This window comes from Streptomyces pratensis (genome assembly GCF_037137275.1).
In the GTDB taxonomy this organism is placed as follows: domain Bacteria; phylum Actinomycetota; class Actinomycetes; order Streptomycetales; family Streptomycetaceae; genus Streptomyces; species Streptomyces pratensis_B.
The window spans coordinates 136,508-251,850 of the sequence record NZ_JBBBEN010000085.1 but is presented as its reverse complement, the minus strand read 5'-3'; the positions used below and the strand labels follow the sequence as shown (position 1 = coordinate 251,850).

Here is a 115,343-nt window from a genome sequence, read left to right as displayed (position 1 = left end):
GGCCGTCTCGGGGAGCGCGCCGTCGGCCAGCAGGGCGGCGGCGGTCGCGGCGAAGCGGTCGCCCGCGCCGCAGGCGTCGCCGGCCACGGAGTCGGGGGCGGGGACCAGCAGGGGCTCGTCCCCGTGGGAGAGCAGCGCGCCGGATTCCCCCAGGGTCACCGCCACGGAGGTGACGCCCCAGGCCCGGATCAGCTCCCGGGCGTCGGCGGCCGAGCGGCGCAGCCCGGTCCGCGCGTCGGGCGGCGCCGGCTCCGCGTCCGCTACGGGGCGCGGCGGGCAGCCGCCGCCCCCGGCAGGGGCCGTGCCGGCGGAGGGGCGGGCGCGGTCGGCGAAGACCCGGGCTTCGGCGGCCGAGGGGGTGGCCAGCCTGGCCCCCCGGACCGGCGGTCCGCCGCGGGGGTGCGGGTCCCATACGACGGGGATGCGCGCGGCGGCCCGGCCGAGGGCGTCCCGCAGGACGTCGGCCGTTCCCCGGCCGTAGTCGGCGACCAGGACCGCCTGTGCCGCGTCGAGCTCCGCCCGTGCCTCCTCGGTGGCTCCGGCGGCCCGCCCGTCGCCGTCGTCGAGCCTGAGCACGGGCACGCCCCGGGCCAGAATGCGTGTCTTGCGGGGAAGCCGGCCGGTGGTGGGCAGTTCGACGAGGCGGACCCGGTCCTTCAGAAGGCGGCGAAGCGTCCGCGCGGCCTCGTCGTCGCCGAGCGCTGTGACGAGGGTGACCTCACGTCCGTCGGCGGCCGCGAGGTAGGCGGCGAGGGCCGCGCCGCCCGGACGGGTGGCGCGGCGGGCTCCGTGCACGACGGGCACGGGGGCGTCGGGGGCCAGCCGGTCGGCCTGACCGGAGAGATCGTGGTCGAGCAGGGCGTCCCCGACGACCAGCAGCGGAACGGGGCCGGTCACAGGGCGCCCTCCTCGACGGCCTCCTGGGCGCCGGGGCGGTGCCCGGAGCGTGTCGCGCCCTCCTCGCAGGCCTGGTCGAACGCCTCGCACAGCATGTGGACCGCCACCAGGTGGAGTTCCTGGACGGTGGCGGAGACGGGCGCGTCCACGCAGACCGCTTCGTCACAGGCCGCTTCGAGGGGGTTGGGGGCCGGGCCGGTCAGCGCCCAGACGCTCATGCCGATCCGGCGCGCCTCGGCCGCGGCCGACAGCAGGTTGGCGCTCGCGCCGCTGGTCGACAGGAGCATCAGGACGTCGCCGGGGCGGCCGTGGGCGCAGGTCTGCCGGGCGAAGACCTCCTGGACCCCGTAGTCGTTGGCGATCGCGGTGGTGGAGGAGGTGTCGGCGTGGAGGGCGAGCGCGGAGAACGGGGGCCGGTCGTCGCGGTAGCGGCCGACCAGTTCGGCCGTCAGGTGCTGGGCCTGGGCGGCGCTGCCGCCGTTGCCCGCGACGAGGAGCCTGGCCCCGCCGCCGAGACGGCCGGCGAGTTCGGCGCCCCAGCGGTGGACGCGGGGGCAGGACCGCCGGAAGGCGGTGAGCGCCGCCACCAGATCGTCGCAGTGACGGCCGTGCTGGGTGAGGGTCATCGGACTGCTCCCGAAAGTGTGGGGGTGGAGCGAACGGCGCTGTAGACGTGGGCGACCTGGTCGGCGACGCGGTCCCAGCTGTAGTGCGCCAGGACGCGGTCGCGGCCCGCTCTGCCGTAGCGGGCCAGCCGTCGCGGATCGTCCAGCAGGGTGCGGATCACGTCGCCGAGCCGGTGGTCGGCCGCGGGGCCGGACGGGACGAGGGCGCCGGTCACCCCGTCGACGACGGTGTCGAGGTGTCCGCCGACGGCGGTGGCGACCACCGGGGTGCGGCAGGCCATCGCCTCGATCGGCACAATGCCGAACGGTTCGTAGTCGGGCAGCGAGAGGACCAGGTCGGCCCCCGACATCAGCCGGGGCATGCGGTCGTGGGCCACCGCGCCGAGCAGGGTGACCCGGTCGCCGACGCCGTGGTCCTCGGCCACCTTCCTGAGCCGTTCCGCCTCCGGGTCGGCGAACAGCAGGTCCGCCTCCGGGCCTCCCGCGATGAGCAGTTCGGCGTCGGGCACCGCGGCCAGGGCGCGGATCGCCCGGTCGTACCCCTTGCGCCGTACGAGGCGGCCGACGGCCAGCAGCCGGCGCGGGGCGCCGGCCGGGCGGGGCGGGACGGGGACCGGCGTGAAGTGGCGCGGGTCCACTCCGCAGGGGACGACGGAGACCCGGTCACGGTCCACCCCCATCGCGACGAGTTCCTCGACCTCGTCCGCACAGGTGGCGAGGACACGCCGGCAGGACCGGCCGATGGCCGCCTCGATCGCCAGTCGCTGGGAGGGGCTGGTGTCGTCCTCGCCCTGGTGGCGCTTCTTCACGGTGCCGAGGGCGTGGTACGTCTGCACCACGGGCACCGGCAGTCCGCGGACGCCGGCCAGCGCCGCCGTCCCGGACATCCAGAAGTGGGCGTGCACCACGTCCGGCGGGGCGGCCCGCCAGCGCCGGGCCAGATAGGCGCCGAACTCCGGCATGAAGGCGAGGAGTTCGTCCTTGGGGACCCGGGCCGCCGGCCCTGCGGGAACATGGACGACCTTCACTCCGCCGGGTGTGGTGACCTCGGTCGGCAGATCGGGCCCGTCCCTGCGGGTGAAGACGGTGACGTCGTGGCCGCGCAGGGACAGGCGGCGGGCGAGCTGGGCGACGTAGACGTTCTGGCCTCCCGCGTCCGGGCCGCCGAGCTCAGCCAGCGGGCTGGCGTGTTCGGAGACCAGGGCGACCCGCAGGGGGGCCGGTCGGTTGGAACTCATCGCGTGACCTCTTTCATCAGGTGCTCCCAGTCGTCCAGGAAGCGCTGCACCCCGAAGCGGGCCTGCGCGGCGGCCCTGGCCCGCTGCCCCGCGTACCGGGCCTGTTCCGCATCGGCGAGGAAGGCGCGGACCGCCTCGTCGAGGACGTCCTGGCGGTTGGAGACGACCCCCGCGTCGTCGGGCACCGCCTCGCGCACTTCCGTGGTGTCCAGGGCGACGACGGGCATGCCCAGGAACATCGCCTCCAGCAGGGAGAGGCCGAGCGACGTCCAGCGCACCGGGTGCAGGTAGAGCCGGCAGCGGGCCATGGCGGGGTGGAGTTCACCCTGCGGCAGGTCGCGCGTGCGGCAGCGGTCCGGGGACAGGCCGAGGCGCCCGGCCAGGCCCTCGGTGCGCATGCCGAAGACGTCCAGGGGCGCGGAGCGGGCGAAGTGCGGCAGCAGGTCGGTCCCGGTCGTGCGGCCCCGGCGCACCGGGTCGTTGACCACCACGGCGGCCCGGGGCTCCGCTCCGGTCCACAGGGCGCCCGGGTCGATGATGCCGTGCTCGATGACGGTGGCCGGGGCGCGCCCGTTGTCCCACATCAGCCGGTTGAAGTGGGTGACGTGGACGAGGGGGATGTCGTCCCGGTCGGCCAGCGGGTGCCGGGTGTCGACGGGGGCGCCGTCGGGGCTGTTGTGCTCGACGTACACCGCGGGGACGTCCGCTCCGGGGCGGCGGCCGGTCCACTCCTGCGCCAGCGCGATCTCGTGCGGGCGCTGGAGCACCATGAGGTCGATGGGCCGGTGGCGCAGTTCCTGGGGGCTCACCTCCCGTACGTTGGGCGGCCACTGCCAGGTCGCGGCCCGGCCGAGGCCGTCGGGTCCGCGGTCCGGGGTGACCGGCACGAGGTAGGTGTGCGGGCCCTGGACGAACGCGGTGGCCCAGGAGCCGTGCACGTGCCAGATGAGGATGTTCATGCCTGCTCCTCGATGAGCTTGCGGACGGCTCGCACCACGTCCTGGGGGGTGACGTCGTTCAGACAGGGGTGTCCGGGGACGGGGCAGCGCCGGGCCCGGGTGTCGGCGCACTTGGCGAACTGGTCGCCCAGGACGACTGCGGGCACCCCGAAGGGGGCCCAGCGTTCCGCCGGGACCACCGGGGAGAAGAGGGAGACGACGGGGGTGCCGACGGCGGCGGCCAGGTGGGCCGGCCCGGTGTTGCCGCTGACCAGGACGTCCGCGTTGCGCAGGACGCCGGCCAGAGTGCGCGGTTCGGTCCGCCCTCCGAGGTCCAGGGCCGTGTCGCCGCTGACGCGGCGGGTGAGGCCGCTCTCGTCGGGGCCCCCGGTGACCACCACGCGGTGGCCTGCGTCCGCGAGGCCCCGGACGGCGGCGGCGCACCGCTCGGGGCTCCAGGCGCGGGCCGGTGCGCTCGCCCCGGGGTGGACGACGACGTAGGGGCCGTTGCCGGTCAGCGGGACGGTGTCGGGCGCGGGCAGGACGCGCAGCCGTCCGTCGTCCCCGGGCGGGGGCGCGAACCCCATCGCCACGGCGGTGTCGAGCGCGGCCTCCGCCTCGTGACGGCCGGGCAGGCGGCGGTGCCGGACGTCGAGGAGCGTGCCGGGGTGGTCGGCGCTGTCGGCGCCGATCCGGGCGACGCCCGCCAGCCGGAGGAGCAGGGCGGTGGGCAGCGGGCTCTGGTGGAAGGAGGTGAGGATCAGGGCGCTGTCGTACGCGCCCTCGCGCAGACGTCGTACGACGGCGTCGACGCCGGCCGCCTCCACCGACGGCGGGTCCACCCCTTCCCAGGGCGCCTCCCAGGTGAGGACGGAGTCGACGCCGGGGAGCAGCCGGGCCGCCGCTTCGCCGCGCGGCCCGCACAGCAGGGTCACGTGGGAGGCGTGCGCGGCGACGGCGCGGACGGCCGGGCCCGCGAGGAGGACGTCGCCGAAGCTGTCCAGACGTGCCACCAGAGCCTTCATGAGACCTCCCCCGGTGCTTGGAGAACGGTTCGTACGGCGGTCAGGACGTCCGGCGCGGTCCAGCGCTCCGCGTCGACCTCGGACCGCAGGGTCGCCGCGTTGGGGACGAGGACGCCGCGGGCCCCGGCCGCCCGTGCGGCGAGGACGTCGGCCCGGATGTCTCCGATGACCACGCACTCCTCGGGCCGGACGCCGAGCCTGCGGGCGGCCTCGACGACCAGTCCCGGGCGCGGTTTGCGGCAGGGGCAGCGGTCCTGCGGGGTGTGGGGGCAGAACACCCAGGCGCCGAGGGCGCCGAGCAGCTCGTCGGCCCGCCGGTTGACCCGGATCACGTCGTGTTCGCGGAGCAGACCCCTGCCGATGCCCGACTGGTTGCTGACCACTCCGGTGGCTATGCCCTGGGCGCGCAGCAGGTCGGCCGCCTCGCGCGCTCCGGGCAGCAGCCTGACCTTCTCGGGGTCGCCGTTGTAGGGGACGTCCACGACCAGGGTGCCGTCGCGGTCGAAGAGGACCGCCGACACGGGGCGGGAGGCCGGTGCGCCGGAAGTCACGAGGCGCCTCCCCACGGGGCGGGGGCCCGGTGCCTGACCCCACCGGCGACCCGGTGCCACACGGCGAGGGGCGGGATGACCGCACTGGTGGCGATCATCGTGGTCACCTCGTCACGGGTCCGGGGGCCGGGAGCGATGCGCTTCCAGGCGAACTCGGCCGTGGCGCAGGCCCACAGCGCCCCGGCGGCGGCGGCGGCCCGGGGGCGCCCCGCCGCCACCCCCAGGACCGCGGCGCAGGCCAGCGCGGTGACGGCCAGGTGCCCTGGCAGCCGGCCCCGTGGGGCCTGGGCCCGCGCCCACCAGTGGGCTCCGTGGAGGCGGCCCATCAGGGCGTCGTCGGCGTTGCCGCGCTGGGCCCGGACGGAGACCCAGCGGTCGGCCGGGCGGACCGGGTGGCGGGTCACGCGCTCGCCCCGGCGCAGCGACCAGCCGGCGTCCATCGCCCGCAGCGCGAGGTCGGCGTCCTCGCGGAAGGCGCGGGGGAACCTCTCGTCGAAACCGCCGGTCTCCTTGAGCACGGTCGCCCGGTAGGCCATGTCCGCGGTGGCCCAGGCGGCGCGTTCCAGGCCGGCGGTGCCCCGCTCCCAGTCGGTGGGCCTGCGGTCCTCGGGCAGCGGGACGGTGAGCCGCCCCTGCACTCCCCCGGTCGAGTCGCCGGCCTTCGCGAGGTCGGCGGCGAGCCGGTCGGCCCAGTCGGGCAGCACCTGGACGTCGTCGTCGAGGAAGACGACCCAGGGGGCGCCGACCGCCCGCCAGCCGGCGTTGCGGGCGGCGGCGGGCCCACGGCCGCCGGTGGCCAGGACCCGGGTTCCGGGGACGCCGTCGGGCGGGAGCCGCAGTGCGCCGTCGGGCTCCGGCCGGTCGTCGACCACGACGACCTCCACGGGGGGCGGCCCGGAGCAGGCGGCCAGCGCCCGTAGGCACGCGTCGAGGCAGGGACGCCCGATGGTGGGGACGACCACCGCGTACTCCACGGCCCCCGACACGGGCCCGGGGAGGGCCCCGGACACCGCGCCGGGCGCCGGGGGCGGCTCCGGCGCGCCCCCGTTCGCGTGCGTGCTCATGCGAACGCCCTCCCCCGCCGTACCGCGAAGGGCCCCAGTGCGAGCAGGTCCACGGGCGCGGAGCCGAAGCACTCCAGGGCGTCGCGGGGATCGTCGACCATGGGCCGCCCCGCCGTGTTGAGACTGGTGTTCACGACGACGGGCAGGCCGGTCCGCCGTTCGAACGCGTCGAGCATGCGGGCCACCAGCGGTTCGGCGCCGGCGTCCACGGTCTGGATGCGCGCGGTGCCGTCGACGTGGACGACCGCCGGGATGCGCTCGCGCCACGGCTCGGCGACCTCGTGGACGAACAGCATGTACGGGCTGGGGAGCGGGCCGTCGAAGATCTCCGCCGCCCGCTCCTGGAGCACCATGGGCGCGACCGGCCGGAACTCCTCTCGGCCCTTGACCGCATTCAGGCGCTCCAGGTTCTCCGCGCGCCCCGGATGCGCCAGCAGGGAACGGTGGCCCAGCGCCCTGGGGCCGAACTCGGAGCGCCCCTGGAACCAGGCGACGACGCCGTCCCTGCTCAGTTCCTCAGCGACCGTCTCTGCGATGTCGTCGGGCTCCTCGTACGGTACGGCGGCCCGCTCCAGCCAGCCGCGCAACTCCTCGTCGCTCCAGCCCCGGCCGAGCGCGGCGGTCGGCATCTCCTCCACGGGCTCCTTCTCAGCGGCCACGTGCAGGGCCGCCCCCAGCGCCGTCCCGGCGTCGCCCGCCGCGGGCTGCACCCAGATCTGCCGGAAGGGAGTCTCCCGGTACAGGCGGGTGTTGGCCACGCAGTTGAGCGCCACGCCGCCCGCGAGGGCGAGCACCTCCTGGCCCGTCCGGCCGTGCAGCCACCGGGCGAGGTCGAGCATGACGTCCTCCAGGCACGCCTGGGCGCTCGCCGCGACGTCGGCGTGCTCCTGGGTCCAGGGGCTGCCCGGCTCCCGGCCGGGCACCAGGGAGTCCCACGGCACCGGCCGGGCCGTGAAGCCGCCCGCGCCGTCCGCGTGGACGAACTCCCGCAGCCGTTCGGCGAAGCGCGGCCTGCCGTAGGAGGCGAGAGCCATCACCTTGAACTCGTCGCTGCTGCGCAGGAAGCCCAGGTGCTGGGTGAGGTCCTCGTAGAACAGGCCCACCGAGTCCGGCAGCTTCTGGGAGGCGAGCACGGTCAACTGGCGGTCGGTGTAGCGGCCGGCGAGGTGGGAACCGCATTCGCCGCGTCCGTCGAGGACCAGGACCGCGCAGTCGGGGTGGGGCGACGCCTGTCCGGCGGAGGCGGCGTGCGCCACGTGGTGGGGGACGAACCGCACCTTGCCGGGGTCGAGGCCCGGCAGCGCCTCTGCGAGGAACTCCGGTGCACGGCGGGCGTACTCCTGGCGCAGGTGGTCCCACGGGTCCCACAGTCCGAGCGACTCGGCGGGGGCCGAGAGAGCGGGGTCGTAGGAGTACGCCACGGCGTCGAGGTCCGCGGGCCGCAGACCGGCCTGCTCCAGGCACCACCGGGCGCTCAGCTCCGGCAGTTCCCAGGCGGAGAAGGGGATCGGGCGCTTCCCGTGCTTGCGGCGGCTGAAGCGTTCCTCCTCCGCGGCCGCGACGGTCCTGCCGTCGACGACCAGTGCGGCGGCGGGGTCGTGGAAGAGGGCGTTGATACCGAGGACGCGCATGGAACCTCCGTCAGAGCTGCGGGGCCGGGGCGACGGTTTCCGGCAGGCCGGCGAAGTGGGCGATGGTCCGCTTGATGCCTTCCTCCCAGCTCACCCTGGGCTCCCAGCCGAGGAGTTCACGGGCGAGCGTGGTGTCGGGCCTGCGCCGTTCGGGGTCGTCGACGGGGCGCTCGATGAAGCTGAGCGGTGAGGTGGAGCCGGTCAGGGCGATGACCCGGCGGGCGATGTCCAGGACGGTGACCTCGTCGCCGCCGCCGATGTTCACGGGGCGGACCGCCTGGCTGGCCGCCACGAGCAGGACGCCGTCGACCGTGTCGTCCACGTAGCACAGGGACCGCGTCTGGCTGCCGTCGCCGGCCACGGTGACCGGGTCTCCGGCGAGCGCCTGGCAGACGAAGGTGGGCACGGCGCGTCCGTCGTGGGCCCGCATGCGGGGGCCGTACGTGTTGAACATCCGAACGATGCCCGCGTCCAAGTTCCTCTTCCCGACGTGCGCGGTGACCAGGGCCTCGGCGAACCGCTTCGACTCGTCGTACACGCTGCGCGGGCCCACCGGGTTGACGTTGCCCCAGTAGTCCTCGCGCTGCGGGTGGACCAGGGGGTCGCCGTAGACCTCCGAGGTGGAGGCGAGGAGGAAGCGCGCGCCGTCGCGGTGGGCGACGGCCACGGCGTTGCGGGTGCCCAGGCTGCCGACGTCCATGGTCTCCAGCGGATGGCGCAGGTAGTCGGCGGGCGAGGCGGGGCAGGCGAAGTGCAGCACGAGGTCGTAGGGGCCGCTCAGCTGGTCCCGCGACCGTTCGCTGGAGAGGTCGCACCGGACGAACCGGAAGCCGGGCCTGCCCTCCAGGTGGGCGATGTTGTCCTGGGAGCCGGACAGCAGGTTGTCGGCGCAGTCGACTTCGACTCCCGAATCCAACAGCCGTTCGCACAGGTGGGAGCCGAGGAATCCCGCGCCCCCGGTGACAACGGCGCGGCGCCAGGGAGCTGGTGTCGTCGGCAAAGACATAGGACGGCCTTTCGTCCGCAGGGGAGGTGCCACTGGGAGCCCGCTACGCCGGGCGGCGGGCGTGCCGCGATCAGAAGGCCGGGAGAGGAACTCTTCCCGGCACGAGCGGCAGGAAGGGGCTCGGGCGGCTCGCCGTGGTCCCGACGAGCACAGCGGGCCGAGTTCCCAGCCGAGTACGTTTCACACATCGAACTCTGCTGGCTTTCTCGCACAGTGCGTCAGGCCTGGTCAGCGCTGGGTGAGCAGTGTGGGGCGGGCGGGCCAAACGGACGAAGCCCGTCTGCCGTCCCGTCCGGCGGAGGCCGGGCGGGGAAGCAGACGGGCTGGGGCGGGGACGGGCTCAGACGCACACGCGGGCGGCGCTGGTCCGGTCCCGGCCGGGCGGACGCGCTCTCAGGCGGAGATCGCTTCCAGCAGATCGCCCACCTGGGGGTCGGGCAGGGAACGGGCCACATCCGCGGTGGCGACCATGCCGACCAGGGTGTGGCCGTCGATGACGGGGAGCCGGCGGACCTTGTGCGCGGTCATCGTGCGGAGGATCTCCTCCGCCGGGTCGTCGGCGCCGATCGTGACGGCCTCTCCCTGGGCCAGCTCCCCCGCCGGACAGTCGGCCGGGTCCTTGCCCGTGCCGAGCACCTTGGTCACGATGTCGCGGTCGGTCAGCATGCCCTTGAGCCTGTTGTCCGCCCCGCAGATCGGCAGAGCGCCGACCCCGAGGTCGGTCATCTTCCTCGCGGCGTCCAGAACGCTTTCCTTCTCGCCGACGCACTCGGTGCCACTGGTCATGATCTCGCGCGCGGTTGCCATGGGATGTCCTTTCCTCTCATTCGGTGATCGGGGCCTGTGAAGCGGCGGGTTCCCCTGCCGATGGGTTCCTAACACCGTCGGCGCGACCCGTCGGAGATCGTCCCGCGCGCACTCGGCGGCCCGCGCCCGACGGAGTTTGGGCCACGGGGAGGGTGGTACTCGCACCGGCGAAGGCGCCTTCCGTACGTCGGTGCGCGGGCCGGGACCCGCTTGCCCGTATACGGCGCGCGTCCCCGGCAGCGGTGAACCGGCTGACGACCCGAGGAGAAGCATGGCCGTCCGGCACCACCTCATCGACCGACCGCCGTCCGCGGTGTGGTCGGTCCTGGAAGACACGAGTCTGTACGGCGTGTGGGTGGTGGGAACCTCCGCCTCCCGCCCGGAGAGGGGCCGCTGGCCCGAAACCGGCTCGTCGATCACCTACGCCCTGCGCCTGGGGCACAAGGAGTTCACCGGCCGTACGGTCGTGCGGCGCATCGACAGGCCCGGGGCCCTGGAGCTGGAGGCCGAGAGCGGCCCTCTGGGGTCGGCGCGCATCGCCTTCGACATCCGGCCGTGGGGCGACAAGACCTTCGTGATCGTCGACGAGCACCCCTTGCGGGGCGTGGGCGGCTTCCTCCACAACGCCCTGCTGGACTCGGTGTTGCAAATCCGGCACCGCACGATGCTGGCGCGGCTGGCCCGACTGGTCGAGGAGGGCGCCGCGGAGACGGACGGCGGCGCTCGTTCCGCCGCACCGGGCGGGCCGCCGGGCGCTCCGGCCGCCGGGGCGGACTTTTCCTGACGGTCGACGCGGAGAGGGGACGCCATGGCTGACGCGGTGGTGATCGGGAGCGGACCGAACGGGCTGGTCGCGGCCAACCTGCTCGCCGACGCGGGCTGGTCGGTGGAGGTGCTGGAGGCGCAGGACGAGCCGGGCGGCGCGGTCCGCAGCGACCGCGAGGTCCATCCCGACTACGTCAGCGACGTGTTCAGTTCGTTCTACCCCCTGGCTGCGGCCTCCCCGGTGCTGGCCCGCCTCGACCTGCACCGGGAAGGGCTCCGGTGGAGCCACGCCCCCCGGGTGCTCGCCCACCCGTTGCTGGACGGCAGATGCGCCGTGCTGGACCGCGACCGGGCGACGACCGCCGAGGGCCTCGACGGGTTCGCCGCCGGCGACGGGCCGAGCTGGCTGAACCTCTGCCGCATCTGGGACCGGCTGGGCGACGACATCGTCAGCGCCCTGTTCTCGCCCTTCCCGCCGCTCCGTGCCGGAGGCGCGCTGGCGGCGCGGCTGCGGGGAGCGGGCGGACTGCGGTTGGCGCGCAGCCTTGTCCTGCCGGTCCGCAGACTCGGCGAGGAGGAGTTCGCCGGGGAGGGCGGACGGCTGCTGCTGGCCGGAAACGCCCTCCACGCGGACCTGGCTCCCGAGGCGGCGGGCAGCGGCGGGTTCGGCTGGCTGATGTCGATGCTGGGCCAGTTCCACGGCTTTCCCGTCCCGGTCGGGGGCTCCAGTGCCCTCACCTCTGCGCTGGTACAGCGGCTGCGGGCCCGCGGAGGGCATCTGCGGTGCGGGCAGCGGGTGACCGAGGTCGTCGTGCGCCGGGGCCGCGCCGTGGGGGTCCGTACACAGTCGGGGGAAGCCGTCCCCGCCCGCAGGGCCGTGCTGGCCGACGTCTCCGCCCCCTGCCTCTACGGAACGCTGGTCGCCCCCGAGCACCTGCCCTCCCGGCTCTTCGACGACCTGCGGCGGTTCCAGTGGGACTTCGCCACGTTCAAGGTCGACTGGGCCCTGAGCGGGCCCGTGCCCTGGAGCAGCCCGGCCGCGGCCTCGGCCGGGACGGTCCACCTGGCGGAGGACGTCGACGCGCTCACCCGGTGGGCGGCCCAGATCGCGCGCGGCCTGGTCCCGGACCGCCCGTTCCTCCTGCTGGGCCAGATGACCACCGCGGACGCGACGCGTTCGCCGCGGGGCACCGAATCGGCGTGGGCCTACACCCATGTGCCGCACACGGTGAAGGCGGACGCGGGGGCGGACGGCCTGTCCGGCGCCTGGAGCCTCGCAGAGCGAGAACGCATGGCCGACCGGATGGAAGCGCAGGTGGAGCGGTACGCCCCGGGTTTCCGGAGCCTGGTGCGGCACCGGCGGATTCTCGCCCCGCCCACGCTCCAGGCCGCGGACGGCAATCTCCACAACGGGGCCATCAACGGGGGCACGGCCTCACTGCACCAGCAGCTGGTGTTCCGGCCGGTGCCCGGCGCCGGCCGTTCCGAGACCCCGGTGAAGGGCCTGTACCTGGCCTCTGCCTCCGCCCATCCGGGCGGCGGGGTGCACGGCGCCCCGGGCTCCAACGCCGCCCGCGCCGCCCTCCGTTCCGCACGGGGGGCCGGCGCGGCCATGTCCGCCGCCCAGCGGTTGCTGACGCGCCGCGGCCGGGCCGGCGACCGGTCCGCCGGCACAGGCTGACGGACACCGCGGGGCGAGGTGTGCCCCAGGCCGGGCGGGGAACTCGCCCGTCCGCCACCCCGCCCGAACCGATCTGGGAGACCACGCCATGACGACACCGCGCCCGCTTCCCGGCAGGGACGAGTCCTACTGGATGGAGAGCACCGACGCGCCGGAGCATCCGCCCCTGACCGAGGACGTCGAGGTGGACGTCGCCGTGGTGGGCGGGGGCGTCGCGGGTCTCAGCACGGCGTGGGAGCTGGCCCGGGCGGGCCGGAGCGTGGCGGTGCTGGAGGCCGACCGCGTCGCCGCCGGCGTCACCGGCTACACCACCGCCAAGGTGTCCGCCCTGCACTCCCTGGTGTACGGGAAGCTGCGGCGGACGCGGGGCGCAGAGGCCGCCCGGCTGTACGCGACGTCCCAGCAGGACGCGGTGGAGCGGCTGGCGGCCATCGTGGAGGAGCAGGCGATCCCCTGTGATCTGGAGCGGGTGAGCGCCTTCTCCTACGCGACCGATCCCGCGTCGCGCGACGCGATCGAGACGGAGGCCCACGCCGCGGCCGAGGCCGGTCTGGCGGCCTCCTACGTCACCCGGACGGACCTGCCCTTCCCGATCGCCGGCGCGGTCCGCCTCGACGGGCAGGCGCAGTTCCACCCGCGGAAGTACCTCCTGGCCCTGACGGCGGACCTGGTGGCCCGGGGCGGCCGCGTCTACGAGCGCAGCCGGGTCACCGGGCTGACGGAAGGGTCGCCGTGCCGGCTGACCACGGAGGCACAGCGGTCGGTGACGGCGCGCGACGTGGTCGTCGCCACGCACTATCCGGTCTTCGACCGGGCGATGCTGTTCGCCCGGCTCTCCCCGCGGCGGGAACTGGTGGTCGCCGCGCCGATCGACGCCGACCGGGCGCCGAAGGGCATGTACATCACCCAGGACGAGGGAAAGCGTTCGGTGCGCTCCGCGCCGCTCGACGACGGCCGGCGCCTCCTGATCGTCACCGGGGAGGAGTTCACCCCCGGCACGGGCGACCCCCGGGAGGCGTTTAGCCGACTGGACTCCTGGATGCACGAGCGGTTCCCGGTGGGGCCCACCGCGTACCGGTGGGCCGCGCAGGACAACGATCCCAGCGACACCGTGCCCCTCGTCGGCCCCTTCCACCCGGGCGCGCGTCATACGTATGTGGCGACCGGCTTCGGCGGCTGGGGGATGACGGGCGGCGTCCTCGCGGGCCGGCTGCTGACCTCGCTCATCACCGGCTCCGAAGCTCCGCCGCCCTGGGCGGACCTGTACGACCCGCGCCGCCTGGCCAGCACGCTGCGCCAGGCGCCCGCCCTGCTGGGACAGCAGGCCGAGGTGGCGAAGCACTTCGTCGCCGACCGGCTCCGGGTGACCCATGTGGACTCGGTCGCCGACATCCCCCCGGGTGCGGGCGCGGTGGTACGGGTGAAGGGCCGACGCTGTGCCGTCCACCGGGACGAGGACGGCACCGTGCGGGCGGTGTCCGCCCGTTGCACCCATCTCGGCTGCCTGGTGGCGTTCAACGAGGCGGAGACGGCCTGGGAGTGCCCGTGCCACGGGTCCCGCTTCGGCGTCGACGGCTCGGTGCTCCAGGGGCCGGCGGTCCGGCCGCTGGAGGAGATGGACGTGGCCGACGACGAGGAGGGGTGAGGAGCCCCGGGTCCCACCAGCCGCCGAACTTCCGGGCGGTGGGCCGGTGGTACGACGACTTCGAGCAGGTGAGCGACGACGCCGTCCTCGTGGACCTGCGGGGTCTCGGTCGGCGTCCGCCGCTCTCGGCCCGAGACCACCGAGACCCCGGCCCGTCGCCTCACCGGCCCGGGAGTCCGGTTCGACCACGCGCGGCGGGGAACCCGGCACGGTGACAGGGATCGCCCGAGCGCGCAGGCAGCATGCGGGCGCGGGCCCGGAGACGATGCGCTGGAGAGGATTCCCATGAGACGAGGCACGGAGCCGGCCAACGCCCTGAGCGCACTTCAGCTCAGGAGGATTCTGGCGTGGGTGGCCCTGGGCGTGTTCGTCGTCGCGGCGGTGCTGTTCGCCGTGTCCGCGGCGGCCGCCGAACCGGGCGACTCCCCGAGCGCCACGCTGAGGGCCGTTCTGGCAGGGGTGTGCGCCCTCGTGGCCGTCACCGCGGGCGTGGACCTGGTGGTCCTGCGACGGCGCGTCCGCGACTCCGCCGGCCGCGGCGGGAGGCGCGGGTGAGCGGCGGTGCACGCGTCGCCTCCGGCGCGGGCCCGCCGCCGCGGCTCACTTCAGCGGGTCGTGCCCCCAGTTCATGAGGGAGTGCCGCCATCGGCTCTCGGTGACGTCGCCGTCGGGGCGCTGGGCGAGGTGCCGGTGCACATAGCCGACGACCTTGCGCATGTGCGCGACGTCGTCGTCGGTGAGGGCGGACTCCTTCTTCTCCAGCAGCGAGACGATGCGCCGCCCCGACGCGTGCCCGACGCTCTCGCCGTCGCCGCCCGGCTGCCCGGCGCTCTGCGACGCGTCCGTGGCAAGCCAGTCCTTCAGGTCACGGGAGGTCATGTTGACGGCCGAGCCGAACTCCTCGATCGTCTCCTTCCGGCCCCCGTCCTCGGTCCGGCTCATCAGCGGTCCTTCTTCCGCAGGGACTGCGGCTTGTGGACGGCCCTGCGGCCCGACGTGTCGCTCTCGACCTCGTACTGCGGTGCGTCGTCGGAGGCGTCGACGGTGCGGCCTGCGGCTTCGGTGCGTTCGGTGATCTTCTTCTTGACCTCTCCCGGGACGGTCTTTCCGTGGCTGTTCCAGGAGACCTGGTCGCCCTTGCCCAGCTTCTTGTCCTTCGCCATGGTGCGTACACTCCCTCGGCCTGTGGCCGTCGACGACGGGGTGCTCCCCACTGTCCCGTCTGCCGCCGTGCGGCGCACATCGGGCGAGGGCGGCCCGGACGTTTACGGCGGCGGCTTCGAGCTACTCGGAGTGCGCCCCCCTTCCCTCCGTCCGCGGCGGCCGCTGCGGCCGGCTCAGGGCCGCCGTCCCCTGGACCCGAGGAGTCACGTGACCGACCGACAGCGCGTTCTGAGAGGCCGTACGGCTGTGGTGACGGGCGCCGCACGCGGTCTCGGTGCGGCGCTCGCCCGCGAGCTGGCCGCACGCGGTGCCACGGTGGCCCTGCTCGGGCTGGAGCCGGAGGCGCTCGCGCGGGTCTCCGCGAGCCTGCCGACGCCGTCACGGCACTGGCACGTGGACGTCACCGACGACGCGTGGACGGCGCGCGTCGCCGAGGAGGTCCGCCGCACCCTGGGCCCCGCTTCGGTCGTCGTCGCCAACGCCGGGGTGGCGGAAGGGGGCCCCTTCGTCGACTCCGACCCGTACAGCTGGCGGCGCGTGATCGAGGTCAACCTCGTCGGCAGCGCGATCACCGCGCGGACGTTCCTGCCGCATCTGCTCGACACACGGGGGCACTATCTGCAGATCGCCTCCCTGGCCTCCATGGGCGCGGCACCGATGATGAGCGCCTACTGCGCCTCCAAGGCGGGCGTGGAGTCCTTCTCCCACTCACTGCGCGCGGAACTCGGCCCCCGCGGGGTCGGGGTGGGCATCGCGTACCTCAACTGGATCGACACGGACATGATCCGGGAGTCCGACCGGTTTCCCGTGATGCGCGAGCTGCGGGCCCATATGCCGCTGCCCGCGCGGAAGACCTACTCGGCGGAGCACATGGCCCGTCGCCTGGTGACCGCGGCCGAGCGGCGGGCGCCCTCGGTGTACGTGCCCGCGTGGCTGCGGGGCGTCCAGGCGGTGCGCGCCGTGCTGCCCGGCCCGGTCGCCCTGATGACCCGCCGCGAGCTGACGCGGTCGCAGTTCACGGCGACGGGACTGCTCGGGGCCGGCGGCAGCGCGGCCGCCGCGTCGCCCGGGGGACGCGGCCGACCCCCCGGCCGGGCGGGTGGGGAGGGGGCCCGTAACCGCCGCGCGTAGCCCCAGGCAAGCGGCTCGCTCCGCCTCCGCCGGCGCCGCGGGGCCGCGCCGGCGACGGACGAGCGAACGGAGCCACCCGCCGGACCGGAAGAGGCCATCGACATTGGCGACGGCAGCGGTCCAGGGCTTTAGCGGTCCAGGGCTTTCTGACGGCTCGGGCCGGAGCCCCGACGGCGCCCGGGCCCGGCCTGCGCGTCGGCCGGCCCGCGCGCGGTCGACACCGCCCGGTCCTTCCGGACCGGCGGGCGGCCGTGACCGGTGGCGGCGGTGTGGGGAACCGTGCACCCGGTGGAGCCGGCCTACTCTGGGACGGCGCGCGCGGTCCCGTCGTCCGCCGTGTCGCGGACCCCCAGCCGCAGGTGCTCGACGTGGTGGAGGGCCTGGTCGAGGAGTTCCGCCACGTGGTTGTCGTGGAGCGCGTAGATGATCGAGCGGCCCTGCCGCTCGCCGGCGACCAGCCCCAGATTACGCAGAAGGCGCAGCTGGTGCGAGCAGGCCGAGGGCTCCATGTCGACGGCGGTCGCGAGGTCGCTCACGGAGCACGGGCCTTCTTGGAGTCGGGCCAGGATGTACAGCCGTGAGGGCGTCGCCAGGGCCTGGAGGGTGGCGGCCACGTCCGCGGTGCCGACGGCGTCGAGACGCTCACGGGTGGTGGCGATGCTGCTGGTGTCGATTCCGTGGCCCATGGCTCCATCATACGCGGAATACATGAAGACCTATTCACTTATTCCTGTATGGTGAGCCACCTCGCCCCCTCCCTCCGTGAAGGGTTCCTTCGCCATGCCCTCAGCTCTCGACCAGTGGACCGCGCCTCCCGCCGCCGGGCCGCGCCCCGCACCTCCCCAGCGCCGCAGGCACGTCCTCGCGCTGCCCGAAGCCCGGTGGGCGCTGGCGTCGCTGCTGCTGTTCCTGTCGGCCTTCCCCCTGGACCTGGCGGGCGCCCCGTGGTGGACCTGGGGGCCGCTGTATGCCGCCGTCTACGTCACGGGGGGATGGGAGCCGGGCTGGGAAGGCCTCAAGGCACTCAGGAACAAGACCCTGGACGTGGATCTGCTCATGGTGGTGGCCGCGCTCGGCGCGGCCACCATCGGCCAGGCACTCGACGGCGCCCTGTTGATCGTCATCTTCGCGACCTCCGGCGCACTGGAGGCGGTGGCCACCGCCCGCACCGCCGACTCCGTGCGCGGCCTGCTCGATCTGGCCCCCACGACCGCGACGCGCCTGCTGCCCGGCGGCGGCGAGGAGAACGTACCGGCGGACTCCCTCGCGGTCGGCGACGTCATCCTGGTCCGACCCGGCGAGCGGGTCGGAGCCGACGGCCTGGTCCTCGCCGGGACGAGCGACGTCGACCAGGCCACCATCACCGGGGAGCCCCTGCCGGCCGCCAAGCAGACCGGGGACGAGGTGTTCGCCGGGACCGTGAACGGCACCGGCGCCCTGCGGGTCCGGGTCGACCGCGACCCCTCGGACTCGGTGATCGCCCGGATCGTGCGCATGGTCGAGGAGGCCTCCGAGACCAAGGCGCCGACCCAGCTGTTCATCGAGAAGATCGAGCAGCGCTACTCCGTCGGCATGGTTCTCGCCACGCTGGCCGTCTTCGCCGTGCCCCTGGCCTTCGGGTCCGAGGTGCAGCCGGCCCTGCTGAGGGCGATGACCTTCATGATCGTCGCCTCCCCGTGCGCCGTCGTGCTGTCCACGATGCCACCGCTGCTCTCGGCCATCGCCAACGCAGGCCGCCACGGCGTCCTGGCCAAGTCGGCCGTCGCGATGGAACGGCTCGGGCAGGTCGACATCGTGGCCCTGGACAAGACCGGCACCCTCACCGAGGGCACGCCCCGCGTGAGAGACGTACGCCCGCTGCCCGGGGCCGGACTCGACGAGCGGGCGCTGCTGGCCCTGGCGGCGGCGGCCGAGCACCCCAGCGAGCACCCGCTGGCCCGCGCCGTGGTCGACGCCGCCCGGGAGCGCGGGCTCGCCCTGCCCGAGGCGACCGGTTTCGCCTCCGCTCCCGGCCGGGGGGTCGCGGCCACCGTGGACGGGCGCTCGGTCCAGGTGGGCTCCCCCGCCCGGCTTCTCGACGCGTGCGACGCCGACGGCTCCGCCCTGAGGACGGTGACCGCACTGGAGGCGGAGGGCCGCACCGCCGTCCTCGTCCTGCTCGACGGCGAACCGGCCGGAGTGCTGGGCATCGCCGACCGGCTGCGCCCGGACGCCGCGGCCACGGTGGCGGCCTTGGCCGAACTCACCGGACGCTCACCCGTCCTGCTGACCGGCGACAACGACCGCGCCGCCCGGCGCCTCGCGTCCGAGGTCGAGATCACCGACGTACGGTCGGGGCTGCTGCCACAGGACAAGGTGGCGGCGGTCCGGTCGTGGGAAGCCGAGGGCCACCGGGTCCTGGTCGTGGGCGACGGCGTCAACGACGCCCCCGCCCTGGCCGCCGCCCACATCGGCATCGCCCTGGGCAGGGCCGGGTCCGACCTGGCACTGGACACCGCGGACGCGGTCGTCGTGCGCGACGAACTCGCCGCCATCCCCGCCGTGGTGAACCTCTCCCGCACCGCCCGCCGGCTCGTCGTGCAGAACCTCTTCATCGCCGGCGCCTTCATCACCGTCCTGGTCGCCTGGGACCTCATCGGCACCCTGCCGCTGCCGCTCGGCGTCGCCGGGCACGAGGGCTCCACCGTGATCGTCGGCCTCAACGGCCTGCGCCTGCTCCGCGAGGCCGCCTGGGACAGGCCGCCGGGCGGGCCCCTCCGCCAGTAGCCGACCCGCCACCGCGAGACGTACGGAGACGGCGCCCGGAGCAAGGAGCTGTCGGCATCCCGGCCGAGCAGGATGGCGCACCCTGTTTGGTAGTGACTATCATTTTCATATAGCGTGCGAGCTGCCCACAACCCAGGAGGCTTTCATGGCAGTTCCGAAGCGGAAGATGTCGCGCAGCAACACCCGGCACCGTCGCGCACAGTGGAAGGCGACGCCGCCCCGGCTCGTCCCGGTCACCGTCGACGGCTCCGTCCGCCTGGTTCCGCAGCACCTGGTGCGGGCCTTCGAACGGGGCCTGCTACGCCCCGAGGGCTGATCCTCCACGACGCCGGGACCCCTGCCCGTCACCCCCCTCCGGCCCCCGAGAACCCTCCAGACCAGCCCGCCGAACGCCAGGGCCGGCCCTGCACCCCGAGGAGTTCCTCCGGCCGTCCAGCCGGCCGCACACCTCGGGGCTGTGAACCCGAGCAGGGCCCCAGGCCCTCCACGCCCCGGGCCGGGCGGCGGTCGCAGCCACGGTGCCGCCCGGCCCGGCCACCCGCAGAGCCCGCCCCGTCGGGCCGTGCGGGGGCGCCGCTCCCCCGCACGGCCCGGGGCGCCCGCCCCCCTTCCGGCATCACACGCGGCCGGGCAGTCGCCACACGCGTTCGACGGCACGGTCGGTCAGCACCTCGACCGGAGCTCCCTCCGCCCACAGGCGCCCCTCCTGGAGCACCACCACATGCTCGGCCGCCCCGGCCGCCTCAAGGTCGTGCGTCACCTGCACGATCGTCACCCCTTGCGCCGCCATCTCGGCCAGGACGTCGGCGATCAGACGCCGTGCCGTCGCGTCGAGGCCCGTGGAAGGCTCGTCGAGCAGCAGCAGGTCCGCCTCCTGGGCCAGCCCCTGCGCGACGAGAGCGCGCTGACGCTGACCGCCGGACAGCTCACCCAACTGCCGGTGCGCGAGGGAGGTGATGCCGAGCCGGTCCATGCTCGCGTCGACCACGTCACGGTCGCGCCGCGACAGCCCCCGCCACAGCCCCCGCCGACCCCACCTCCCCATCGCGACGGCGTCCCGAACCGTCAGCGGCAGCGCGTCGGCCGCCTTGCTGCGCTGCACCACGAGAGACGGACGCCCGGGGGTCCGGTGCTCCAGCGACCCCCCTGTCACCGGGATCACACCGGCGATCACCCCCAGCAGCGTGGACTTCCCCGACCCGTTCGGACCCACCACCGCGGTGATGGCGAACGACGGTACGCACAAGGTGAGTTGCTTCAGCACCGAACGGTTCGCATAGCCCGCCGACACTCGGTCGAGCACTACCTGCGGCTGCATCAGACGAACCTCTTCCCATCACTACTTTGTATTGATAATCATTTTCATTGTAGTGTCCCGGCGCATGGAATGGTTGACAGGCCCCTTCGAGGTGTCCTTCGTGCAACGGGCGCTGTGGGGCGGCGTTCTCGTGTCGCTGATCTGCGCTCTGGCCGGTACGTGGGTCGTGCTGCGCGGGATGGCGTTCCTCGGGGACGCCATGTCCCACGGCATGCTCCCCGGCATCGCGCTGGCTTCGCTCCTGGGCGGCAACCCGCTTCTGGGCGCGGCTCTGAGCGCGACGGTCATGGCCCTCGGCGTCAGCGTCGTCGGCCGGTCGCCGCGGCTGTCCCAGGACACCGGCATCGGGCTGCTCTTCGTCGGGATGCTGGCGCTGGGCGTGATCATCGTCTCGCGTTCGCAGTCCTTCGCCGTCGACCTGACCGGTTTCCTCTTCGGTGACGTCCTGGCCGTGCGCCCGGCCGAACTCGTCCACCTCGCAGGCGCGCTGGCCATCGCGCTGGTGATCTCGGTCCTCGGCTACCGCCCGTTCGCAGCGCTGGCCTTCGACGAGCGCAAGGCGCACACACTGGGGCTACGGCCGCGCGTCGCACACGCCGCCCTGCTGGCCCTGCTCACCCTGGCGATCGTCGCGTCGTTCCACGTGGTGGGCACCCTGCTGGTCTTCGGCCTGCTGATCGCCCCGCCGGCCGCCGTACTGCCCTGGGCGCGGCGCATCCCGGTGATCATGATCGGCGCCGCGTGCCTCGGCGTGAGCGCGACGTTCATCGGACTGCTGCTGTCGTGGCATCTGGGCACGGCCGCCGGGGCGACCATCGCCGCGACGGCGGTCGCCCAGTTCCTGTTCTCCGTCCCGGCCTCCTCCCTCCGCAACCGGTGGGCGCGGCCCGCCGCCGCCCCCGTACGACCCACCGACCGACTGCTCAGCGAATACGGATCTGCGTCATGAACCTCGGAAAGACCCGCATCACCACCGCCCTCTCCTGCGCCGCCCTGGCCGGTTCCGGACTGCTCGTCGGCTGCCAGAACGAGGGCGAGGCGCGACCGGCCACGGCGTCCTCGTCGGAGGCGCGGCCCCACGGCCATGTCGAAGGAGCCGAGGAAGCCGCTGAGCAGCAGTTGCGGCTCGTGCTGGCCGGCGCCGGGGCGGCCGGGGTCCTGGACCTGACCACCGGGGAGATCACGTCCGTCAAGGGGAGCGACGGGGTCACAGGCCTGCGCACCGACGGCAGGTTCGCCTACGTGAGCGGCTCCGAGGGCACCCGGGTCATCGACACCGGCTCCTGGACGGTCGACCACGGCGACCACACCCACTACTACCGTGCCGCCGTGCGTGACGCCGGGTCCGTCGCGGGACACGACGCCGCCCGGGTGCACGGCGATCCGGCGGTCACCGCGGTCACCTCCTCCCAGGGGAGCACCCGGCTCTTCGACCGCCAGGAACTGGAGGGCGGCGCGGCTCCCCGGGGCCGGGCCCTGACCGGCGCGGGCGGCGGGCCGGTGGTCCCCTACGCGGGACATCTGCTGGCAGCCGGAGCGGAGGCCGGCGAGGGCGCCGTGGAGGTCCTCGACCGGAGCGGGTCCCCGGTGGCCTCGCTCGAAGAACCGTGCGCCCAGGCCCGGGGCGAGGCCGTCACCCGCCGGGGCGTGGTGTTCGGCTGTGCCGACGGAGCGCTGCTGGTCAGTGAGGAGTCGGGCGAGTTCCGTGCCGAGAAGATCCCCTACGGCACGGCCGTGGACGCCTCGGAGCGGGCAGCCGACTTCCGCCACCGGGCGGGCAGCACCACGCTCGTGGCCCCGGCCGGCGAGGAGGCCGTCTGGGTCCTCGACGTCGCCGACCGCTCCTGGACACGCGTCGAGACCGGCCCGGTGACGGCCGCCAACACCGCCGGGGAGGGGGCCCCACTGCTCACGCTGGGCGAGGACGGGGCGCTCAGCGCTTTCGACATCACCACCGGAAAGCGCACCGCCCACAAGGAACTCCTGGCCGAGGGCGGCGCGCCCGCCGTCATCGAGGTCGACACGACGCGCGCGTACGTCAACGACGCCGCGGCCCGGAAGGTGTACGAGATCGACTACAACGACCGCCTCCGTCTCGCCCGGACCTTCCCCCTGGACTTCGCGCCGACGCACATGGTGGAGACCGGCCGATGAGCGCCGGTTCCACGGCCGGGCGCGGACGCCCGAAGGCCGCCCTCGTCCTCTGCGCCTCTCTGGTCTGCGCCGTGCTCCTGGGCGTCGGAGGCTGCGCGGGAAGCGGCCGGGACCAGCGCCCCACGGTGGTCGTCACCACCAACATCCTCGGTGACCTCACCCGCGCCGTCGTCGGCGACGAGGCCGAGGTGGCCGTGCTGATGCGGGCGGGGGCCGATCCGCACTCCTTCGGCGTCTCGGCTCCGCAGGCGGCGTCGATCGAGCAGGCCGACCTGGTGGTCTACAACGGCCTCGGTCTGGAGGAGAACGTCCTGCGCCACGTGGAGGCCGCAGAGGAGGCCGGCGTGCCGACGGTGGCCGTCGGCGAGGCCGTCGACCCCCTCGCCTATGCCTCGGGGGAGACGGCCGATACGCCCGACCCGCATTTCTGGACCGACCCCGTGCGGGTGCGCGAGGCGGTCGGCGTCATCGCGGCCCGGGTCACCGAGCACGTGCGGGGCGTCGACCGGTCCGCCGTCGAGGACAACGCGTCGGCCTACCGGGCCGAGATCACCGAACTCACCGCGTGGATGCACCGGCGGTTCGCCACGATCCCCCCGGCGCAGCGCCAGTTGGTGACCAACCACCACGTCTTCGGGTATCTGGCCCAGCGCTTCGGGTTCCGCGTCGTCGGCGCGGTGGTCCCCAGCGGGACCACTCTGGCCTCGCCGAGCGCTTCGGACCTCACCTCCCTCGCCACCGCGATCGAGAAGGCGGGCGTGAAGGCGATCTTCGCGGACTCCTCACAGCCCGACCGGCTGGCCCAGGTGCTGAAGCGCGAGAGCGGCGTCGAGGTCGCCGTCGTGCCGCTGTTCTCCGAATCCCTCACCGAAGAAGGCCGGGGCGCGGCCACCTACCTGGAAATGATGCGCGCCAACACCCTCTCCATCTCCACAGGCCTGACCGCCGGGTGACCCACGAGCCCACCGTCCCACCCCTTTGCCCGCCCCCTGTCACTCACCAGAGGAAGACCACGCACATGAAGCACACAGCACGTCCCCGGGCGGCCGCCGCCGTCGCCGCACTCCTCACGGCGTCCGTCGCGCTCACCGCCTGCGGCGGCGACGGGCCCGCCGCCCGGAAGGCGGACCGAGCTGCCGACTCCCCGGCCTCCCGGGTCGAGAACCCGGTCGTCACCACGTACGACGGCGGACTGTACGTCCTGGACGGCGCGACGCTGGAACTGGCGGAGGACATACCGCTGGAGGGGTTCAACCGGGTCAACCCCGCGGGCGACGACCGCCACGTCATGGTCTCCACCTCGACGGGCTTCCGGGTCATGGACGCCGTGGGCGCGAAGCTCACGGACGTCGAGTTCGAGGGGAGCAAGCCGGGCCACGTCGTCCGGCACGCCGGCCGGACCGTCCTGTTCACCGACGGCACCGGCGAGGTCAACGTCTTCGACCCAGAGGACCTCGGCGGCGCCAGGCCGAAGAGCGAGACGTACCGGTCCGCCGCCCCGCATCACGGGGTGGCGGTCCAGCTCGCCAACGGTGAACTGGTCACCACGCTGGGCACAGAGGAGAAGCGCGTCGGGATCACCGTTCTGGACGAGGACCGCAAGGAGATCGCCCGCAGCGAAGAGTGCCCCGGCGTCCATGGTGAGGCCACCGCACAGGACGAAGCGGTCGTCATCGGCTGCGAGGACGGCGTGCTGGTCTACCGGGGCGGCGCCCTCAAGAAGGTGCAGAGCCCGACGGCCTACGGCCGGGTCGGCAACCAGGCCGGTTCGCAGGAGTCCGCCATCGTTCTCGGCGACTACAAGAAGGACCGGGACGCCGAGCTGGAACGCCCGGAGCAGGTGTCGCTGATCGACACCCGTACGGGAAGGATGCGGCTGGTCGACCTCGGCACGAGCTACACGTTCCGTTCGCTGGCCCGCGGCCCGCACGGCGAGGCGCTCGTCCTGGGCACCGACGGGCACGTCCACGTCATCGACCCGGAGAAGGGCGAGGTCACCAGGAAGATCGCCGCTCTGGACCCCTGGCAGGAACCGCTGGACTGGCAGCAGCCGCGGCCCGCGCTGTTCGTTCGCGACCACACCGCCTACGTGTCGGACCCGTCGGGCAGGAAACTGCTGGCCATCGACATCGAGTCGGGCGAGCGGCTGGCCACGGCGAAGCTGCCGAAGGCCCCCAACGAGCTGAGCGGTGTCGAGCGGCACTGAACCCGTGGAGAGGGGCGAGAAGCGCGTTCCGGCGCCGAGCGGGACGCGCTCCTCGTCGCCCACCGGTCGTGGAGCACACGGCAGGCCGATCGCCTCGCCGTCCTGGGCCGCCCCGCGTCGCCGCCTCCGGCACACGCGCCGAACCCGTCACCGCGGGCGGGGTGTACGCGGGGCTGTGGCGGTCGTGGAGCGGTGCGCGCCGAGTGCGCCCGCGACCACCGGTGCTCCCCCGCGTCCACGGCTGCTCAGAAGACGACGAAGTCCGGCCTCAGGGCGCGTACGGGGGGCGTGGGGCCGGTGCCGTCCTCGGCGACGACGAGGTAGCGGTCGCCGTGGACGGCGAGGCGGACGGGCCGGGTGTGGTCGAGGTCGTAGGTCGTGAGGGTGCGGATGTGCCGCCCGTCCGCGGGGTCGAGGCGGAGGAGTTCCCGCCCGAGGAGGACCCATAGTGATCCCTCGCTCACGGTGATGCCCCGGGTCCGGCCGTCCACGTCGGAGATCCACCGTCGTGCGCCGTCCTCGAGGGAGATCGCCACGAGTCTCCCCGCATAGCTGACGGAGACCCCGTTCCTGTCGGAGGCGACGCGCCGGTCGTCCGGTTTGACGCCGGGCGCGATGAGCAGGCCCCCGACGACGACCGCGGCCGGCTCCGGGCGCGCCTCGAAAGTCGCCGGCCCGTAGTCGCCGAGGCTCTCGACGAGCAGTTCGTAGTCGTCCGTCTCGGCAGGGATGGTCGTGCGCACCGCGCCGCTGCCGTCGATGACCAGGACGGCTCGGGTGCCGCGTGCCGCCGACTCCCCCACCCAGAGGGCGAGCGGGTCGGCGGACACGACGGCGTAGCGGGTGAGGTTCTCCTCCACGGGCAGGGCGGTCCGTGTCACGACGTCGCCCGTGTCCGGGTCGAGCCGCCAAGCCTCCGTCCTGGCGGCTTGCGGACCGGACGGGCAGTGGGTCACCGCCACCGCGGACCCGGGGACGGCGTCGACGAAGTCGGGGCTGCATTCCTCGCCGCCGTCGACGTGCCACAGCTTCCTGCCGTCGGCGGCGGACAGGCCGCGCCAGCCCTGCGCGTGACGCACGATCGCGATGTCACCGGCGAGCGCGAGGGAGCGGGCGAACGGCTCGAACGAGAAGAGGTCCGGGTCCTCGTCGACGTGGGCCCACCGGGTCGTGCCTTCCCGCAGATCGAGTGCCGCGGTGGCGGCGCACGGCTTCGTCCCGGAGGCGTGGCCGATCAGCCCCAGCCCGTCGTGGGTCGTGGAGCTCATGGCGCAGACCGTGTCCCGGCCCGGGGGCGCCCACGTCCACGCGACGGCGCCGTCGCCGCTGCGGTACGCCGTCACCAGGTCCGGTCGCGCGCGCACCACCAGGTCCGGGGTGTCCCACGCCCCGACCGCCTGCGGAGCTCCCGGCCGGTCCTGGGGGGCCGCCCAGACCTCCGCGACCCTGTTCGAGCGGTACAGGACGAACATCGACGCCGCGACCACGACGCCCACGAGCAGACCGCATCCGGCCGCCCACACGTGCCGCCGCAGAACCGTCCGGAACAGGGCGGTGTGACCGGCCCCGAGCATCCCGGCCACCACGATCATGGTGACGGCCGGCACCGACGGGCCGTCCAGCACCAGCAGCACCACCGCGCCCGCCACCAGCCCGCTCGCGGTCCCGATCAGCACCCCCGACCCGAGGGCGGCCGCCCGGGGCGCCTTCACCGGACTGCTGGGCCAGGGGCCGTCCATGCGGGGCTCCTTCGTCTGCGCGGACGCCGACGCGCGCACGGCCCGATGGCCGGCGCGGGGGCTTCCTCCCTTGCGGTGGCGTGAACCTATCGGCCGCGCGCCGCGCCGGTCATTGCCCGAACCCGGCAACATACGGCCCGGTTCGCTGCCCTGCCCTCCCGTTCCGGGCGCCCGGTGGCGCGGCGCCGGACGGCTCACCCCGGCGGTCGGGTCCGTCACGGCAGCAGCGGCCCCTCGGCCGGCGTGAGGAAGGCTTGCCCGGCGAGGCCGAGCGCCAGGGACAGGGCGGCCGCCGCACCGGCCGTGGCAGCGGCCCAGCGCCTCGGGCCGGTGTGCGCGGCGGCCGGCGCGACGCCGGCGGTGGCGAACAGGGGGGCGAGCCAGCGCAGGTAGTAGAAGAGCGAGGCGACCGTGTTGGCGACGGCGAGCGCCGCCAGCCAGGGGTAGCCGCCGTCGACGGTCGCGCTGAAGATCTCCAGCTTGCCGAGGAAGACGCCGGTGGGCGGGGTGCCGACCAGGCCGAGGAGGCAGACGACGAGGACGGCGGCGAGGGCGGGGCGGCGGCCGGCGAGGCCCCGGTAGTCGTCGAGGGTGCGGGCGCGGGGCAGCGCGGTCACGGCGGCGAAGGCCGCGAGGTTGGTGACGGCGTAGGCGGCCAGGTAGAAGAGCAGGCTGCGCTGGGCCAGCTCGGTGCGGGTGGCGACGGCGAGGGCCATGAGGAGATAGCCGACCTGGCTGATGGCGGAGTAGCCGAGGAGGCGCTTGACGGAGGTCTGGAAGAACGCCGCCAGGTTGCCCAGGGTCATGGTGACCGCGGCGATGACCGCGAGCAGCAGGGGCCAGTTGACGTCACTGCCGGGCAGGGCCTGGTGGAGCAGGCGGTAGCCGGCGATCAGCCCGCCGACCTTGGGCAGGGTGGTGAGGCAGGCGGCGACCGGCGCGGGAGCCCCCTCGGAGAGGTCGGGCACCCAGAAGTGGGCGGGCGCCCCGCCGGCCTTGAAGAGCAGTCCGGCCAGGACGCCGACGAGGCCGACGGCGACGAGGCCGTAGGAGGCGGCCGGCAGGGAGTCGTGCAGCTCCCGGTAGAGCGTGGCGTGCCCGGCCCCGTAGAGGACGGCGGTTCCGGCGAGCATGGTGGTGCCGCACAACGCGCCCATCAGGTAGTACTTCAGCGCGGCCTCCGTGCCGGGGGCGTCCTTGGCGAAGCCGGCGAGCGCGTAGGCGGGGACGCTGGCCAGCAGATAGGCGGCGAAGAGCGTCAGCAGGTCGTTCGCGCCGGTCAGGGCGAGCGTGCCGGCGCCGGTCAGCAGCAGGAGCACCCAGTACTCGGTCTCGCGCTTGTGGCCGCGCACGGTCTCCACGGACATGCCGATGACGAGCAGCAGGGCCACGAGGACGACGAGCCGGCCGGCGCCGGTCGCCGTGTCGACGGCGAACGCGTGGGCGAACACGGTCTGTTCTCCGTCGACGGCCAGGGCGACGGCGGTGGCCGCCAGACCGGCCGCGCAGGCGGCGGCGGCCAGGACCGCGACGATCCACTGGCGGCTGCGGGGCAGCCAGGAACCCGCGAGCAGGCCGGTGACGGCCGCCCCGAGCAGGGCGATTTCGGGGACGAGGGCGGCGATGTCGTCGTTCACCGTGCCACCAGTCGGGCCAGCGCGCGGCCGGCCGGTTCGATGACGTCCAGGAGCCAGCGGGGCAGGACACCGATGACCAGCGCGAGGGCGAGCAGCGCGACGGTGGGCAGCGCCTCGTGTCGGCGCAGATCCGCGACCCCGCCGGAGGCGAGGGCCCCGGGCAGCCGCGGGGCGCCGAGGAACATCCGCCGCAGCGCGGTCAGGAAGAGGGCCGCCGTGATGACGATGCCGGTCAGGGCGATGGCGGTGGCGGTCGTCCGGGAGGCGAGGGAGCCGGTGAAGATCTGGAACTCGGCGATGAAGCCGGAGAACCCGGGAAGGCCGAGGCCGGCGAAGGCGGCGACGGCGGTGACGGCCGCGAAGCGGGGGGTGTGTGCGGCGAGGCCGGAGTAGGCGTCCATCGCGTACGTGTGCCCTCGGTCGTACAGCACCCCGCTGAGCAGGAACAGCGCGCCGGTGATCAGCCCGTGGCTCACCATCTGGGTCACCGCGCCGGTCACCGCGAGGGAGCGGGCCTGGAGGTCGGTGCCGGCCAGGGTTCCGGCGGCCCCGACGGCCAGGATCACGTAGCCCATGTGGGTGACGGAGGTGTAGGCGATCATGCGTTTGAAGTCGGTCTGCGCGAGGGCGACCAAAGCGCCGTAGACCACGGAGACGACTCCGACGACCACGATGACCAGGGCGTACTCCCGCCAGCTCCCGGGGAGCAGGGGCATGGCGATGCGGACGAAGCCGTAGGCGCCCATCTTCAGCAGGATTCCGGCCAGGATCGCCGAGCCGGCGGCGGGGGCGTCGGTGTGTGCGGGCGGCAGCCAGGTGTGGAACGGCACGGTCGGGGTCTTGATCGCCAGTCCGACGCCGATGGCGAGCAGGACCAGACCGGCGTAGGGGCCGCTGCCGGCCAGGGGGTCGGCACGGGCCAGGTCGGCGATGTCGAAGGTGTGCGGCTCTGCGGCCAGGTACAGACCGATGAAGCCGAGCAGCAGCGCGAGCGATCCCACGAAGGTGTAGAGGAAGAACTGCAACGCGGCCGCGCGGGCCCGTTCGCCGTGGCCCCACCCGGCGATGACGAAGAACATCCCGACGATGGACAGGTCGAAGAAGACGAAGAACAGGATCAGGTCGAGCGCGACGAACAGGCCCGTGCTGACGGTCTGGAGGAACAGGAACAGGCAGACGTAGGAGCGCACGCGCCGGTACTCGCGCAGCGAGTACACGGCGACGGCCAGGAACAGCAGACACGTCAGCGCCACCAGGGGCAACGACAGGCCGTCGACCCCCACGTGGTAACCGACCCCGGCGCTGGGAATCCAGCGCGCCCGTTGTTCGTACTGCATCCCGCCGCCGGCGTCGAAGCCCGACCACAGGACGACGACCAGGGCCAGTTCCAGGGCGGCGGTGGAGATCCAGATCCAGGCGCACGCCCGGTCGCCGAGGCCGCGCGGCAGGAGCGCCAGGGCCGCGCACACCAGGAGCGGGAGGAAGACGAGGACACTCAGCACGGGGTTACCTCACCAACAGGATGATCAGGACCAGCACGACGAAGCCGACGGCGGCCTGGGCGTAGTACTGGTGGAGCAGTCCGGTCTGCGGGCGACGCGCCCAGCGGCCCAGGTTCCGGGCCCCAGAGGCGATCGCGCGTACGGCGGAGTCGACGCCGTCGTCCTCCACCCGGCGGGCGAGCCGGGCGGCGGCGGTCGTGCCGCGGGCGGTCTGCCGCACGGCGCGGTCAGCGCCCCGGTCGTCCAGGCGACGGGCGAACCGGGACGCCGTCAGTCCCCCGCGGCCGGCCGCCCGTACGGCACCGGCGACGACCCGGTCGTCGATGTGGGCGAGCGCCCGCGCCAGGCCGAGCACGGGGCGGACCACGAGAAAGTGTGCGGCCCGCTCCAAGTGCAGCCAGCCGTGGGCCCAGCCCACGGCGGCGCGCGGCGCGAGCCCCGGGCGGGAAGCCCCCCACCAGGCCAGCGCGGCGGCTCCGACGGCGACGCCCGCGGACAGGCCGTACTCCCACGGCTGGGGGGACACGGCCCCCTGGTCGCCGGTCAGCCGCTCCCACCAGGAGGCGGGGCCGGGCAGGGCCAGCACTCCGAGGACGGCGGCGGCCAGCGTGAGCGCGAGCAGCGGCGGGGGCGTCGCGGCGCAGATCCGCCGGGTGCCCCGGCGCTCGGTGTCGTATCCCGACTCCGCCTCCTCGGGGAGGGGGCGGGTGACGTAGTGGACGGCCTTGACGCTGTACGCGGCGGCGACGGCCGCCGCGGCCAGTCCCACGGCGTACGGTCCGGTCCCCTCGGCACGGGCGGCGGCGAGGACCTCGTCCTTGGCCGCCCACAGCGACAGCGGTGGCAGTCCCGCCAGGGTGAGCGCGCCGACGGTGAAGGCGGCCCCGACGAGCGGGTAGGAGCGGGCGGCTCCGCGCAGGGCGGACAACCGCTTGGTTCCCAGCGCCGTCAGCCAGGCCCCCGCGGCGAGGAACAGGCCCGACTTGGTGGCGGCGTGCGCGACGAGCTGGGCGGTGCCGGCGGCGGTGCCGCCGCTGCCGGCGGCCAGCACCATGAAGCCGATCTGGGCGGATGTGGAGGCGGCGAGCAGTTGCTTGAGGTCGGTCTGCGCCACGGCGACCACGCCCAGGACCAGCGCGGTTACGGCGCCGGTCCAGGCGACCAGCGGGCCGGCCCAGCCGGTGGCCGCCAACAGCGGGTGGAGACGCAGCAGCAGGTACGCGCCTGCGGCGACCATCGTCGCGGAGTGCAGCAGCGCCGAGACGGCGCTCGGGCCCCGCATGGCCCCGGACAGCCAGAAGGAGAAGGGCAGTTGGGCGCTCTTGCCGAGAGCCGCCGCGATGACGCCCGCGGTGACGGCGTGCAGCCACGGGGAGCCGGTCAGCGGCAGGGCGGCCAGGTCCAGTGAGCCGGCCTGCCCGGCGAGAGCGGCGCCCGCGGCCAGGTAGAGGCCGAGGTCAGCGGTGCGGGTGGTGAGGAACGCGACGCCGGCGGCCCGTGTCCGTGCGGGGTCCTGCCACTGGTGGCCGATCAACGCCCAGCTGGTGGCGCCCATCACCTCCCAGCCCATCAGCAGCAGCGGCAGCGTGGTCGCCGTGACGGCGACCAGCATCGCGCCGGCGAAGACGAGCATCAGCCCGAAGAACCGGCCGCGGTTCCCTGCGGGGGCGCCCTCCCCCAGCGCGGAGAGGAGCACGGCCGTGGTGACGGCGGCGACGGTGACCGCCATCACCGCGGACAGGCCGTCCACCGCGAGCCCCGCCCGCGCCCCGGTGAACAGCGGTGCGCCGGCCGCCGGGCGGGCCACCGCCGCGGCGACGGCCACGCCCAGCGTCACCACCGCCACCGCCACGCCCAGGGCTGGGACCGCCCGCGGGCAGCGGCGCCCGGTGAGAACGAGCACCGATCCGCCGCCCAGGGGGAGGGCGACCAGCAGCCAGACCAAGCCGTTCACCCCTTCAGGTCTTTGGCCATGTCGGTCATGTCGATGCCTCGGGCGCGGTAGAGGGCGGTGGTGACGGCGAAGCCCATGGCCATCTCCACGGCCATCGCCACCACCGCGGCCACGACGACGACCTGGCCGCTGGCCGAGCCCGGTGCCAGGAAGTGCCAGAAGTCGGCGGCGGCGACGATGACGCCGCCGATCATCAGCTCGATGCCCATCATGATCATGACGATGGACTGCTGGGAGAGGGCGCCGAACAGGCCGGTGCAGAACAGCCCCGCGGCGAGGACCAGGAGGAGTTCGAACGTCATCGGCCCACTCCACCGCCGGCCGGGTCCCTGGCCGGCCGCTGGTCGAGGTCGTCGCCGAAGCGGTCGTAACGGCCTCTCCGGGTGGCGAGCACGGTCGCGCCGACCATGGTGGCCAGCAGCACGAACCCGAGGATGACCATGGTCAGCATCTGCTCGCCCATCAGCGCCATGCCGACCTGGAACGTCGTGTCCCCTGGCCGGGCCCCTGCGCGGTCCGGCCAGGGGACCAGGAAGACCCCGGCGACCAGCGCGGCGAACACGGCACCGCTGACGGCCGCCGCGCCGCGCTTGTTGTGCAGCATCGACATGGGCATCAGACCGGCCGGGTTCATCATGTAAGCGATCATGAACACGGCCATGATCACCATCTCCATGACCATCATCAGCACGATGACGACACCCAGATAGGGCAGACCCAGCACGGTCACCACTCCCCCGGTGCAGACCAGTGCGGCCAGCAGGGCGAAGGTGGCGCGGGCCATCGAGTCCAGCGTGAACACCAGAACGCCGAAGGCCAGGGCGCACAGCCCCAGCACCCACAGCAGCACCGTGCTCATGACGCCCATGACGCCGTCCTTTCCTAGAGGTTGACCAACGCCGGCACCAGGACCTGGGCGACGGCCAGAGGCAGGAGCACCACCCAGGCCGCCTCCACGTACCGGTCGGCGCGCAGCGTCGGCAGTCTTCTCACCGCTCCCACCAGCAGGGCCAGCACCGCCAGCGACTTGACCAGCGACCAGGCCCAGGCCGGCAGCCACGGCCCGGCGCCGCCGCCCAGGAACAACGGCACGGCCATCGCCGCGCCGGCCGCCAGCCACAGCCACCGTCCGGCCTGGAGCAACAGCCGGTCGACGCCGGTGGTCTCCCCCAGGACTCCGCCGGCGATGTCCCGGCCCGCCGGGTAGGCGAACGGCCCCAGAAAGCTGAAGGCGAGCACGCCCGCCAGATAGGTGACGAAGGCGAACGGCATCCACACCGCGTACCAGAGGCCGTGCTGGGCGTCCGCGATGTCCGTGACGCTCAGCGACCGGGCGCCCGTGGCGGCCGAGATCAGGGCGAACATCAGCGGCAGTTCGTACGCCAGCCCCTGGGCGAGGTAGCGGTAGCCGCCGACCAGCGAGAACGCGGCGTTCGGGCCCCACCCGGCGAGCCACAGCCCCGCCCAGGTGAGCACCTCCATGGCGTTGAACCACACCACCCCGATGGACAGGTCGGCGATCACGTGGTCGCCGAAGGGGATCACCAGCGTCGAGAGGACCGCGGCCACCGGCACGGTGACCACGCCCGCCCGCCACAGCAGCCGGTCCGCGGCGGGCAGCCGCCGTGGCTGCGCCACCAGCGCCCGCGCCACGGCGAGCAGGGGCCGGGCAGCGGCGGCGAGGGTCACCGGCCGACCGGCGGCACGGGCCTCCAGGGCCGCGTGTCCGGTCACGGCCAGCAGCGCCAGCCCCAGCAGCACCGCCGGGGCGGCCGGCACCACCCACCACGCGCCCGCCTCACCCATGGGCCGTCCACGCCGGGCAGGCGGCCCACTCGTCCGGGTCCGGGTCGAGGCCGGCGACGATCAGCCGGGCCGCCCCCAGCTCGGCCCCCACCAGCAGACCCGGCAGCAGTGCGGCCAGGGCGGCAGAGGGCGGACGGGCGGCGTCCCAGCGGCCCCGCGGGCTCTGGAGGGCCACCGGATCGAGAGGGTCGGCGCAGTCAAGCCGGCCCACGTCGAGCAGCACGTCGGCAAGCCACTGCCGATAGCGGGCCGGCACGTCCCCGTCCGCCCGGGCGGCGGGACCGCTCACGCCCGCGGCCTCCGCGGCAGCGGCGCTCACCGGACCGATGCCGCGCGTCAGCCAGTACAGGGTCCGCGACCGTCCGACCCGCCGGGCGAATCGCCGCGTGCGCGGCAGGAGCGCAGCAGCGGACGCCTGCCCCAGAAGGTCGTCCCGCAGTCGCTGGGCCGTCACCGCGCCGGCCGGCCATCCGGCGACCGCCAGCAGCCGCCCCAGGCTGTCCAGGTGCGCTGCCGCCCGTCGGCGGGCGGCCTCCCCGACGCTCACCGGCTCGCCCGCGGCCGCCCGGACCCACGGCCGGGCCCAGAAGGGACGCGCCGTCCCGTCAGCGGGCGGCTCGTCGAGTTCCGCCCGCTGGACGACGTCGCCCTGCATCACCACGCGCACGCCCAGCCCCGCGGGCCAGTCGGCCAGGAAGGGGCCCAGGGGCACGTGCAGGCGGTCCAGCGCCAGTCCGTCGCGGTCCGGGCCCTGTTCCGCCATCGGCAGCCCTCCGGGCATCTCCGTGTCCCCGTGCCCATGGCCGCCGTGCCCCTCCCCGTCGCCGCCGCCGGGCGGGCCGCCGTCGTGCCCGTGCCCATGGCCGCTGCCGTGTCCGCTCCCGGCTCCGCCGTCGTCTGCTCCGCCGGGGCTCGCCGCCCGTGCCCCGTGCTCCGCCCCCGGGCCGCCGGGAGACAGGCCCTCCGGGGCATGCCGGACGGCGTCGCTCCGCTGCCGGTGCGGCGAGGCCAGCCGGGCGCGGCCGACGTCGAGCCGTGACGGCACGTCGTCGGCCTCGGCCGCGTGGGCCCGCGCGCGAGGCTGCGGCATGTCCTGCCAGAGCCGCTCCAGGGCCGGGCGCAGGGGCGGGTGCTCGGGGCCCGCCACAAACAGCAGATCGGCCCCGGCGGGCGTCGAGGCCGACGGCCAGTCGCGCAGACGCAGTTCCCTCTCCGCGGCCAGCCGCGCGGGCGTTCCGCCCGGTGTGGTGACGAGCAGGACGCGCGGCCGGGCGGCGGCCGCGCGCAGCAGGGCGGCCCTCACGTCCACCGCAGCGCCCCCTCCCGCCACGCGTAGACGACGCCGGTGAGCAGGACGGCGAGGAAGACGAACATCTCGACCACCGCGCCGGTCCCCATCGCCGAGACGACCAGCGTCCACGGGTACATGAAGACCATCTCCATGTCGAAGGCGAGGAAGATCATCGTCACCGTGTACCAGCGCACGTGGAACCGGCTGACCGCGTGCTCGACCGGTTCCCTCCCCGAACCGAAGGGCTGTGCGGGCACCGGGTCGGGCGAGACCCGCAGCGCCCGGGCGGCCCCGTACACGCCGGCCACGGCGAGGAGGGCCACGCCCGTCAGGGTCAGGGCGGACGTGAACCCGCTCATCGCGGGTCACCGCCCGCCGGGACGCCGGGCCCGCGGGAAGCGGCATGGGCCGGTGGGCCGGCCGCCCACGGACCCGTCGGCGCGTCGTCCGCTGCTGCCATCTGCGGCCACTCCTTCGTCCTCGCTCTGCGTACGGTTTCGTCCTCGCTGTGCGTACGGTGGCACCGCGTACCCACGCGCGGCCGGGTGAAAAGCCGCGAGCGGACCGATCCCGCACTCCCTCGGCCGCCCGGCCGACGCCCGTCCGAGCATCACGGCGACGCGTCCCGCGACGCGTCCACCACGCTGGGCGGCCCGTGAATCAGCACCGCACGGATCAACCGCGCCGGCGGCGGCCGTTCGGGGCCCGGGGCCGCACCCGTACGTGTCCCGGGGCCGTTCCGGCACGGACAGGGCCGCCTCGAGGGAAGCCCGACGTTTCCCCCGGGCGCACACGGATACCCAGAGGAGGCCCTGCCGCCCCGGGCCTTTGCGACCACATGGAGGAGGGCCCAGTTGAGACCGCACGGCAGCCAGACCAGAAACGGAGCTCTCATGGCCAGCACGAAGGTGTCCGACTACGTCCTCCAGCGGTTGCGCGAATGGGACGTGGACCATGTCTTCTCCTACGCGGGCGACGGCATCAACGGCCTGCTGGCGGCTTGGGGGCGGGCGAAGAACAAGCCGAAGTTCGTCCAGGCGCGCCATGAGGAGATGGCCGCCTTCCAGGCCGTCGGATACGCCAAGTTCTCCGGCAAGGTGGGCGTGTGCGCCGCCACGTCGGGCCCCGGCGCGATCCACCTGCTGAACGGCCTCTACGACGCCAAGCTGGACCACGTCCCCGTGGTGGCGCTCGTGGGGCAGACGAACCGCAGCGCCATGGGCGGCTCCTACCAGCAGGAAGTGGATCTGCAGAGCCTCTACAAGGATGTCGCGTCGGAGTTCTGCGAGACGGCGATGGTGCCGGAGCAGCTGCCGAACCTGATCGACCGGGCGATGCGCACCGCGTACGCCAAACGCACCGTCACGGCGGTCATCCTGCCCGCGGACGTCCAGGAGCTGGAGTACAGCCCGCCGACGCACGCGTTCAAGATGGTGCCCTCCAGCATGGGCCTGAGCCGCTATGCCCCGGTGCCGGCCGACGAGGACATCCGGCGCGCCGCAGAGGTGCTGAACGCCGGAGAGAAGGTCGCCGTCCTGATCGGGCAGGGAGCGCGGGGCGCGCGGGCGGAGGTGGAGCGGCTGGCGGACGTGCTCGGCGCCGGGGTGGCCAAGGCGCTGCTGGGCAAGGACGCCCTCCCCGACGACCTGCCCTATGTGACCGGCTCCATCGGGCTGCTGGGCACCCGTCCCTCCTACGAGTTGATGCAGGAGTGCGACACCCTGCTGATGATCGGTTCCAGCTTCCCCTACAGCCAGTTCCTGCCCGAGCTGGACCAGGCGCGGGCGGTCCAGATCGACATCGATCCACACATGATCGGTCTGCGCTACCCCTTCGAGGTGAACCTCGTCGGTGACGCGCAGGAGACCCTGCAGCGGCTGCTTCCGCGCCTGCACCGCAAGGAGAGCCGCGCCTGGCGGGACAAGGTCGAGGAGAACGTGGCCCGCTGGTGGGAGGTCATGCAACGCCGCGCCGCCGTGGACGCCGACCCGCTCAATCCCGAGTACGTCGTCCACGCCCTCGACGGCAAGCTGCCCGACGACGTCATCCTCACCGCCGACTCCGGCTCCGCCGCCAACTGGTACGCCAGGCATCTGCGGCTGCGCGGGCACATGCGCGGCTCCCTGTCCGGGACGCTGGCGACGATGGGGCCCGGTGTGCCGTACGCCATCGGCGCCAAGTTCGCCCATCCCGACCGGCCGGCCATCGCGCTGGTCGGAGACGGAGCCATGCAGATGAACGGGATGATGGAGATGGTCACCGCGGCGAAGTACCACCACGAGTGGTCGGACCCGCGACTGATCGTGGCCGTGCTGAACAACCGCGACCTCAACCAGGTCACCTGGGAGATGCGGGCCATGTCCGGCGCCCCGCAGTTCGAGGAGTCCCAGCACATCCCGGATCTGCCCTACGCGGAGATCGCCCGGCACATGGGCCTGGACGGGGTGCGGGTGGAGAAGCCCAAGCACGTGGAAGCCGCGTGGGACCGGGCGCTCGCCGCCGACCGCCCGTTCGTCATCGACTTCCGGACCGACCCGGCCGTACCGCCCATCCCGCCGCACGCCTCCCTGGACCAGATCACGTCCGCCGCCTCGGCCGTCCTCCAGGGCGACAGCGACCGCGGTTCGATGGTCCGGCAGGGCATCAAGGCGAAGGTGCAGGAGATGCTGCCGGGCACCCGGCACCGCGACGACCGGCCCGGGGCCGGGAAGCACGACAGCACCGAGAAGGAGAAGTGACGTGCCCGGTGGGCGCCCCGCCTCGCCCGGCCGGGGAGGCCGTCTTCTCCGACTGTGCCCCGGACCTGCGGCAGATGGGCGCCGCCGACGTCGCGGCCGGTGAGTACGGCTACGACTTGCCTGTCTGGCCCGCCAGGCGGCCTCGGGGACCGTGGGCTGCCCATCTGGGTCACGGTCGGCGTGCGGCCTTACGGGGCGGCCGCTACGCCCGCCGGGGGCGTGCTCCCGGCGGGGAAGGACGCTCGGGACCGGCCTTACGACCTTGGGAACGATTGAGTTCAAGGCATGCTGGTATCCGGCCGCAAGGCGTGTCATAAACTTCGCTCCATGATCGTGACCAGTGCAATCACCAAGGACCTGGCGCCGAGTGACGTGTTGCGGGCCTCGATCAACCTGGGAAATCCGGTACTGGCCCAGGGCACGCCAACGGCGCCGACCGGCGTCACGGTCGACATCGCGCGTGAGGTTGGCGTGCGGCTGGATGTGCCGGTAGAACTCGTCTGCTTCGACGCGGCACGAAAGTCGTACGAGGCGATGACAGCGGGCCAGGCCGACATGTGCTTCATGGCCATCGAGCCCGCGCGTGAGGCTGAAGTCGCCTTCACTGCACCGTACGTCGTCATCGAGGGCGTGTTCGCCGTGCCGCACGACTCAGCACTCACCACGGCTGCTGACGTCGACCGCGCAGGCGTGCGTATCGGCGTGAAGCGTGGGTCTGCCTACGACCTCTTCCTCTCCCGCACCCTTCAGCACGCGAGCATCGTGCGCGGAGAGGAAGGAGTCGACGAGTTCCGCACTCAGGGCCTGGAGGTCGCGGCCGGCATCAGGCAACCGATGAACGAGTTTGTCGCGACGCATCCCGAAGTCCGACTGCTCGAGGGTCGGTTCATGCAGATCCAGCAGGCGGTGGGCACGACCACGACCCGACGGCCCGAGACCGTCCAGTTCCTCCGGGACCTCGTCGAGGAGCTGAAAGCCAGCGGATTCGTCGCCGACGCGCTTCGGCGCGCGAATCAATCCGAGGCCATAGTCGCCCCACCTGTGTAGGCACAGCCCTCAAGCCTGGGGGCTTGACCCGCGTGACCTATGAGTGAACTTCTTCGAGTTGGCCACCGATCGAGTGATGGGCCGTGAAGCGCAACGGACGAGGCCCCCGGGCTGTTGATCGAGATGTCTGACGTCTCCATCACGTTGCTCGGGGGCCTCGTTCGGCGCTGCAAGCTCCGTCCGTCCCAGCGTGCGATGGTGGCACTGGTGTACCTGCGCGAACACACCACACTCGCGAAGATCGCCGCCGGGTTCGGAATCAGCGAGTCCGCCGCCCACGCCTACACCAGCTCGGTCATCGACCTGCTCGCCGCACGCGCACCGGGCCTGCTGAAGACGCTGCGCGAGCACGAACCCGACTTCATCCTGCTCGACGGCACCCTCGCCGAGTGCGACCGGTCGGCGACAGGCGAGCCGACTACTCCCACAAACACCGGCCCACGGCGTGAACGTGGAGGTCGTCACCGACCCCGGCGGCCGACTGCTGTGGCTCTCGCCCTCCCTGCCGGGCCATACCCACGACCTGACCGCCGCCCGCACCCACCGAATCATCCGGATCTACGAACGCCAAGGCGATCCCATCCTGGCCGACCTCGCCTACCAGAGTGTCGGCCCATGGCCGGCCACCGGCGTCGAACGCAGACCTCTGCAGGAACTCACCCTCACCGAAAGGTCCCGCAATCAGGCACTGGCCGCAGCACGAGCACCCGTCGAACACGGCGTCGCGAGGCTGAAGTCCTGGCGAATCTTCCGCAGATCCCGATGCAGCTCGAGTGCTGCCGGAACTGCTCGGCAATGCCCTCGGTGCGCACGGCCGTCTGGTCATGCATCCGGCCCGGCCGGTCCGCCCCGCTGAACAGCGTACGGCCCTGGGCATCGCTGAACGTAGTGGTCTTGATGGTGTTCTGCTTCCTCTTGCCAGAGTTCGAACGCCCTGCGGCTGGGGCGACCCGGGCGCGGGCGGCAGACCTGAACTTCGGTGCCGTCGATGCGCAGGTCGACGCCTTCAGTGTCGGCGTACGCGAACACGTCCTCCAGTGTGCGCAGCCGCAGCCCGGGGGGCCCGGAACCGCGAAGCCCCGGGCCGCCAGCAGTGGGCGGACCTCGCGGATCGCACCGGAGACCGTGGAGCGATCCACGCCGTACAGCTCGGCGATCGCAGCGTGAGCCAGCCCCAGCCGCACGTTCACCAGCGTGGCCACGAGCCGATCGGTGAAGAGCTGGCGCTGCTTGGGCCCGGTGCCGGCTGCCCGCCTGTGGTCCCCGCCCCGCCGCTCACGCAGCGCCGAATCACGGGTGGCCTGCCCCACTTCGGCGAGCTCTTCGAGTGACTCGCCGAAGCGTGCACGGGAGACCCCGGAGAGGGCAGGCTGGGAGCAGGCCGCACGGGCCCAGGCAAGCTTCACGACTCTTCCAACCCGTGCGGCCCTTCTCGCGGCACGGGCCGACCGCGACCACCGGTATCGCTCCCAAGGCCGTTGGAGCCGTGGAGGGTGCCGCCGGCGCCTCCGCGAGGTGCGGCGGGGTGCGGCCGGTTCCTGCCCGGGCGGCCCGGGTCCGGCAGCTGAAGCCGTCCGTGAGGAGGAGCGTCGAGTCCTCCGCGTCCCGTACGGCGGGCAGCGGACCGGCCTCTGCCCAGGTCATGGGCACCTCGTGGCGGCCCTTCTCGAAGCCGAAACCACCCGCCAGTGCGCAGCAGCCGGCGTCTGGTGAGCCGCTGTCGTCAGGCGCGCTCGGAGACGTCCGGGCACACCGCGGGGCGACGGGAGCCGGGCCCACGGAGCCGGGGCGGTGTCAGTCCTTGCCGCGTCCCGACAGGGCGTCCCTGACACGGTCGACCATGCCGACGCCGGGAGCGAGCAGCTTGTTGGCCGGCGGGGTGTCCGGCGCGGAGGGATGCGGGCGGGTCGGCGCGGTCTTCTTGGCCGTGCGCACCTGATCGCCCAGCTTCATCAGCTCGTCCTGTGAGGCGACGGCCCGCAGCTGCGGGAACAGGGTGTCCTCCTCGTCCTGCACATGGGAGCGGATCTCGGTCATCAGCTTGCTGATGAGCCGGTCGAACTCCTGCTGACCGGCGTCCGCGCCTTCGAGCTCCTTCATGGTCCGCTCGGCCTCCGCGTGCTCTTCGATCTCCTTGTCGGCGATCGTGTCCCCGTCCGGCAGGAGCCGGCGGACGGCCGGGTACAGGTACGCCTCCTCCGCGACCGAGTGCCGCACCAGTTCGATCACGGCCTGGTCGGCATAGGTCTTGCGCTGTTCGTCCCCCGGAGGCAGCGCCTCGATCTTCCCGAACAGCTGGTCGACCTCGCGGTGGTCGGTGGTGAGTTCCGCGATGACATCTCCTTGGTGGCCCATGAGGAAGTTCCCCTTCTTCTCCTGCGTGACTGACTGATGCCACGGCCGTGTATCCCCGGCCGGACAGACCAAACAAGGCGGGCACGAGGCACCACCGGGGCCGTGCTTCCGTGCGACCGGGGCCGCTCGGAGGCCGGCCCCTTCCTGGGCCCGGCTCCGCCCTCCCCCCTTCTCCCCGGCCGACTCGGTCCCGCTCGCGGCGCGGGGAGCGGAGTCGCCCAGGGGCCAGCCGGTGGAAGCGGCCGCCGCTGCCGGGGTGAACAGACGCCTCCGGTGCCCCTGCCAGGTGCTGGGATTGACCCGACTGCACGAGCCGGGTCGCCGCCGGCGGGACAGTGGCCTCAGATAGGAGGCGAAAGCCTTCTCCTCCAAGAAAGCGAGCCCCTGATGATCGTCAAGAGACTGCACGAGTCCGGTATCCGGGCCGAGCACGCCTACGCCGCCGGCTTCGCCTCCATCGGCCTGTCCGTCCTCTCCTGGTGCGCTTCGCTCGGAGTGGAGAAGAAGGGCGAGGAGAGGGCCGACCGCTGGGGCATCTTCGTCGGGGAGTGGGCGCCCACGTTCTTCGGCCTCGGGTTGGCCCTGTCCACATACGAGAAGTAATCCGGGTCTCGTCGGCACGCAGCCGGGCGGCCGCCGGCCCGGGCGGGGCTCTCCCCTGACGCGCGTGAGCACCTGCCCGGCCCGGCGGCGTCCGACGTGCGACCGCCACCGGTCGACGCCTGCCGCGAGCGCCCGCCAACGTTCCTGTGCGCCGGAGGCCCCCGGCGCACAGGGGTCCAGAAAGGATGTCCGTGTCGTGCAGCATGACGAGATGATCGGGAAGGTACAGGCCTTGGCCCAGCTCCCGGGCCGGGGGCCCGCCGAGCGGGTGACGCGGGCAGTGCTGACCACGCTCGCCGAGCGGCTTCCGCACGGGCTCGCGGAGCATATGACCGCCCAACTGCCCAGCGAGCTGGCCGCATCCGTACGAGAGACGACGGACGCCCGCGACCCCGGCCTGCCGGGGTCGGCCGAGCGGTTCGACCTGACCGCCTTCGCCGGGCGGATCGCCGGTCGTGCCGGGACGGACGAGATGGCGGCCGTCCGTGAGGCCGCCGCAGTGCTGGAGGTGCTCGACGCCGCGCTCGCTCCGGAGCTGATGGAGCACGTGGCCGGAGCGCTGCCGGCGGACATCCGCGCACTGCTGCCCGACAGCCGCGCCACCGAGCACGAGAGCTGAGCACGCTCAGGCCCACACGAGAGCGCTTCGGCGGCCCCTCCAGTGCACTTCCGAAGGGGCCGCACGGGCCCCTTCCCCCACGCCGCCCTCAGGCGCCCGGTGCCGGCCCCGTCACGGGCCCGGCGGGGGCGGCTTCACGAAGGTCGATGGCCCGCAGGGCTGGCGGAAGCTCCGCCCGGTACGGGATCAGGCCGAAACGGCGCTGCCTGACCGTGGCGGCCACCGTGATGTGGGCCTGCGCCGGTGCGCCGGCGGGGGTGCGGACGACCAGGGCGAGTGCCTCGTCCCCGACCAGCGGGGTGTCCGGGGTGGCGGTGAATCTCCACTCGGGGTCGCAGTCGCGTTCGCCCATGCCGACCACGAAAAGCTCCTCGCGTCCGCCCTCGTGCGGCGTGAACTCCACACCCGCGTCGATGAACATGAGGTTGGCGGTCAGCGCCAGCGATCCGGAGGGTGCGACGGGCACGGTCCGCTTCTTCGGTGAGATCGACCAGGCGATGGGCTGCCGCTCGACCGGCTGGCCCGGCGCCTCCAGGCGGATGCCGATGCCCGCGTCCGTGAACGGGGCTCCCTCGGGCGAAGGGCGGAAGGAGCAGACGAGGCTGAGGAGCAGGTAGTCGTAGTGGGCGGACTGCGACTCCAGGAAACCTCCCCAGTCACCGTCGCCCTCGGCGGCCTGTACACCGCTCAGCGGGCGCACGACCGGGGCCCCCAACGAGATCCTGCCTGTCAGCGCGGGTTGGAGGGCGGGCCCTTGGAGGAGAAGAGCCGGGACGAGCGTGAGGTCGTGAGAGGTCGCTGCTCGGGCCTCGGCCGGCCGGTCGGCGTGGATCATTCGGTGACTCCGTCTGAGTGGTCGGTAGCGGGACGCCAGTCCCCGATGAAGCAGAACGCGCCCCAGTCCCGATAGGCGGGGTAGCGGGCGCGGGTCGTGGTCTGGGCCGCACGGAACGCGGCCCGCCGCCCCGCGGAGCGGGCGAGGTGTTCGTACAGGGCGCCGAAGAAGGCCGTGGCCACATCCGGGGGAACGGGCCAGAGGCAGCCCACGATGGCGGCGGCCCCCGCCTGGAGGAAGGCGGCGGGGAGGCCGTGCAGGTTGTCGTTGACGTCGAACCGGCCGAGGGCCGACTCGCACGCGCTCATCGTGACGAGTTCGACGCCACGCAGATCGACGCCGAGGACGTCGTGGGCGAAGACCCGGCCGTCCTCGCCCCGTTCCGCATCCGGCGCCAGGAACAGACAGTGGTGCCAGGGCGCCCACTCGTTGTGCGCCCCGTGGGCCGCCACATGGACGTAGCGGGCCTCGGACAGCGCTGCCAGGAAACGGCGGGGGGTGGCGTCGGCGCCCAGGACCGGCGCTGTGCCGCCCATCGAGGCGGCGACCCGTGCGGTGTGGGCCTCCAGGGTGTGCGTGCCCGCGCTGTCGTACGCGAAGGCCGCCAGTCCGCGGTGAGGGGGCGGGAGGGGCGCGGGCCGGCCCAGGAACGAGAGGCTGGGCACCTGGGTGACGATCCAGTCGTCGGCCAGCAGCCGGTCGTCAGCGGACAGCAGGTGGAAGGGGAGGTAGTGCAGGGGCCCGTGGGGCCAGACGCACAGGTGGGTCTTGCCCCGGGCGAACCAGGAGGGCAGCGACTCGGTGAACCCGGCCAGGTAGGAGCGGGAGTCATCGGCGAGTGTCCGGGCCGCCACGCGCGAGACCTCCCGGTGCAGGGGGTCAGCGGTGACTTCCCGGCGCAACTGGGCGACCTGGATCGCGGCGGGCGACACGTGCAGTGTGTGACCGGCCTTGGACACCCTGAACAGCGCGCCCTCGTACGCCGGGAACACCATGGTGCGGTGGGCCGTCTCCTCCCGCGTCATCGCCATCCCCTGCAGCGCCATGACAGGGCGGGCGGAGGCCGGATGGCCGGCCTGCCCCAGGAACAGCGAGAGCAGCACCGTGTCCGGAGGAAGCAACTCCTGGATCTCGTCGACCCGCAAGAGGGGCAGCGACCGCGGGTTCCGTGCCGAGCGCAGCTCCCCGCTGACCCAGCGGTCGGCGGCGCGCTGGAGGTTGCGCACTTCGGCCTCGGCGTCGACGTCCGGTTCGGCCTCGCCCGATCCCAGGTAGTACAGCATGGCCGTCTCGGCTCCGCCGGGCAGCTCGAAATCGGGCAGGGGCCCGGGCAGCCGCGTCTCGGCGAGCCGTGCACGGTCCAGGATGCCGTGCAGGCGCGGGGAGAACTCCAGGGCGCCCGGGCTTCCCGACGCGATGGTGAAGTCCATGCCCTTGGCGGCCTGGTGGACACCGGACATCACCGACAGGTTGACGGTGGGGCCGCTCATCCTCAGGGCCAGTGACTGGTAGAGGCCGTGCAGCTTCCAGCCCACGGTCTCGTCCGCGGTCCGGCGCAGGAACACGGAGGCCGGGATCAGCGCGATGGCGGCCCGCTCGGCCGCCGGCCCCTCGGCCTCCTCCACGCATCCCAGCCCGGCGTCGAGGGCCGCAAGAGCGAGATCGGTCTGCCGGCACCCGGCGAACGCGAAGGCCGCGGCGGCGAAACGAGCCGCGGCGGTGTCCGGCTGCCCTTCCGCTCGGGCATGCGCACCCGAGTCGTGGGCCAACAGTGCGTCGAGGTAGACGAGCGCGTCGGCGTGGCGCCGGAAGAGAGCGGGCGCCGACCGCCGTGCCTCGTCGATGAGTTCGCGGCCGGCATCGCCCTCCTGCCGGGGGTCCGCGTGCGCCGCGAGATGGAGGAGTGTCGCCGCCCGTTGCTCGGCGGACCACGCGTCGGCTTCCGCGACGGAGCGCACCCGGTCGGCGAGCCGGCCTGCTTCCGCCGCCCCCGGTGCGCAGGCCAGCTGGTTCCCGACGAGGCAGTGCACCTGACTCGACCAGCGCAGCCGGCGGTGGGAGTCCATGGTGAGGTACGGCAGTTCTTCGTCGGCCGCGGCCAGCAGACGGGCCTGGAGGCCGAGGTGACGGGCCTCCATGGCCAGGGTGAGCGCCTCCGCGAAGACGCAGGACGCCTCATGGAGGCCCTGCCGCTCCCTGATCACCGCGAGGGGCACGGGGAGTACGGCGGTGAGGTCGCCGGGCAGGGCCAGTTCGCCGCAGCGCTGGAGAATCCGCAGGACGTAGAGGCGCGCCAGCGGGTCGCGACGCGGGTCGAGAACGTCGAACGCCTTGCGGGAGGCGCTCAGGACCTCCTGGTCGTACGACTCGTCCCGCATGCCGGCCAGGAAGGACAACGCCTCCGCCAAGGCCTTGAGGACCCGCCCCAGCAGGTGTCCCGACGCGAGGCCTGCGGATTCCCGGAGATAGGTGACGGCGGCCGCCGCCGCGTCCGGGGGCGGCGGCATGTCCGGAGCCGAGGTGTGTGCGGGGTCGCCCGGATGGAGGGACTCCTGCCGCCTGCGGCGTTCTTCCCAGAGGCCCAGTCCGCTGGTGAAGTCCAGTCCCGGCAGTTCACCGAAGTAGGGGCTGAGGTGCAGCAGTCCGGCGGCGAAGAGGGTCTCGGCGAGTTCTTCCGCGGCGTCCTCCCCGGGAGCAGCGCGCAGCGCGGCGATCTGCGTGCGCACGACGTCGTGGGCGCGCTGGAACAGCCGCCCGTCGGGGCGTTCGACCAGACTCAGCCGCGCGGCCTCGACATAGGCGTCGGCCGCCCACCACCAGGGGCCTCCCCGTGGCGTCCCCCAGCGGACGGACGCTGCCTCCAGCGTGAGGGTGAGGACGGGCACGACCTCCCGCGGCGTCCCCGATGCGATGATCCGCAGGGCGCCGGCCACCACGGAGACGACGGCCTCCTGCGAGAGCACGAAGGCCGGGTCCACGACCTGCCGGACGGCTTCGGCCTCCGGGACGATCCGAGCAATGATCTTCGAGCCCAGTCCTGCGAGGTCACGTGCCTGGCGTACCGCCTCCGACGGCTCGGAAGGCGCCGTTTCCTCCCGCTTCTCCTCCCGCTTCTCCTCCGTCCGCTCCTCCGTCCGCTCCTCCTCGGGCGACGCCGTGAGCTCGAGGAGCAACCCCATCGCCTTGCGGAGGTTCGCCCGCTGGGGGTCCCGTCCCGAGGCCGTCCTGAGGTCCACCGCCAGCCGCAGCCACGAAACCGCCTCACGAAGGCGGGCGGCGTCCTTCTCGGGCAGGGCCGCCTCGGCCCAGCGACCGAGACACAGACCGAGGCCCTCCGCCGCGTCGGCCCGATCGGCAGAGCCCTCCGGGGCCTCCGCGAACGCCGATCGCGCGGCGGCCTCGGCCGCGGCCAGGTCGGCGTGTTCTGCGGTCAGAGCGAAGCGCTGGATGTGCGCCCGGGAGAGAGTGAGCCGACGACGCGCCCGACGCCTCTGCGACTCATCGGCCAGCGCGGCCACGCCGGTGAGCAGCACGACGCCGTGGTCCGCGTCGTGCAGGCGGAGGGCCGCCGGACGGCCGGCCACCTGAGCCCGCCGTCCGAGAGCCAGGCCGAGTGCGGTGTCACGGTAGGCGCTTGAGGCGACACCCCGCAGCAGGTCCACCGCCTCGTCGAGCACGGCCGGGTCCCCGCCCTCGTCGACGTCCAGCACGAGATCGCTCGCGTGGTCCACGGGGTCCCGCCACGGGTCGTGGCCGGTCTCCTCTGTGAGCTGCGCCCACAGCTCCCGGGGCACACGACGGTGATCGACCAGGTACAGCAGACCGAAGGCCTGCATCGCCGTCGCGAGTTCGGCAGCCGAGAGCGAGGGTTCGCTCTGAGCGAGGGATCGTGCCCAGTAGTACGCGGCGACGGTGTGCAGGAGTTCGGCGTCCTCGTCCCGAACCTCCTCCAGCGTCCCGCCCATCCTGGCCATGAGCTCAGAGGCGCACGCGACCCCGGCCTCGTCGAGCACGGCCTCGGGCGCCTCCCCGTTACGGAAGTCCCGGACTCTGTCGCCCAGTTGTCTGATCAGTGCACGCTTCGAGCCCATGGCCTCCCCCAGGGCCCAGGGTAGGTCAGGAAGCGCTGCTCAGCGGGTACTTCGCCTCACGGCCCCGGGTTTCGAGACCTACGGTGGACGCTGACGGCATAGCCCCCGCCGTCGTACGGGTCGGCATCCCAGGTGGCGAACCGGTCGACGAGGCTGAGGCCGACCGCGGCGCAGCAGTCGTCGTAGTCCGCCAGCGTGAGGCTGGGCGGGACCGGCAGGTGGGCTTCGTCCAAGCCGAATCCGGCGACCAGCAGACCGCCCGGACGCAGCGCCGCGGACAGGCGCTCCACCACCGCGGCCTCGGTACCGGGAGCCAGCAGCGGGAAGATGTTACCGGCGGCGACGACCAGGTCGAAGCCTTCCGCGATGCCGAGCAGGGACGGCTCGAACTCGGCCAGATCGACCTGGAACCAGGGCAGCCGGGGCGCCTGCTTCCGTGCCACCGCCAGCATCGAGGCGTCGAGATCCACGCCGACGCAGTCGTAGCCGAGCTCCGCGAGCCGGATCATGACGCGTCCGGTGCCGCACCCGGCGTCCAGCACCCGCGCTCCGGCGGGCACGAGAGCTGCGCAGAAGCGCGCCTCGCCGTGCACGTCCTTGCCACTGCGGGCGAGGGTCGCGAATCGTGCGGCGTAGTCCTCCCCGGTCGCTCTGCCGGTCATCTCCGTCCATCTGCTCATGACGCCAACCTTAGGGTGCTCGTGCTGTAGCGGAAGAAGGCGGCTGGACTCACAGAACGGAACGCCCTCTCCCCCGAGCCCCCTCAGCCGGAGCCGGGCGGCTGAGGAGCGACGGGACCGCCGAGTTCGGCGAGTACCGCGCCGAGCGGCCGGCCTCGGCCACCGGCGACCGCACGGCTGCTGTGCGGACCGCGCGCCCTGCGAAAGCCTCCCCACATCCCTCGAACGCGAGGCCCTCCACCACAGATGCTCGACAAAAGGGCCGCGCGTGCTGTTCGGCGTGACCGGGTGACGGTCGTACGCCCCCGGCGGGCGCTTCCGTCCGCGGCGGGTACAGGCAGGAGCCGGACGACCGCCCCGATGGTAATTTCGCCGGACCATCGACCAGGAGGAGACCAGGGTGGGGAATCTCGGCGGCTACCAGTGGATGACGACGACCGCGAAGCAGGTCGGTGGCCCGGGCGTGCTGTTCGCCGGCGTGGCCGTGCTCGGCTACCTCTCCTTTCGGGGTGCCGAGGCCGGTGTAGCCGCGACGCACAAGAAGCTGCGGAGGATGCAGAAGAAGCGGGCCGGGGCCACGCCCGACGAGGTCTTCACCGTCACCGCCGACGGCGACGACGGCAACGGTCTGACGGTTTGGACCGGCAACGAGATCCGGGTGCTCGAAGACGTCGGCGAGGCGGTCCTCGTCGAGGTGATCGGCGGGCAGGACAACCCCTATATGGTCGCGCCCGCCTTCCTGGCCTCGGTCTGCGACTTCCCGGCAGGGGGGAGCCACGGGGCTTGACGCCTGGGCAGCACACGCTTCGGTTCTTCCGGACTCGCAGCACGTTTCCGTGAGGGCGGACCGCGTACGAGGCCGCACGGCCTCCGAGCGCTGCCGTTCCCGCGGACCGCGAGGACACAGGCCCCGCCGGCCCGGCAGGGGCGGTCAGCTCCCGTCCGTGAACAGGCCGAGGCCGTGACGCCGCGGGATGAGACAGGCCTCCGCGGCCGGCGCGAGATCGACAACCGGGCGCCCCCACACCGGAGGCCGTGGTGGCGTCCGGAGTGAGGCAGCCGAGACCGCGCAGCTCACCGACCGCTTCACGGAAGGCGTCACGGCCCTCGGCGCCCACGCTCGTCGCGGGTGAGAGAGGCCAGTTCGCTGATCGTGGGTTCCAGCCCGGGGGTGCAGCGGACGGTTAGTTCGGGCCCGGCGGAGGTCGGTGACGCGGCCTTGCGGCGAGCGTCCACACCTGGACGGTCGCCTCGGGCAGTCCACCCTCGTCTCCCCCGGTCCCCCCACCCCGGTCCCCCCACCACGGCCCATGGCCGACGTCCGACGAGAGCGGACGACCCCCGTCTCCCGGACGATCCACGGGCAAGGGCTCCGGCCGCCTACCGGTCGAGGTCGGCGGTCTCCTCCGCCGCTTCCGCCAGCACGTCCGCGAGCCCTTCCGTGGCCAGCACCATGCTGACCGGGGCCGAGCTGTTGAGGCACAGGCTGTGCCCGGGGGGAATGCGGGTGAGCAGATCCGTGACCGGCAGCCGTACGTACCCCAGTCTCCCGATGCCCTGGAGGTAGCGCGGAGAGGTGTAGACGGGGACCACCGCCGTGCCGTCGGGCGCCGACGCGCTCACCGGCTCGCCGGCCGCGGTGACCGGCACCGCGACCTCGGCCCGGGCCAGCGCCGCGGTGACGTCCTGCGCGGGACCGTATCCGGTCGTGGCGAGTTGGACGGCGCGGTCCACCTCGTCGGCGGGCTCGGGCCACCCCATCGCCTCCGGCGACGGCCGGTAGTCCTCGTTGTCCTCCCACGCGACGATCACGCCCGCGGAGTCCGAACGCCACTGGCCGACCACGGCCCATTCCGGCGGCGGGCCCTCCCCCCGCCAGGCGGGGTCCGGCAGATAGAACCAGTGGTCGGGGGCCAGTCTGGCGGCCTGGACGAACTCCTCGGGAGGCGGGGGGTCCAGAGGGGAGGCGGAGGGCTCGGCGCCGGACTCACTCATCGCGTCCTCATTCACTTCGGGTGCCTGATTCCGTGCTCGGGCCGCCAGTGGGCCGCGTCGGGTCCCCCGGCGACCGCTCGCCCGTCGCCTCCTCCCACCGTGCCCGGATCTCGTCCGCACGGACGAGCAGGGCGGCCGGGGCGGACGGGCTGAGGAACAGCACGTCCCGGCCGGGCGGCAGCCGGTGGAGGAGTTCGGGAAGCCTCATCATCACATGGGCGGGCAGGCGGTCCGCCCGCGCCTGCGGCGACGCCGGGAAGACCGGCACCGCCTGGGTTCCGCCGGGGGCCCGTGTCCACGCGGGCTGCCCGTCCTCGGCCACGCACACGGCGACGGTCCCCGCCTCCGCGAGGGCCTCGGCGACGTCGGCGTCCGGGCCGTACCCGGTGGCGGCGAGGTGGACGGCGGCGTCGGCGTCGCTGACGGGCGGGGCCCATCCGAGCGCGGCGGGCGACGGCCGGTAGTCCGCGTTGGCCTCCCACGCGACGATCCCGCCCCGCTCGTCGCTGCGCCAGCGGCCGAGTACGGCCCACGGGGGCGCGGGTTCGTCGTCGCTCTCGCCGAGCCAGTGCCGGTCGGTCACCGACAGCCAGTGGCCGGGCGCGCGGCGGGCCGCCGCGACGATGTCCGCCGGCGGCGCCGGGAAGTCCGGTTCTCCTGCCGCGACGGTCACGGGCGTGCGGGCCAGGGGCCCGGCGGAGGCGCGCGGGAAGCGGGCGGGAGCGCCGGGCACGGGCGCTCCAGCCGTCTCCGCGAGGAGAGCGGCGTACAGCTCCCGGACGCCACCGGGGGGTCCGTCAGAAGCCGGCATGCAGGTCACTCCAGACTGTGGTGCCGTACGGATGTGCGGTGCCGGTCCGGGCCGTCGTCATGCCCCGCCCCCGTCCGGCCGGTCGGCTGCCCGGTCGCCGGGCCGATCGGCTGTTTCGCCGGCGTCGCGCGCGTGGAGGAACGACAGCAGCGCCCGGGCGTGTTCGTCGGGGAACAGGCCCTCTCGGGCGACGGAGGCGCGCAGCTCCTCCTCCGTCAGCGGGTGGACGTCCCAGTACCGGCCCCAGTTGTTCACGTAGACCGAGGCCGCCGTGGGGTCGATGTCGTCCAGGGCGTGCTGCGCCCCGGTCATCACCTCGTGGAAGCTGTGATGGCCCACCCCCACCAGCACGCTCACCAGTCCGGCCCGGATCAGACCGAGGTCCACGGGCACACCGGCAAGCCGCTTCAGCCTGGCCACGTGGGTGACGATGCGGTAGGCACTGCCCGAGGTGCCGGTCAGCACCAGGCCACCGGAGTCCTCGGAGCGGCCCTGGAAGTCGGCGGACATCGGCAGGGTGTGCAACTGACCGGCGGGCGACCACAACAGGGTTCCCTCCCGGACCGCGAGGCGTCGCTCGGCCGGGCTCAGCGCGGGCCGGACCTCGTGGGGCCGCAAGGGGGTCCGCAGCATCGCCTCCAGCTCCTCACTCTCCTGGGCCTCGTCCTCCGGGTCCAGCTCCGCCGCGTGGAGTTCGGCCATCTCGCGCTCGTAACGCCTCAGCTGCTCACTGGGGTGGCGGTCGCGGCGCTCCACGCCGATCACCGGATGCTGGGGCTCCACGCCTCCCATGAGGTACGGGACGAGGTTGCTGGCGACACCGTTGAACAGGAACGTCACGCGCTCGCGCAGGTTGCCCGACTCCACCACCCGCGCGAGGTTCTCGTACGAGGTTCCGACGGCGCCGCCGTCCTCCCCGCTGTCGCTGCCGAACAGCCGGTAGTCCGTGCGGTTGTGGAGGGCGATGTGCCAGAACGCCCGCGCGACCTTGCCGAACTCCGCGTTGACGAGCGCGTGCTCGCCCAGGTGGTCGGCCAGCCGTCGTTCGAAGTGCAGGGCTTCCCGCGCGTAGCGGACGCGTGCCAGGACCCAGGCGGGGGCGGCGTCGCCGGCCGGGGCGGGACCGGTGGCGGTGGGCGAGGCCGGCGGTGGCCCAGGGGCGTCGTCCGGGTCGTCGCCCAGGCCGTCGTCCGAGTCGTCGTCCGAGTCGTCCCGCGACAGGAGCGGCCTCGGGTCGTCGTCCGCCTCCGTATGCCCTTCCCCGCCCGAGCCCTCCTCTTCGCCCGTGTCCAGCGACAGGGCCGGGAAGGATTCGAGGACCGGTGGGCCGGCAGGCTCCCCCGGGCCCGCGAAGTCCGTGTCCTCGACGGCCGGCGCGGACGGCGGGCCGGCGACGTAGTGCGGGTTGGCGATGTACGGTCCGACCGGGACACCGTGTGTCATCGGCTGCGCGCCGCGGATGTACCGGCGCCCGACGCCGCCCGGAAAGAGTACTTCCTCCTGGTCGGGGAAGGGCGAGGCCAGGCCCAGGGTCGCGTTCACATCGATCCCGCCGGGCGCGTCGATGTCGTAGCGCCAGCGGTACCGACGGAAGAGGGCGGGGGCGCCCAGCGGGTTGGCGCGGGCGCTGTCGCGCACGTAGTTCCGGTTCGCGGTCGTGCTCGCGAAGACCGTGTCCGGCACGAGCGCGCTGCCGCCGTAGACATGGTCGATGACCGACACCATCTCGGGGCCGTACGGCTTGAGTCCCTCGGCGAAGACCCGCTCTGGCCCGTCCGGGCTGAAGCGGTACAACGGGCCGTCGTGGTCGCGCCACAGGGCCTCGGGCAGGGGGCTGCCCGCCAGCGCGGCGGGGTCCGCCGCGACCGTGGCCGGATCGACGGGAGGGGTCGGGGCGACCGGGCCGGTGGCGGGCCAGCCGACCGGCACGGGCGAGGGGTCCGGTCGGTCCGCCGGGCCCTCCTCCGTCAGCAGGCGGGAGGAGGCGACGAGTCCACGCCCGGGCAGGTACCAGTCCCAGGCCGGGCCCCGGGTGTGGATGCGTCCGGCCAGGTCGGTGACGCCTCCGGCGGACGGACCGTCGGGGTTGTACTCCCCGCGCAGGCCGAGCGACGGGATCTCGGCCACGAACACGTGGAGGTCCGGATCGTCCTGGCCGTAGCCCCATATGGTGTGCCGCTCGGTGGAGACGACCCTCGGGAAGGCGTCGAGCGTCTCGGCGAACCGCTCGTCGAACGGCCCGTCCGCCGAGTAGGGCAGGGGTGTTTCCGGCGGAGTCGCGGCGCGGCCGCCGGGGGCCGGAAGCGCGCTCCACTCGGCGGGGGCGGTCGCGGCGTGGGCGGTCGAGGTGGGGACGGACGGGTCGGTGACGGACGGAATGCGGGGCCGGGTCCGGCGCCAGGTGGCGGGCGCGGCAGGGTCCGCTCCGGCCGCCGGGCGCGGCAGGGTGGCCAGCCGGCCGGGTCCTGTCCCGTCCCCTTGGGAGAGCAGGAGCGGTCCGTCGTAGCTCCAGACGGTCCGGTCGGTCCGCAGCGCGAGCTCCCGCAGGAGGTCCTCCTGAGCGATGCCCGGGCCTGACGCCAGGAGCACCAGCGGACGGTGATGAGCGGTCAGGGGCAGTTCCGGGTCGGACTCCAGGAGGGCGACGAATTCCCTCGGCGGGATGTGGACGGCGCCCCCGGGGAGCCGCAGGACCACGGAGTCGGCGCCCTCCGTCTCCGCGTACACGAACCACGGGGCCGAGGCCCCCTCCCCGGCCCACGGGGCGAACCGCGAAGGGGCGAGGCCCTCATCCGGCCTGGCCCCGCCCTCGGAGAGCCGGACCGGGTCAAGCCCCCGGGGGGTGGGTACGGCCCCCCAGTTACGGCCCTGGAGGGTGCCGTCGGGCCTACGGACGCGGCCCGCTTCGGCGAAAGCGCCCAGGGTCTCCAGGTGGAAGACGGCCAGATCACCTGAGTGAGCCAGGTCGCGTCCGGCGGCGAGGGCCTGTTCGGTCAGGGTCCGCAGCAGGGTTTCTGCCGCCGCGTCCCACGGCGCGGTCGCGGGCAGGTGCAGCGCCGTACGCCCCAGCGCCTCGCGCTCCGCGGCGGGCCGGGCGTCCAGCAGCCGGACGGCGCCGGTCATCGCCCACAGCGCGCGGGCGTGGTCACGGGGGCCGAGCGGGCCGGCGGGCTGCCGCAGCACCGACCGTACGGCGGCGTCGCCGTCGGCGGCGAGCCGGTCCAGCGCGGTCCGCAGGGCGGGCGGGTCCCACACCCGGGTGAGGGGGGCGTCCGACGGTGCGGACAGGGCCCGCCCGAGCACGGCCTCGTACGCGGCCGGTGTCGGCCGGGACCCGTCGGCGGGCGCCGCGAGCAGCTCCCACAGTTCCCGGCGCAACGGCGTGCGTGCGGCCAGTTCCGGGTCGTTCGCCCGCAGGGTCTCCAGCGCGCCGATGCCGCGCAGCAGCCGCTCGTACCGGCCGCCGGGAACCCCTCTGTCGGCCTCGACGTCGTCGCCGAAGACCTGCCGCAGCGCCCGGACGAGCCGCAGCGCGCGCGGCCCCTCGTCGTCCCAGGCGGCGACGCCCGAGGAGTGGGCCGGCGGGCGCAGCCCGGCGGACGCGGCCACCTGCGCCGTCGCGTCCACCGGTTCGGGCCTGAAGGTCTCCATCCGCGCCAGGGTGCCGTCGGGCGTCGCGGCCAGCAGCCGGACGGTGTCGTTGTAGCCGGTGCGCCCGGTGGCGGCGGTGGTGGTGCGGCGGCTGTGGTTGGCGGCGTGCTGGGCGAGCGCCACCTCCTCCAGCGGGTCCTCGACGGGCGGCGCGGGCCGGGTCAGGGGCTGGGCACGCAGAGGGTCGCCCGCGACGCCGCCGTAGCAACTGGCGACGTGCAGTTCGTCCCCGGCCGCCCGGGCGACCACCTCGGGCAGCCCTCCGACGTAGCGGCCGCCGTCCTCGGCCCCCAGCAGCAGCACCCGGCCGTCCCGGTGGACGAGCTTCAGGCCGCCGGGCACGCCGTGGGCGTGGAAGGTGTAGACGGCCGCCTCGGGGTCGGGGGCGGTCTCCTCGGCGGCGACCGGGTGGTAGGTGTCGCCGACGCGGAGGACGTGGGTGCGCTCGCGCATCTCCCACCACCGGCGCAGCCTCCGCTCCCGCAGCCGCCTGCGGCCGTCGTCCGGCATCGACTCGCGGCCCTCGAAGCGGCGGTCGGCGCCGACCAGCGGGCGGCTGTCCACGTCACTGTCGCGGAAGCGGATGCCGTCGACCGTGACCCACTCGCGGTCCACGGAGGGCGGGGCCCCTTCGGCGGGCGGGTCGAACGGCACCCAGTCGCCGTAGGCCTCGTCGGGGTCGGCGTCGACGAGGGAGAGCACCTGGGGCTGAACGCCGGTGGGGGCGGCCCCCAAGGTGCTGGTTCCGGTGGGCGTGGTCCCGGCCGGGGCGGTCTCGGCGAGTGCGGTCCCGTCCGCTGCGCTCAGCAGGCGTCCGTCGCCGCTGGGCGCCCAGACCCTGCGGCCCAGTCGCTCCGCCACGGTCCGGGCCAGTCGTCCGTCCTGCGCGCCCGCGTAGGGGCTCGCCAGCACCACCGGGGTGTCCGACGGCAGCAGGGACAGCACCGGATCTGCGGCCAGCAGCTCCGCCACCTCCTGCGCGTCCAGCTCACGGCCGTCGGCGAACAGGGCGTCGTGGCCTCCCTCCGCCGCGACCACGTAGGCGTCGTCGCCCCACGGCGCAGGCTCCTGTGACACCTGGCGCAGCGCGCCGTCGCGCTGCTCGTGCAGGTGAATCCGGGAGATGTCGACGGGGGCGGCGCCGAAGCCGGTCCAGTCGCGGCCGCGGGTGGCGCCGGTCATATCGGTCAGGCGTGTGGCGGCGGAGAGCAGCGGCTCCCTGCCGGCGTCGGCAGCGTCCGTGGCGGCCGCGTGGTTCGTCGGGTTCCCGAAGGCCGTGGAAGCCGTGGAGGCCGTCGGGTTCCTGGAGGCCGTGGACCGTGCCGAGCCGGCGGGCTCCGCATCGGGCGTGGCCGGCCGGCCCGGAGGGGCGACGGGCGGCAGAGGCGTGGTCGCCGGGTCGCCTGCCGGGGTGAACGCCCAGTCGGGGCCGGTCGCCCCGGTCCCGCCGTCCGGCCCGGCGGACCGGGGCAGCGGCGCCGGGACGGGGCGCGGCGCGTCCTGCGCGGAGGCGGCGTGCGCCGGGCGCACACGCTGCCAGGCGTCGGCCCCCGGGACGGTCCCGTCGGCCGTCGCGTGCAGGGTCAGCACCTGGTCTCCGGCGGCGCCGGCGGCGGAGAGGGTGACCGGGAAGCCGGTCCACCACACGCTCCGGCCCAGCCGCCCTGCGACCCGGTCCGCTAGGCCGGCGGCGTCGGCGGCCGGGCCGGGGAACGCGAGGACGACCGGCGTACTCAGCTCCGTACCCATCAGATCCGGGTCGGTGGCCAGGAGTTCGGCGAACTCGCCGACGGTCGTCCCGTATGTCTCGCCCTCCCACTCCACCTCCATCCGGTCCGGGTCGTCCTCGTCGGGCCGGACCAGCACCAGATGGGGAGCAGGGCGTCCCTGCCCGGCGCCACCGCCCGCCCAGGGCGCGTCCACCAGCGCGGACGGGGTGCGGAACCGGGCCAGGCCGACGTCCGGCCCCGGCCCGCCGGTGTAGTCGCGGCCGGTGCCGTCCGACGTGCCCTGGACCGTGCTCAGGAAGGTGCTGGAGTAAGCCCCCGCCTCCACCAGGGCGTACGCCGCCGCGACATCGGGGGCGGACGCCTCCCGGCCCACCGCGAAGGCCCGCGTGAGCACGTCCAGGGCCTCCTCGCGGCGGGCGTGGGCGGCCAGCGGGTCCGGCGGCAGGTGGAGCAGCCGCGCGATGAACTTCTCCGTGTCCGGCCCGGACCCGGGCAACGTCTCCTGGGCCTTGACCCGCGCCCAGAACATCCGCGACATCTCGGCCTCGCCCACGTCCCCCTCGGGGATGCGCAGGACGGCGGCGGCCTCGTCCTCGATGCCGCCTTCCCACAGCCACTCGGCGGCGGACTCGACCGCGGGCAGGTGGACGAAACCGATGAGCCGGTCGCCGGGATACCGGGCCCAGTGCTGTGCGGCGGCGGCCAGCACCCGTCGGGCCGCCTGCTGGTCCGCCCCGGACGCGGCCGCCGGGTGCGCCGCGATCACGCGTTGGAGGAGGTCGAGGGTGAACGGGCCGGCCTCCTCGAAGTCGGAGTCGCCGCGCCACATGTGGTCCAGAGCCGCCACGCCGCGCAACAGGTCGCCGAAGTCGGGCGCGTCGTCGGCGTCGTGGCCGAAGGTCAGCCGCAGTGCCCGCACCAGGCGCAGCGTCCCCGTACGCATCTCGTCCGTCACCTCGCCGTCGCCGGGGCTCACCCCGGCGACCTCGGCCAGCCGGCCCAGCTCGGCGCCCTCTGGCTCGGGCCGGGACAGGGCCCAGGCCCGCCGACGCCCCTGGGCGTCGGCGAACAGGGTCCGCCGGTAGCGGCCGTTGCTCTCCTCCGTGCTCTGCGGTCCGTAGGCCAGACGCACCGCGCGTCCCGTGGCGTTGGCCACGTGCTGCCCCATGGAGAGGGTGCGGAGCGGATCGGGTACGAACGGGCCGGGGAAGGCGTCGGTGGCGGTGCGCGGTGCGGGGACGGCGCTGTCCCCGGGCGCTCCGGACCAGCAGACGACGAGGTCGACCCAGTGGTGCTTCGGCAGGGTCGTCAGACTCTTGCGGCGGCGCAGCCAGGGTCCCGCCTCCCGCTCGTCGACGCTGCGCGTGGCGCCGTCGCGCAGGGCGAACACCAGGGCCCCGGGGAAACCGTGCAGGTCCAGTCGGTACGCCTCGTCCTCGGGGCCCGGACGCGGCAGGTCCCACTCGCCGGAGACCTGGCCCGTGGCCGGGTGGTCGTGCACGAACGTCGACATCCGGTCCAGGTGGCGGTCGTGGTCCTCGAAGTCCCGCGCGAACTCGGCCGGGTGGTGGGAGGCGCGGCCGATCTGCCGGCCGCTCAGCGCGCTGACGATGGCCCGGCTCACCACTTCGTGGTGCCAGTCCGGCACGTCCTCGTCCGGGTCGGGCCCCCATCCGGGTCCGCTGGCGATCCAGTCGCCCCGGGGGGCCCGGGGGCTGCGGACGACGTCGATGGTGCTCGCTTCGCCGGGAGCGGACTCGACCGTGACCCTGCCGGTGTGCGCCCACACCGGCAGGCCGGTGCGGTCGGCGAGCTTGCGGGGCAGGTCGAGGTAGCCGTCCGCGGCGAACGGGACGGCGAGCACGATCGGCGTGCCCGGCGGGAGCGCCTCGCGGGCCGCGTCCGCCGCGACCAGCTCCACGAACTCGTCGACGTCCAGCTCCCGCGTCGTGCCGTCGGGCAGCCGGGCGTCCACCCGGTCGTGCCGCCCCTCGGCGGCCACCACGTAGGGGGTCACGCCGGGCGGCCAGGGGGTCGGTGCGGTGCTGAGGACGTCATAGCCGCCGGAGGGGTCCTCCTCCAGCAGGTCGCCCTCGGTGGTGTCGAGCTCGACGACGTCGTTCGTGCTCCAGTTCAGACCGGCCGCCCGGCGGCCCCCCACGGTGAAGTGGGACGCGCGGCCCGGCGCGGTCACCCCCAGCTCCGACAGGTGGAACGCGGCCAGCGCCGCCAGGCCGGTCGCCCGTCCGGCCGCCGTGGCCCGGCCCACCAGCGCGAACAGCGTCTCCCTGGCGCCCTGGGGGACGGCGGTCCCGGCGTCCAGGTGCAGGACGCGGCGAGCGATGGCGTCCACGTCGAACGGGCTCCCGCGCAGCGCGCGGTCGCGGCGGCGCAGGGTGTCGAGCTTCTGCACCGCCAGCGCGTCCGGCGCCTGGAACAGGCCGATCGTCGCCTGACGGCCCAGCTCGGCGCGGCTCACACCCCCGAGGGCGCCGGTGCCCGACCAGTCGGCCGGCACCCGGCTCATGGCCCGCACCCCGATGGTGTAGTCCTGCGCGGTCAGGCGCGGGACGTCGGCGGGCAGACCCCGCTGGAGCCGCTCCAGTTCGCTCGCCAGCTGTCTGGAGAACCCGGCGCGCGCGGTGGCCGCGCGCCGCATCGCGGGCGATCCGGAGGCAGCCCCTCCGGATCGGGCGTCGGCGCCGTAGCCGGTGATCTCGACGCGCGGCAGCGCGGCGCCCGCCCGCCGGTTGCGCAGCCCGGCGGCGGCCACCTGGGCCGCGAGCCGCCCCACGGCCTGCGCACCGGAGACGGACGGGCTCGTCGCGTCCCGCTCGTACGCCACCAGAATCCGGGAGGGCAGCGGCGGCAGCGCCCGGACGGCGAGGGGTGCGGCCGGGGTGGCGGCCACCGGGACCGGGGCGAATTCCAGGCCTTCCATGGGGTCGCCGACGGAGGACCGGGGCGGGGCCGCCTTGGCGTCCGGTGTGTCCGGTGTGTCCGGTGCGGTAGAGCCGAGGGCCGGGGCGACCGGGACGCCGTGGGCGGCCGGGACGCCGTTGGTCGCCGGGGCGTCGTTGATCACCGGTGTCGGCGCGCCGGGCTCGGGCACGGCCGGCGCTGCGAGCCCGCCCAGGTCGGGGACGGCAGGAAGGGTCAACTGCCAGTCGTCCGAGGTGGGTTCGAGCAGGCTGAACAGGTTGGGCGCCAGGACGGGCAGTTCGCCGCCGACCGCGTCCGGGGCGGTCAGCTCGACCGGGGACGTGCTCCACCACACGGGCCGGCCCAGCCTGCGGGAGATCTTCCGGGCCACCGACGCGTCCGGGCCGCTCAACCCGTCGAGCAGCAACAGGACCGGCGTCGACGGGTCGCTGTGGCGCAGTGCGGTGTCGGCGGCCAGCAGCTCGGCGAACTCCGCGGCCGGCATCCGGTACGAGACCGCGCCCACCGTCATATGGACGCGGCCGCTGTCCTCCAGGTCCACCGACGCCCGTACGGCGTAGGGAGCCGGCCGGTCCTTCCCGTCCGCGTCCTGCCCGGCCCACGGCGCGGCCACCGTCGTGTCCGCCACCCGGAAGCTGTCCAGCCCGGGCAGGAGGGCCGAGCCGTCATGCCAGTGCCTGCCGAGCCCGATCGCCGCTCCCGAGGACGTGAGCAGCGCGGGCGAGGCGAAGGCGCCCTGCGCCTCGGCGGCGTACGCGCCGGCCACCTTTGGGTCGGCCATGTTCCGGCCTGCCGCGAACCCCTGGGTGAGCAGGGCACGCGCCCCCTCGCGCAGCACGCCGTCCACAGCGACGGCCGGATCGAGGTGGAGGGCGCGTGCGGTGAGCGCGTCCGCACCGGGGCCGGACAGCGCCTCCTCGGCCCGGACCCGCGCCCAGAACATCCGTGTACGGTGCGTCGGCGCGGCAGCGGGGTCGGACAGTCCCAGCGCGGCGACGGCCGCCCGGTCCACCTCCGACGTGTCCCGCAGCCACGCCGCCGCCGCGTGCAGCTCCGGCACGGGGACGAACCGGCTCACCGGCAGGGCGGCGCCGGAGTCGCGCCACTCCCGGACGGCCTCCGCCAGTACCCGGCGGATGACGTCCCCGTCCACTCCGCCGACGGCCAGGGGGTGCGCCGCGATCACCCGGCTCAGGAGCTGCGGCCAGAACGGCCCCGTCTGCCGGAGGTCCGGGTCGGCGAACCACATGTTGACGATCGCCCCCGCCCCGGCGACCAGGGCCGGGAAGTCGTCGGCCACCACGACGTCCGGGCCGGCCACCAGCTTCAGAGCACGCACCACCCGCAGCAGCTCGGAGCGGACGCGCGGTGACGGTTCGTCCCCGAATCCGGCCTGCTCCGCCAACCGGTCGAGGTCCGCCCCGTCCGGTTCCGGCCGACTGGTCTCCCACCACCAGGGGCGCCCCTGGGCGTCGGTGGCCAGCACCCGGACCGGGCCGTCGACCAACCGGGCCACGCCCTGGGAGGAGTAGGACAGCCGCGTCGTGCGCCCCAGCCGGTTCGCCAGGTGTTGTCCGAGCGAGAGGGCGTCGTCGCCGAGCGGATCGGCGGCGAACGGCACCGGGGAGGCGCCGTCGAACTGCGAGACGTCCTGCGCGGCTCCCTCCTCCGGGGCCCCGGAGTGGCAGATCACCATGTCCAGCCAGTGGTCCTTCGGCAGCTCCACCAGGCTCTTGCGCCGCCGCAGCCACCCGGTCGCCTCGTCCCGGCCCACCGGACGGCTCCCCCCGCCCTCCAACGGCAGCGACAGCGCGCCCGGCATCCCGTGGCCGGCCAGGCGGTAGGCCTTCTCCGGCGCCCCCGGGTCCGGCATCGGCGACTTGTCGGAGAAGGTGTTCGTAGCGGCGTCCCAGTGCACGTAGGAGGACATTTGGTCGAGGTCGCCATAGCTCTCCCGCTCCCCGACGAGTTCGGCGGGCTGATGGAAGCTGCGTCCGATCTGCCGGCCGGTCCGCGAGCTGACGATGGGCTGGGTCAGCACGTCGCGGTGCCAGGCCGGGGCGTCGTCGTCCGGATCGGGCGCCAGGCCGGGCCGGACCGGGAGCCAGGAGCCGTCGGGCAGCCCGTCCCGGTGGAGTACGGCGATCGTGTTCGCAGAGGCCGGGTCGGGGTTGCGCCGCGCCAGGCCGCTGTGCACCCACACGGTGCGGCCGGTGCGGTCGGCGAGCTTGCGCGGCAGCTCCAGGTAGCGGTCGCCGGCGGACGGCACGGCCAGCACGATCGGGGCGGTCGCGGGCAGTGGGTGGCGCGCCAGGTCGGCCGCGACCAACTCGGCGAACTCGTCGGCGTCCAGTTCCTGTGCGGTGCCGTCCGGCAACTGCGCCACCACCCTGTCATGGCCTCCCTCCGCCAGCACCGCGTACGGGGTCACCTCCCACGGCCACGGCGCGACGTCCGGGAACCCGGTGGTGAGGGCGCCCGCCGGGTCGGCCGAGAGCCGGTCCACGAGCAGGCTGTCGATGTCGGCGGCGCCGCTACCGGTCCAGTTCAGACCCGGTACCCGGTTGCCGCCCGCAAAGACGTAGCGGGCACGGTCGGCCGCGAGCAGGCCCCGCTCCTCCAGGTGGAAGGCGGTGAGCGCGGCCAGGCTCGTGGCCCGCCCGGCGGCGAGGGCGCGGCCGGTCAGGGTGTACAGGTCACGGCGCATGTCCGGGTCGACGAGCACGGACGCGGGCAGATGCCAGATCCGGCGGGCGACGGCGTCCACGTCCAGAAGCCCGGAGCGCAGGGCCCGGTCGGTGCGGCGCAGCGCGTCCAGGGCGTCCACTGCGGCGGCGTGGCGCGGGGACGTGACGGCGATGGTGGCCTGGCGGCCCAGGTCGGCCCGGTCGATCCGCTCGGCCGGGCCCACGGTGACGCCCTGGCCCGGCACCCGGCTCCTGCCGCGTGCGGTGATCGTGAAGTCCCGCACGCCCAGCGGCGTCGGCCCGGGCGGAAGATGGGCCTGAAGGGTGCGCAGCGCGTGGTCGAGGTCGCGGACGAACAGGTCGCGCACGGACTGCGCCCGCAGGTCGCCCTGTGCCTGGGCGGCCTGGTCCCGGTCGCGTGCGCTGCCCGCACCGCGCGCGTCCGCGCCGTATCCGGCGATGTCGATCCTCGGCAGCGGCACCCGGTTGTGCCGGTTGCGCAGAGCGGCCTCCGCCACCCGGTGCGCCAGCCGTTCGACACCGGTTCCGGCGTCGTCGGCCGGGTGGTCGCCCCGCGGGGCGAACGGTACGAGGCTGAGCGGCGGCAGCGTGGTGAGGGGCCGGGCGGGCGGGCCGACGGGCGCGGCGTACACCGGCTGCCCACTGCCCGCGCCCAGGTTGACGGGGTCCGCCATGACGGCGTCCACGTCCAGCATGTCCAGGTCTTCCGGGGCGAGTTGCAGGAGGTCCGCCCCGGACGGGCCGAAAGCGAGGTCGAAGTCGGCGAGGGCCCCCAAGGTGTCCGGGTCGAGGCTGTCCGGGGCCCACGGGAGGGCGTCGGGGAGGTCCAGATCCGGCAGGTCGAAGTCGGGCAGGTTCCCGCCGGGCTGTGACTGCAGCGCCGGCAGCCCGGGGGCCGGCTCCCCGGCCGTCGGGCCGGTGGCGGGTGCTGCGGAGTTGGTCGCCGGGCGGCCCGGGGCAGGGGCGTCGAGCAGGGCCTGGGCGTGCTCGTCGGGGAAGAGCCCGCCCCGGGCGACGTGCTCGCGCAGTTCCTGCTCGGTGAGCGGGTGGACGTTCCAGTACCGGCCCCAGTTGTCCTGGTAGTCCAGTGCCGGGTCGTGCCCGGGAATGCCGTCGAGCGCCAACTGGGCGCCGCGCATCACCTCGTGGAACGAGTGGTGGCCCGCCGACAGCGAGACGGCGATCATGCCGGCCCGGATCAGTCCGAGGTCCAGGTCGATCCCCCACTGGTCCCGCATCCGGGCGGCGTGCACCAGGAAGCGGTAGGTCGATCCCGCGGTACCGGTCGCGACGAGGCCGCCCGAGTCCTCGGACAGTCCCTGGAAGCCGGAGCCCATCGCGAGGTCGTACACCGAGGTCGCCGGCATCCAGGTGAGGCCCTGGCCGTCGACCGCCAGCAGGCGCTCCGCCCGGCTCAACGGGGGACGTACGTCGTCCGGGCGGGTCTGGACCAGGTGGGCCCTCGTGGCGCGGGCGAGCGCCGTCTGCCTCTCCTGCGGGGAGAGGCTGTCGTCCAGCCTGAGCTGCTCGACGAGCCGCTCCAGTTCGGCGCGGGCCTCCGCCTGCCGGCGGCTGGGCCGCTCCGCCTCGATCTCCGGGTGCGGGTCCTCGCGGCCGCCGAGCATCTCCGGCACCAGGTCGCTGGAGATTCCCTGGAAGAGGAAGGTCACGAGTTCCCGCAGATTCCCGCTCCGCAGCACCTGCTGGAGTGCCGGCCTGCTGGTTCCGACGGAGCCCGCGAGGCTCGGGTTCTCACTGCCGAACGTGGCCAGGTGCCCGGGGAACCGCTGCCGTGCCCGCTCCCACGCGGCACGCGCCATCTTCCGGAACTCCTCGGTCACCGCCTCGTTCTCGGCGAGGCGCCCGGCCAGGCGCCGCTCGAAGGCGATGGACTCCTCGGCGTAGCGGATGCGCGCCCGGACCCACGCGGGCGCCTCGGCGCCGCGGTCGGGGCGCGTCGCCGCGGACCGGCGAGGCGCCCGGGGCCCGTCCTGGACGGGAGAGGCGGCGGGCTCGGCACTTTCGGGACGCTCGCGCCGGGGCTCGGCGGCCGGGGCCGGGGCGAAGGCGGGCCGGGGCGGCTCCCCCGAGGGCGCGGGGCGGCCCGGGTGCGGCGCCGGGGTGTGGCGGCGGTCGTCGATGTCGACCGTCACCACCCGTCCCCGGTCCGGGTCGGTGGCGCCGCGGACGCGCTTCGCGTCCTGGACGAGCTGGAAGTCGGAGAGCGTGACGTGCGGTCCTGGCGTGCCTTCCTGGAACGTCCTGAGCAGTCGGACGAGCCGGTCGCCGAGCGCGTCGGCGACCGCCTCCGCCCGCTTGCGGCCCCTGGCCCGCGAACGGTTGCCGTGCCCGGTGACGGTGACCGACGGCAGGGGCAGCCCGTTGGCCCTGTTCCACAGGCCCGCGCGGGCCAGCGACAGCGCCAGGGCGTTCAGGTTCTCGTCCTCGTCGGACAGGGTGTGCTGCCGCTCCGCGAACCGCAGGGTCCGCTGGTGCGGGCGGGGCGTGTGCCCGTGCAGGGTCACCGTGGTCAGCGGGTTGGAGACGGCGGGCGGGTCCTGGGACAGCAGCGCCGCGTTGACGGCGTGCGCCGACTCGCCGGGGCGCTTGCTGTAGGCCCGGAAGAACCACAGGTCCTTGTCGTCCGTGACCGGCGCCGCGGCCCGGACCGCGTCCCGGGCGCGGGCGCGGGCCTGGTCCACCTCGCGTTGAGCCAGTGCGTGCTCGGGGCTTCCCTCGGCGAAGTACCAGCGGACCTGCTCCGCCTCGTGGACGCCGGCCAGTGCCCGGGCGGCGCGTGCGAAGTCCTCCAGCCGGGCGATGTCCGGCGCGTCCGCGCCGTCGCGCCGTGCCGCCTCCGTACGCCGGTCGGTCTCCTGGGCCAGTCGGCCGAGTTCGTCCGCGTCGTAGCGGTCGAGGTTGTCGTCGACGATGTCGTCGAGCCGGTCCGTCGGTGTCCCGGCGCGGGAGTGGGTCTCGTTCTCCAGGGTGATCTGGTGAGTGCCGTCCTCGCTGGCCAGCACCACCTGGGCGAAGTGGTACGGGGCGTGCGGGCCGACTCGGTCGCCGGGCTTGGCGTGGTTGTGGGTGAACAGCTGGGCGCCGCCGCTGTTCGTGGTGCTGACCGACTGGATCAGATAGCCCTCCCCCACCTCCGCCCAGGCGAACTGGTTGACCCCGGTGTGGGCCGCGGCCCTGTCCAGCGGCACGCGCAGCGGGTTGTCCGGCGTGTGGCTCAGGGCCCGGCCGTATGCCTCGCCAGGGGTGGGCGCGCCCACCACGCCTCCGGTGAAGCGCGGGTCCGAGCCCGCCTGGCGGGCCGCCCACTCGGGGGTGGCGCCGGCGGCGGGACGGGCGCCGCGGGCGACCTCTGCCAGGGCCTGGGCCAGGTGGTGGGTGCCCGTGACCTCCCGGCCGTGCAGTCCGTTGACCGGGGCTGTGGCGACGGCGCCGTCCGGGCCGCGGAAGGCGATGTGGGAGAGCGGCGCGGCCTCCGCTCCGGCGACCATCCGGGCGAAGTCACGGGTGAAGGCGTGCTCCGAGGCGCCGGACGCGGTCAGGAACCGCGGCTCCACCCGGAGCAGCGGCTCGCCCGTCGAGCCGTCCTCCCGGGTCAGGAGCACGCTCACCGAGGTGTCGGCCATCAGCCGCACCCCGGCTCCGGCGGCGGCCAGCCGCGCGGAGGAACGCTCGATCGCCGCCCGGGTCGCGTACACCTGACGGCTCCGGCCGGTGGTGTCGTCGCCGGCCGCGTGCAGGGCGAGCGTCCGGTCCGCCGAGATGTGCAGCGGCGGCCGGTCGGCGGCGTGGACGGCGCGCTGGTCCTGGTGCGGCAGGACGAGGGCGGGCGCGTCGGACCCGCCCTCGGCCCGGACCTCGCCGACCGCCCGGGGCCTCGGCTCGGTGAACAGCACCCCGGCGCCGCTCACGTCCACGACCCGGTAGTCGCGGGTGATCAGGGGGCGGGGGCGCAGGGCCTCGACCCGGCGTTCCCACTGGGCCTGGTCGGCGAGCCGGTCGAACTCCGCGTCCCCGTCGCTGGTGGAGCCGCTGTCGCTCTCGGCGTCGCTGTCCGGGTCGCTGTCGCTGCTGAGGTCGCGGGCGCCGGGGAGGCCGCGGTCCTGCGGTGGCGGCGGCGTGGCCCAGCCGGACCCGCTGTCCCCGGCGCTCCGGCGCACCACCAGGCGGCGGTCTCCGGTGGCGGGGTGGGCGGCTGCCACGGCCGGGCCCAGCGGGTACCAGACGGGGCGGGCCGTCGTGCCGGAGACCAGGTCGGCCACCTGGGCGGCGAACGCCGCGGGAAGCGCCAGGACGAGATCCGCACCGCGCGGTCGCCGGGAGTCGTAGGAGATGATCCGGGCCATCTCCATGGCGTCGCGGACCACGAAGGTCCGCCACGGGGTGACGATCTCGACCCCTCCGCCGTCGGCCTCCTCGGCCACGACCACGTACGGGCTGCGCCACGGCGCGGGCTGCCGGACGACTTGGCCGGAGCCTTCTGCGAGGTAGGAGTCCAGCTCCGGAAGGCGCTTGCCCGTGCCGGTGAAGTCCCGGCCGGCCGGGCTCCGGTCCACGGTGCGCAGCAGGGTCTCCTCGGCCAGTGCGTCCCGCCGGGTCTCGATCTGGCGGTCGATGAAGTACGCGGCGAGGTCCTCTGCGCTCTCCAGGTCGTCCGAGGACGCCTCCATCGCCAAGGCCCCGAGTTCCAGCACGTCCGAGGAGCTCACCCGGGACCGGCGCGGCAGGTGCAGGACCTCGTGGGCGAGGTCGGCCAGCCCGGCTCGCGGGGGGCGGCCGTCCGCCGCCTCCTCGACCAGCGCGTACAGGGCCTCTGAGGTCTCCTGGAGCCGGGCGCGCGGGGCCCTGGCCCACTGCGGGCCGAACACCGCGTTCAGCCACCGCGGGTCGGCCCAGGGGGCAGGGGCGTCCTCGTCCTCCGAGTCCGTGCCCTCGTCCTCCGAGTCCGTGCCCTCGTCCTCCGAGTCCGTACCCGCGTCCTCCGAGTCCGTACCCGCGTCCTCGGAGTCCGTTCCGCCCTCCGGCCGGGGCTCCGCGCCGGAGAGCGTGCTCAGTTCGTACGCCTCTTCCGCCCCTGGCAGCCCGAGGTGGTCGCCGCCGGTGGGGGTCGGAGGCAGCGGGACGGTGGCCGGGTCCGGCTGCTGGGCCGGCGGGGCCGGTACGGAGATGTCGGTGGGGACGGGCGGGTCGGTGGCCTCTGGCGCGGCGACCGGCGGGCCGATGGCTTCGGCGCCGGTGGCCGCCGGGGCCGGGGTGTCCGGACCGGTGGGTGTCTGCTGCACCGGGCCCCCGGTCTTCGGCGGGAGGGCAGGGGTGCGCGGGAGCAGAGGGACGACATCGCCGCCACGGCGGCGGAGCCGCAGGGCGGGTGCGCCGGTGGAGGGGCCGGCGTAGGTGTGGGCGGTGCCGTTCTCCTCGACCAGCGTGACGGTGGCGCCGGTGGCGGCGGCGGCCCACGCGGCCACCGCCCGGTCGGCGTCCGGGCCCCAGGGAGCCTCGACCAGGTGGCGGCGCAGACGGCCCTCGTGGGCCTCCTGGTTCGGCGGGGGCGCGTCCGGGAGGGAGGCGGGGGGCGGCGGGGGCGTGAAGAGCGCGTCGCGCTCCGCCGGGTCGCCGGGCAGGCCGTTCAGTCTCATCAGCTGGTCGGGCGTCGCTCCGGCGCGGTTGCGCAGCCGCGCGGCCTCCTGGGGGTCTGCCCCGGGCTGCCCGGCGGCCTGGCGCAGGGCCGTGGAGAGCGCGCCGAAGAAGCCGTTGCCCCGGCCGGCGGGGGCGCCTTGGGCGTAGGTCGCGCCGTCGGGGGCGGTGAGTACGCCGTCCCGGTCCAGGCGGTAGCGCGGGCCGGTGGCGTCGGCCGGCGGGAGCCAGGGGGCCGTGGCGTGGCTGCGGTGCGCGGGGGGCTTCGTGGGCGTCGTCGCCGTGGGCGCAGCCGTCGTGGGCGTCGGCAGCGGCGTCGCGACCGGGGGGGCGGTACCGACCGGGAGCGTGGCGTGGAAGAAGCCCCCCTCGGCGAAGAGCACCGGATCGGCAGCCGCGTCGACCGCCGCAGGGTCCGCGCCGTGCGGGAGGAAGAGCTGCTCCCGGCCCTCCCCCGTCACCACCGTCAGCGGGGTGCCCAGGACCCGGGCGGCGAGCGCGGGCAGCAGGTCGGCGCCGCCGTGGTCACCCGCGCGGCGCTCGGGCCGAGCAGGCTCTCCCGCGTCCCGGCCCGTCGTGTCCGCTGCCGGCGGCTCGGCCGCGAACGGGCGGGACAGGGCCGCGGTGGCGAGCGCGACCCGCTGTTCGGTCGTCGGCCAGAACGTCTGCGGGAGGCGGCCGAGCGCGCCGAACTCCGCCTGCTGCTCGGCGGTCAGCTCTGCTCCCGCGCGGTCGAGTTCCTCCTGTGTGAAGGTGTCCGCGGCGTCCAGCGCCAGGGCGTTCAGCAGATCCTCGTTGCCGTTGTCGGCCAGCGCCCAGGCGAGTCGGTCGCGCGCGGCGGCGACGGCCTCGGCCGTGACCGCCGCGTCCCCGGGGCCGGCCGCGAACCGCTCGGCGAGGTCGCTGCCGAGGAGGTGGGGAAGGCGTCCGCGGTCGTGGGCCGCGGCGAGCAGCGCGTGGAAGAACGAGGCGCCGTCGTGCGGCACGGCGTGCACCGCGCGCACCGTGGTGCCGTCCGGCGAGGTGAGGGTGCGGGGGACGGAGCCGGCGGCATCGGTGATCGTGTACGGCTCCGGCGCCTCCGAGCGCCAGCCGGGGGCGGTGTACTCCTGCGGCAGGTCCTTCACCGCGACCGAGGCCGAACCCTGGTGGTGGGCGGTGAGGCGGGTCGCTGCGAGGTGCAGGCGGTGGTGGTCCGCGGCGGCGGCGTCGGTGTGCCGCTCCCACCGGCGTACCTCTTCGCGGGCCGACTGCCAGACGGCGACGGCCGGGGACTGGGCCACGGACCGGGGCAGGACGGTCGCCCGGTCGGGGTGGCCGTCGCCGAGCGCGGCCCGCTCGTCCGCGCTCAGGTCGAGCCAGGCCCCCCGGGCCTTCGCGCGGGCGTCGTAGTAGTTCTTCTCGGCGGCGGCCAGGTCGGCCGCCGCCTTGGCCTGGTCGTCCCAGGCCGTGCGGGCCTCGTCGGGGAACGTGGCGTCGTCCAGGAGTCCGTAGTCGCGGGCGATGTCCTCGCGCAGCCAGACCAGGGCAGTGGTCTCGGCCTCGGCGGCGCGCGGTCCGCGCCTCGGGCGGCCGAGCGCCCGCATCGGGCGGCTGTCGGTGAACCGGTGGTCGACCTCTGCGACCGCGAGCCAGCTCACCGGGAGCGCGAAGAGCATGCTGCGGTCGGTGACGACCTTGAGGTGGGCGCCGAGGGTGGTGTCCGTGGCGCCCTTGAGCGCGGTGCCGTCGTCCGCCCCGCCGATCGGGACCGTGGCGCCGGGGTTGGTCACGCCCGCGTTGCTGTTGCCCGCCATCGGCGACGAACTCACCGCGCCCTCGACGTTGTCGACGATGCCCGCCTCCAGCGCGTCGGAGGTCTTGCGTCGCTGCATCGCCTCCATCCGCGGCTTGTTCTCCACCGCGAGCAGGCGGGCGCCACGGCGGTGCATCTTCGCGTAGAGGCGGGAGTCGGCGGTGTGGGACTGGCCGATCAGGTGGGCGGAGGACTGGGTGGGCAGCGGCGAACCGTTCGCGCCGAGCGCCTCGCGGAATCCGGCGGTCAGCCCGACCTGGGTGGTGGCCTCCTGCTGGGCCTGGGCGGGGGCGGTGCCGAGGCCGGTGAGCGGGGTGTGACGGGCCATCCGTACGCGCTCGGCGAGCACCGTGCCGGTGTGCCGTCGGCCGAGGTCGCTGTCGCCGGGGAAGCCGTCGGCGCGCGCGGTGGCGAGGGTCAGAGCGTCCCGCACGTGGGGAGCGCCGAGCATGTCCACGGCGAGGATGCCGGAACCGATGCGGTCGTCGAAGGGGAGGATGTCCGGGTCGGGGGCGTCGGTGTCCCCGTCCGTGGTGCGACGCCACTTCGCGATGGCCTCCGGCTGCGCCTGCTTGGCCGTCAGCACCCCGACGGCGCCGTCCGGTTCGGGGATGTCCTGCTCGGTGAGCGCGCCGTCGGCGCCGTCGCCGACCGGGGTGAGCAGGCTCGTCGGAAGGATCTCGTTGAGGCTGCCGACCGGGGCGGTTGCGGTGGGGCTGAGCGGTTCGCCGGAAACGTCCGCCATGGTGACGGTCAGGGTGTACGAGGTGACGGTCTCGGCGTGCGTCTGGGTGGTGGCGATGTTCGGCATCGCGGTGCTGCCGGTGGTCTCGGTCCGGGCGCTCGACCGCTGCTTGGCCCCGGTGCCCTGGAGCCCCGGGTTGGCGACCAGCGCCCCACTGCCCGCCGCGCGTTGGCTCGCGCTGAGCGTCACGTCGGCCCCGCGGTCCTGGGACGCGCCCGTGGCGGCGTCCCGGGCCGTGGTGCGGTAGTCCTCCAGTTCGTAGCCGGTGCGCAGCCGTTCCACGGTGGTGGTGACCGGCGTCAGCGTGAACCGGAGCTGCCCCGGGCTGCCCCCGACCGGCAGGTGGTGCGGGCGGCTCCACGCGCGGTAGCGGACCGGCAGGGTCATGCCGTCGGTCGTCAGCTCGTGCAGATGGGAACGGAGGAAGTCCGGCGAGAGGCGCTGGAGGACCTGTTCGCGGTCGTGCGAGGGCACGCCGATGCTCTCCAGCTGCCCCATCAACTGCTGGGCCACCCGGCTCGCGTCGAGCTGGCCGCTGGGGTGGGAGGGGAAGCGGCGGCGGCTCAGGAAGGGCGGCAGCCGGTAGCCGCCGCCGAGGTTGCCCGGTGTGGTGGCGCCGAGGCCGTCCGGGGCGAGCCCGGCCTCGATGGCGTCCTGCAACGGCAGGTGGAACATCACCGCGTCACGGATGCGCTGGAGTGCGGCGGCGGCCCGGCGCGGCGCGAGCCCCCGCCCGAGCCGTTCGGAGACCCGCCCGGCGGCGGCGCTGATCCCGGCCCCGGCGCGGGTGCCGACCGCCCCCATCGCGGCCGTCCAGTGGTCCCGTACCGCGACGGTCTCGGCGGCGTCGGCGATCACCAGGTACATCCGCCCGGCGTAGGTGAGGGTGGTGTTGCGTCCCCGGGTGAGGGTCTGCGAGGCGCTGCGGCCCTTGCCCCAGGCGTACTGGAGAGCCGCCGCGTACGAGCCGACCACGGCCTGTTCGCCGGGCGCCTGCTGCAGCGGCATGGTGGCGCCCTGGAGACCGAGGGTGGTGCGGGACACGGCGCCGGCGCTGCCGGCGACGCGGTGCTCGTTGCCGATCGTGGCTTCGAGGCTGCCGGGCTTCGGGTCGCTCGTGACCCGTAGGTTGCCGAGTTCGCCGCGGACCGCCGCCTTCAGGTAGTGGGTGGAGAAGGGGCCCGCACCGTTGAGCCCGGGGACACGGGAGCCGAACGGGCCCACGTACTGACCGAGTTGTCCGGCGATACTGAGGTTCGCCATCGCCCGGCGCAGCGCCGTGCGGATCGGGGCGCCGGGGGCGCTGACATGCCAGGAGGCGCCGGAAGCGCGGTCGGCGGTGTCCTGGACGAGCTGCTGGCGCTGTCGGCCCCCCTCGGTGCTGAGGACCACGTGGGGGGAGCGCAGGAGTCTGTGGACGAGGTGCCGGTCGGACGACTCGTCGCGGGGCAAGGGGCGCGTTCCGTCGAGGAGTTGGTCCGCTTCGGTGGAGGAGAGGGCGCGCGGGGCGGGCTCGGGCGCCGCCGTCGCCCCTGCCCCTGTCCCGGGGCCTGCGGCCGGAGGGTCGGCGGGGGCGTAGCGTTCGGAGCCGTGCGCCGCGGGCACGGCCAGCTCCACCCGCCCCACGGTCTCCCTGCCCCGGCTGAACAGCGGGCGCTCCTCGACCTTGCTGACGAAGACGCCCGCGCCCAGCAGACCGACCGAGACGAGCCGGGTCCAGCCGCGTGGGCGGCGGTGGCCCTCGAAGGTGGCGCCCAGCTCCACCTGGTAGCTGTAGAGGTCGGCTCCGTTCTGGAACGCCAGCTGGTCGTGGGCGACCGCGACGGTGTTCCGGGTGGCCTTCGTGTCGGTCTTCGCGTAACGGCCGCCGAGGGAGACGTTGCCCATCTGACGCGGCCTCCCGGCTTCGGGCGCCTTGTCGTGGTCGCGCGGCGAGATGCCCAGTTCGACGCCGGCGGAGAGCGTGGTGGAGGTCTGCTGCCCCTGGCCCGAGACCTCGGTGCCGATCACCGCGTTGCGCAGCGAGCGTTCGCTCATGGTGGTCTCGAACCGCCGGTCGGTGAGGCGCGCCCGCAGGATCAGGGTGTGGTGGCCGCGCCGCACCTTGCCGTCCTCCGTGAGGGTGACCGGCACTCCGGTGGTCGTCAGGTCGTCCAGACTCTGCGCCAGGCTGGGCCGGTTCAAAGCCTCGCGCACCTGGCGGTCGTTGTGCAGCGCGGTCCGGATGCGCCCGTCCCCGTACCAGAGCTTGGCCAGTCGCGGGTGCCGCAGCATCAGCGGCGGGACGAAGAGGGTCGGGTAGGAGCGGTGGAGCGTGTCCAACACCGTGTCGGCGAAGGCCCGCAGGGGGTCCTGGGCAACGGGGTCGGGGGCGGGGGCCGGGAGCGGTCGGCCGTTCGGGCTCGGCCGACTCTGCTGGGCGGGCGGCTGCCCGTCCCGGACCGGCCGGGCGGAAGGCCGCTGGTCGGGCCGGAAGCCCTCCGCGCGGACCTGACCGCCCAGGTGCACCGGTTCGTCGCGGGTGAGGTACCACGGCACCGGCGGCTCTGCGTCCGGGTTCGGGCCTGTCGCGCCGGGCGTACGGCTGTCCCAGCCCGCGAGCCGGCGTGCGTCCTGGGTGGATATCCAGTCCAGGCTGACCACCCTGACCGGGCGGGCCGCGGACGCCGGTTCGCCGGCCCCCCGCACCATCAGGGTGCGCTCCACCCGGTAGAGCGCGAGCGGGTGGTTGCGGACACGGCCGGTGACCTTGCGGGCCGCGTCGTTGCCGAGGTAGTGGCCCCGGCCGGTGCCGAGGTCCGCGCGGACCAGCGGACCACCCTGGATGCGTACGTCGGTCTCCGGGCCGATGAGGGTGAAGCTGGGACCGGCGGTGACCTGGACGCCGAAACGGGTGGCACGGACATGGGCGCGCTGGTTCTGGTAGGTGGTCTGGGCGAGGTCGCGCACCTCCGCCTTGACCGACTCGGTGACCAGGGTGGCCCGGTGCGGGACCGACCGCTCGACCACCAGGTGCCCGAGCGGGTGCTGACCGCTGCCACGGGTCAGCTCGGGCCCGCTGACCGGTCCGGAGAACCGCCCGAACAGACCGTGCAGCCGCCCGGGCCGAAGGTAGGAGACCAGCGTGCGGTGCGCTGAACTCCCGGGCCGTGCACCGGAGATGGCGAGGGCCACTTCCTCCGGCGGGTCCGTCAGGTGCAGTGCGGCGGTGTCGCTGATCCGCGGCTCGATGCCGTCCGGGAAGGTGAGCGTTTCCGGCGCCCGCTTCGGCCCGGTGAACGGCACGGTGAGATCGTCCGGCAGCCGCCAGCTCAGCCCGTCCCGCACGGCGAACGTCGCGGTGTGCACAGGGGTGCGCCGCCAACGGGGAGCAGGAGCGGGCGGGGCGGCGTCCGGCCCTGTGGTCTCCGGCGCCTCGGTGACGCGCTCCACCCGCACCTGGTAGTGGACGTCGTCCAGGTGCAGATGCGAGCCGTCCACGGCCCGGTACTCGGACTGGTGGTACGCCTGTGTGCCCAGGGTGTAGTCGGTCCGGCGGCTCCAGCCCAGCGAAACACCGATCTTCAGCATCCAGTTGAGCGGCGGCCCCATGCCCACCGCGGCGGCCACCCGGCGTCCGACGCCCACACTGCGCCCGCCGCCCGTGCCGGCCTGGCCGCGCCGCATCGTGTCCACCCGGACGGTGGAGCCGTTGACGTCGGAGAAACGCTCCCAGCGGTGGTACGGGACGGCCTCGACGGTCATCTCGTGGCCGACGCCGGACTTCTCCCGGCCCACGAAGCGGGCGCCGCGCGGGGCGGTGAAGGCGCCGGGCTGATCGGTCAGCAGGCGCAGCAGCTCCGCCTCGTCGAACTGGGCGCGCAGCTTCTCGGGCAGCTTGCCGAGGATCTCCTGAGCCACCTGCTCGGGCGAGCGGAGGGTCAGGACGCCGACGCCGTTCAGGAGCCCTGTCCGGGGCGCGGCGGGGCGGGGACCCGGCCCCTCGCCGCCCGGCTCTGCGTCCGGGCTGATCAGGACGGTGGGCAGCCGGCCGCCGTCCTCGAAGGCGACGGTACGCGGCGCGGGACCCGGCGGGCGGGCGTCCTCGCCCGTCAGCACACGTGCGGGGCGGTGTCTTTCGAGCTGTGTCTCCAGTGGTACGGGATCGCCCCGGTCCGGGGGCCGGGCGCCGGGGGCGTCCAGCTCGGTGATCCCGCCCATGCTGCGCAGCCACTCCCCGAAGACGTCGGTGCCGGCCGGGTCCTGGGTGGCCGGAGCGGGGGTGAGGGCGGGCACGGAGGCGGGGGCGAAGGACACCGAGGCCGGGATGAGGGCGTCGAAGTGGTCGGCGCCGTTGTAGGACAGGTGCAGGGCCTCACCCCGGCCGCCCGGGTTGAGGGGCGTGACGAAAGTGCTCCCCGGCGCCTGCGGGTCCGGTTGGACGAGCCGCAGGTCGAGGTCGAGGGTGTGCGCCAAAGCCTGCGGGAGTACGTCGGCGAAGGGCGACGCCCACAGCGCGGGGAGCTCCGCCGCCGCGAGGATCAGCCCGTCGGCGCCGAGCCGCCGCGCGTCTGCCGGGGTCGGCGCCACCTCGGCGAGGTGCGGGTAGCCGCTGTCCCGGAGCATCCGCCGCCACCGTCGGCCGTCTCCGTCGGTGACGACCGCCTGCGCGATCCGGTCCCAGCGCTGGGCGATCCGGTTCTGCGCGCCCGCGTCCCGTGTCCCGGCGAGGGCGGTCATCCGCAGGTCGTCGACGACGGCGAGCACCGGATCGGGGGTGGCCTCGGCCGCCGTGGCGAGCAGTTCGGACCCGGTGAGCCGGTCGCGCAGCAGCTCACGGAGCCGGGTGACGTCCCGCGCGGCCCACGCTGGGGGGACGGGCCGGCTGCGCGCGCTGTCGAGCAGCGATCGGAAGAGGCAGTTGCCGCCGCCCGGAGTGCGCAGCCGGCGGAAGGCCAGTCCCTCCGCGCGCACGGTGTCCGCGGGGCCGGGGGTCAGCGGGGCCTTGCTGAACAGAGTCAGGTCTTCGGCGAGGCTCTCCGGCCGGCTCTGTGTGGGCGCCGGATCAGCTCGGCGACGGGCGAGTTCGGCGGTGTCCTCAGGGCTCAGGGCCAGGTCGGAGAGGGGAAGCGGCGCGGTGGAGAGCGACCAGGTGATCCGCGCGGCGGGCGCGTAGGTGAGCCCGGCCACGTCGTCGGGCGAGATCAGGGTGGTCGGCGGGAGCTCGGGGGGCGGCGGGGGCAGCAGGGCGTCGAGCGTGGCGCCGGGGGCGGCAGTGGCCCGCGCCTCGGCTGCGGCACGCAGGAACGCGCGGTACTCCTGGGGGCCGGGGTCGGCAGAGGAGTCACCGGTGCCGGGGGCCGCGGCGTCCGTCCCAGGGCCGCCGGTCGTCGCACCCGTCGCGCGGCGCCGGTCGATGACCATCCGGCGCAGGAGGTCCGGGGTCATCCGGCCGTCGCCGTACCGGGCGGCCGTGTCCGGATCGAGCCAGCGCAGGCCGTCCACGTACGCGAGTCCGGCGAGCGACTCCCGGCCGCCGGGCTGCTGTTCGGCGTCCGTACCGAGGGCCTCGCGCAGTGTGCGGATCTGCTGGAGGGTACGGGCCAGGGCGAAGGCGTCGGCCGGGTCCGGGCCCGCGTGCAGGCCCGCGTCGCGTGCCAGCTCTTCCAGCTCCGCGCCGCCGGGCTCCGGGGTGAAGAGCCGCCACTGGCCCGGCCCGTCCGGGCCCTCGGTGAGCACCGCGCGGACGTTGCCGTCCCGGTCCTTGGCCGTGCCCGCCTCTGTGGTCGGGGCGTACACCGGGCGCCTGGTCCGGTTCGCCACGTGCTGGGCCACCGGCAGTCCCGCGATCCGCGGCTGCCGCCCGGTCTCGCAGGAGAAGAGCACCAGCGGCCGATCCTGATCGCCGTCCCCGGCCCAGGCCTTGAGCACCTCGCCGAGCTGCACTCCGGTGACCTTCACACTGGGGTGCGCGGCGTCGTCGGTGCCGAGCGTGACGGTACGGGGGGTCCCGTGGCTCGCGAAGTAGTCGGCGCCCCCCTCCGCTCCGGCGCCGGGGAGCGCGGTCGGCGGTCCGGTGAACACCGTACGAGGGGCGGGCGGGACCTCCCCGGCCCCCGGGGCCGGGGCCTCGGCGGAGGTGGTGCGCACACTCCGGAAGGTGTCCTGGCCGAGGAGCGCCCGGCGTCCCGCGCTCTGCCCCGAACGGTCCTCCGCGGGGCTCTGCGAGATGGTCAGCGTCTGCACCGCGCGGCCGGGCCGGGGCTGGTCCGTTCCCTGCGGCACCCAGCGCCGCAGCTGCGCGAAGGGCACCGCGTGGCCGCTCAGGGTGGTGACGACCGGCTGCCCCTCGGGGGGCGTGGGCCTTTTCCCCCCGGTGGTGTCGATGTCGCCGCGCCCCGGCTCCGGATCGGGGTCCGTGGCGGTCTGTTCCGGGGACGGGCGTGCCGCGCCGGTGTCCAGGGCGCCGTTGCGGACCAGGGACTCGACCATCTGCGGTACCGAACGGCCGCCTTGGAACAGGCTGTACATGTCGTCGGGCACGACGGGCCGGAAGCCTTGTTCCAGAAGGAGTTTGGGCAGCAGGACCTGGACGTTGGAGCGCAGGTTGCCGTCCTGGAAGGGGTGGACCACGTGCAGCGCCCGGACTGTGCGGGCGATGGAGGCGAGCTTGGCTCCGTCGTCGGCGTCGGGCCGGCCGACCCGCGCGTAGTGCTGCTGGAACACCGTGTCGACGAGGCCGGCGGCGGCGCCCTTCTTGTAGGTGGTCGCCAGCGCCGGGTTGCTGTGCAGGAAGCGGGTGAGGATCGTGACCGGCCGGGGCGAGGGCAGCGGGTTGGCCCAGTTGTGCGTGGTCATGTCGTAGACCAGAGGCTGGTCCCCGATGCGCTCGTCGAAGATGTCGGGGGCGAGCGCGTCGCCGCGCAGCGGGAACTGGGTGGTCCCGCCGCCTGACCAGCCGATCGTACGCCCGAGATGGCCGGTCGCCAGACCGTGCATGGCCTGGTAGGCGGACGAGTCCATGGGGGCCGCGACCGTGTCGGGGTCGCCCAGGAACCGGGCGTACGCGGCGACCATGCCCGCCTGGAAGCCCGGGGACCGGTCGTGGTCGTAGTAGGAGCCTGGGTCGTCGGGGAAGGCGGCCAGCGCGGCGTCGTGGTTCTTGGGGTCGATGTAGAACTGCCACCACTCGTTCTCCGGCAGGAAGTCCCGGAGCGTCTCGGGCCGGCCCGGCGGCTCCCGGTCCGTGAGGGGGGGCGCGCCGGCCCCGGGGCCGGTGGCGGGGCCGGCGCCCGGGTCGGCGCCGGTGTCACGGTCGGAGGTGGCGCGGGCACCGGTCGCAGGGGCGGTTCCGTCACCGCGCCCTGACTCCAGGAACAGATCGGTGGCCGTCTCGCTCCAGGGGGTGGACAGGGTGGCCGGCTTGTACGCCGCGGGGACGTCGGTGGCGGTGCGGGAGCCGTCGGTGGCCGTGGCGAGCGTCGGCTTGAGGTCCCGGGCGGGCGCGGTGTCGCTCGTGGTGACGACCGGCGGCTTGGCCTCCGTGCCGCCCTCCGTGCCGCCCTCCGTGCCGCCCTCTGCGCCGGCCTCGGGAGTCGGTTCGCCTGAAAGCACCTGCACGGGGCGCGGGTCCGGGTCGTCCGGTGCGAGCTCGCCACCGACCGGCTTGCCGACGGTCTTCACCCCGGGCGGCGGTGTGGCCGGCGCGGGGGTCGCCGACGTCCCGGGCGCGGGAGCGGTCGGCGTGCCGGGCGTGGCAGGCGCAGGAGCGGCGGACGCGACGGGTGACGGGGTCGCCGACGCGACGGGGGACGCGCCGAGGGCGGCCGAAAGCGGCAGCAGCACATCGGCTCCGGGGAACGCCGTCCCCGCGGTGCCGTCCGGCATCCCCGTGGCTTCCGGACCGGTGAGCGGACGGACCTGGACCGGATCGCCGGGGCCGTGGCGGGTCAGCTCGACGGCGCTGCGTACCGGCTCCCCTGCCTCCCCCGTCACGTCCGACGGGACCGGCGCGGCCGGCGGGCCGAGCACCACGGCCCGATCGACCCCGGCGCCGTCCAGCAACTCGGCTGCCTCCGGGGACCCCGCGGCCGGTGGCTGCGCCTCCGAGACGACGATCGTCAGCGGAGGCGCGGCGGCGCCGGCGGCGGGGCCTGCGACGGCGGACGGGGCCTCGGCCGACACCTCGCGCACCTCCGAGCCGTCGCCGGTCTGTCCCGGACCACGCACATCCGAGCCACCGTCCGACCCGCCCGGATCACGCACATCCGAACCACCGCCGACCTGCCCCGGATCACGCACATCCGAAGCACCACCCACCGCGCCCGGACCAGGCGCCCCCGAGTCGGCGGCCGACGGCGCCGGGGTTCCCCCAGCCATGGAGCCGCCCCCACCGATCGGCGGGGCCACCGTCACCGGCGTGCCGAACCCGCCGAGGGCCCTGCGGACCTCCTCGGCGCCCACCTGGGCCTCGGGGCCGCCCCCGGCGGGCACCACCCGAACCCCGGGCAGCTGCGACAGGTTGGCGTGCAGGCCGTCGCGTACGCCGCTCTCCGTGCTGCTGGGCGGCTGGCCGCCCCGTACAGCGGCAAGGTCGCGCAGCGCCTGCTCGCGCATCTCGGCGGGGCCTTGGTGGACCTGCTGCCACAGGGTGTTCTCCGCGGCGGTCACGGGCATCGGGCCCGGGGAGTACGGGGGCGGGTCTACCGGGACGTACGGCGGCGGCTCCGGCGCGAGGTAGGGCGGCGGCCGGCTGCCGGTGAAGTCATTGTGGCCGGTGGTCTGCTGGACGACCGGTGCAGGCCCGCCGAGTGCGGGCCCGTCGCCGCCCGTGGTGTCCGTGCGCGAGGGGCCGTCGGTGCGGTCAGGGCCGTCCGCGGTGCGGGAGGAGTCCACGGAGTCGCGCGCGCCGGAGTCACCGCCGTCGGAGACGGTGGGCGGTGGCTGGTTGCGCAACTTGTCGATGGCGTGCCGCAGTTCGGCACCGCTGTTCAGGGCCGTGCTGGTGAGCGACGACTCGACCTGGCTGCTGATGCCCGCACCGACGAAGGTGGACCAGCTGGTGGACCAGTCGCCGTCGAAGGCCCCCTTGACCAGGATCTCCGCGAGCGCCTCGCCGGACCCGGCGGCGAGGAAGTCGGCGGTCCCCTTGAGCCCATAGTGCCCCGCCAGCGCGCCCGGCCGGTCGGCGTTGTAGCGCAGGATCTGGTTGTTCCGCCACAGATCGGGGTTGTTCCGGAAGGCGAACGGGCTGTCCCGGAAGGTGACCGGCGGGCTGAGCGGGGGGATCGGCCCGTTCCCGTGCGGGCCGGGGTCGGGGCGGTCGTTCGTGAGGTGGTCGCGGTCGGGGTTCGGCTTGGGGTCGGGGTCGGGGGTCGGGCCGTTGTTCTTCAGGTCATGGTTCGGGGTGTCCCGCAGGCCGGGGTTGTTCTTGTAGTCCGGTCCGCTCTTCAGGAAGTTGCCGTCGTAGCTCCTGACGATGTCCTTCGCGAACTTGTCGAAGACGCTCGTGAAGAAGCCCGCCGCCGCACCGAACGCGGCGGCCTTGCCGATGTCGCTCCAGTCGATGCCGTCGGGGCGGCGGCCGTCCGGGGCGAAGTTCATCATCGCCAGCCGCACGGCGAAAGTGGTGAACGCCTCGGCGAACGCCTCGGTCAGGGAGGGCGTCAGGTGCAGCCGCTGGAGCAGGTGGCTGAGGGTGGTGAGGATGAAGAAGCGACTGCGGAGCTTGGCCATCATGATCTGGCTGGCCGAGGCTCCGCCGGTGAAGAAGGACATCGCCAGGTAGATGGCGATCTCGATGAGCAGCCGGATGATCTCTGCGATGACCTGCCACTTGGACTCCATGATGTCCATGGAGGTCTTGCGCCGGCCTTCGGCGATCTTGTCGAGCTGCTCGGCGAAGTCGCGCAGGTAGTTCTTGCCGCCGTCGTCGACGAGCATGCCCATCGCCCGGCTGTACGACGTGGCGAGGTCGTCCGGCATGGACTCGCCGATGTCGTGGACCGACTTGTCGATCAGCGTGGACAGCCGCTCCAGTTTGCGCCCGAGGCCGGAGTAGGGCCGGCGGCTCTCGAAGGCGAGATCCTCGTCGGCGTCCATGAGCTTCTCCCCGGTGAGGATGAAGATCATGGCGTTGACCTCGGGCGATACCTGGATGCTCATCGGTGGCCGCCTCGCGGGGCGTCCGGGCAGGTGGGAGCCGCCGCTCCCGATCGCGTACGGGAGCGGCCTGCGCTTCGCGGATCAGCGGCGGCCATGTCCGCCCGGGCCGTCGAATCCGTCGGCGTCGAGGCGGTTGTTGCCGTGCTCGATCTCGTCGATGTTGCGGTCACGGGTGTCCTTCATCATCCGGACGTTGCTGACCGTGGCGTCGGTGATGCCGACCAGTGCGTCGCGGATGGACAGCATGGTGTCCTTGGTGGTCTGCCGCTCCTTCTGCTCCTGCGGTCTGGCCTTCTCCGAGAACTCGCTGTTGGTGCCGGGCCACGAGACCGTGGGCGCCAGCTCGTCGAGGAACTCCTCGGTCATGCTCCTGGTGAGCGTGCCGATCTCCTCCAACTGCTGTGCCAGGGCCTCGATGCGATGCGGGTCGACGTAGTACCGCTGCCCCATCCGTCAGTCCTCTCCCTCGTCGCCGAGCGCGTCCCGCCAGGCGGGGGTGGCCGGGCCGGTCCGTGCCGCGTCCTCGTCGTCCTCGCGCAGCACCTCGGGTCCGAAGATGCGCTCCCAGTCCAGCTCGAAGCCCTTCAGCTCCGGCACGTTGCTGCTGGGCTCGGCGAAGGGGGCCATCGCCCGCATCACATGCCGGTTCATCTTCAGGCGGGCCGCGCTCGCCGCCTCCAGGACGCTGGCGGCCAGCTCCTGGGGGGACATGTCACGGTATTTGTTGTCCAGGAACTCGATCCCGGTCAGCTCACCCTGCGGGCCCGAAGTGGCACGGACCGCGCGGTCGGAGGAGAGCACGGCGAACGACGCCGTCCGCAGCTCGCGCTCGGTGCGCGCGACCGCCTCCTGGGCCGCGTGCAGTTCGGCCATGGCCTTCTCCAGGCGCTTCTCCAGCGGTTCCGTCACGCCCGTTCCCCTCCCGCCTCGTTCTTCCCGTCTCCACGCATGACCGTACGGGCGCCGGGTCCGGCCTGCGCCTCCGGCCCCCACGACGGGGCCTGATGGGTCGTCACCTGCCGATGACGGCCGGGGTGCCGCCCTCCTCCGTGCCCCATACGTCCGCGTCCTCCTCCAGGTAGTCGGCGGAGGTGACGGGGCGGCGTTCCTGCTCCGCCTCTTCCTCGGGGGAGTTGCCGCCGGTGGTCGTCACCCGGGAGGCGGGGGCCAGGAAGGTGTCGTTGTCCTCCTGCCTGTTCCACGGGCTGCGCCTGCGGCGGTTGCGGCGTTCGCTCTCCTCCGCCGCGTCGACCAGGACGGCGCGCACGCGCTCGCCGTTGCCCTTCTCGCCGCCCGCGCCCATGCCCCCCATGCCGCCGCCCATCGGCATGCCGGGGGTGCCCGGCGTACCCGGGGCGCCCGGGGCCCCCGGCCCGCTGCCACCGACGCCAGGGGCCGTCGCGCTGCTCGTGGCGCTGTCGGAGAGCGGGGACACCTGGCCGAGGGTCTCCGCGGAGGAGAGACCCGTACCGGGGAGGCCACTGCCGGAGGGCCCGGCGCCGGCCTGGGCTGCGCCGACCCCCAGGTCGGAGAAGGAGACGTCCCGGGTGGTGATCCCGTCGCCGCTTCCGCCTCCGCCTGCGCTGCCGCCGCTACCGCCGCCGAGCCCCTGGAGGGCATCGAGACCGAGGCCCTGCCCGGCGCCGGGGCTGTCGGCGTCCCGGTCTCCGTTGAGCTCGCCGAGGTTGCCGAGGTCGCGGTTCTGGCCGAGGTCCCGCAGGTCGTCGAGGAAGTCGGGCCGCTCACTGTTCCCGCTGCCCCCGCGCGCGTTGAGGTCGTCGAGGTCGATCGTCTCCGTCCTGCCCTGCGGGTCGGTGACGGTGGCGATGCCGGTGTCCGGGTCGATGGACTGACGGGAGCCGTCAGGGAAGGAGTGGGTCAGCCGGCCGTTGTCCAGGCTGGTGGTGGAACCGTCCGGGTTTGTCACCTGGGCCCCGTGGGTGAGGTCGGTGATGACGCTGGAGCCGTCTGCCCCGATGCTGGTGAGCAGCCCGCTGTTCGGGTCGAAGACGGCTTTGCCGCCGTCCGGGAACGTGGTGGCGAAGTCGCCGTTCTCCAGCTCGGTCAGACCGCCCGTCGGGGTCTCCAGGCCGGGCCCGTCGGTGTTGAGGTTGCCGAGGTCGCCCAGGTCGTTGACGGTCTCCCGGTCACCGAAGTCGCCGGGGGACTCCGTGGGCAGGTCGGCGTTGATGTCGCCGAGGTTCCCCAGATCCCGGATGTCGCCCAGGTCCCGGATGCTGCCCAGGTCGCCCAGGCCCCCCGCCCCGCCCCGGTCGTTCAGACCCCCTAGGCTGCCGAGGTTCTGGGTGGTGGTCGTGCCGTCGGGGGCGGTGGAGACCGCCTGACCCGTCGCGGGATCGACCACCTGCGTCGTACCGTCGGGGAACGTCGTGGTCAACTTGCCGTCGTCGCCCAGCGAGGTGACCGAACCATCCGGATTGGTCACCCGGACCCCGTCCCCCAAACCCTCCGTGCTCACACTGCCATCCGGATGCGTAGTCGTCAGCAACCCGCTGTCCGGATCGAACGACGTGCTACTGCCATCCGGGAAGTCGGTGGTCAGACCCGAACCACCGAGCTGCACACTGCCACCGGTCGGAGTATCCAGAACACCACCCCCACCGTTCAGCCCCCCGAGGTCACCCAGGTTCTGGGTGATCGCTTCGTTGGCCGCGTCGGCGGGGTTCCTGGTGTTGCCCGGGCCGTTGACGTTGCCGAAGTTGCCGAAGCCCTGGCCGACGGGGAGAGGTCCGCCGGCCGGCGCCGGATGGTTCTCACCGCCCGGGTCGTTCACGCCCCCGAGGCCGCCGAGGTTCTCGGAGATCACATGGCTCACGTCGTCGAGGCCCGGACTGTTCCCGCCGCCGGGGCCGGGGGTGTTGAGGCCGCCGACACCAGGGGTGTTGAGGTCGCCGAGGTCACCGAGGCTCTCGGTCACCGGCACCTCCTGCTTGAGGTTCAGCAGGTCGTCGAGGTCGCCGAGGCCCTCGCCCCCGCCGCCCGGCCCGTTGATGTCGCCGAGGCTCTCCTTCATCTGCTGGGCCTGCTCCTCGGCCTCCCGCTTGGCCTCCTCCTGTTCGCGCCGCTGCTCCTCGCGCAACTCGTCCGCGTACCGGCGGTCCTCGTCACGCTGCTTGTTCTGTTCCTCACGCAACTCGTCCTGGAGCTTCTTGTCCTCTTCCCGCTGGAGCCGCTGCTCCTCACGCAACTCGTCCTGGAGCTTCTTGTCCTCTTCCCGCTGGAGCCGCTGCTCCTCACGCAGCTCCTCCTGAAGCTTCTTGTCCTCTTCCCGCTGGAGCCTCTGCTCCTCACGCAGCTCGTCCTGGTACCGGCGGTTCTCCTCGTTCTCCTCGTTGATCTTCTCCTTCTCCTCCTCCAGCTTCTTCCTCTCGTACTCCTCGCCCGCCGTGCTGGTCGACTTGGGCTCGGGCATGTTGCTGGTGAAGTCCTCGGAGAGCGAGACGAACTGGTTGTTGAGCTTCGACTGGACTTCGCGGGCGGGGACGACGAGAAGCTCGTCGACGGCGCGGCTCCAGATGTCGACCGCCGCGTCACCGACCTTCGCCCAGTTCGCGATGTCGTTGAGGTCTCCGTAGTCGGGGTGCACCTGGGTGAAACCGGCCTGTGGACTGTGGGTGACCGTCGTGACGTACTGGGTCGTGTACGACGTGATGTCCGTCTTCGCCACGTTCTCCCTGTCGACCCACTGAGCCAGATCGTCGAGGACGTAGCGCAGCACCCGGTGCGGGTCGTAGTAGTCGGACTGGGCCCAGATCAGCCACTTGTCCAGCAGTGTCGAGGCCGCTTCCTCCAGGTAGGCGCGGCCCAGGGAGAGCGCGCGGGAGTACACGGTGCTGCCGACGCCGTTCTGGTCGCCGGTGCCCGCCGTGTTGTTGAAGGTCTCCACGTAGTTGTCGTAGTTCTCGCGGACTTTCCTGATGAGGCTGATGAAGACCTCTGCCGCCTCGCCCTTCCAGCTGGAGTCGTCCCGGCCGAAGCGGTCCTCCCACTCCTTGAGCAGCGGCGCCTGGTCCTTGAAGAACTTGGCCGCGTAGTCGAAGGAGTCGCCGGTGAAGTTGAAGGTGTCCAGGTCGACGATGCCCTTCTCGTCGACCCCCTCCCCGCTGAAATGAGCGTCCCCGCTGTTGCCCCGCAGCAGGGCGAGGAGCGCCGCCCGCGGCCCGTTCATGTACCGGGCCAGCGGGATCGTGCTCATCTTGTCCTTGTTGTAGTCCGTGAACTCGTTGCCTTCACGAACGCTCACGTCCTCGACGTCGTCGGAGTCGGCGCCGGCGAAGATGATCTCGTCGCCCGGCTTCACGCGCCCTTCGAAGACGATCCGGGCCTGCTTGATGGAGCTCTTCTTGCCGCTGTCGAAGAACCAGATGTCATAGTCCTGGCCCTTGTTCTGCAGGAAGCCGGAGTCCTTGACGAGGAGACCGAGGCTGCGCTCCTTGATGTCCATCCGGAACAACCTGCCGCCGTGGTCGGAGCGGAGCGTGTCGAAGATGGTGGAGCGGTCGGGCACCGGGTAGCCGGTGAGGTGGATGACGAGTTTCGCCCAGTCGTCGGCGGACGCCGGTTTGGTCTCCCTGTACTTGTCGACGTTGTCCTTGGATTCATCGTCGTACCGGTCGGCCACCGGGCACCCCTCTGGTCATGTGTCGTCCTCGCCACCGCTGCGCGCGGGTCGTGCTACTTCTCTTCCGTGACCGTGGACCCGCTGGTGAGCGCGTCGACCTCTTCGAAGGTCTGGAGCAGAGTCTGCGCGTCGATCGCGTCCAGGTTCTCGTTCTTGGTCTTCTCGGCCTCGTCGATGGTGTCGGTGAGAGCCTCCTTGAGCTCCCTGAAGAGGTCGATCTGGTCACCGAGCAACTTGTCCAGGGCCGTCGCCGCGGCCTTGACGCTCTCGATCAGCTTCGGCCCCGAGACCAGCTCTTCGGTGTGCATCAGCCCAAGACGCAGGATCTGCTGGTCCTGGTCGAGGTTGTCCGGCGTCGTGTAGCCGTTGATGAGGTCGCCGAGGGGCCGGATGTAACTCTCCCCCTCCTCGCCGCTGCCGTCCTCCCGGTGCTGCTTGGCCTTGGTGTACACCGGGTGCACCTCGTTGTCCCGGAAGCTCTCCATCTGCTTGAGGTCAAAGTGCTTGACGTCGGCCTTCTCACCGGCCATGAGGCGTCCTCCTGTGCTCGGAGCGGGGCGGGGTTACGGGGAACGGGGGCGAGGCGGGGAGCACACGCGAACGCCGGGGCCCGCCCTCCGCACCGTACGGACGGCCAAGGACCCCGGCGGGGACTATCGGGCGCGCACGCCGCTCCAGTTGTCGGCGCTCCTGCGCTCGTCGCGGGAGTGGTTGTCGTGGATGCTCTGGACCAGCTCACCGCTGTCGCCGAGGAGCAGGGCCATGTTCTTGGTCGCCTGGTCCCACTCGGCCTGGACACCGCGGTACATCTGCTGGTCGTCACCCTCCCATGAGGTCACGAGCGGCTTGAGCTCGTCCTCCAGGTTGTTGAGGGTGGTGATGATCTGCTGGGTCTGCTGCTTCAGCTCCTCGATCGCGTTGCGGACCGTGGAGTACTGCACATCGATGATGCCGTCGGCCATGACATCTCCTCTCGGGTGGCCGGGCCCTCGGGCCCGGGGACGCTCACAGGTTCCGGCCTCCGCGAGAGGGGCCGGTGACGCCGGGGACGGGTCAGCGCAGCGCCTCGAAGACGCCCTGGCTGGTCTTGCTGTTGAGCACCTCGGTCAGGTCCTGGTTCTCCTTCGCCAGCCGGTCGGCGGACGTCACGTTCTCCTGGAGCGCGTCGACCATCTTGCTGATCTGCACGACGACCTTCTGAGCCTCGCCGTTCCAGCTGCGGAACAGCTTCAGCAGGGCCTGGCCCTCGTCACCGCCGACACCCGAACGCGCGGCGATCTCGGCGACGTTGTTCTGGATCTTCTCGACCGCGGCCCGGGCCGACTCCAGAGAGGAGACACCTCCCAAGCCCTTGGCATAGTCCGCCCGCCTCTGGCCACTGTCCGCCATGTCGCAGCTCCCTTCGTTGAGTGACTTCTCGTCGCACCGTTGCCCGCTGAGGCTAAAGAGAACTCGGCGTCCGGCGCAACGCATGCGGGGAAGATTTGATCATAGTTCTGCGAGTCAGAATCCTTACACCCCAACGGAGTTGTGCGCAGGTTTCCGGGAAATGAACGCGCCCACCCGTCAGCTCCCGAGACCGGGCGATGCGGACGGAAAACGGGCAGCCGGGGAATCCGAACGGTCATCATCGCGGTCCGTTCGGTGGTGCGGTGCGCCCCCTTCACACGATCCTCCAGAGAGGCGACCGGTCAATTATCTGAGCTTTTTCTGAGGTTTCTCCGCGCGCCGTTCACGCCGAATAACTGCGGGACGACGCCGAGTCATGTGCGACCTCCCACGCCTCGGCCTTTTCTCTTTCTTCGGCACCGTATGGGGTTTTTGCCTGGATCATGGCTGAGAGTCGCCTGTCCCGGTCGCGCCGGGTGCGCCGCACTTCGGCGCGGTGGCCCTGGGCTCCGCGGCGCCGGAGGCGGCGGCCGGATCGAGGTCCGCGCCGGTCGGCAGGGCGGCGAGCAGCGGTGCGGGGACCGAGCCGATGTCCCCCTCCCCGTATCCGAGCGCCTTCAGGGAGTCCTTGGCCGGGACGCGGTACTTCACACCGTTGTCCGCGACCAGGTAGGTGGTCCCGGCGTGTGCGGCGCCGCTCGCGTGCAGGGCCCGGACCAGGGCGCCGCGACCGGGACGCACCACCGTGGCGTCCGTCCGGGCGCAGGCCTCGATCAGCGGCTGGGCGGTCCCCTGCGACACCGCGACGGGGGCGAGCCCGGTCAGCGGGACCAGCACCGATCCGATCCGGGCGCCGCCGTCGCCGCCGTCCACCTGGGCGCAGAGCGCGGTGCCGCGCGGCGCGGACTGCGGGACGGGCGGCGTGCGGGGCAGCTCCCCGGACGCGGAGCCGGCGGCAGCCTTCCCCTTCGCCCGGTGCGCACGCAGCGCGTCCGCGCCGACCGCTCGGGCCTCGGGGGAGCGTCCCTGGTAGACGTCCTTCTGCGTGGCCGGGTCGCCCAGCACCAGGGCGGCCTCCAGCCGGGACAGCGGCGCCAGACCGTCCTTCCGCAGCAGGTGGTAGGTGCTGCCGCCACCGGGCACGCTGACCTCGAAGAGCTGCCCGATCCTGGTCGGTACGCCGCCGAGCTCCGGCCCCTCGCCTCCGCGCCCCGGCGCCTCCGGCGGCTTCAGGGCCGGGCCGGGGGCGAGCGCGTCGAGGAAGGCCGCCGAGACCGGCATCGCCCGCTCGGAGCCGTAACCGAGGGCGTTGCGAGCGTCGGAGTCGGGGTCCAGCGGGAGCCGGCTGCCCCGCCACACCAGGTACTCGGTGCGGTCCGGGCCCCGCACGAGCACCCCGCGGTCGGCGCCGACGCCCTGGGAGTCCAGCGGCGCCCCGGCGACCAGGGTGGTGGCCCCCGGCCGGTCCACACCGGCGTCCGCGACGGCGCCGGAGGTGCTGGGCAGGGCGCCGTCCGGTCCGGTGACGCACATGTGCCAGGCGCCGGCGTCGAGGCCGCCCGGGCCGGGCAGGGTGTCCGGGGCGCCGGGGATGCCGGCCGGGGGCCCCACGGGGACGTCCCGCAGCGAGGCGGTGGAGACGTCCACGGCCTTGAGGTCGGACCCGCCGATCAACCGCGCCGAGGCATAGTTGCGCACCGGGTGCAGGAGGCCGTCGGTGCCGGTCCACAGGTAGCGGGCACCGGTGTCGCGGTTGACGACCAGGTGCTCACCCTTGCGCCAGGTGTCGTTCCCGCCGGGGCGCAGCAGCCCGTAGACGGTGGCGCCCGCGCCGATCAGGACGGTCACCAACAGGCCGAAGACGACGCCCCGGGTGGTGCGGCCCAGCGGGCTCTCCGGGGCGTCCGGGTCGGCCGTCAGCAGGCCGGAGCTGAGCCTGCCCATCATGAAACCGTGGGCCTGGACCTGGTCGCGCTTGGACTGCACAGCCTCTCCTCAACTTGTTTCTGGTGGACCGGCGTACGGGAGCACTCAGCCGAACAGGCCGCGCAACCAGCCGAAGAGGCCCGCTGTCCACAGCGTGAGCGGGAGCAGCGCGACGGCCAGGCCGGTGTGCGCCAGCTCCGCCGCCCGGCCCCAGTAGGGCAGGACCCGTCGGCCGGGCACCGTCCAGGAGGCGGTCACGAGGAGCGCTGCCGCGGCGAGCAGCACCCCGAAGACCACCACGCGTCCGTCCGCGTCGCTGTCCACCGCCCAGGCCCGGGCGAGCAGCAGCAGCCCCCAGACACCGGGCACCGCCAGCGTGAGGCGTTGGCCGATGTGGACCAGGCCCCGGGAGTGCAGGAGCAGCAGCAGGGTCAGCGCGAGCGCGGTGAGCGTCTCGGGGAGGTCCGGGTGCTGGGCGAGGACCGTCAGGGCCGCCGCGGCGATGGCGCCGGTGGCGGCGAAGAGCGCGGTGACCCAGCGCCCGGCGAGTTCGGTGCGCTCGGCGACCTCGTCGCCGGCGTACGGGTCGATGCCTTCCTGGAGCTGCCCGGCGGAGGACGGCAGCGCGGGCATCCGCATGCCGGCCAGCTTGAAGGCGAAGGGCGCAACGGCCCCGGCGGCGAGCGCGACGATCGTCGCGACCAGCGCCACCGCGGCCGCCGCGTCCAGACCCGTGTAGCCCATCAGGGCCCCGGAGACCGCGGTGGCCACGGCGACCAGGGCGGTGGCCAGCAGGGCGGGGGCGCCGACCGCGGTGGCGGCGAGCGCGAGGACCGCGCCGCCCGCCGCCGCGGCGCCCGCTGCCAGCAGCCGCGCGCCCGCGACCTGTGCCGCGTCGGGGCCGGAAAGGTCGCCGCCGGGCAGCACCCAGCCGACCAGCGCGAAGCACGGGGCGACCAGCAGGGCGAGCGCGGCGGCGGAGAGCCGGTCGCCGACCGCCCGGCTGGCGGAGCCGGCGCCCGCGAGCAGCAGCAGTCCGGCCACGGCCGCGAGGGCCGCCCGGGTGGCGGCGGACTCGGTCGCCCCCGGCCAGAACACCAGCAGAAGGGCGGCCGCCACGGTCGCCACGGCGGTGCCGACCAGCAGGCCGCGGGCCGCGCCGGCGTGCCAGGTGTGCAGCCGGCGGCCCACCGTCTCGGCTATCCCGTCGACCAGGTCGTCGAGCCGCGCCTCTGGGAGTGCCTCGGTGTGCGGGCGCAGATGGAGCACGGTTCCGTCGGCGAGCCCGGCGCGGGCCAGGGTGGTCTCCTCGTCGAGCGGGGCGTCACCGAGCCGCTGGAGCACCCAGCCGGCGTGGTCGAGCCCGGCCTCCTCCGCCTCCTCCCCGACGTACCGCAGCAGGGTGGGGAGCAGATCGGCGACCGGTACGTCGGCGGGCACGGCCAGATCGATGGTGACGCTCGGCGCACGTACGGTCAGGCGGCACGATTCGGCCACCGCACTGTCGGTCATCAGCAGAACTCTCGTCTTCCGTGCAGGCTTTGACAGAGGACTTCCCCGGGAGAGGGAATGTGCGAACAGTACGGAAAGTCCGCGCTGCCGTGAACCGGGGGGTCGGGCAGGGAAATCGTGCCCGTGCACCGGGCGGCAACCCCTCCCGCGTGGACAGGTCGCGTTCCGTGAATGCAGACTACTGCCTGCGGCCACCGGTCGCGCTGCGGGCCGGGCTTCGAACCCGGTATGCGGTCGGTCATCGGGAAGTTGGCCGCTCCGCACTCTGCCGCTCGAAATATTCACCCGGCGTTCATCGGGGCGCGTGCCGCCCCGGAGAATCAGCCTGGTGCGGTCTTTCCCCCTGCCGGGTACGCCGGTATTCGGCGGGCCGGAAAGTCAGTGAACCGGAGGTTCTGTTCCTTGAGTGTCGTGCTGTTTCGCCGCCCGGCCCGCAGGCGCGGGCCGGAGATGCCCGATGGGCAATTGACCCTCCAGGAGCCGCCCGTTCTCGCGGAGACGGTGCCCGACACCTCGGCGGTGTGGACCTACCTGCCGATGGCGCTGATGTCGGTCTCGATGATGCTGATGTTCCTGCGCCCCGGCGGCGGGAACGGCGTCTTCATGTATCTGGCGATGGGCGTCATGGCGCTCTCCGCCGGCGCCATGCTGCTGGGGCAGCTGATGCGCCGCTCCAGCGAGCGCAAGCAGCGGCTGAAGGGCGAACGCCGCGACTACCTGCGCTACCTGGCGCAGACCCGCAAGCGGGTGCGGAGCACCATCGCGGAACAGCAGCGGGCGCTCGCCTGGCGCCACCCGGAGCCGGCCTCGCTCCGCTCGCTGGCCCGCACCTCACGGCTGTGGGAGCGCCGCCCGACGGACGAGGACTTCGGCGAGGTCCGCCTCGCGGTCGGTGAGCAGCAGTTGGCCCTCACCCTGAACCCCGTCTCCACCCGACCGGTGGAGGACCTCGAACCCCTCTGCGCACACGCCCTGCGCCGCTTCATCCGCGCCTACTCCACCATCCCGGAGCAGCCGCTGGGGCTCTACCTGCGCTCCTCGGCCCGGATTCTGCTGCGCCCGGAGGACGCGCCGGGCGAGGGGGAGCGGGCTCACGGGGAGAGCGGTGCGGACGCGGAGGGGCCCGAGGCCGTACGCGCCCTGGTGCGGGCCTTGTTGGGACAGCTCGCGGTGTTCCACGCGCCCGAGGAGCTGTGGATCGCCCTCTGCGTCAGCGACGAGCGGCGGCCCGACTGGGAGTGGGGCAAGTGGCTGCCGCACGTGCTGGACCCGCACGAGGAGGACGGCGCGGGCCAGGCCCGCCGGATCACCGCCGACCTCACCGAGCTGGACGACCTGCTCGGCGCCGAGTTCGCCGAGCGCCCCGGCTTCGACCCGGACGCCCGCCCCGGCCGTGACGAGCCGTACACGGTCGTCGTGCTGGACGGCGTCGGCGTCCCGGAGGGCCACCGCTGGGAGGGGCACGGCTACCGCAACGCCCTGATCCTCGACGTGTCCGGCGCGCTGCGCTGGCGGCCCGGCCGCAACACGCTGCGGCTGACCGTCGGTCCGGACCGGGTGAGCCTGGTGCGCACCGACCGCAGCCGCAAGGAGCGCTCGGTGCCGCTGGGCGTTCCCGACCGGCTGGGCCTGCTCGGCGCGGAGTCGCTGGCCAGGCTCCTCGCCCCGCGTCGGATGAGCCTCGGCACCGACATCGCACAGCCGCTGGACACCGACGTCGAGCTGACCACCCTGCTCGGCATCCCCGACCTGCACCGGCACGACCCGCAGACCCTGTTCGACCGGCACTCCGGCTCCGGCCGGCTGCGGGTGCCGGTCGCGGTCGGCGTGGACGGCCGCCCGGTCGAGCTCGACATCAAGGAGTCCGCGCAGGGGGGCATGGGCCCGCACGGCATGCTCATCGGCGCCACCGGTTCCGGCAAGAGCGAGCTCCTGCGCACCCTCGTCCTCGGCCTCGCCCTGACCAACTCCTCCGAGACGCTCAACTTCGTGCTGGTCGACTTCAAGGGCGGCGCCACCTTCCTCGGTCTGGAGGAACTCCCGCACACCTCCGCCGTCATCACCAACCTCGCCGACGAGGTCGCCCTGGTGGAGCGCATGCAGGACGCCCTGCACGGTGAACTGATCCGCCGCCAGGAGCTCCTGCGTGCGGCGGGCAACTACACCTCGGCCCTGGAGTACGAGCGGGCCCGGGCCGCCGGGGCGGACCTCGCTCCGCTGCCCAGCCTGTTCGTGGTGGTCGACGAGTTCAGCGAACTGCTCTCCACTCACCGGGAGTTCATGGAGCTGTTCGTGATGATCGGCCGCCTCGGCCGCTCGCTGGGCGTGCATCTGCTGCTCGCCTCGCAGCGGCTGGACGAGGGGCGCATGCACCAGCTGGAGAGCCATCTCTCGTACCGCATCGGGCTGCGCACCTTCTCCGCGATGGAGAGCCGCGGTGTGCTCGGCGTCCCGGACGCCTACGAGCTCCCCGCCGCGCCCGGAAGCGGCTATCTGAAGTCGGGGGTGGAGGCCCTGACCCGGTTCCGCGCCGCGTACTCCTCGGGGACGTACCGGCGTCGGACGGGCGCCGTGGTGCAGGCCCGGGTGGCCAGTCAGGTGGTGCCGTGGACCAGCGGCTGGGTGGTGCCCCGCACCTTGGAGACCCCGCCCGAGCCGGAGCCGGAGACCGAAGGGGCCGAGGACGAGGAGGCCCTGCTGGACGTGGCGCTCGACCGGCTGCGCGGCTCCGGGCCGGCCGCCCACCAGGTGTGGCTGCCGCCGCTGGACGAGCCGTCCCCGCTGGACGCGCTGCTGCCCGGCATCGTGCCGGACGAGGGGCGCGGTCTGATCGCCGCGGGCTGGCCCGGCGCCGGACGGCTGCGGGTCCCGGTCGGCCTGGTCGACAAGCCCTTCGAGCAGCGCCGCGACCCGTTGATCGTGGATCTCTCCGGGGCGGGCGGTCATGTCGCGGTGGCGGGCGGTTCGCAGAGCGGCAAGTCCACGCTCGCCCGCACGCTCATCGCCGCCCTGGCGCTGACCCACACCCCCGCCGACGTGCAGTTCTACTGTCTGGACTTCGGCGGCGGCGGACTGTCCCAGCTCGCCGCGCTCCCGCACGTCGGCGGGGTCGCGGCGCGGCTCAACCCGGAGCGGGTGCACCGGACGGTGGCCGAGGTGATGACGCTCCTGGCCCGTCGCGAGCAGTTCTTCGTGGACCACACCCTGGACTCCATGCAGTCCTACCGTCGTCGCCGGGCCGCCGGGGAGTTCCCCGACGAGCCGTTCGGCGATGTGTTCATGGTGGTCGACGGCTGGTCCACCGTCCGCCAGGACTACGACGACCTGATCCCGAAGTTCAACGAACTCGCCGCCCGCGGCCTCAACTACGGCATCCACCTGATCGTCACCACCACCCGCTGGGTGGAGTTGTCCGCCCAGGTCCGCGACCAGGCCGGCACCCGGCTGGAGTTGCGGATGGGCGACCCGATGGACTCGGAGATCGACACCCGCAAGGCCCGTTCCGTGCCGCGCACCGGTGGCCGGGGCATCACCGCCGACAGCAAGATGCACTTCCTCGCGGGCCTGCCCCGCCTGGACGGCAGGGGCTCCCTGGAGGACCTGGGCGACGGCGTCGCCCACCTGGTCACGGAGATCTCCCGGCACTGGCAGGGCGCTCCGGCGCCCCAGGTCCGCATGCTGCCGCACCGCCTCCCGCTCACCGAACTGCCCGCCCCCGAGGCCACGGAGGGCGGCGGCATGCGCCTCGCGCTCGGCCTCGACCAGGATGCCCTGGAACCGGTCTGGCACGACTTCAGCCGCACCCCGCACCTGATCGCGGTCGGCGACACCGAGAGCGGCAAGACGAACCTGCTGCGTCTGATCACCCGGGGCATCACCGCCCGCTACTCCCCCGCGGAGGCGAAGATCATCGCGGTGGACTACCGCCGCACCCTGGTGGACGCCGTCCCCGAGGAATACCGCATCGGGCACGTGATCTCCCTCGACAACCTCAACGAGACCATCGAGGGCGCGGCCCGTGCGATGAAGACCCGCGTCCCGGGCGCGGACATCGCGCCGGCCCGGATGCGCCAGTGCGACTGGTGGACCGGCCCGCGCCTGTTCATCCTGGTCGACGACTACGACATGGTCTCCGGGAACTCCTTCCAGAGCCCCTTCGAGCCGCTCTTCGAGAGCCTGACGCTCGGCTACGAGATGGGCCTGCACCTGGTCGTCGCCCGCAGCGCCATGGGCGCGGGACGTGGTCTCAGCGACGGTCTCGTCCGCCGCCTCGACGAGGCCAACAACCCAGCCGTCCTGCTCTCCTGCCCGCCCACGGAGGGCCGCCTCTTCGGCAACGCCAAACCGCTCAACCTTCCGCCGGGCCGGGCCCTGCACATCGCCCGCCGCAAGCCGCGGCTGATGCAGACGGCGCTGGTGGAGGAGGGCTGAGAGCACGCGAAGGGCGCCCTCCCACGGACGTTCCGCGGGAGGGCGCCCTTCGCCGTTCATCCCCGGCCCGGCGCGCCCGTCTCCGCCGGACGCCAGCCCCGGGCTCGGGCCCGCGAGAGGGCGAACCCGGCCCAGAGGACGGAGAGGACACCGGCCGCGCCGAGGAGGACGAAGAGCTTGGCGCGGCCCGTGGCGCGGTCGGCGCCGGAGGTGTCACGCACGGCCACGGTTTCCGCGGCACGCTCCGCGCCGGCGGCCGGCGCGGTCGCTGCGCCGAGGACCGTGGTGGCGGCCGCGTAGGCGTCCAGCTGGGGGATGTCGGCCGGGTAGGCAGTCGCCGTGAGCCGACGGGCCACCTCGTCGGCCGAGTCCCCGGGGTGGGTGGCGCGGGCCACCGCGGCGGCCCCGGCCGTGTACGCGGTGGCCACCGCGACGCCGCCGCCGAGGTAGTGGCCCTCGCCGCGCGGCCCCCCGGAGACCACCCCGGCGCCGGGAGCGAGCAGGTCGACGGCGCCGGTCGCAAGGGCGTTGCGCGGGCGGGCGCCGGCGGGCAGCATGTCGGCGACCGAGAGGACGCCGGGCTCGCCTGCGGGCCAGTAGGTGCGGGGTGGGGTCTCGTCGGCGGAGCCGCTCGACGGCGGTTCCGGGGTGGCCGCGGCGACGACCACCGCGCCCGCCCGGCGGGCCTCCGCGACCGCCCGGGTCAGCGCCTTGTCCCGGCGCGGCAGGGCGACCGCGACCGCGATCACACCGGCCCGGGCCTCGGCCGCCTCGCGCACCGCCGCCGCGACGAGGTCGGGGCTCGGCCGTCCCCGCCGGTCGGTGCCGCGCAGGGCCAGGATCTTCGCGCCCGGGGCGACTCCGGCCAGCCTCGGGTTGTTCCCGCCGGTCCCGGCGATGAGCCCGGCCAGGAACGTACCGTGTCCGACGCAGTCGTCGGCGGCGGCCCCCTCTGCGGTGACCCGGCCGTCGAGCCCGGTGGCGTCGGGGGCGACCCCGGTGCCGATCAGCGCGACGGTGACGCCCGCCCCGGTGGAGTGCTGGTGCAGCCGGTCCAGGTCGAGGCGCTGACGCGACCAGTCCCGCTTCTTCGCCTTCTCCTCCGAGGCGGGGGTGCAGACCGCCTCCTCGGCCCGGGGGTCGAGCGCGGAGGGCATGCCGGGCAGCTCCTGGCCCTTCTTCCCGTCGGCCGAGGGCCGGTACGAGGGGGGCGCGGCCTGGGCGGGCACGGCCACGGGCAGCATCAGGGCGGCCGCGAGCCCGGCGCCGTACACCAGACGGGCGGGCGGCCTCATCGGGGGGCCGCCTTGGGCGCCGCGGCCGTGACGTCCGCCGGGAGGAGGATGCGCAGGTCGTCCAGGGTGGGCGCGGCCAGCGAACTGAGCCTGCCCGCCTGGCGGGTGACCATCGACTCGACGACCTGGCGGGCCAGGCGGGCGTTGCCGAAGGAGCGGTCGCGGGGCACCGCGTCGAAGTACTCCTTGAGCAGGGGCCCGGTGCCGGGACCGCACTCGTACCCCATGTTCGCGGCCTGGGCGCGCACGATGGTGACCAGTTCCTCGGAGGAGTAGTCGGCGAAGGAGATCCGGCGCGGGAAGCGGGAGGAGAGGCCCGGGTTGGAGGCGAGGAAGCGCTCCATCTCGTCGGTGTAGCCGGCGACGATGACGACGACCTCGTCGCGGTGGTCCTCCATCAGTTTCAGCAGCGTGTCCACCGCTTCCTGGCCGAAGTCGGCGCCGCCGCCGCGCGGGGTGAGGGTGTACGCCTCGTCGATGAACAGCACGCCGCCACGGGCCCGTTCGAAGACCTCGCGGGTCAACTGGGCGGTGTGGCCTATGTAGCGGCCCACGAGGTCGGCACGGGCCGCCTCGACCAATTGGCCGCGCTCCAGGACGCCGAGCTGGGTCAGCACCTCCCCGTAGAGACGGGCGACGGTCGTCTTGCCGGTGCCGGGCGGGCCGGTGAAGACCAGGTGGTTGCTGAGCGAGGGGACGGGCAGCCCTGCGGCGGCACGGTGCCGGGCGGTGGTGATGAGGTTGACCAGGTCGGCGACCTCGCGCTTCACCTCGGCCAGGCCGATCATGTCACCGAGCCGGGTGAGCGGGTCGTCGGCCGGTCCGGCGGTCTGGGCGGCGGACGCGGCGGCGGTGGCGGAGACGTCTTCGGGGAGCAGCAGCCGCAGATCACGCTCACCGACCTGGGCCTGGGCGGAGAGCCGGACCGCCTGGCGGTCCACCATCTCCTCGAACACGCCGCGTGCGGCACGGCCGTTGCCGAATCCGGCGTCCCGGGGCATCGCGCCGAAGTGCGCGGCCAGCGCCTCGGCGGTGCCCTCGCCCAGCTCGTACTGGTGCTGGGCGCACATGCTCTCCATGATCGCGACCAGGTCGGGCACCGAGTAGTTCTCGAACTCGACGGTCCGTGAGAAGCGGGACGCCAGACCCGGGTTGGAGCCGAGAAAGGAGTCCATCTCGCGGGAGTAGCCGGCCGCGACCACCACCACGTCGTCGCGGTGGTCCTCCATGAGCTTCAACAGGGTGTCCACGGCCTCACGGCCGAAGTCCGCGCCGCCGTTGCCGCTGTCCGAGGTGAGGGTGTACGCCTCGTCAATGAAGAGCACGCCCCCGAGGGCCCGTTGGAAGGTCTCGGAGGTCTTGATCGCGGTGCCGCCGACGACCTGGGCCACCAGGTCGGCGCGCGAGACCTCCACCAGGTGCCCGCTGCGCAGCGACCCCAGCTCGGCCAGGATCGCCCCGTAGAGGCGGGCCACCGTGGTCTTGCCGGTGCCGGGCGGACCGGCGAAGACCAGGTGCCTGCTCATCGGCGGTGCGGGCATGCCGAGTTGCTCGCGGCGCTGCGCGAGCTGGGTGAGGTTGACCAGGGTGCCCACCTGCTGCTTGACGTTCTCCAGGCCGATCAGCGCGTTGAGGGCGCCGAGCGGGCCGTCCGCGCGGTCCGGCGGGGGTGCGTCGGCGGCGCCGGAGCCCGCCGGGTCGGTGTTCTCGGCGCTGCCGCTGCCCCAGGCGTCCCGCTTGCCGTTGCCGACGCTGTTCAGGCCCTCCACCGCGAGCCGCTCCCCGGGGGCGGTCTGCACCAGGCCCCCGCCCTCGTTCTCCCGGGCGGTGCAGTTGACCAGCGAGACGGGGGCGGTGGACTCCACCCGGAAGCCGTCCTGGGCGCCGCCGTTGGCCTCGCAGCCGCTGAGCGAGGCGAACGCGCCCTCGCGGAGCAGGAAGCCGTGCCCCTTGGGGGCGTGCACCGAGGTGCGGTTGGCCGTCAGCTCGCCGCCGGCGGCGACCACCACGCCCTCCTCGCCGCTCGTCTCGACGCGGAAGTCGCGGACGGTGACGTTGCCGCCGTCCTCCACGACCAGGCCGCTGGTGGCCGTGTCGGAGACCCCGCCGCCGGCCAGGTAGAGGGTGGAGCCGGAGGCCACCCGTACACCGGCGCCCTGCGGCCGGACGATCTCGCAGTCCTCGACGCGGCCCCGAGCGTCCCGGGTGGCCGCGATGCCGTCACCGGCGGGCTCGACCAGGCGGGCCCGGCGCAGCAGCGGGTTGGCTCCGCTCAGCACGGCGACGGCGGGCGAGGAGCCGATCACCTCCAGGCGGTCCAGCTCGGGCGCCGAGTCCTCCTCCAGGAGCAGTCCGGCCGCCTCGCAGTCGCGGACGGTCAGCCCGGTCAGTGCCGGGGAGGAGGCCCCGGCGACGCGCAGCGCCGCGCCCTGCGCGCCGTCCACCCAGCAGTCCTCGAAGGTGCCGCGCGCCCGGTCGGTGACGACCACGCCATGGCCGCGCACGCGCGAGACGCGGCAGCGGCGCAGTACGGGGTCGGCGCCTCCGGCCAGGGCGATCCCGTTGCCGGAGGCGCCGGTGACGCGGACGTCCTCCAGGGTGGTGCGGCCCGCGCTGCTCAGGTGCACGCCGGTGCTGGTGTCGTGCACCACGGTCCGGACGACCGAAACGGCGGAGTCCCCCTCCAGGGCGATGGAGGGCTTGTCGGTGGAGGAGATGTCGCAGTCCTCGACGGTGCCGCGGGTCTCGCCGTTGGCGAGCAGACCGTTGCCCCGGGCGCCCCGTACCGTGCAGTCGCGGATGCGTGCGTCGCCCTGCTCTGCGAGGACGATGCCGCTGGTGCCGAGGTGTTCGAGCGTGCAGGACTCGACGGTGGTGGGTGTGGTGGAGGTGACCACGATGCCCGCGCCCTGCGGATTGCTCACCCGGCAGTCGCGCAGAGCCAGGGAGCCGGTCCCGCCGGCCAGCATCGCGGTCCAGGCGGCGCCGACGATCTCGCACCCGTCGAACGCGGCCTGCCCGCGCCGCACGTCCACGGCGGGCAGTTCGGCGTCGCCGCCGCGCAGGGTGAGTTCGGAGAGCATGACGGCGTCGGCGCGCAGCGCGATGACGCTGCCCGAACGCGGCCTGATCTCCACCGTGCCCCGTCCCTCGGCTGCGGTGAGGGTGACCCGGGTGTGGATCACCAGGTTCTCCGCGTACGTTCCGGGCCGGACGCTGATGAGCGCGCCGGTGCGGGCGGCGGCGAGCGCCTCACCGATCGTGGAAAAGCGGTCCTCTGGGCCGACCGACAGTACCTGGCGCGACACGCACCAACCTCCTTGCTACGGCGGCGTCCGCGATGGACGCCCCACTTCGCCGGGACGCGGGTCGGCGATCCGGCGGTGCCATCATGCCTGCCCGGGCGCACGAGGTGCGCGGGAGCGGGGTGCCCGGCGCCCGGGCGTTCAGGTCAGACGCTCCACTTCTGGTTGTCGAGGCCCGTGCAGGTCCACAGGATCAAGTAGGTCTGCGGGCCTCTGCTCCGGCTGTGGTTCGGGATGTCGACGCACTTGCCGACGGCGGTGTTGACCAGGTCGTGGGCGCCGTTCAGGGCGAACTTCTGGGCGTCGGCCCCATTGCACCAGGCGATCTGGATCGGCGTGCCGTCGTTGAAGTTCGCGTTGGCGACGTCCAGGCACTTGTCCTTGACCCGGATCGTGCCGTCGGAGGCGAAGCGCCACTTCTGGGCGTCGGCGCCGTTGCAGTCCCACATGAACAGCGCCTGGCCGTCGTTGAAGTTGTGGCCGGGGACGTCGATGCAGCGACCGGAGAGGTGGCTGCGGAAGGAGACGGGCCCGCTGAGGGTGACGCCGGGGGCGGCCTTGGCAGGCTGGTTCTTCGTGCCGACGGCCTTCTTCGGCTGTGCCTGTGGGCGGTCGGTGCTCTGCGGCTGCGCCTTGGGGCTGCCGGTCCTCTCGGGCGGGGGCTCGGGGGTGTCGTCCGCCTTCGGCGCGTTCTTGGCCGTGTCCGCGGGGGCGGGCCGGGGGGCCTGCAGCACGGGCCCTGCGGGCTTCTCCGGCTTCCCCTCGTCGCCCTTCTCGTCGCCCGGGGGGCCGGCCTTCGGCGTGGTGACGGCGAACTCGCCCGGCGCCTCCTGCCCGCTGCCGTCGAGCACGGTCCCGGCGGCGGTCGTCGACGGCTGCTCGGGCCCCTTGTCGTCCTTCCCGGCCAGGACCAGGAAGGGCACGGACACGAGCAGCGCGCCCGCGACCGCCGCCCCGGCGAGCACGGCCCTGCCCGGCCGCCCGACGGGCCCGGCCTGCTCCTGCGGCCGGTCGATGGCGGTGGCGGTCATGGTCCGTACGAGGGCGGGGAGCCGGCTCTGCGCGGTGGCGGAGGCGCTGGGGCCGGGGGCGGATGCGGCATCCGAGGCCCGGAACCGGTCCTCAGTGGTTCCGGGCCGGGTCCCAGGGACCGCGGACTCCGGCCGGGTGGCTGCGGGGCCGGTGGTCGCGGCCTCGGCCTCGGGGTCCTTCCGCTCTCCGGACTTCTCCCTCTCGGGGGCCTCCGGTGCCGGCACGACGGCCGTGCCGGGCGCGGCGGCAGCCGCAGGCGCCGGGGGTCCGGCGGCGGCGCTCTCGGCCGCCCCCTCGCTCTCGGCGCCGGAGCCCGAGCGAGCCTCCGGGGAGGCGGGGGTCTGCTGGGACGAACGCGTCACGGGGTCCTCCCGGTGGTGTGGGGCCAGGGTTCGGTCGAGCTGTGGCCGCCCGTCCCGCTCCCGGGTCCGAGAAGGCTGTCGGCCGGGACGAGCAGCGGGGCCGCGGCCCCGGCGTTGACCAGCAACAGGATGTCGGCGGCTCTCAAGGACCTGGCCAACTCCCTGGCGGGAAGGCTGTCATGGTGAAGTGCCGAGGACATGAATTCATGGGTGGGCGAGGTGAACAACAGCACCACCGGCGCCCCGTCCCGCCCGGCGGCCGTGAGCGGCCCGCCGTCCGGTCCGCGCACGACGGTGATCTCCGCCTCCGCGAGAGCCTCCAGCGCCGCTTCCACCGAGCCGTACCCGGTGGCGGCCCGCTGGGCCGCCGCGTCCACCGGATCGGTGGGCTCCGGCCACCCGAGGACCCGCGCCGAGGGCCGGTACGCCGGGTTGGCGCGGTACTCCCCGACGCCCCCGTCCTGGTCCGACCGCCACTCCCCCAGCACTGCCCATTCCGGCGGCGTCCCCTCCTCGGCCCACTCCGGGTCGACGACCCCGACCCAGTGCCCAGGGGCCCGTCGGGCGGCGGCCTTCACGGCATCGGGCACCAGTGAGGCGTCGACCACCTCGGTGCTCCCCGGGCCGGACTCCTCGGATGGGCCGGGCACTCTGGAGGCGCCGGAAACGCCGAACGGAACGTCCTGCGCACCCATGTGCCGCTCTCCGGGCCGTATCTCCACCTGAACTCTTGGCTCCGTACGCATTCTCGAAGCGCCGAACGGCATACGCTCGCCGCCGAACATGATCAGATCGGGGAGCCATCAGGATGTCACAGGAGCCCGGCCCACGGGAGCCGGCCCCGGGTCCGTTTCGGCCTCCCACGTGCCCGTTCACCGCCCGATCGGAGAACTTTCCGGGACCAGTGAGGCGTGGGAGGACAAAGCGCCGGGGAAGTTTCGGGGCGGGGCGCCGCCGTCACCCCCGAGACGGGCTACGTTGGGCGCGCCACCGAGGAGGAACCACCGCATGCCCCCCGAGCACCCCGCCCCCGGCACCGACACCGCGGCAGTCGCCGCCCGCGTGGAGGAGGCCGGCGCCCCGCCCTCGCCGTCCACGGCGCCGACGGCACCGACCCAGCCCTCTGCCCCCGCCACCGGGGCTCAGTCCGCCACGGCACCGGCCGGAGAGGCGGCTGTCGCCCCGTCCGAGTCCTCAGCCACGGCGAAGCCGGCCGAGGCGCCCGAGGCCCGCGCCGAGGACCACGGCGTGGCGGCGGCCGTCGGCACGACGCCGGAGACCCGTACCGCCACCGCTGTCGACAAGGGACGCCCCCGCACACCGATCCTGGCGGGCGCCGCCTTCGTCGGGGCCGCCCTGGTCGCGATACCCGTGCTGCTGATGGGCAGTGCGAACGACGAGGGACCCCGCACCCCCGCCACGACCCCGGTGGCGGGGAGCGCCGACACGGTCCTCAACCCGGAATCGGCCCCGGCGGCCCTGGACGACTATGTGGCGGTGAAGCCCACGCCGTCCCCGACGAAAGGGAAGAAGACCGCCCCGGCGAAGGCCGTCCCGGCGCCCGCGGCGCCCGCACCCGTGGCACCGACGTCCGCGGCCCCCACGCCCACGCCCGAGCCCAGGCCGAGCGCCCCCGCCGCGAAGCCGAAGGCCTCACCGGAGCCGAAACCGAAACCGAAGCCCAAGGCGGCCCCGAAGCCGAACTGGGGCACCCAGGCGGTCTCCGCGACCAGCTCCATCGGAGTCGGCCAGTCCTGGGCCACCAACCGCATCCGCATGACGATGCAGCAGGACGGCAACCTCGTCGTCTACAACGAGCGGAACAAGCCGATCTGGGCCGCCATGACCTTCGGCAAGAACCACCGGGCCATCTTCCAGCCCGACGGCAACCTGGTCATCCACAACGGCGACGACCGGGCCATCTGGGCCTCCAAGACCCACGACTTCGGCGGTGCCCGGATGGTCCTGCGACCCGACGCCAAGGTGGTCATCGTGCACAACGGCAGGGTGGTCTGGTCGACCTGACCGGTGCGGCGTGCGCCTGGACTTGACGGACGCCGGTGACGGGGCGGGGTGCGGGCAGGAGGCGAGGCGCGGAAGACCCGCCAGCCACCCCGGCCCCGTCAGTCCCGTTGTGCCGTGATGACGGCCTCTGCCCCGGCCGCGTACGCCGGGTCCGCCGAGCACGGCACTGACTACCCGATGAACGACAACCGCACCCGGCGCTCCGGATTATCGACGTTGGTGTCCACCAGGCAGACCGACTGCCACGTGCCCAGTTCCAGCCTGCCGCCGATCACCGGCAGGGTGGCGTGCGGCGGAGCCAGGGCGGGGACCACGTGGTCGCGGCCGTGGCCCGGGCTGCCGTGGCGGTGCTGCCAGCGGTCGTCGGCGGGGAGCAGATGGTGGAGGGCGGCCAGGAGGTCGTCGTCGCTGCCCGCACCGGTCTCCAGGACGGCGATGCCCGCCGTGGCGTGGGGCACGAAGACGTTGAGCAGGCCGTCGCGGCCGGCGGCGTTGTCGTGGAGGAACTGCTCGCAGTCCTGCGTCAGATCCGTGACGCTCTCGACCGTACCCGTGGTGATGTTCAGGACCGTGGTGGTGAAGGAAGAAGCGGACATGCTTCCATCTTCCCTCTCCCCGGCGGGGATGACGCGTCCAGGCGCCAGGACGTCGCGAGCCGGGCTTCGGCCGCGCGGCTCCCTCCGGCGCGGGGGCCGGTGGGCCCGAGCCGGTCGCGCGGGAAGACCCGGGGCCCCTCGACAGTTAGTAGAAGCGTGAACGTTACTGGGGCGCGCGAACTGGACGTGGTCGTGGTCGGCGCCGGCCAGGCGGGGCTGTCCGCGGCCTACCACCTGCGCCGCGCCGGACTGGAGCCGGACCGCGGGTTCGTCGTGCTGGACCATGCTCCCCGGCCCGGCGGCGCATGGCAGTTCCGCTGGCCGTCACTCACGTACGGCAAGGTCCACGGGATGCACGCGCTGCCGGGCATGGAGCTGACCGGGGCCGACCCCGATCGGGCCTCCTCGGAGGTGATCGGCGCCTACTTCGCCGCGTACGAGGAGCGCTTCGGCCTGCGGGTGCACCGTCCCGTCGACGTGAGCGCCGTACGGGAGGGGAGCGGCGGGCGTCTGCTCGTGGAGACGTCCGAGGGGGCCTACGCCCCGCGTGCGCTGATCAACGCCACCGGTACGTGGGACCGGCCGTTTTGGCCCCACTACCCAGGACAGGAGACCTTCAGAGGCCGGCAGCTGCACACGGCTGACTACCCGGGGCCCGAGGAGTTCGCGGGGCAGCGTGTCCTCGTGGTGGGTGGCGGCGCCTCCGGTACGCAGCATCTGATGGAGCTCGCCGAGCATGCGGCCGCGACCTTCTGGGTGACCCGCAGCGAGCCGGTCTTCCGTGAGGGGCCCTTCGACGAGGCGTGGGGGCGGTCGGCTGTGGCGATGGTGGAGGAACGGGTGCGCAACGGGTTGCCGCCGCGGAGTGTGGTGAGCGTGACCGGGCTGCCGGTCACCGACGCGGTGCGGCGGGCCCGGGCGCGGGGCGTACTGGACCGGATGCCGATGTTCGCACGGATCACGCCGACCGGGGCCGAGTGGGACGACGGCCGGACGGTCGAGGCGGACGTGATCCTCTGGGCGACCGGGTTCCGCCCCGCCGTGGGCCATCTGGCGCCGCTCCGGCTGCGGGAGGCGGGCGGCGGGCTCAGGGCAGAGGGCACCCGTGCCGCCCGGGACGGACGCGTCCATCTCGTCGGGTACGGGCCGTCCGCCAGCACCATCGGGGCCAACCGCGCGGGGCGCGCCGCCGTCCGGTCGGTCATGCGGTCGCTGGAGAGAACGGACGGTGGGCGGGGGTCGGAGCGGGCATCCGGGGCGGCCTTCGCCGTCTGACGACCAGGCTCCGGCCCTGGGGCCCCGTCGAGGCAGGTGGCGGGCCGACGGCGACGGGCCGGATCAACTCTCCTTGGCCGTTCGGCGATTGCGGTTGAACTCCTCGACGTTCCTGCGTTGTTCGTCGTAGTCGTCGGTGAACCGGGTGTCCCCCGGGCCCACCGTGACGAAGTACAGCCAGGGGCCCGGCGTGGGGCTGGTGGCCGCCCGCAGGGCCTCCTCCCCCGGGTTGCCGATGGGCGTCGGCGGCAGCCCCTTGCGTTCGTAGCTGTTGTACGGGCTGTCGATCCGGGTGTCCGCCGAGCTGGTGTCCAGGGTGGACCGCTTCAGGGCGTAGTTCAGGGTGGAGTCCATCTGCAACGGCATGTCCTTGAGCAGCCGGTTGTAGACGACCCGGGCGACTTTGCCCATGTCGGCGGCCGTATCGGCCTCGGCCTGGACGATGCTGGCGATCGTGACCGTGTCGTAGACGGTGACGTTGTTGCGCTGGGAGCCGGCGGTGATGTGGTCCGCCCCGAACCGCTTGCGCGCGGTGTCCGTCATGTAGCGCAACAGGCTGCTGGGAGTGGTCGCGGAGTCGAGCGGATAGGTGGCCGGGAACAGGTAGCCCTCGGGGTTGCCCTCGGCTTGGGCGGGCAGGGCGAGATCGGCGGTCGACGCGGCCTTCCGTGTGCTGCCGGGTTTCAGACCGAGCTCCCGGTCGACGGCCGCGTACACCTGGGAGGCCCGGTGGCCCTCCGGAATCACCAGGGTGCTCCGCGGGCTTTCCCTCTTCTCCTCGTCCGGTCCGAGCAGGGTCAGCGGGACGAGAACAGCGGCCGACACGAGGAGGAGGGCTCCGACGATCAGAACCACCTTCCCCCGGCGCGTCGGGCGGAGTCTGCGACGGGGGCGGGCGTCCGGGGGCTCGTTCACCATGCGCGCACGTTAACCCGGGGCCCGGTCTCGGAACGGTAGCTCGTCCACAGCGTCGGGACCGGCGACCCGAACGCCGTACCGCACGACCAGAACAAACGAACAAGGGATCGGATGTTCGCTGGAACGCGTGATCGTACCGACTTTTGTTGCTCTTCACCCGTTCGGCGCGTGAAGATTGCAGAGCGCAGTCAACGGGCTGCAGACCGCAACTGCGCAGTCCCACCGATGCACCACGCACAAGGAGAAAGACCAGATGAACATCCTCACCAACCTGCTTGCCGGCGTCGTCCACTTCGTGGGTTGGCTCGTCTGACCATTGCTCCTCCCGGCGCCGTCGCTCCCCGTCCCACGGGAGCGGCGGCGCCGCTGCGTTGGCGGGGAGGCGCGTTGGCGGGGAGAAACGCCCTGACGAGCGCTGGTTGCCTCGACTGCTCGACGCGGCCGATCCGCGCAGGAGGGCAGCGCAGTGCAAAAGGCCCGGTGAACGGAGCAGCGCGGCGCGAAGGCACGGTAGGTGAGGGCAGCGCGGCGCGGAGGGTCGACGTAGGGCCGTCGTCCGGAGCGGTCGACAAGCCCGGTGGCGCGTCGGGGAGCAGGGGCCGGCACATGCGCTGTGGTCATGCAGCCATGGGCCGGTGTCCACCGCGACAGACAAAAGCTCCGCCCCGAGGACGCCCCCGCGCACCGCGGCCGTCCCGCCCCGCGTGTCGCACGCCACCCGTACTCCCGATCCGCAGGCTCCAGCGGTGGAGTCGGCGCTCAGGAGGCCGGAACCGGGGCTGACGGCAGGGGAGGCGGGGGCGCGGTCGGGCCAACGGCCGGTTCCGCGGGGGCGCGTGGGGAGGGGTGGACGTCGCGGCGGATCAGCTCGGCGTAGCGGCCGCCCCGCGCGAGGAGCTCCTGGTGCGTACCGCGTTCGGTGGCCCGCCCGCCGTCCAGCACCAGGATCTGGTCGGCGTCGCGGACGGTGGAGAGACGGTGCGCGATGGTAAGCGTGGTGCGGCCGACGGAGAGCGCGTCGATCGCCTGCTGCACCGCGTGTTCCGTGCGGGTGTCGAGCGCACTGGTCGCTTCGTCGAGGATCAGCACCGGCGGGTCGCGCAGGATGGTGCGGGCGATGGCGAGGCGTTGCTTCTCTCCGCCGGAGAAGCGATATCCGCGCTCCCCCACCAGGGTGGCGTAACCGTCGGGCAGCGAGGCTATGTGGTCGTGGATCTGCGCGGCGCGGGCCGCGGCCTCCAGCTCCTCGTCGGTGGCGTCCGGCTTGGCGAAGCGCAGGTTGTCGGCGACGGACGCGTGGAAGAGACAGGTCTCCTGGGAGACCACGCCGACCGCTCGGGCGAGGGTGTCGAAGTCCAGGTCGCGGACGTCGACGCCGTCGAGCGTGACCCGGCCGCCCGTGACGTCGTACAGGCGGGGGACGAGGTAGCTCAGCGTGGACTTGCCGGACCCGGTGGGCCCCACGATCGCGAGGCTGTCGCCGGCGGGCACGGTCACGTCGATGCCGGCGAGGGTCGGGCCGTTCGTGTCGTCGTAGCTGAAGTCGACGTTCTCGAAGGCGATCTCACCGCGGATCTCCTCCAGGCGCACCGGGTTCTCCGGCTCGGTGATGTCCACGGTGAGGTCGAGGTACTCGAAGATCCGCTGGAAGAGGGCGAGAGAGGTCTGCATCTGCACACCGGTGGAGAGCAGGCTCACCGCCGGGCGGAACAACCCCTGCTGGAGCGTGACGAAGGCGACCAGCGTGCCGATGGAGACGGCGGCGGCCCCGGACTGGAAGGTGAGGCCGGCCACCCAGTAGATGACGGCGGGCATGGCGGCCATCACGATGCCGATCGTGGACATCCGCCAGCGACCGGCCATGCTGGAGCGCACCTCGAGGTCGACCAGCCGCTCGGATTCCTGGGCGAAGCCCTGGGTGAGCGAGGCGGAGCGGCCCATGGTGCGGCCGAGGAGGACGCCGCTGACCGAGAGGGACTCGGTGACCGTGGCGGCCATCGCGGCCATCTGCTTCTGGCGCTGCGTGGTGATCTTCTTGCGCTCCCGGCCCACGCGGCGGCTGATCGCCACGAAGACGGGCAGCAGGAGCAGCGAGACGACGGTGAGCCGCCAGTCGAGCGCGAGCATGGCGACGATCGTCGCGATGACGGCGGTGAGGTTGGAGACGAGTGACGTGGCCGTGGAGGTGACCGTCGCCTGCATGCCGCCGATGTCGTTGGCGATGCGGGACTGCACCTCGCCCGTGCGGGTCCGGGTGAAGAAGGCGAGCGGCATGCGCTGGAGCTGGGTGTAGACGGCCGTGCGCAGATCGTGCATGACCCGTTGGCCGACGGTGGTGGAGATCAGTGTCTGAAGGACGCCGAAGACGCTGTTCATCACGGCGGTGAGGATCATGCCGAGTGCCAGCAGGGTCAGCAGCCCCGTCCGCCCCTGCGGGATGGCGGTGTCCAGGATCTCGCGGAGCAGGAACGGAGAGGCGACCGACACCAGGGAGGAGGCGCCGACCAGCAGTCCGACCAGGGAGAGGCGGCCGCGGTAGGGGCGGAAGAGTCTCAGGATGCGGCGCACCTCGGCAGGCGGCTGTGCCGCGCCCCCGGGCGGGGGCGTCCACGTGGGTTCGTCGGGTTTCATGGGCTCCTTCGTCGGGCGTGAGACGCAGCGGGCGGACCGGACCCTCACACCTTGAGAGCCTAGCTCATTGTTACCTCTACTCACAATGAACGGCGTCCTGATATTGTTCCCGTATGGACGCCCCAGATTCTCCCGACGCCGAAGCCGGGCCCCCCTCCACCGGAGCCGACGTCGAAGCCGGAGACCCCGCACCGTCCGTCGCTCGCGGCGCCCCCCGCTCCCTCGACGCCGACGGCATACTCGCCGAGCAGTTGCTGCGGCTGACCCGTCGGCTGCACCGCATCCAGCGCCGCCAGCTGGAGCCGATCGGCATCACGCCGGCCCAGTTCCGGCTGCTGCGGACCGTGGCGGGTTACGACTCGGCACCTCGGATGGCGGATCTCGCCCAGCGTCTGGACGTCGTCCCCCGCGCAGTGACCACCTTGGTCGACGCCTTGGAGGCGAGCGGACGGGTACGGCGCGCCCCGGACCCGGACAGCCGGAGGGTGGTCCGTATCGAGATCACCGACGAGGGGCTCGCCACCCTGCGTTCCCTGCGCAGCGCACGACGCGCCGCAGCGGAGGAGATCCTGGCCCCCCTGACCGCCGACCAGCGCGAGGTGCTCGGCGGACTGCTGGCCGCTCTGGTCGACGGCATGCCCGAGCGCCACTGCTGAGCGGACCGCCGGGCGTCCCGCTCGCGCGGGCCGCCCCCGCGCACGGCCGCCGGCCCGCCTGACGGCCGCCGGCTTCGCGCCCTCCGCCGTCGCGGCCGCCCCACCGGGTTCAAGGAGACGGAAGGGACGACCGAAGAATCAGGCATGTCGCACGCACACACACGCCGCACCATCCTGTCCGCCGGAGCCCTGCTGAGCGCGGGCGCCCTGCTCGGCACAGCCGCCCCCGCCAAGGCCGACGCAGGCGGCAAGGTCCTCGCCGAACGGCACCTGGACGACCGACTGGTCGAACTGACCCTGGACTCCCCCGCCCTGGGCGGCCCGAGCACCGTGGCCCTGCTGACACCCCGCGGCTGGGGCCGACGCCGCCCCGACGACCGCTGGCCCACTCTCTATCTGCTCGCGGGCGGAGACGGCGACCACACGACCTGGACGAGCCTGTTCGCGGTGCAGGAACTGGCCGAACTGCGCGATGTCCTGGTGGTCATGCCGGCCATGCCGCTGTTCGGCTTCTGGACCGACTGGTGGAACCACGGCGCGGGAGGCCCGCCCCGGGTGCGCACGTACTTCCTCCGCGAAGTGGTCCCCCTGATGGAACGTGCTTACGGCGCCGGGCCGGTCAGGGCGGCCGCCGGCGAGTCCCAAGGCGGATTCGGCGCCCTGGGGATGGCCTCCCGCGTCGCGGGGCTGTTCGGCGCGGTAGCCGCGTTCGGGGCCCCCGTGCATCCGGTCCGGCACGCCGAGATGTGGCTCTCCGGAGCGAAGTACGTCGGCGTGGACGGTTACGCGATCTTCGGCGACCCGTGGAAGCAGTGGCGGACCTGGCTCGACTGGGACCCGTACCGTCACGCCGGAGGGCTGCGCCACACACCCGTCTACCTGGCCTCCGGCGACGGCAGGCCCGGCCCGCTCGACGGCGACGAGCCCGACCCCCACATCCCGGGCACCGAGAAATGGGTCGCGCTCGCCGACGAGGGCGTCGTGTCCATCACCGAAGCCGTGTGCGGAGAGGAGACGCGCATGCTCAGCGACCGCCTCGCCTCCCTGGGCGCGCCCGTCTCCACACACCTGTACCCGGGCGGACACAGCGGCACCTACGGTTACCGGGAACTGCGCCACGCCCTGCCGATGCTGACGGCGGCGCTGCGCCGATGACCGCTCACCCGGCCGGGTACGGGCGCCCGGCCGGGTGACCGCACCACGACCGGGCCTCCGGCCCCGCTGCCGGACGCGGAAGGCCGGAGGCCGAACATCTCCGCAGGCGCCCCGGGCCCGTGGGCCGAGCACCCCGCCGACCTGCCGACCCGCCGAGAAGGCCTGGCGGCCGGGCGCCGGGCGGCAGCCGACGCCCCGGCGCCGGAGCCGGCGGTGTTCCGCGAGGCCGCTCCTGCGGTCGCGCCTCCGACCCGATCGACGGAACGCCCGGTCGGGCCGGTCCATGAGGAGTCCCGGCTGCCGCCCACACCGACGCGGCGGTCCGCCACGGCGGCGCGGGACCCCGAGCGTCCACCGCAGGCGGGGCCCGCCGTCCGGGGAGCCGGCCGAAGCGGCCGCGGCAGAGGGGGCCCAGACCCCGGCGGCGCGTACGCCGTCCATCCGCCGGCCGGTCGGATGTGCGAGGCCTCGGGGCAGGGGCCGCCGGCCCGCTCGTGTCGCCCGGCGCTGACCGGGCCGGAACACGCCCGTCCGACCGTCCGACGAGGCCGTGAGACGGTACGCGCCTGAGCAGCGAAGGCCCTGGCCGGCCGGAGCGGACCGGCCCTTCGCCCGTCGTGCGGAAGGTCCATGGTTCGAGCACGAGAGTCCAAAAACCCTCCCTTGCGCACCCTCCTCGTCACCGTCCAGGGTCCTTCCTGAGACCCGGTTCCCGCACGCCCGTCCCCTCGGGCACCGGACGCGCTCGCGCACCGTCAGAACCCCCGATCCACCTGGAGGCTCGATGAACGACGAGGCCCGGCCCATCCCACGACCGCAGGACGTTCCCCCGCACGGTGGCGCAGCCGACGAGGCCGACCGGCAGGCCCCCAGCCGCCGTTCGGTGCTGCGGACCACGGCCGGGGCAGCCGGCGCGGGACTCGGTCTCGGCGCTCTCTCCGCAGGACCCGCCGCGGCTGCCGAGGCGTCCGCCCCGGAAGCGGTCGCCGCCGCCCCCGCCCGGCAGGGCCGCACGATGGCGGACGTGCCGTTCGAGGGGCGGTCGACGGTCAGGGTCGGCATCGTGGGCCTCGGCAACCGGGGCGGAAGCATGATCGACCTCTTCCTCGCCCTTCCCGGTGTCCAGGTGGTGGCGGTCTGCGACCCGGTCCGGGACAAGGCGGAGCGGGCCGCCGCGAAGGTGACGGCCGCCGGTCAGCACGCGCCCGCCGTCTACGCCAAGGACGAGGACGACTACGAGAACCTCTGCCGCCGCGGGGACGTCGACTTCGTCTATGTGGCGACACCGTGGGAGCTGCACTTCCCGATGGCGAAGACGGCGATGCTCAACGGGAAGCACGTCGGCGTGGAGTGCCCGATCGCCATGCGCCTGCACGAGCTGTGGCAGCTCGTGGACCTCTCGGAACGCACCCGGCGGCACTGCGTCCAGTTGGAGAACTGCTGCTACGGCAAGAACGAGATGCGGGTTCTGCGCATGGCGCACGCCGGTCTCTTCGGTGATCTGCTGCACGGTGCGGGGGCCTACAACCACGATCTGCGCGGCCTGATGTTCGACCCCGACTACTACGAGGGCCCCTGGCGGCGGCTGTGGCACACCCGGCTGCGCGGGGACCTCTACCCCAACCACGGGTTCGGGCCGGTCGCCAACTACATGGACCTCAACCGGGGCGACCGGGCGGTGAGCATCACGAGCCTCGGCACCCCCGCCCTGGGCCTCGCCGAGTACCGCGAGGAGCACATACCGGCGGGCGATCCGAGCTGGAAGGAGTCGTACATCAGCGCGGACCGGACGATCAGCCTCGTCCAGACCGCCAAGGGCCGGGTGATCCGGCTGGAGCACGACGTGTCGACGCCGCACCCGTACTCCCGGATCAACAGCCTCGGCGGCACACGGGGCGTGTTCGAGGACTACCCGGCGCGCATCTACATCGAGCCGGACCACACGGACCACCGGTGGGCGGACTTCTCCCGTTACGCGGAGTGGGACCACTGGCTGTGGAAGGAGCACGCGAACCCGCCGGGCGGCCACGGAGGCATGGACTACCTCATGCTCTTCCGGCTGACGCAGTGCATGCGGCTCGGCCTGGTCCCCGACTTCGACGTGTACGACGCGGCGACCTGGACGGCCCCCGTGCCGCTGAGCCATCTGTCCATCAAGGCCAAGGGCGCGCCGCTGCCGGTCCCCGACTTCACCCGGGGCGAGTGGAAGAGGGCCAGGTCCGGCATGGATTCCGAGAAGCCCGCCGGATGAGGGCGGCGGGGCCCCGTGCCGGACGCGCGCGGGGCCCCGCGGGACAGCGGGCCAGGACCGTAAAACCGGTTGCCCCCGACCGGGACGGACAGGGAGCCTTGCACGTCACCCCGTTCTCCGAGGTCCGTGTGGGCCTCCGCTTCACAAGCCCTGGGACGTCATGCAGATTCGCGATCTTCCGTTTTCGCATCCCGGTGACCCCGATGTCCGTTCAGGCCCCCGCTTCCTGCTCTGGCTGGGGCGCAACCAGCTCGCGGGGCAGCTCAAGTCGCTCTGCTGGGGGCTGCTCCACCAACTGGGCATCGCCGGCCTCCCGGTCGGCGTCGGGCTCGCCGTCCAGGCGGTCATCGACCGCTCGGGGGAACGGCTCGCTCTGGCCGGCGGTCTGATCGCGGCCCTCGGCGTCCTGATCGCCCTCGGCGACACCATGCTCCATCGGGCCGCCGTGACCAACTGGATCACCGCGGCCGCCCGGGTCCAGCAGCTGCTGGCCCGCAAGACCGCGGAGCTGGGCGCGGCGCTGACGCGGCGGGTCGCGGCCGGCGAGGTCGTCGCGGTCTCGACCGCCGATGTGGAGAAGATCGGCTGGTTCGTCGAGGCCCTCTCCCGCTTCCTCGCCGCCGCCGTCGCACTGGTGCTGATCTGTGTGGGCCTGGCCCTCTACCTCCCGTCCCTCGGTGTGCTCGTGGCCGTCGCCATGCCGGTGCTCGCCCTGGCCGTCCTCCCGTTGCTGCCCCGCGCCACCCGTCGCGCCGACGAGCAGCGCGAGAAGGCCGGGAAGGCAACCGAGCTGGCCGCGGACACCGTCGCCGGCCTGCGGGTGCTGCGGGGCATCGGCGGCGAGGAGCTGTTCCTCGGCCGCTACCGCCGCGCTTCCCAGGAGGTCCGGGGGGCCGCCGTGCGCAGCGCCAGGATGTGGGCGCTGATCTCGTCCGTGCAGGTGCTGCTGCCGGGCATCCTGCTGATCTCCCTGGTCTGGTACGGGGCGACGCTGGCCCAGGAGGGCCGGATCGACGTCGGTCAGCTGGTCACGGTCTACAGCGCGGCCACCCTCATGCTGTTCCCTTTGCGGCACGTCGAGGAGATCGCGATGGCGTACTCCTTCTCGCGGCCGTCCGCCCAGCGCGCTGTACGGGTGCTGTCGCTGCACCGCAGCTCGCGGGAGGCCACCGCCGGGGGTGTGGTGCCCACCGGCGATCTGTACGACCCGGTGACCGGCCTGCTGGCCCCGCAGGGCCTGTTCACCGCCGTCGTCTGCGGCGACCCGGACGCGGCGGGCCGCCTGGCCGAACGGCTCGGCGGCCACGCTCAGGCCGAGGGCGAGGAGGCGGACGGGGAGGGAGCTTCCGGAAGGACCCCGTCCGTGCTGCTCGGCCCGGTCGCCCTGGACGAGCTGCCGCTGGAGGCCGCGCGTACCGCGGTCCTGGTCCAGGACAAGGACCCGGTGCTGCTGTCCGGGACGCTACGGGAGCTGCTGGACGTCCCGTGCTCGGGCCTGGTCACCACCGAGGAGGCGCTGGGGGCGGCCCAGTGCGGGGACGTGCTGAGCGCACTGGCGCAGGCGTCCGGCGACGACGACGGGGACCCGATGCGGACCCGGATCACCGAGCGGGGGCGGTCCTTGTCCGGCGGTCAGCGCCAACGCCTCGCACTGGCCCGGTCACTGGTCACCGACCCGCAGGCCCTGGTGCTGGACGAGCCGACCTCCGCGGTCGACTCGCACACCGAGGCGCGGGTCGCCGCCGGTCTGGCGCGTCTGCGCCGGGGCCGTACCACGGTCGCGTTCGCCTCCTCCCCGCTTCTGCTCGACACCGCCGACCGGGTGGTCCTCGTCCACGAGGGCGCCGTGGTCGCCATGGGATCGCACCGCGAGCTCCTGCACACCGAACCGCGCTACCGGGCGGTCGTCACCAGGGAGACCGACGAGGAGGCGGCGCTCTCTGCCGCACCGGGCGCCGCGGCGCCCGCCATGAAGGACGTCCAGGAAATCGAGGAGAGGGCATGATCGGCGTCGCACCCCCGACGTACGACCCCGCGGCCCCGGAGTCGGCGACGACGCTGCCCGTGGGCACGCCGACGACCGTTCGGGGCTACGTGCGGAGCCTGCTGCGACGGCATCGCACGGCGTTCGCCGTCCTGATCGCGGTCAACGCGGTGGCGGTGGTGGCGTCGATCACCGGGCCGTATCTGCTGGGCGGGCTGGTGGAGGACCTCTCCAGTGGCGCCACCGACCTGCGTCTGGAGCGCACGGCCGCGATCTTCGCGTTCGCGCTGGTCGTCCAGACCGTGTTCACCCGCAGCATGCGGCTGCGCGGGGCGATGCTGGGCGAGGAGATGCTGGCCGATCTGCGCGAGGACTTCCTCGTACGCTCCGTCGGCCTGCCGCCCGGCGTCCTGGAACGGGCCGGGACCGGTGACCTGCTGTCGCGGATCACGACGGACATCGACCGGCTGGCCAACGCGATGCGGGAGGCCGTGCCGCAGTTGGCGATCGGCGTCGTGTGGGCGGGGCTGCTGCTCGGCGCGATGACGGTGACCGCTCCCCCGCTGGCGCTGGCCGTGCTGGTCGCGCTGCCGGTGCTGGTCGTGGGCTGCCGGTGGTACTTCCGGCGGGCCCCTTCTGCGTACCGCTCGGAGGCGGCCGGCTACGCGGCGGTGGCCGCGATGCTCGCGGAGACGGTGGACGCCGGGCGGACCGTGGAGGCGCACCGGCTGGGCGCCGCCCGGATCGCGCTGTCGGACCTCCGGGTCTCTCAGTGGACGGCGTGGGAACGGTACACGCTCTTCCTGCGCTCGGTCCTCTTCCCCGTCATCAACGCGACGTACGTGACGATCCTCGGCGCGGTCCTGCTGCTCGGCGGCTGGTTCGTGCTGGAGGGGTGGCTGACGGTCGGCCAGCTGACGACGGGTGCGCTGCTGGCCCAGATGATGGTCGACCCGATCGGTCTGATCCTGCGGTGGTACGACGAACTCCAGGTGGCTCAGGTGTCGCTGGCCCGGCTGGTCGGCGTCCGGGAGATCGAGCCGGACGCGGGCGACGCCGCGGTCGGTCCGGACGGCCGTACGGTGCGGGCGGACGAGGTCCGCTTCGGGTACCGGGAGGGCGTCGACGTCCTGCACAAGGTGTCGCTCGACGTCGCTCCCGGCACCCGGCTCGCCCTGGTCGGCCCCTCCGGCGCGGGCAAGTCGACGCTGGGCCGCCTGCTGGCCGGGGTCTACGCCCCGCGCACCGGTGAGGTGACGCTCGGCGGGGCGGAGCTGGCGCGGATGCCGGCGGAGCGGGTCCGGGAGCACGTGGCCCTGGTCAACCAGGAGCACCACGTCTTCGTCGGCTCGCTTCGGGACAATCTGCGGCTGGCCCGCGACGGGGCGAAGGACGCGGAGCTGTGGGCCTCACTCGCCGCGGTCGACGCGGACGGCTGGGCGAGGGCCCTGGAGGACGGACTGGACACCGAGGTCGGTTCTGGCGGGTTCGCGTTGACTCCGGCGCAGGCGCAGCAGATCGCGCTGGCCCGGCTCGTCCTCGCCGATCCGCACACGCTGGTGCTGGACGAGGCGACCTCGCTGCTGGACCCGCGGGCGGCCCGCCATCTGGAGCGTTCACTGGCCCGTGTCCTGGAAGGCCGCACGGTGATCGCGATCGCGCACCGGCTGCACACCGCGCACGACGCGGACGTGATCGCGGTCGTGGAGGACGGCCGGATCAGCGAGCTGGGCAGTCACGACGAGCTGGTGGCGACGGACGGCGCCTATGCGTCCTTGTGGCGGTCCTGGCACGGGTGACGGGCTCGCCCGCGCGCTCCCGCACCGGGGGCTGCGGTCACCGGGCCGTGCGGGAAGGGCTGGGCTGGAGGAGCTGGTCGACGGGGGCGTAGTCGTCGGTGAGCACCCGCGCGTCGCCGGTCCAGGCGGCGAGGGCGTCGCCGGTGGCGATCTTCCAGCCGGTCCGGCGGCCGTCCAGGGCTTCCTGGACGGCGTGGGCGTCGAGCGGCCGGTCGGCCGCCACGACCACCAGGTTGCCGCCGTCGGGGGCGGCTTCCGGGTCGAGTCCGGTGTCCGCGGGGTCGCCGAGGAGGGCGACGTAGGGGAAGACCTCGGCGAGAGTGGCGACTTCGGCGCGGGCGAAGGCCAGCTCCCCGTGGTCGATGAGGTTGGCGACGTACAGGCCGCCGGGCCCGAGAACCCGGCGTACGTCGGTCAGCGACTCCACCGTCGTGAGGTGCCACGGCACGCTGACGCCCCCGAAGGCGTCGCCGACG

General features: G+C 73.9%; 71 protein-coding genes and 1 pseudogene (2 of these 72 running past the window's edge). 25 read left to right on the top strand and 47 right to left on the bottom strand.

Annotated features, from left to right (window positions below):
- The 10 genes from V9U70_RS12755 to V9U70_RS12710 form a co-directional block, all read right to left on the bottom strand.
- Window positions 1-897: the 5' portion of a PfkB family carbohydrate kinase gene (locus V9U70_RS12755; protein ID WP_336674845.1), read on the bottom strand. The gene continues 606 nt to the left of window position 1, outside the view; only the first 897 of its 1,503 coding nucleotides appear in the window; it begins with the start codon at window positions 895-897; the stop codon falls past the left edge of the window.
- Entirely contained in the window at window positions 894-1,523 is a 630-nt protein-coding gene (locus V9U70_RS12750) for a D-sedoheptulose-7-phosphate isomerase (protein ID WP_336674843.1), read from the bottom strand. Before V9U70_RS12750 ends, V9U70_RS12755 begins: the two co-directional genes overlap by 4 nt.
- Window positions 1,520-2,761 (bottom strand): glycosyltransferase, encoded by a 1,242-nt coding sequence (locus V9U70_RS12745; protein WP_336674841.1) that lies wholly within the window; start codon window positions 2,759-2,761, stop codon window positions 1,520-1,522. The genes V9U70_RS12750 and V9U70_RS12745 overlap by 4 nt, the downstream gene beginning before the upstream one ends.
- Window positions 2,758-3,720: a glycosyltransferase gene (locus V9U70_RS12740; RefSeq protein ID WP_336674840.1), complete on the bottom strand. Its 963-nt coding sequence runs from the start codon at window positions 3,718-3,720 to the stop codon at window positions 2,758-2,760. Before V9U70_RS12740 ends, V9U70_RS12745 begins: the two co-directional genes overlap by 4 nt.
- Window positions 3,717-4,724: a glycosyltransferase family 9 protein gene (locus V9U70_RS12735; protein ID WP_336674838.1), complete on the bottom strand. Its 1,008-nt coding sequence runs from the start codon at window positions 4,722-4,724 to the stop codon at window positions 3,717-3,719. Before V9U70_RS12735 ends, V9U70_RS12740 begins: the two co-directional genes overlap by 4 nt.
- Window positions 4,721-5,275: a D-glycero-alpha-D-manno-heptose-1,7-bisphosphate 7-phosphatase gene (locus V9U70_RS12730; RefSeq protein ID WP_336674837.1), complete on the bottom strand. Its 555-nt coding sequence runs from the start codon at window positions 5,273-5,275 to the stop codon at window positions 4,721-4,723. The genes V9U70_RS12735 and V9U70_RS12730 overlap by 4 nt, the downstream gene beginning before the upstream one ends.
- Window positions 5,272-6,339, bottom strand: a complete 1,068-nt coding sequence (locus V9U70_RS12725; protein ID WP_419723973.1) for a glycosyltransferase family 2 protein — start codon at window positions 6,337-6,339, stop codon at window positions 5,272-5,274. Before V9U70_RS12725 ends, V9U70_RS12730 begins: the two co-directional genes overlap by 4 nt.
- Complete coding sequence (locus V9U70_RS12720; protein ID WP_336674835.1) at window positions 6,336-7,970, bottom strand: carbamoyltransferase family protein; 1,635 nt, start codon at window positions 7,968-7,970, stop codon at window positions 6,336-6,338. The genes V9U70_RS12725 and V9U70_RS12720 overlap by 4 nt, the downstream gene beginning before the upstream one ends.
- Window positions 7,971-7,980: 10 nt before the next feature.
- A complete protein-coding gene (locus V9U70_RS12715) occupies window positions 7,981-8,976 on the bottom strand; it encodes an NAD-dependent epimerase/dehydratase family protein (protein WP_336674833.1) in 996 nt (331 codons plus the stop codon).
- A 393-nt stretch (window positions 8,977-9,369) separates the two neighbouring features.
- Window positions 9,370-9,783 (bottom strand): CBS domain-containing protein, encoded by a 414-nt coding sequence (locus V9U70_RS12710; protein WP_336674830.1) that lies wholly within the window; start codon window positions 9,781-9,783, stop codon window positions 9,370-9,372.
- Window positions 9,784-10,054: 271 nt separating this feature from the next.
- On the opposite strand from V9U70_RS12710, the gene V9U70_RS12705 reads away from it, so the two are divergent.
- The 4 genes from V9U70_RS12705 to V9U70_RS12690 all read left to right on the top strand — a co-directional run bounded on the left by V9U70_RS12705 (window position 10,055) and on the right by V9U70_RS12690 (window position 14,429).
- Entirely contained in the window at window positions 10,055-10,567 is a 513-nt protein-coding gene (locus V9U70_RS12705) for an SRPBCC family protein (RefSeq protein ID WP_336674828.1), read from the top strand.
- Window positions 10,568-10,591: 24 nt separating this feature from the next.
- Entirely contained in the window at window positions 10,592-12,229 is a 1,638-nt protein-coding gene (locus V9U70_RS12700; RefSeq protein ID WP_336674827.1) for a phytoene desaturase family protein, read from the top strand.
- Window positions 12,230-12,317: 88 nt separating this feature from the next.
- The gene (locus tag V9U70_RS12695) at window positions 12,318-13,874 is read left to right on the top strand and encodes an FAD-dependent oxidoreductase (RefSeq protein ID WP_336674825.1); all 1,557 of its coding nucleotides are present in this window, start codon (window positions 12,318-12,320) and stop codon (window positions 13,872-13,874) included.
- Window positions 13,875-14,159: 285 nt separating this feature from the next.
- A complete protein-coding gene (locus V9U70_RS12690) occupies window positions 14,160-14,429 on the top strand; it encodes a hypothetical protein (protein WP_336674824.1) in 270 nt (89 codons plus the stop codon).
- A gap of 45 nt (window positions 14,430-14,474) precedes the next feature.
- Here the strand turns inward: V9U70_RS12690 and V9U70_RS12685 are convergent, their stop codons facing one another.
- Window positions 14,475-14,816 carry a DUF3140 domain-containing protein gene (locus tag V9U70_RS12685; RefSeq protein WP_336674822.1) on the bottom strand — a complete coding sequence of 114 codons (342 nt, stop codon included), beginning with the start codon at window positions 14,814-14,816 and terminating at the stop codon, window positions 14,475-14,477.
- On the bottom strand, window positions 14,816-15,037 hold the full coding sequence (locus V9U70_RS12680) for a hypervirulence associated TUDOR domain-containing protein (protein ID WP_336674820.1): 222 nt from the start codon (window positions 15,035-15,037) through the stop codon (window positions 14,816-14,818). Before V9U70_RS12680 ends, V9U70_RS12685 begins: the two co-directional genes overlap by 1 nt.
- Before the next feature lie 208 nt (window positions 15,038-15,245).
- Between V9U70_RS12680 and V9U70_RS12675 the strand changes: the two genes are divergently transcribed.
- Window positions 15,246-16,169, top strand: coding sequence for an SDR family oxidoreductase (locus V9U70_RS12675; protein ID WP_336674818.1), 924 nt, complete (start codon window positions 15,246-15,248; stop codon window positions 16,167-16,169).
- Window positions 16,170-16,468: 299 nt separating this feature from the next.
- Here the strand turns inward: V9U70_RS12675 and V9U70_RS12670 are convergent, their stop codons facing one another.
- A complete protein-coding gene (locus tag V9U70_RS12670; protein ID WP_336674816.1) occupies window positions 16,469-16,855 on the bottom strand; it encodes an ArsR/SmtB family transcription factor in 387 nt (128 codons plus the stop codon).
- Between the two features lie 94 nt (window positions 16,856-16,949).
- Between V9U70_RS12670 and V9U70_RS12665 the strand changes: the two genes are divergently transcribed.
- Entirely contained in the window at window positions 16,950-18,935 is a 1,986-nt protein-coding gene (locus V9U70_RS12665) for a heavy metal translocating P-type ATPase (RefSeq protein ID WP_336674815.1), read from the top strand.
- A gap of 145 nt (window positions 18,936-19,080) precedes the next feature.
- On the top strand, window positions 19,081-19,251 hold the full coding sequence (gene rpmF / locus V9U70_RS12660; protein ID WP_336674814.1) for a 50S ribosomal protein L32: 171 nt from the start codon (window positions 19,081-19,083) through the stop codon (window positions 19,249-19,251).
- A gap of 300 nt (window positions 19,252-19,551) precedes the next feature.
- On the opposite strand, the gene aztA is transcribed toward rpmF, so the two are convergent.
- Window positions 19,552-20,253, bottom strand: a complete 702-nt coding sequence (gene aztA / locus V9U70_RS12655) for a zinc ABC transporter ATP-binding protein AztA (RefSeq protein ID WP_336674812.1) — start codon at window positions 20,251-20,253, stop codon at window positions 19,552-19,554.
- Window positions 20,254-20,317: 64 nt separating this feature from the next.
- Here aztA and aztB point away from each other — a divergent pair, with 64 nt between their 5' ends.
- The 4 genes from aztB to aztD all read left to right on the top strand — a co-directional run bounded on the left by aztB (window position 20,318) and on the right by aztD (window position 24,613).
- On the top strand, window positions 20,318-21,202 hold the full coding sequence (gene aztB / locus V9U70_RS12650) for a zinc ABC transporter permease AztB (protein WP_336674810.1): 885 nt from the start codon (window positions 20,318-20,320) through the stop codon (window positions 21,200-21,202).
- Complete coding sequence (locus V9U70_RS12645) at window positions 21,199-22,407, top strand: hypothetical protein (RefSeq protein WP_336674809.1); 1,209 nt, start codon at window positions 21,199-21,201, stop codon at window positions 22,405-22,407. The genes aztB and V9U70_RS12645 overlap by 4 nt, the downstream gene beginning before the upstream one ends.
- Complete coding sequence (aztC, locus tag V9U70_RS12640) at window positions 22,404-23,360, top strand: zinc ABC transporter substrate-binding protein AztC (protein ID WP_336674808.1); 957 nt, start codon at window positions 22,404-22,406, stop codon at window positions 23,358-23,360. Before V9U70_RS12645 ends, aztC begins: the two co-directional genes overlap by 4 nt.
- 65 nt (window positions 23,361-23,425) lie before the next feature.
- Window positions 23,426-24,613, top strand: coding sequence for a zinc metallochaperone AztD (aztD, locus tag V9U70_RS12635; RefSeq protein ID WP_336674806.1), 1,188 nt, complete (start codon window positions 23,426-23,428; stop codon window positions 24,611-24,613).
- A gap of 245 nt (window positions 24,614-24,858) precedes the next feature.
- Here aztD and V9U70_RS12630 read toward each other — a convergent pair whose 3' ends face one another.
- The 9 genes from V9U70_RS12630 to V9U70_RS12590 all read right to left on the bottom strand — a co-directional run bounded on the left by V9U70_RS12630 (window position 24,859) and on the right by V9U70_RS12590 (window position 34,901).
- Window positions 24,859-26,352 (bottom strand): outer membrane protein assembly factor BamB family protein, encoded by a 1,494-nt coding sequence (locus V9U70_RS12630; protein ID WP_336674804.1) that lies wholly within the window; start codon window positions 26,350-26,352, stop codon window positions 24,859-24,861.
- A 215-nt stretch (window positions 26,353-26,567) separates the two neighbouring features.
- Window positions 26,568-27,989, bottom strand: a complete 1,422-nt coding sequence (locus V9U70_RS12625; protein ID WP_336674802.1) for an NADH-quinone oxidoreductase subunit N — start codon at window positions 27,987-27,989, stop codon at window positions 26,568-26,570.
- The gene (locus tag V9U70_RS12620; RefSeq protein WP_336674800.1) at window positions 27,986-29,491 is read right to left on the bottom strand and encodes a complex I subunit 4 family protein; all 1,506 of its coding nucleotides are present in this window, start codon (window positions 29,489-29,491) and stop codon (window positions 27,986-27,988) included. Before V9U70_RS12620 ends, V9U70_RS12625 begins: the two co-directional genes overlap by 4 nt.
- A 4-nt stretch (window positions 29,492-29,495) precedes the next feature.
- Window positions 29,496-31,445, bottom strand: coding sequence for a proton-conducting transporter transmembrane domain-containing protein (locus V9U70_RS12615; protein ID WP_336674798.1), 1,950 nt, complete (start codon window positions 31,443-31,445; stop codon window positions 29,496-29,498).
- Window positions 31,442-31,747, bottom strand: a complete 306-nt coding sequence (locus V9U70_RS12610) for an NADH-quinone oxidoreductase subunit NuoK (RefSeq protein WP_336674796.1) — start codon at window positions 31,745-31,747, stop codon at window positions 31,442-31,444. Before V9U70_RS12610 ends, V9U70_RS12615 begins: the two co-directional genes overlap by 4 nt.
- Entirely contained in the window at window positions 31,744-32,313 is a 570-nt protein-coding gene (locus V9U70_RS12605) for an NADH-quinone oxidoreductase subunit J family protein (protein WP_419723972.1), read from the bottom strand. Before V9U70_RS12605 ends, V9U70_RS12610 begins: the two co-directional genes overlap by 4 nt.
- A gap of 14 nt (window positions 32,314-32,327) precedes the next feature.
- The gene (locus tag V9U70_RS12600) at window positions 32,328-33,251 is read right to left on the bottom strand and encodes a complex I subunit 1 family protein (RefSeq protein WP_336674794.1); all 924 of its coding nucleotides are present in this window, start codon (window positions 33,249-33,251) and stop codon (window positions 32,328-32,330) included.
- A complete protein-coding gene (locus tag V9U70_RS12595; RefSeq protein WP_336674792.1) occupies window positions 33,244-34,560 on the bottom strand; it encodes a hypothetical protein in 1,317 nt (438 codons plus the stop codon). Before V9U70_RS12595 ends, V9U70_RS12600 begins: the two co-directional genes overlap by 8 nt.
- Entirely contained in the window at window positions 34,551-34,901 is a 351-nt protein-coding gene (locus tag V9U70_RS12590) for an NADH-quinone oxidoreductase subunit A (protein ID WP_336674790.1), read from the bottom strand. Before V9U70_RS12590 ends, V9U70_RS12595 begins: the two co-directional genes overlap by 10 nt.
- Before the next feature lie 534 nt (window positions 34,902-35,435).
- On the opposite strand from V9U70_RS12590, the gene V9U70_RS12585 reads away from it, so the two are divergent.
- The 3 genes and pseudogenes from V9U70_RS12585 to V9U70_RS12575 form a co-directional block, all read left to right on the top strand.
- Window positions 35,436-37,280: a thiamine pyrophosphate-requiring protein gene (locus V9U70_RS12585; RefSeq protein ID WP_336674788.1), complete on the top strand. Its 1,845-nt coding sequence runs from the start codon at window positions 35,436-35,438 to the stop codon at window positions 37,278-37,280.
- Between the two features lie 327 nt (window positions 37,281-37,607).
- Window positions 37,608-38,327 carry a transporter substrate-binding domain-containing protein gene (locus V9U70_RS12580; protein WP_336674786.1) on the top strand — a complete coding sequence of 240 codons (720 nt, stop codon included), beginning with the start codon at window positions 37,608-37,610 and terminating at the stop codon, window positions 38,325-38,327.
- Window positions 38,328-38,450: 123 nt separating this feature from the next.
- A pseudogene (locus V9U70_RS12575) lies at window positions 38,451-39,096 on the top strand (transposase); the annotation flags it as partial.
- On the opposite strand, the gene V9U70_RS12570 reads toward V9U70_RS12575, so the two are convergent.
- Together V9U70_RS12570 and V9U70_RS12560 are read right to left on the bottom strand one after the other, a co-directional pair.
- Window positions 38,990-39,529, bottom strand: a complete 540-nt coding sequence (locus tag V9U70_RS12570; RefSeq protein ID WP_336674979.1) for a transposase family protein — start codon at window positions 39,527-39,529, stop codon at window positions 38,990-38,992. The pseudogene V9U70_RS12575 and the gene V9U70_RS12570 sit on opposite strands and share 107 nt — an antisense overlap.
- 592 nt (window positions 39,530-40,121) lie before the next feature.
- Window positions 40,122-40,682 (bottom strand): hemerythrin domain-containing protein, encoded by a 561-nt coding sequence (locus V9U70_RS12560; RefSeq protein ID WP_336674784.1) that lies wholly within the window; start codon window positions 40,680-40,682, stop codon window positions 40,122-40,124.
- A gap of 387 nt (window positions 40,683-41,069) precedes the next feature.
- On the opposite strand from V9U70_RS12560, the gene V9U70_RS12555 reads away from it, so the two are divergent.
- Together V9U70_RS12555 and V9U70_RS12550 are read left to right on the top strand one after the other, a co-directional pair.
- Window positions 41,070-41,285 (top strand): hypothetical protein, encoded by a 216-nt coding sequence (locus V9U70_RS12555; RefSeq protein WP_336674782.1) that lies wholly within the window; start codon window positions 41,070-41,072, stop codon window positions 41,283-41,285.
- Window positions 41,286-41,481: 196 nt separating this feature from the next.
- Entirely contained in the window at window positions 41,482-41,904 is a 423-nt protein-coding gene (locus V9U70_RS12550; protein WP_336674780.1) for a DUF2267 domain-containing protein, read from the top strand.
- 88 nt (window positions 41,905-41,992) lie between these two features.
- Here V9U70_RS12550 and V9U70_RS12545 read toward each other — a convergent pair whose 3' ends face one another.
- Genes V9U70_RS12545 through V9U70_RS12535 form a run of 3 tightly spaced genes read right to left on the bottom strand, consistent with a single transcriptional unit; the run spans window position 41,993 to window position 47,510 of the window.
- Window positions 41,993-42,739, bottom strand: coding sequence for a hypothetical protein (locus V9U70_RS12545; RefSeq protein ID WP_336674778.1), 747 nt, complete (start codon window positions 42,737-42,739; stop codon window positions 41,993-41,995).
- Window positions 42,736-46,830, bottom strand: a complete 4,095-nt coding sequence (locus V9U70_RS12540; protein WP_336674776.1) for a CHAT domain-containing protein — start codon at window positions 46,828-46,830, stop codon at window positions 42,736-42,738. Before V9U70_RS12540 ends, V9U70_RS12545 begins: the two co-directional genes overlap by 4 nt.
- A 56-nt stretch (window positions 46,831-46,886) precedes the next feature.
- Window positions 46,887-47,510: a class I SAM-dependent methyltransferase gene (locus V9U70_RS12535; protein ID WP_336674774.1), complete on the bottom strand. Its 624-nt coding sequence runs from the start codon at window positions 47,508-47,510 to the stop codon at window positions 46,887-46,889.
- Between the two features lie 400 nt (window positions 47,511-47,910).
- Between V9U70_RS12535 and V9U70_RS12530 the strand changes: the two genes are divergently transcribed.
- The gene (locus V9U70_RS12530; protein ID WP_336674772.1) at window positions 47,911-48,297 is read left to right on the top strand and encodes a hypothetical protein; all 387 of its coding nucleotides are present in this window, start codon (window positions 47,911-47,913) and stop codon (window positions 48,295-48,297) included.
- Between the two features lie 593 nt (window positions 48,298-48,890).
- Here the strand turns inward: V9U70_RS12530 and V9U70_RS12525 are convergent.
- The 11 genes from V9U70_RS12525 to eccD all read right to left on the bottom strand — a co-directional run bounded on the left by V9U70_RS12525 (window position 48,891) and on the right by eccD (window position 89,152).
- Window positions 48,891-49,505 carry a type VII secretion system-associated protein gene (locus V9U70_RS12525; protein WP_336674771.1) on the bottom strand — a complete coding sequence of 205 codons (615 nt, stop codon included), beginning with the start codon at window positions 49,503-49,505 and terminating at the stop codon, window positions 48,891-48,893.
- A gap of 7 nt (window positions 49,506-49,512) precedes the next feature.
- Complete coding sequence (locus tag V9U70_RS12520) at window positions 49,513-50,316, bottom strand: type VII secretion system-associated protein (protein WP_336674769.1); 804 nt, start codon at window positions 50,314-50,316, stop codon at window positions 49,513-49,515.
- Between the two features lie 57 nt (window positions 50,317-50,373).
- A complete protein-coding gene (locus V9U70_RS12515) occupies window positions 50,374-79,683 on the bottom strand; it encodes a lonely Cys domain-containing protein (RefSeq protein WP_336674767.1) in 29,310 nt (9,769 codons plus the stop codon).
- Window positions 79,684-79,764: 81 nt separating this feature from the next.
- Window positions 79,765-80,133: a hypothetical protein gene (locus V9U70_RS12510; protein WP_336674765.1), complete on the bottom strand. Its 369-nt coding sequence runs from the start codon at window positions 80,131-80,133 to the stop codon at window positions 79,765-79,767.
- Window positions 80,134-80,136: 3 nt separating this feature from the next.
- Window positions 80,137-80,592 (bottom strand): YbaB/EbfC family nucleoid-associated protein, encoded by a 456-nt coding sequence (locus V9U70_RS12505; protein WP_336674762.1) that lies wholly within the window; start codon window positions 80,590-80,592, stop codon window positions 80,137-80,139.
- Window positions 80,593-80,695: 103 nt separating this feature from the next.
- Window positions 80,696-84,325 carry an AAWKG family protein gene (locus V9U70_RS12500; RefSeq protein ID WP_336674760.1) on the bottom strand — a complete coding sequence of 1,210 codons (3,630 nt, stop codon included), beginning with the start codon at window positions 84,323-84,325 and terminating at the stop codon, window positions 80,696-80,698.
- A 53-nt stretch (window positions 84,326-84,378) separates the two neighbouring features.
- Window positions 84,379-84,855 carry a type VII secretion system-associated protein gene (locus V9U70_RS12495; RefSeq protein ID WP_336674758.1) on the bottom strand — a complete coding sequence of 159 codons (477 nt, stop codon included), beginning with the start codon at window positions 84,853-84,855 and terminating at the stop codon, window positions 84,379-84,381.
- Window positions 84,856-84,978: 123 nt separating this feature from the next.
- Window positions 84,979-85,287, bottom strand: coding sequence for a WXG100 family type VII secretion target (locus V9U70_RS12490; protein WP_336674756.1), 309 nt, complete (start codon window positions 85,285-85,287; stop codon window positions 84,979-84,981).
- Between the two features lie 91 nt (window positions 85,288-85,378).
- Window positions 85,379-85,714, bottom strand: a complete 336-nt coding sequence (locus V9U70_RS12485) for a hypothetical protein (RefSeq protein WP_003970669.1) — start codon at window positions 85,712-85,714, stop codon at window positions 85,379-85,381.
- A 441-nt stretch (window positions 85,715-86,155) separates the two neighbouring features.
- Complete coding sequence (gene eccB / locus V9U70_RS12480; RefSeq protein WP_336674753.1) at window positions 86,156-87,700, bottom strand: type VII secretion protein EccB; 1,545 nt, start codon at window positions 87,698-87,700, stop codon at window positions 86,156-86,158.
- Window positions 87,701-87,745: 45 nt separating this feature from the next.
- Entirely contained in the window at window positions 87,746-89,152 is a 1,407-nt protein-coding gene (gene eccD / locus V9U70_RS12475; RefSeq protein WP_336674751.1) for a type VII secretion integral membrane protein EccD, read from the bottom strand.
- A gap of 450 nt (window positions 89,153-89,602) precedes the next feature.
- Between eccD and eccCa the strand changes: the two genes are divergently transcribed.
- The gene (gene eccCa / locus V9U70_RS12470) at window positions 89,603-93,583 is read left to right on the top strand and encodes a type VII secretion protein EccCa (protein ID WP_336674750.1); all 3,981 of its coding nucleotides are present in this window, start codon (window positions 89,603-89,605) and stop codon (window positions 93,581-93,583) included.
- Window positions 93,584-93,639: 56 nt separating this feature from the next.
- Here eccCa and V9U70_RS12465 read toward each other — a convergent pair whose 3' ends face one another.
- From V9U70_RS12465 to V9U70_RS12450, 4 genes are all read right to left on the bottom strand, one after another.
- Window positions 93,640-94,878, bottom strand: coding sequence for a S8 family serine peptidase (locus V9U70_RS12465; RefSeq protein ID WP_336674749.1), 1,239 nt, complete (start codon window positions 94,876-94,878; stop codon window positions 93,640-93,642).
- Window positions 94,875-98,186 carry a right-handed parallel beta-helix repeat-containing protein gene (locus tag V9U70_RS12460; protein ID WP_336674747.1) on the bottom strand — a complete coding sequence of 1,104 codons (3,312 nt, stop codon included), beginning with the start codon at window positions 98,184-98,186 and terminating at the stop codon, window positions 94,875-94,877. Before V9U70_RS12460 ends, V9U70_RS12465 begins: the two co-directional genes overlap by 4 nt.
- Window positions 98,187-98,329: 143 nt before the next feature.
- The gene (locus V9U70_RS12455; protein ID WP_336674746.1) at window positions 98,330-99,577 is read right to left on the bottom strand and encodes a ricin-type beta-trefoil lectin domain protein; all 1,248 of its coding nucleotides are present in this window, start codon (window positions 99,575-99,577) and stop codon (window positions 98,330-98,332) included.
- Window positions 99,574-100,272 carry a type VII secretion system-associated protein gene (locus V9U70_RS12450; protein WP_336674745.1) on the bottom strand — a complete coding sequence of 233 codons (699 nt, stop codon included), beginning with the start codon at window positions 100,270-100,272 and terminating at the stop codon, window positions 99,574-99,576. Before V9U70_RS12450 ends, V9U70_RS12455 begins: the two co-directional genes overlap by 4 nt.
- Before the next feature lie 313 nt (window positions 100,273-100,585).
- Here V9U70_RS12450 and V9U70_RS12445 point away from each other — a divergent pair, with 313 nt between their 5' ends.
- A complete protein-coding gene (locus tag V9U70_RS12445) occupies window positions 100,586-101,602 on the top strand; it encodes a mannose-binding protein (RefSeq protein WP_336674744.1) in 1,017 nt (338 codons plus the stop codon).
- 170 nt (window positions 101,603-101,772) lie between these two features.
- Here the strand turns inward: V9U70_RS12445 and V9U70_RS12440 are convergent, their stop codons facing one another.
- A complete protein-coding gene (locus V9U70_RS12440; protein WP_336674743.1) occupies window positions 101,773-102,198 on the bottom strand; it encodes a secondary thiamine-phosphate synthase enzyme YjbQ in 426 nt (141 codons plus the stop codon).
- Window positions 102,199-102,354: 156 nt separating this feature from the next.
- On the opposite strand from V9U70_RS12440, the gene V9U70_RS12435 reads away from it, so the two are divergent.
- Window positions 102,355-103,473 carry an NAD(P)-binding domain-containing protein gene (locus V9U70_RS12435; protein WP_336674741.1) on the top strand — a complete coding sequence of 373 codons (1,119 nt, stop codon included), beginning with the start codon at window positions 102,355-102,357 and terminating at the stop codon, window positions 103,471-103,473.
- A gap of 63 nt (window positions 103,474-103,536) precedes the next feature.
- Here V9U70_RS12435 and mltG read toward each other — a convergent pair whose 3' ends face one another.
- Both mltG and V9U70_RS12425 read right to left on the bottom strand, forming a co-directional pair.
- Window positions 103,537-104,391, bottom strand: a complete 855-nt coding sequence (mltG, locus tag V9U70_RS12430) for an endolytic transglycosylase MltG (protein ID WP_336674739.1) — start codon at window positions 104,389-104,391, stop codon at window positions 103,537-103,539.
- A 759-nt stretch (window positions 104,392-105,150) separates the two neighbouring features.
- Window positions 105,151-107,022 (bottom strand): ABC transporter ATP-binding protein, encoded by a 1,872-nt coding sequence (locus tag V9U70_RS12425; RefSeq protein ID WP_336674737.1) that lies wholly within the window; start codon window positions 107,020-107,022, stop codon window positions 105,151-105,153.
- 113 nt (window positions 107,023-107,135) lie between these two features.
- Here V9U70_RS12425 and V9U70_RS12420 point away from each other — a divergent pair, with 113 nt between their 5' ends.
- The 5 genes from V9U70_RS12420 to V9U70_RS12400 all read left to right on the top strand — a co-directional run bounded on the left by V9U70_RS12420 (window position 107,136) and on the right by V9U70_RS12400 (window position 114,867).
- Window positions 107,136-107,678: a MarR family winged helix-turn-helix transcriptional regulator gene (locus tag V9U70_RS12420; protein ID WP_336674735.1), complete on the top strand. Its 543-nt coding sequence runs from the start codon at window positions 107,136-107,138 to the stop codon at window positions 107,676-107,678.
- Between the two features lie 144 nt (window positions 107,679-107,822).
- Window positions 107,823-108,833 (top strand): alpha/beta hydrolase, encoded by a 1,011-nt coding sequence (locus tag V9U70_RS12415; RefSeq protein ID WP_336674733.1) that lies wholly within the window; start codon window positions 107,823-107,825, stop codon window positions 108,831-108,833.
- 784 nt (window positions 108,834-109,617) lie between these two features.
- On the top strand, window positions 109,618-111,084 hold the full coding sequence (locus V9U70_RS12410) for a Gfo/Idh/MocA family protein (protein WP_336674731.1): 1,467 nt from the start codon (window positions 109,618-109,620) through the stop codon (window positions 111,082-111,084).
- Window positions 111,085-111,244: 160 nt separating this feature from the next.
- Complete coding sequence (locus tag V9U70_RS12405) at window positions 111,245-113,089, top strand: ABC transporter ATP-binding protein (RefSeq protein WP_336674729.1); 1,845 nt, start codon at window positions 111,245-111,247, stop codon at window positions 113,087-113,089.
- Window positions 113,086-114,867, top strand: a complete 1,782-nt coding sequence (locus V9U70_RS12400) for an ABC transporter ATP-binding protein (protein WP_336674727.1) — start codon at window positions 113,086-113,088, stop codon at window positions 114,865-114,867. Before V9U70_RS12405 ends, V9U70_RS12400 begins: the two co-directional genes overlap by 4 nt.
- A 37-nt stretch (window positions 114,868-114,904) precedes the next feature.
- On the opposite strand, the gene V9U70_RS12395 is transcribed toward V9U70_RS12400, so the two are convergent.
- Window positions 114,905-115,343 carry the final stretch of a fused MFS/spermidine synthase gene (locus V9U70_RS12395; protein ID WP_419723971.1) on the bottom strand. The gene runs 1,103 nt beyond the window's last position, so the window shows 439 of its 1,542 coding nt (coding positions 1,104-1,542); the start codon falls outside the window, past its right edge; its stop codon occupies window positions 114,905-114,907.

Coding starts and splice junctions, on each gene's coding strand:
- V9U70_RS12750 (WP_336674843.1), bottom strand. CDS start 1,523: ATGACCCTCACCCAGCACGGCCGTCACTGCGACGATCTGGTGGCGGCG.
- V9U70_RS12745 (WP_336674841.1), bottom strand. CDS start 2,761: ATGAGTTCCAACCGACCGGCCCCCCTGCGGGTCGCCCTGGTCTCCGAA.
- V9U70_RS12740 (WP_336674840.1), bottom strand. CDS start 3,720: ATGAACATCCTCATCTGGCACGTGCACGGCTCCTGGGCCACCGCGTTC.
- V9U70_RS12735 (WP_336674838.1), bottom strand. CDS start 4,724: ATGAAGGCTCTGGTGGCACGTCTGGACAGCTTCGGCGACGTCCTCCTC.
- V9U70_RS12725 (WP_419723973.1), bottom strand. CDS start 6,339: ATGAGCACGCACGCGAACGGGGGCGCGCCGGAGCCGCCCCCGGCGCCC.
- V9U70_RS12720 (WP_336674835.1), bottom strand. CDS start 7,970: ATGCGCGTCCTCGGTATCAACGCCCTCTTCCACGACCCCGCCGCCGCA.
- V9U70_RS12715 (WP_336674833.1), bottom strand. CDS start 8,976: ATGTCTTTGCCGACGACACCAGCTCCCTGGCGCCGCGCCGTTGTCACC.
- V9U70_RS12710 (WP_336674830.1), bottom strand. CDS start 9,783: ATGGCAACCGCGCGCGAGATCATGACCAGTGGCACCGAGTGCGTCGGC.
- V9U70_RS12705 (WP_336674828.1), top strand. CDS start 10,055: ATGGCCGTCCGGCACCACCTCATCGACCGACCGCCGTCCGCGGTGTGG.
- V9U70_RS12700 (WP_336674827.1), top strand. CDS start 10,592: ATGGCTGACGCGGTGGTGATCGGGAGCGGACCGAACGGGCTGGTCGCG.
- V9U70_RS12695 (WP_336674825.1), top strand. CDS start 12,318: ATGACGACACCGCGCCCGCTTCCCGGCAGGGACGAGTCCTACTGGATG.
- V9U70_RS12690 (WP_336674824.1), top strand. CDS start 14,160: ATGAGACGAGGCACGGAGCCGGCCAACGCCCTGAGCGCACTTCAGCTC.
- V9U70_RS12685 (WP_336674822.1), bottom strand. CDS start 14,816: ATGAGCCGGACCGAGGACGGGGGCCGGAAGGAGACGATCGAGGAGTTC.
- V9U70_RS12680 (WP_336674820.1), bottom strand. CDS start 15,037: ATGGCGAAGGACAAGAAGCTGGGCAAGGGCGACCAGGTCTCCTGGAAC.
- V9U70_RS12670 (WP_336674816.1), bottom strand. CDS start 16,855: ATGGGCCACGGAATCGACACCAGCAGCATCGCCACCACCCGTGAGCGT.
- V9U70_RS12665 (WP_336674815.1), top strand. CDS start 16,950: ATGCCCTCAGCTCTCGACCAGTGGACCGCGCCTCCCGCCGCCGGGCCG.
- rpmF (WP_336674814.1), top strand. CDS start 19,081: ATGGCAGTTCCGAAGCGGAAGATGTCGCGCAGCAACACCCGGCACCGT.
- aztA (WP_336674812.1), bottom strand. CDS start 20,253: ATGCAGCCGCAGGTAGTGCTCGACCGAGTGTCGGCGGGCTATGCGAAC.
- aztB (WP_336674810.1), top strand. CDS start 20,318: ATGGAATGGTTGACAGGCCCCTTCGAGGTGTCCTTCGTGCAACGGGCG.
- V9U70_RS12645 (WP_336674809.1), top strand. CDS start 21,199: ATGAACCTCGGAAAGACCCGCATCACCACCGCCCTCTCCTGCGCCGCC.
- aztC (WP_336674808.1), top strand. CDS start 22,404: ATGAGCGCCGGTTCCACGGCCGGGCGCGGACGCCCGAAGGCCGCCCTC.
- aztD (WP_336674806.1), top strand. CDS start 23,426: ATGAAGCACACAGCACGTCCCCGGGCGGCCGCCGCCGTCGCCGCACTC.
- V9U70_RS12630 (WP_336674804.1), bottom strand. CDS start 26,352: ATGGACGGCCCCTGGCCCAGCAGTCCGGTGAAGGCGCCCCGGGCGGCC.
- V9U70_RS12610 (WP_336674796.1), bottom strand. CDS start 31,747: ATGACGTTCGAACTCCTCCTGGTCCTCGCCGCGGGGCTGTTCTGCACC.
- V9U70_RS12605 (WP_419723972.1), bottom strand. CDS start 32,313: ATGGGCGTCATGAGCACGGTGCTGCTGTGGGTGCTGGGGCTGTGCGCC.
- V9U70_RS12600 (WP_336674794.1), bottom strand. CDS start 33,251: ATGGGTGAGGCGGGCGCGTGGTGGGTGGTGCCGGCCGCCCCGGCGGTG.
- V9U70_RS12590 (WP_336674790.1), bottom strand. CDS start 34,901: ATGAGCGGGTTCACGTCCGCCCTGACCCTGACGGGCGTGGCCCTCCTC.
- V9U70_RS12585 (WP_336674788.1), top strand. CDS start 35,436: ATGGCCAGCACGAAGGTGTCCGACTACGTCCTCCAGCGGTTGCGCGAA.
- V9U70_RS12580 (WP_336674786.1), top strand. CDS start 37,608: ATGATCGTGACCAGTGCAATCACCAAGGACCTGGCGCCGAGTGACGTG.
- V9U70_RS12560 (WP_336674784.1), bottom strand. CDS start 40,682: ATGGGCCACCAAGGAGATGTCATCGCGGAACTCACCACCGACCACCGC.
- V9U70_RS12555 (WP_336674782.1), top strand. CDS start 41,070: ATGATCGTCAAGAGACTGCACGAGTCCGGTATCCGGGCCGAGCACGCC.
- V9U70_RS12545 (WP_336674778.1), bottom strand. CDS start 42,739: ATGATCCACGCCGACCGGCCGGCCGAGGCCCGAGCAGCGACCTCTCAC.
- V9U70_RS12540 (WP_336674776.1), bottom strand. CDS start 46,830: ATGGGCTCGAAGCGTGCACTGATCAGACAACTGGGCGACAGAGTCCGG.
- V9U70_RS12535 (WP_336674774.1), bottom strand. CDS start 47,510: ATGAGCAGATGGACGGAGATGACCGGCAGAGCGACCGGGGAGGACTAC.
- V9U70_RS12525 (WP_336674771.1), bottom strand. CDS start 49,505: ATGAGTGAGTCCGGCGCCGAGCCCTCCGCCTCCCCTCTGGACCCCCCG.
- V9U70_RS12520 (WP_336674769.1), bottom strand. CDS start 50,316: ATGCCGGCTTCTGACGGACCCCCCGGTGGCGTCCGGGAGCTGTACGCC.
- V9U70_RS12515 (WP_336674767.1), bottom strand. CDS start 79,683: ATGAGCATCCAGGTATCGCCCGAGGTCAACGCCATGATCTTCATCCTC.
- V9U70_RS12510 (WP_336674765.1), bottom strand. CDS start 80,133: ATGGGGCAGCGGTACTACGTCGACCCGCATCGCATCGAGGCCCTGGCA.
- V9U70_RS12495 (WP_336674758.1), bottom strand. CDS start 84,855: ATGGCCGGTGAGAAGGCCGACGTCAAGCACTTTGACCTCAAGCAGATG.
- V9U70_RS12490 (WP_336674756.1), bottom strand. CDS start 85,287: ATGGCCGACGGCATCATCGATGTGCAGTACTCCACGGTCCGCAACGCG.
- V9U70_RS12485 (WP_003970669.1), bottom strand. CDS start 85,714: ATGGCGGACAGTGGCCAGAGGCGGGCGGACTATGCCAAGGGCTTGGGA.
- eccD (WP_336674751.1), bottom strand. CDS start 89,152: ATGACCGACAGTGCGGTGGCCGAATCGTGCCGCCTGACCGTACGTGCG.
- eccCa (WP_336674750.1), top strand. CDS start 89,603: ATGCCCGATGGGCAATTGACCCTCCAGGAGCCGCCCGTTCTCGCGGAG.
- V9U70_RS12465 (WP_336674749.1), bottom strand. CDS start 94,878: ATGAGGCCGCCCGCCCGTCTGGTGTACGGCGCCGGGCTCGCGGCCGCC.
- V9U70_RS12450 (WP_336674745.1), bottom strand. CDS start 100,272: ATGGGTGCGCAGGACGTTCCGTTCGGCGTTTCCGGCGCCTCCAGAGTG.
- V9U70_RS12445 (WP_336674744.1), top strand. CDS start 100,586: ATGCCCCCCGAGCACCCCGCCCCCGGCACCGACACCGCGGCAGTCGCC.
- V9U70_RS12440 (WP_336674743.1), bottom strand. CDS start 102,198: ATGTCCGCTTCTTCCTTCACCACCACGGTCCTGAACATCACCACGGGT.
- mltG (WP_336674739.1), bottom strand. CDS start 104,391: ATGGTGAACGAGCCCCCGGACGCCCGCCCCCGTCGCAGACTCCGCCCG.
- V9U70_RS12425 (WP_336674737.1), bottom strand. CDS start 107,022: ATGAAACCCGACGAACCCACGTGGACGCCCCCGCCCGGGGGCGCGGCA.
- V9U70_RS12420 (WP_336674735.1), top strand. CDS start 107,136: ATGGACGCCCCAGATTCTCCCGACGCCGAAGCCGGGCCCCCCTCCACC.
- V9U70_RS12415 (WP_336674733.1), top strand. CDS start 107,823: ATGTCGCACGCACACACACGCCGCACCATCCTGTCCGCCGGAGCCCTG.
- V9U70_RS12410 (WP_336674731.1), top strand. CDS start 109,618: ATGAACGACGAGGCCCGGCCCATCCCACGACCGCAGGACGTTCCCCCG.
- V9U70_RS12405 (WP_336674729.1), top strand. CDS start 111,245: ATGCAGATTCGCGATCTTCCGTTTTCGCATCCCGGTGACCCCGATGTC.
- V9U70_RS12400 (WP_336674727.1), top strand. CDS start 113,086: ATGATCGGCGTCGCACCCCCGACGTACGACCCCGCGGCCCCGGAGTCG.